This window comes from Lancefieldella parvula DNF00906 (genome assembly GCF_000758945.1).
Taxonomy (GTDB): Bacteria; Actinomycetota; Coriobacteriia; order Coriobacteriales; family Atopobiaceae; genus Lancefieldella; species Lancefieldella parvula_C.
The window spans coordinates 1-90,518 of record NZ_JRND01000020.1 but is presented as its reverse complement, the minus strand read 5'-3'; the positions used below and the strand labels follow the sequence as shown (position 1 = coordinate 90,518).

Genomic DNA, 90,518 nt, shown 5'->3' with positions numbered 1-90,518 from the left:
ATGTTAACACGCTACAGAATCATAACCACCCGCATGTGAACCACCTCTCATTTCTTATGTCCAAGAAATGGGAGGTGGTTCACGACTGGCGAGAAGGACCTTTTACTTGTAGACGCTCTTTTGAGTTCACTATGACATCTCTCGAGGTAAAACGATGGTAAAGCGTGTGCCTACACCCTCGCGTGAAAGTACCTCAATAGAGCCGTCATGATTATCGACAATCCATTTAGCAATGGACAAGCCAAGTCCAGAACCCTCGTTGCTTTCAATACGAGCGTTGTCGGCTCTCCAGAATCTCTCAAAAATATGAGCGGCTGCTGCCTCGGACATACCCATGCCCTCATCTTCGATTGAAACTTGAACAGTTTTCTCGTCATACGCGACATTAAAAGAAATGGTGGTCTGAGCAGCAGAATATCGAGCAGCATTTTGCACGATGATACGGATAGACTGCTTAATCATTGCGGTATCAGCAAGCACCTGATAGCAATCGTCTGTTTGTGTACTCTGATCAAATTTCAGCACATACTGATGATCTGGATCAATCATTTCCGACTCTTCACAGACCTCAGAAGTTATCCGTGCAAGATTGAGCTTAGTCTTTGTGAGGGTATTTCTTCCTGCGTCTCCGCGTGCTAAGAAGAGGAGCTGCTCAACAAGGTCATGCATGTGTTCGCTCTCGGATTTGAGGGCAGCAATGGACTCGTCAAGTACCGCTTCATCTGTCTTACCCCAGCGATCCAGCATGTCAGTATAACCTCGGATAACAGCTATAGGCGTACGAAGCTCGTGACTAGCATCGTTAACAAAACGCATCTGCTGTAGCTTTGCTTCCTGCATACGACGGAGCAGTTTATTCAAGGCGATCTCAATACTTGCTAGGTCTTGGTCACCTGTTTGAATCTTAGGAGCGTTAATATTAGCTTCTTCGATGGCCTGCTCAAGACTTCTGATTTTCTCGCTTTTAACCAGGGTGTCACTTGTTGTTTTATCAGCAGCAAGTACATCTGCATTAACGAGTTGATCTGCTTTAAGAGCAAGTGTATTAAGGGGCTGAAGAGCTCTTCTGACGCGACGCATATCACCGAAGAATGATAAAAGATCAATAGTTTCCCAGATAAGAATTGCAATATACAGGGGCCAGAAACGGGCTAAGTCTACACCTAAATCAAATATTTTTGCGCCAAAAGTAGGGCCATGAACAATGTATTTTAGGCTTGAGAGTCCGTGTAAGAAAGTGAATCCAGAAAGAGAAATAGAGTGAGACTCAGTAGGGAAAAATCCTAGGTAAAAAGTACCTTGCGGAACATGCTGGTTATACATATAAATAAAAATCAGAGCAATAGTTACCAGTAAAAAGAGATCAAAGCCGACGTAATTCAGCAGCTTACGCCACCAAAATCCCCAGGTAATTACTCCAGCTGTCGACGAATCAGAGGGTGTAAAGAAAGGCTTTTTATGCTCTTGTATAGTGGAACGATTATGCTTCTCTGATGACATATCCGACTCCACGAACAGTAGTAATTAGCTTGATGTTATAGCGGTCGTCAATTTTTGCACGTAGATGGGCAATATGAACATCTACGTTATTAGTTTCTCCGGCAAACTCATAACCCAAAGCTTCAGAAGCAATACGCTCACGGCTCATAACTACACCAGCGTGTTCCATAAGCATACGGAGGACTTCAAATTCCTTAGTGGTGAGTTCGATTGTATCGTTCTTGACACAGACTTCTCTACGATCAACATCAAGCGAGACACCTTTAATTGTAAAGGTGCTTGTAGCAGCTGTTTGAGGAATTGTCGGGGAGTTTAAACTGTCTGCCTCATGGTGTTTGAGGGCCACTCGAATGCGGGCGAGAAGTTCCTCTATCGCAAAAGGTTTGGTGAGGTAGTCATCTGCACCCGCATCGAGACCAGCTACTTTATCCATAACCGAATCACGAGCAGTAAGCATGATGGTAGGCGTGTTTTTCTCGCGACGAATCCTTCTAAGAACTTCTAGACCGTTCAGCTGGGGGAGAAGTACATCAAGCAAGATAAGGTCGTAGTCATTTGATAGTGCTTTTTCAGCTCCGGTTCTTCCGTCAAGAGCTTTGTCTACTTCATAGCCCTCATGTTTAAGCTCGAGTTCTATAAAGCGTGCAATTTTTTCTTCATCTTCAACGATAAGAACCTTAATCATTTTCTCGCCTAAATATCGAAGTTTTCTATTTTAGGTTTGGAACCAATTGCATTTTATTTTTTGTCGATAACATCTTTTTTGATGGAACCCGCTGCATCTGCAGCCTTATCCATCGCCTCATTTACATCAACAACAATAGGATAAGCTCCCTGGATGTGATAACGCATTTCAAAGAACAGACCAATGATAAGTAGCCAGAATGTAGCACCCCAGAGGAATAGTCCAACAATTGGAATAATTACTGGCATGGCCATGAACTGCTCACCGCGACGAGTAACAATAAATTTTGTCTCTACGCTTTTATGGAACAGCTCTTTGCACTTCTCCCAGAGAGAAGACATGTTCTCTGAGAAATCTGACTTCTTGCTTGATTCTTGGTAGGCAATTTGAGCTGCTTCCATTTCTGGAGAAACGTCTGACTGTGCAGCTGACTCAGTAGTATAGTTTGCAGTCTGCTTAGTGGACTTGCCCTGCTTCTCGAGCCAAATAATTGCATCAAGAACATTATCATCACAAGCGTCAAGTGCTGCCTTTGCGTCCTCGTAGCTTACGCCGCACTTCTCGCGAATTACTTCAACCTTTTCTAGCTTTTCCATGATCAGCTTCCTTTCGAGATGTTAAAGACGCCTCTCGTCTTCGTGATACATGGTCTCTTATAAAGATTAACCAATTATTGAGACTAGATTAAGCTTTCATAAGTATTTTAATGGGATTGTTTACACGTCTCAATTACAGGTAGCGCGCTTACCACTTACCGATTACTTATAAAACTAGCTTGTTTTAGCTATTCAGCAGTTTGAAACTATTAAATAGTTATATATAGCTAACTTATGGCAGTTGAAGCCTTGCTTTCTCTGTCAAAGCCAGCCTGAATAACAGACACTACATTGTGAGTTTGTGGCAGGAGGCGGTGTGGGTATGGCAAATCGTCAAAACCAAAGTGTTCAAGCTACTGAGCCCAATCAAAATACAAAACAGGATCCTCAGCAATCTGAAGTAAATCCTGTTGCAGTATTGCTCGAGTGGTCAGACAGAAAAAGTATGTACGCGCTCTCTGTCATCCTTGCTATTATTGGCGTTTTGGGAGGAATGGTTCCCTACGTTGCCGCAGGCAACATGGTGGTTGGTATCTTTAATGGAATTCAAGAATGGTCGTTTTACCTGTATTGGGGACTTATAGCGGGTCTTAGCTATTTAGTAAAAATAGTTTTTCACCATCTTTCAACTATCGTTTCTCATAAGGCAACGTTTGCGACAATTGCAAACATGCGCACCCGAGTGGCAAAGAAGTTGACAACTATCCCCATGGGATATGTGCTTGATACGCCATCCGGCTCTCTCAAACGCCTTTTGGTCGAGAAGATCGATAGTATTGAAACCACACTTGCTCATGCAGTTCCTGAATTAACTTCAAACCTTACAGCTGCTTTTGCGGTTTTTGTGTACCTCATTGTTTTAGACTGGCGACTTGCTCTTGCTGCTCTTCTCACTATTATCGTGGGACTTGCCTGTTTATCAGGCATGATGAAAGATTATGAGTATTGGTATAAAAATACTATCGTAACCGGTAAAGAGATGAATAATGCTTCAGTTGAGTATGTGTCAGGAATTGAGGTAATTAAGGCTTTTGGGCAGTCCGCTAGCTCTTACGAGAAGTTCTCAAAAGCTGTTTATGCCTCTGCCCATGCTTTTATTGATTGGATGAAGCATTGCCAAATCTGGCAGGATGCCATGTTGTCCATTGCTCCTGCAACGTTAGTAACGGTATTGCCCCTTGGATGCTTGTTTGTGCTTCAGGGAACTCTTTCTCCTTCTACGTTTGTTATGTGTGCCGTGCTTTCTCTAGGTATTTTTCAGCCGCTCTTTGAAGCGATGAGCTTTATGGATTCTCTTGCGCAGGTAGGTTCTGTTGTCAAAGAAATTTCTGAGGTTTTGAATTACCCAGATCAGATGAGAGCCACGGCTCCCTGCCCACTTGAAGGGACTGAAATTAAGTTAAGCGATGTTCGTTTCTCGTATGGAAGTAATGAGGTAATTCACGGAATTAATCTAGATATTGAGCCAGGACAAGTTACGGCACTTGTTGGTCCAAGTGGATCAGGTAAGTCTACTGTTGCACGGCTTATCGCTGGTTTCTGGGATCCAAATGAAGGGTCTGTTTCTATTGGAGGACAAGATATTCGCTCCTGCACTCCAACTCAACTCGCAGACCTTGTAGCTTACGTTGATCAAGATAGTTACCTTTTTGATGAAACCATTATGGAAAATATCAGGATGGGTAAAAAAGACGCTACTGATGAAGAGGTAATTGCTTGTGCAAAAGCTTCTGGATGCCACAACTTTATCCAATCGCTTCCTCATGGTTATCAAACGGTTGTAGGAGGCTCGGGAGGTCACCTTTCTGGTGGCGAGCGTCAGCGCGTAGCAATTGCTCGAGCTATGCTCAAAAATGCACCTATTATCATGCTCGACGAAGCAACGGCTTACGCGGATCCAGAATCAGAAGCAGAGGTTGAATCTGCAGTTGCAAAGCTGGTGGCTGGTAAAACGCTGGTGGTTATCGCGCACCGCCTTTCTACTGTACAAAATGCCGACAAAATTGTTGTTGTTAATGATGGATCCATTGAAGCTGAGGGTACGCACGAGCAGCTTATGGAGGCATGTCCGCTCTATGCAACCATGTATCGCGCTCATATCGGCGCACTTGATGAGGCTTAAGGAGGGGAGTAGCAATGTTATCTGTCCTAAAAATGTATTTTCAGTTTGGAAGTTCTTATCGCCAGAAACTCTATAAGGGCCTTTTCTTTACCATTCTTGGCTGCCTCTTTGAAGGCGTACAAATAACGGCGCTTTGGATTGTTTTTACTGCTCTTACTACGGATACACTCTCAACTCAGACGATATTTTCTGCGCTGGGAGTTATGCTTCTGAGCATTATAGGAGCGTTCATTTGCGCTCATTTTAAGAGTGAGAATTTCTGTGATGCTAATTTTAGTATGGCTGGTACCAAGCGCGCGGAAATTGGAGATACACTGCGCCGCTTACCAATGGGCTATTTTAACGAGAATAGCCTTGGAGGAGTAACAGCTGTTATGACCAATCAGCTAGATGTAATGCAAAATCTTGGCGGCCTACTTTATATGATGGTTGTTGGAGGATTAGCTTTAACTGCAATTATTGTTGCGTTCTTGTTTGTGTTTTGTTGGCAACTAGGCCTTATAACTGCGGCTACATTTGTTCTTTTCTGCATTACTATGGAGCTGCTCCAGGCCTACGTGCGCAATGTATCAGATAAGTATGTAGCTGCTAATACCACCTTAATCAGCTCTGTTCTTGAATATGTCCGCGGCATTAGTGTAGTAAGGGCGTTTTCTCTTATTGATGACGCTGAAGGAAAATATGCCAAGGCAGTTGACGATTGTCGCGTTCAAGCGCTTAACCTTGAGCTTAAGGCGCTTCATTTCTCAGTTTTGCAAATGGTCATCTCCAAGGCTACCAGCATTATCATGTGCCTGGTATCAGTTGGTCTATGGCTCTCTGGAACACTTGATACAGCTACTTGTTTAACCGTAGTAGTTATGTCATTTATGTTGTTTAGTCGCCTAGAATCTGCTGGTCGTTTCTCAACTATTCTGCGTAATCTTGAAATTGCAATGGAACAAACAAACGCTATTCTCGCCACCCCCGCAATGGAGGAGGGAGAGGGTCTTGAGAAGGCGGCATCTTGCGACATTGAACTTTCACATGTTTCCTTTGGCTACGATGACAGGCAAATTCTTGAAGATGTGAGTCTATCTATTCCCGCAGGCACCTCCTGTGCCATCGTGGGTCCTAGTGGATCTGGTAAGACAACGCTTGTCCGTCTTATTGAGCGCTTTTGGGATGTAAATGCAGGTCAAGTGACCCTTGGTGGACGCGATGTGCGCGACTATAAAGTTGACGCCCTACTCCAAAATTTCTCTACCGTATTTCAGGGAGTATTCCTTTTTGATGACACTATTGAGAACAATATCAAGTTTGGTAATCCAAGTGCAACTCATGAGCAAGTAGTTGACGCAGCTAAGCGCGCCTGCTGTGAAGAGTTTATTGAGGCTTTGCCTGATGGATATGAAACACGCTTAGGAGAAGGCGGCTCAATGCTCTCTGGTGGCGAGCGTCAGCGTCTTTCTATTGCGCGCGCTATCTTAAAAGATGCGCCAATCGTTGTGCTTGATGAGGCTACAGCTAATGTTGATCCAGAAAATGAGCTTGAACTCCAGCGCGCAATCGCCGAGCTCACAAAGTCTAAGACTGTCATCATGATTGCCCATCGTTTAAAAACGGTGCGCAATGCAAATCAGATACTTGTCCTGGATAAGGGTCGTATTGTTCAGCGGGGAACCCATGAATCTCTCATGAAAGAAGGTGGCATCTACGCTGATTTTGTTAACATGCGCGAGAAAACCGTCGGCTGGAAAATTGCGTAACTACTGGCAAGCCACTGAGAAATATCACACGTAAAAAAATATGCACCCAAGCAGCGCTTGGGTGCATATAACGTTAAAGCTGAAATGCGGTTTACTGAACCTGGCAAATCATAGCAACATTAGTTGAAGTGGTGTAGTCACCAAGACGTGGGCTGGTATGAGGATCACCAGCAGTCAGAACAACAATGTCACCGGTCTCAACAACACCAACTTCCTTTGCAATGTTCAGGGCGTTGTACATGGTGTTAGAAAGAGTGCCCTGCTCAGAGGTCTTGAATGCATAGACACCCCAATAGAAGCAGGTGCGACGAACCGCCTCATCGGATGGAGACATTGCATACAGAGGGCGCTTTGGACGGAAGTTAGAAACAAGGCGAGCGGTACGACCAGAGTGTGTTGGGCAGATGATGCACTTAGCGTCAACACGGATTGCCATATCAACTGCAGCAAAGCCAGTAGCACCGTTGACGTTCTTAAGGCCCTCACGCTGGTGATAGACATCTTTGACTGGCAGGTACTTCTCGGTCTCCTTGCAGATGGAAGCCATAGTCTTTACTGCCTCAACAGGGTACTTACCAGCTGCGGACTCACCAGAAAGCATGACGCAGTCAGTGCCGTCGTAGATTGCGTTAGCAACGTCCGTAACCTCTGCGCGGGTTGGGCGAGGGTTGCGAATCATGGAGTCAAGCATCTGAGTTGCGGTAATAACAGGCTTGTAAGCGTCGTTGCACTTCTTGATGACAGTCTTCTGGATGTGAGGAACCTCAGCTGCAGGAACCTCAACACCAAGGTCACCACGGGCAACCATGATGCCGTTAGAAGCTGCAAGAATCTCGTCAAAGTTCTTTACGCCAAGAGCAGACTCAATCTTAGGGAAGATCTGTACGTTAGGAGTACCCATCTCACGGCAGATGTTACGAATCTCCTCAACTGCAGCACCATCACGAATGAAGGAGGCAGCAATTGCGTCAATACCAAGCTCGCAACCAAACATGATGTCTGCGCGGTCCTGCTCAGTGACGGAAGGAAGGCCAATGTTGACGTTAGGAACGTTTACGCCCTTCTTCTCGCCAAGCTCACCGCCGTTGATAATCTTGCAGTGCATGTCAGTGCCCTCAACGTGATCAACCTCGAGGCCAATGAGACCGTCATCAATAAGGATGATGGAACCCTTCTTGACCTCTTTTGGAAGATTCTTGTAGTCAAGTGAGAAGCGCTGAGCATTACCAATGACATCATCATCGGTAGTTACAATGACGGACTCACCAGTAGTAAGGGTGACCTTCTTGCCATCCTCGAGAAGACCGGTGCGAACCTCAGGACCCTTTGTATCAAGCATGATAGCAATAGGAATACCAAGCTCATCAGAGATAGAACGAACGCGACCAATCATAGTGCGGTGATACTCATGGCTACCGTGCGAGAAGTTAAAACGTGCGACGTTCATGCCAGCAAGAATGAGCTCACGAAGGACCTCATCACTTTCTGTAGCAGGACCCATAGTACAAACAATCTTGGTCTTTTTGCGAGCCATATCTCTCCTTTTCATAGGAATTGAAATCACATTCGGTTATCAATAGTAACCGTTTTTGAAGCGATTGTTTCTCTGGCGCTTAGCAAACCACACTTTTATCAACATAGTCAGTACCCTCAGCAAAAGCAGTTGCGTTATCAAGCGTAACCTGAGCAATTTGTGAGAGAGCCTCATGAGTAAAGAATGCCTGGTGGCTTGTCATGACTACGTTAGGGAAGGAGCAAAGGGTAGAAGTAACTGAGTCAAAGACCTCAGCACCACGGTCCTTATAAACGTTTGGATTTTCTTCTTCATAAACGTCAAGGCCACAAGCACCAATCTTGCCAGAAAGAATGCCGCGAATAAGAGCCTTGGTGTCAATAAGTCCTCCGCGACCAGTATTAACGAGAATGACGCCATCTTTCATCTTTCCGATGGTCTTATCGTTAATCATGTGATAGCTCTCATCATTCAAGAAAGCGTGGAGTGAAATAAAGTCCGAACGCTCCCAAAGCTCATCGTAGCTGACATACTCATCAACAACATGCTCGTCATTGACAAGGCTCATGTTTGGATACAGGTCTGCACCAAGAACATGCATACCAAAGCCTTTACAAATGCGGCAGAGTGCAGCGCCAATGCGACCAGTGCCTACAATACCTGCAGTTTTGCCGTGAAGGGTATCGCCAACAAGACCAACAAGTGAGAAGTTATTCTCGCGAATTCTGATGTAGCCACGGTGAATACGACGGTTAGCAGCAAGCGCAAGACCCATTGCGTGCTCTGCGATTGCTTCAGGGGAGTAAGCAGGTACGCGCGTAACCGTAATACCAAGGTCTTTAGCAGCGTTAACATCAACAGCATCAAAACCAGCGCAGCGCATAAGTAGAAGCTTAACGTCAAAGCCGGCAAGAATCTCAAGAGTCAGGATTGAAGCATCTGCGTTTACAAAAGCGCAGACAGCGTCATAACCCTTAGCAAAGCCTGCGGTCATAGGCGTAAGGTTTGACTCGATGTAGTCAATTGAAACATCTGGATACTTTGGAAGCTCAAGGTTAAAGGAATCCTTGTCGTAACTTTGAGCACCATAAAACAGGATTTTCATAACTGCCTCCTTGCCAAAACTAACGTTTGGCTTATGTTGTTATGTTCTGCGTTTATTGTACCCCTTGGATAACAATTATTCGCCGCATAACAGGAGTTTTAAGAAATATTTATGAGGTTTAAAAAAACAAAGAATACGGTAAAATGATAGAGCATTGTAAGGTCCTATGATAGGACGTTGTAAGGTCCTGACACGGCAACCTTGGTGAGCCCTTGCCCCTTCTCCTGGGGAATTATGATCGGGCATCAATCTGTCAGGTAGAAACCCAGGAGGAACATTGCAAGAGTATCTTTCAAGTGCGGCTGATGTAATCAGTGCGCAAAAAACTGATGCTGAAGCTGGCCTTTCTGATGCAGAAGCAGCTTCGCGTCTTGAGGCCCACGGTCTTAATAAGCTCAAAGAAGCGCCAAAAGAATCAATTATTAAAAGATTCTTTGCACAGATGGCTGATCCTATGGTCATCATGCTTCTTGTCGCTGCTGCGATTTCTGCTGCTGAAGGCATTTATACCGGAGAAGGCGGAATTGCAGACGTTGTAATTATTCTGTTTGTTGTTGTCATCAATTCCGTTCTTGGTGTTGTCCAGGAGGGCAAAGCCGAAGAGGCTCTTGCTGCTTTGCAAGAGATGAGCGCAGCTCAGAGCAAGGTTATCAGAGACGGTCGTCTTGAGACGGTTGCCTCAACCGAGCTTGTTGTGGGCGATATTATTCTGCTTGAGGCAGGTGACTCTGTCCCAGCTGATTGCCGCATTCTTGAGAGCGCTTCTATGAAGGTAGAGGAGTCTGCGCTCACGGGTGAATCAGTTCCTGTCGAGAAACACGCTGAGACCCTTAGCCTTGCTGAAGACACCGATGACATTCCTTTGGGTGACCGAAAGAATATGTGCTACTCCGGATCTATTGTGGTCTATGGACGCGGTCGTGCAGTTGTTGTTGCAACAGGCATGGACACCGAGATGGGCAAGATTGCAGATGCAATTTCTCAGGCAGAAGAGGGGCAGACTCCACTTCAGATTGCGCTTGATAAGCTTTCACATACACTTACCATTCTTGTTGTTGTCATCTCACTGCTTGTTTTTGCAACAGGCTTTATTAAGCACGGCGCCGAGATGTTTGGCAACTTTGACCTTGTCCTAAGTACGTTTATGGTTGCAGTTTCTCTTGCAGTAGCTGCAATTCCAGAGGGTCTTGTTGCTGTTGTTACCATCGTTCTTTCTATGGGTGTTACTAGAATGAGCGAGCGTCACGCTATTGTTCGTCGACTTACCGCAGTTGAAACCCTTGGTTGTACTCAGGTAATTTGTTCCGATAAGACCGGTACTCTGACCCAAAATAAGATGACTGTTGTCCGTCATGAGACAGAAAATCTTGATGCACATGTACGTACCATGGCACTGTGCTCTGATGCTACCTGGGATGATGCGGAACAGGTAGCAAAGGGTGAGCCTACTGAGGCTGCTCTTGTTGCAGACGCTGCAAAACTTGGATACACCACAAGTGACCTTGCTTCTTCTCGCCCTCGTATCGGCGAGGCGCCCTTTGACTCTGTTCGTAAGATGATGTCTGTTGTGGTGCGCACCCGCTCTGGCAAGGTTGTACAGCACACTAAGGGTGCGCCTGACGAGGTACTTGCTCGCTGCACCAAGATTATGACAAGTGATGGCATTATTGACCTCACCGATGAGGCTCGCTCTGAGATTTTGGCTCAGAACAAGTCTATGGCTGACCAAGCACTTCGCGTTATGGCATCTGCCCGTCGTGATTGGGGAACAGAAGCTCCTCAGAGCTATGATCCAGCTAACCTTGAGCACGACATGATCTTTGTGGGACTTTCCGGCATGATTGACCCAGTTCGTCCTGAGGTCAAGGGTGCTGTTGCAGAGGCGCATAGCGCTGGTATGCGTACCGTTATGATTACGGGCGATCACATTGATACGGCCGTTGCTATTGCGGTTGAGCTGGGCATTATTACCAATCGCTCTCAGGCAATTACCGGCGCACAGCTTGATAAGATTTCTGACGAAGAGTTTGAGCAGCGTATTGAGACAATTGGCGTTTATGCACGTGTTCAGCCTGAGCACAAGGTCCGCATTGTTGATACCTGGCGCAAGAAGGGCATGGTTACGGCCATGACAGGTGACGGCGTTAATGATGCTCCTTCCATTAAACGCGCTGATATTGGTATTGGTATGGGCATTACTGGTACCGATGTTACTAAGGGCGTTGCAGATATGGTTCTGGCTGACGATAACTTTGCCACCATCATTAGCGCCTGCGAAGAGGGAAGACGCATCTACGACAACATTCGTAAGTGCATCCAGTTCCTCTTGAGCTCCAACCTTGCTGAGGTCATTTCCGTCTTTATTGCGTCCCTGGTTGGCTTTACTATCCTTCAGCCTACCCACCTTCTGTGGATTAACCTGATTACTGACTCTCTGCCAGCTCTTGCTATGGCAACCGAGAAGGCTGAGCCAGGTATTATGAAGCGTAAGCCTCGTAACCCTAAGGACGGTATCTTTGCAGGTGGCGTTGGTTTTGACTGTCTTGTTCAGGGCTCTATCATTGCTCTTCTTACCCTTGCCAGCTATTTCATTGGCCATTACTTTGAGTATGGAACCTTTGATATCTCACAGGTTATTACTAACCCAGAGGCTGGCGTTGAGGGTATGACCATGGCATTCTTGACGCTTTCTATGGTTGAGATGTTCCACTCCTTTAATATGCGTTCTCTGCGTGGTTCTATCTTTAAGCTAACCAGCCAAAACATTTGGCTGTGGGGTTCTTTTGTTATGTCTTTGATTCTCACCTTTGTGGTAATTGAGACACCACTTTCTCAGGCATTTGGCTTTGCTGAGATTGGCTTTGAAGAGTACGCCATGGCAATGCTTTTAGCTGCATCGATTATTCCTCTGATGGAGCTTTATAAGGCTGTTATGCGTTCTGTTCAAAAGAACAAAGCATAAGGTAAGGAGCACTCTTGTCCGCTAAGCGTACAAAAAGTTCCAAAAAACTAGGAGCCGGCAGGACTCAAGGGTCACTGCCGGCCCTTTCTTCATTGCTGGATGTTCCAGCGTATGAGCAGTTGACTCCATCGTCGGCTCAGATGCAGGCTTACGCAGACGTCGTATCTGAGCTTGAAGCCCAAGGGGTTTCTCGCCAGACGATGACCATGGCTTGCGTGGTCCGCTTGGATAGGGGATTTCCTGCGGTTGTTTCGGAGCAGGGAGTGTTTCGCGCCGAGTTTGCCGCGCGCGTGACCAAGGGCCAGAACTCTACGGTGGCCGTGGGAGACTGGGTGTGCGCACGCATTCCGGACTCGCACGATATGGGCATCATCGAGGCGGTTCTGCCGCGAGAGACCGATATTGCTCGCTGGAAGGGTGGAGCCCGTGGTCAAAAGCAGACTTTGGCCGCAAACGTTGATCTGGTGCTTGTAGTACAGGCCTTGGACGGCGAGGTTGTCTCGGTAGATCGTATTGTGCGCTCAGCAGTTATTTCTAAAGACTGCGGCGCTGCTTGCGCTGTGGTGCTTACTAAGTCAGATGTGGCAGGTCCGGAGCTTTTGGCTCAAGAGATTTCTTCTATCACCGCAGCTCTTGGCTCTACAGTAAAAATTGTTGCAACAGCTTCAAAGCTTGAGGGCGAGAAAACCGATGCACTTGTAGATCTTGCGCGGACCGCTCAAAAGCTTGGAGCTGCGTGGGGAATTGATGCAGTTCGTAGTCTTGTTCCTTACGGCTCCGTGGCCATTGTGCTAGGAGAATCAGGTGCTGGTAAATCAACGCTTCTGAATGCGCTTTTGGGACATGAGGCGCTTGAAACGGGAGAAGTCCGCGAGTCTGATAAGGCTGGTCGTCATACAACGGTTGCTCGTCGCATGGTAGCGCTTCCTGACGCTGGTGTTATTGTGGACGAGCCTGGCCTCAGAAGTCTGCCTATTGTGGGTCATGAGAGGGGATTGCAGAAGATATTCCCGCATATCTCTGAAGCTGCTCAGACGTGTAAGTTTAGGGATTGCACCCATACTCATGAGCCAGGATGTAGCGTTCAAGACGCCCTGCATGAGGGCAAGATTACAGAACCCCAGTTAAAGGCGTATTTATCTCTGGCAAAAGAAATGCGAGAAAGTCAACAATCGCTTGACCCTGATGTTGTGCTTTAAGCTTTAACAGCGAAAATCCTCTAAGCACCCTGGCTTGACTAGGGTGCTTTTTGTCAAACTAGCTGGAAACATGCTATATTGAGACCGACGAGGGTTGGTCCCGCCCAGCTAATTGGGGAGGGTCAGCCCTCGTTTCTTACGTCAGTAAGATCACTCAGAAAATCAATCATTACAATCTCTGAAAAATGTAGCAGTTATGATGTTCTAAAAATTTTTATATATCAAATTAGATAAAAATTTAAATTACCCATTTTTCTTCCCGCTGCTTCAGCCTTTGGGTTTATTACTTTGCGTCAGATTCGCGTCAGCTGTCGGACATATTTGTGCAGGTAAATCTTTTGTTTTTGTATTTTCTCTCTCATGCCAAGTGCACAATCTATGTATCGCAAATGGAGGGAGGACAAACAGTGACTAAGAAAACAAGAATTTTAATTTCTGTGTTAAGCGCACTTTTGGCCAGTTTTTGTTTCTTTGCATACGTACAAAGCGTTCGCGCTGATGCAGAGAAGTCACGAGCAGAGGCAATACAAAAATACGGTGGAGAACTCACGTCAATTCTGGTGGCCACAAAACAAATAGAACCTGGAGAAACTCTCTCATCTTCTAATACCCAGATAAAAAGCTGGATTTCTGATTTGATTCCCGAAGGCGCAATTACTAATCCAGAAAGTGTTATGGGTCGTACGGTTTCATCAGTTATTGGAGTTGGAATGCCTGTTGTTTCTCTTCATCTACGATCAGTTGCCTCTCAAATTTCTATTCCAGAAAATCTTGTTGGTCTCACTATTTCCCATGGCGAGAAGTACGGATTAGCTGAGAGGCTCAGTGCTGGCACAAAGCTTGCAGCGTATGAGGTTACTGATTCTCTTATTACCTGTATTGCTTCGGATATTGCGGTGTTGTCAGATGACACCGAAGGCACTCTTTACACTTCCTCCTCCGTAACGCTTGGATTGACTCCTGAACAGGTTCCTGCCGTGCTTTCTGCATACGCTCGAGGAACACTTCGATTTACTCTTCCTGGGTCAAAGATTAACGCTCAGGACTTAGTAAAGAACAACTCCTTCGTTGAACAAGAAGACTCAAAGGATCTTTCTGACAAGACAGATCAAGCAAGCTCATCTGATGTAAGTGAAGATGTGCATCCAGAGAACCCTACTTCTTCAACAACCAACCAAAACAGCGACAGTGCGTCACAAGTAGACTCGTCTACTAATCCAGGAGGTGAAGCGTGATGTTAGAAAAGTGGATCTCATACGTAGGTCTTGACGCACGCGTTGAAATTGGAGCCATTCTTACGTACTTGGGAATTAGCAATAGGTGTGAATTTGCCGATTCAGCAGCATCTCTTAGATCAATTGTAGCCTCTTCAACTCCTCAAGATTATTCAGTCTTAATTGGTAATACCGGCTCCGATGTTTCGGATATAAATCTAGCGGCTGCAATTGTTAAAGATGGAAATGCTCGCTGTGTAGTGCTTGTAAGATCTGGCGCTTCTGGATCACTTCGTTCTAGAGCAGCTAAAGCAGGAGTTGATTTAGTTATTGACCCTATGGAATTGGGGGATCTGGTAAAGGTTGGAAGAGGGTATCAATCATACGGGGCTGACAGGCTTTCTCAGCCTTTACCAGAAGCTTCAGATTATGTTGCCAGTATCCAAGAGCTAAATACCTATCTACAATCTCTTATTCCTCTTGATAAGACTTTAAAAGCTCCGATTCTGACGTTCACTTCAGGAAGAGGAGGAGTGGGAAAGACCACACTTGTTTCTTCAATGGCACTGCTTGCTTCTTCTTGGGGCTTGAAGGTTGCGTTGGTTGATTTTGATCTGTCTTATGGAAATGCTTTTGAGAAGCTTGGAATTAGGCAGCCAAAAGACTTCTCTGATCTTGTTGCTGATGTACCTTCAGAAAAAGAGAGCCTTCTTGAAAAGGCAACTTGTGTCCATAGAAATTTGTATCTTTTTGGCCCTTGTGTAAAACCTGAAATGGCAGAGCTTCTATTTCCTTGCGTGAGTCATTTTCTTCAAGCTGTTTCTGGTTTGGTTGATTTGGTGCTCGTAGACACTACGACAGCATCAACGGATTGCTATGCTCAGGCAGCACAATGTGCAGATAGGCTGGTTATTGTTTCAGAGAACCCTCTTACGTGTATTAACTCTTTAGCAAAAGTAAGTGGACTTGCAGTGCGCCTTGGAGTGGCAAGGACTCGCATTATCCGACTTGAGAACAAAGCAAATCCAAGGGTTAAACAGGACTTCTCTGTTGGAAAAGCAGAGGTTGGTCTTGAAGCTGCAAAGATGTTTAGGATTTTTGAAGGCGGACCAGGGTTTCAAGAGCTTATTCAGCAAGGAAAGCTTTCTGTGCTGTTACAAGAGGAAACTTCATTTGCACAGTCGGTCTCTTTTGTACTTGCGCATTTTCTTAACGAGTTAGGCATTCTTCCACAACTGCGCGAGGCTCAAATTGCCCTGCAAGCAACTCCTGAGAAAAAGCCATTTAGCTTATTCAATAGGAGGAAGGAGGTGGGTTAATGCTTGTCTTTGAACGCGTTGCTAAGCAAATTGAGGCGCAAGAAGAAAATGACTCACAACTTCAAAAAGAACTATTTCTGAAGGCTAGAAAGAAGTTAAAAGAAAAACTTGTTTCTCGATTAGGACTTTCTACAGTTTCTTCTCTTATTACAGGTAGTGATATCGATCGTGTAAGAGATGAACTAAGAGTTACCTGTGAAGCAATTGTTAATGAAGAGAAGGATGAGCTTTTTAGTTCAGTTGACTATGAAGAAATAATTGAGCAAGTAATTAATGAGGTGTGTGGTCTTGGTCCAATTCAGCCACTACTGAATGATAAAGATGTTACTGAAATCATGATTAACGGCTGCAACAATTTGTTCTACGAGAAAAACGGCGAGCTATTTGAATCAAAAACGGTCTTTGACTCAGAAGAGCAGATTTTGATTGTTATGGATCGCATTTTGTCTCCATTAGGAAGAAGACTGGACAGGGTGAGCCCTATTGTTGATGCTCGTCTTGAGAATGGGGACCGTGTCAATGCGGTTGCAAGTCCTGTTGCAGTGAACGGCACTTCAGTAACTATTCGAAGATTTACCGGAAAAATTACTTCTTTGGACCGACTAGTGGAAATGAAATCACTGCCTCAATGGCTTGCAAGATTTTTGTCTTGGGCTGTGAAATGCAGACAGGGAATCGCGGTTGTTGGGGGAACGGGATCTGGCAAGACTACGCTTTTAAATGCACTTTCATGTGAAATTTCAAAGTCAGAAAGAATTGTCACTATTGAGGACTCAGCGGAGCTTAAGTTTGATTCACATCCAAATGTGGTCAGGCTAGAGGCTCGACCTGCCTCAATAGAAGGAACAGGAGAAATAACCATTAGATCATTGGTGAGAAATGCACTCCGAATGAGGCCAGATCGCATTGTAGTAGGAGAGGTAAGAGGGGAGGAGTGCATTGATATGCTGCAGGCTATGAATACAGGTCACGATGGTTCTCTAACTACATTGCATGCCGGAACCGCTCAAGAGGCAATATTGCGCCTGGTTTTGATGGCTCGTTTTGGAATGGACTTACCTGCAGAAATCATAGAGAAGCAGATTGCCACTGCACTTGATTTGATAGTTATGTCCCAAAGATTTCCTGATGGAAAACGATATGTGACCAGCGTTTCAGAAATCTCCTTGTCTTCGTCAGGATCAATTGAAGTGCAAGAGGTGGTGTCGTTTGACGTACAGAAAAGAAGTTGGCTTTTTGTAAAAATTCCTTCTTTTATCAATCGCGCAATACAAGAAGGAATACTCAATAAAAAGGAGGTTACTTCATGGATGTCTTTACTTCCACAATCACAGGAGGTGCTTTTGGAGTAATTATTTATTTTCTTGCATGTAACGGTGAAGAAAAAACTGTCTCTCAAATAAGTGCACGAATAACAGGTTATGTAGTTCAGTTTCTTCAATTTGCACGTAATAGCACTTTTGTCCAGCGCTTGCTCAAATGGGAGCCTTTTTCTTATATATCAACACAGCTACGTAATCGTTTTCTGCACAAATACGGAATCACCTTAGTTAGTGATGCTTTCGTACTGTTTTTTATTAGTGGCATAGCTGGATCCATCTTGCTTGGCGTTCTATTTGAGTCTGTGATAGGTACGCTTTGCGGTGTTTTCTCGTTATTTCTCGTTCCTTATTTTCTATATGAACATGCTAAGCATCAGTCTGCTTTAGAAATCGCCCATATGATGCCTTCGATTTTTAGAACAATCGCCGTTGCTCTTGGATCAGGTCTCACACTTTCACAATCTATTGAATATGTCAGTAAACACACAGAAGGTGTCGTATCAGAAAATTTTTATATTGCAGACATGCAAATCAAGTGCGGTTTTCCTATCGAAGAAGCTATTGAGGACTTGGCAGAAAGGTTGGATGCTCCAGGTGTTAATTTGCTGGCTAGCGCCTTAGTAATTTCACATAGAACAGGGTCTCCGCTTAAGAGTCTTTTACAGAAAACTGCTGAGTTAGTTGAATTACAAGAGAAGAATCAAAGGCTCATAGCAACAAAGACTGCTCAAGTTAGATTATCTGCTCGAATTGTATGTCTTCTTCCAGTTGTTTTATTGATTGTCTTGTCGCTTCTATCACCGGACTTTCAAAAGGGTTTATTTACGCCATCGGGCGTTATATGCACATCAATTGCAATGGTCATGGATTGCGTTGCTCTTTTGATTATTCGAAGCATTATGAAAGGAGTAATGAAGTGATGGATTTAATATGCTCCGTATTATTTGCAACATGCATAGCTATTCTCGCCCTAGTTGTTCCCGTCAATTTGAATCATTTTGATGTCCATAGCTATTATCAGCAAATTATAAGAGGCATAAAAAGTCACAAGAGAATGAGCCTCCGGGCAAAGTCTGAGTTTACAAGAAAATCATGCCTACGTGAGATGCCAGAAATGATTGACATTTTGATTCTTGGGCTGTCATCAGGGCTATCTTTTGATTCAGCGCTTGATCTGTATTGTTTGCGAGAATCTGGAGAATTATCGAGAGAGCTTTCAAATGCTCATATGACTTGGAAGCTTGGTGCTACTACTCGCGAAGAAGCACTCAATCAGATGGCGGCAAAAGTAGGAGTTCCATCGCTTAAAAGCTTTGCGACTGTTGTGAATGAAGCGCTTACTTTTGGAACTCCTCTTGCAGAAATATTAGATAGACAAGCTTCAGTTCTTCGCGATGAGCAGCGTTCGCTGTTAGAAACGGAAATTGAAAAGATCCCAATTAAAATGCTCATCCCTCTAGGAACGCTGATTGTTCCAGCAATGTTACTTGCAATTTTAGGTCCCTTGCTTGGACCTGCATTTTCTTCTTAAGAGAAAGGAAAGCCGATGATGTTCTTCTATCAATTTTTTAGGTATCTACAAGGCTTAAAAGAGGATGAATCTGGACAGGGAACTACAGAGTATGCAATTTTAGTTGGCGTACTTGTAGTTATTGCGATTGTCGCAATCATTGCTTTTAAAGGTAAAATTTCTGAGCTTTGGGAAGCAATTACATCGGGAATTAATTCTCTATGAGCAGAAAGAGCACTGCTGCTTATTCTGTGTTCATTATTGTCACTGTATGTTTGCTATTTGCTGCACTTCTCGTATTACCAAGAAAACAGGACCATTCATCAAATACGAGCTCAGACTATGTGCAGACTCATGAAAATAGAGACGACAAAAAAGCCAATGAACAGCCAATCTCATATGCAGCAGCAGAAGATTTGTTTAAACAGAATTCCGTGCAAAGAGATAGTAAAGAAACTATTCAAAACGAAGCCCAGAGTATTTTAGAGGGCTATCAGCAAAGAGCTGATTGTGTGCTTGTTTATTCCGGATATTTAGACATAGCCGGCAATGTATGGGGCTGTTTAGTTAATGGTGGAAATTGGTCAGAACTTGTGACTGTTTCTGATCAAGGAGAGATAAGGAGGGTCTCAACATGTCACATATCCACTCAAGATGCGAAGAATCTATTAGAGCAATCAAACTAGGTGTTAAGAATACACAAGGACAAGCAACGCTTGAATATGCTCTAGTTTTATTTTCGTGCTTAATTGTCATTACGTCTCTTGGTGTGATATATCACTTTGTGCAAAATGGAGCAGTTGTTCAACTGGCTACTCAAGCTGCTTCACATACTATGCATGACTCTCTTTTAGATTTAGCCAAAGATGTTCTCTCGTTTTAAACAGAATGCTGGTCAAGCGTCAGTAGAAGCTGCGCTGTTATTTCCCGTTATTCTGATGATTATTGCATTGCTTGTAGAACCTGTTTGCATTCTCTATACAAAGACAGTTATGGATGGAGCCTGTGCAGAAGGATTAAGAGTAGCAACAACGTCTTCTGACACTGAGTTAATAGAGTCCTATATCAAACGCAGACTTAAGGCTATACCAGAGATACCTCTATTTCATAAGGGTGGAGATGAGGACTGGAATATCTCTATTGATAAAAAAGAAAACGATGTCTTGATTGAAATTACGGGTCATGTGGCAGCGATGCCGCCAATAGGCTGGTGTTTATTCCTTGCAGGTCAGACGGATAACCAAGGGATTGTCTTGCATTCAAGTTTATCTGCTAGTACGTATCCAGATTGGATTGAGGGTTCTTATGCGGATTGGATTGCCTTTTGGAAAGGATAAACATAAGAAAATAAAGCTTGGACTTTCCATGTTTATAGACGATAAAGGCGGTATTACGTCAATCGCTTTTGCAAGTGCGCTTTTAGTATGTCTAGCGCTTGTATTCGCACTGGTATCGGTCGCTTGGGTTTCATCGAGAGCATACAAAACTCAGTCAATAGCAGATGCGGCTTCTATGGCAGGAGAAAATGTCGTAGCTAAATACACAACTATTGCGCAGGTAATTGATGCAAGCATTTTGAGTCTTGGGTTATCAGGATTGTTATGTGTTGGAGCCGGATTGGTTGCTTCATGTGTTCCAGGTTTAGCTTCAGCGGGTTCTAAATTGTGTGATGCAGGTTTTAAGACACTTGAAGCGCGTAAAAAATTTGCTACTTCAGCTTGTGAAGGCTTAGAGGAAACTGAAAAAATGCTTCCAGTTTTTGCAGCAATGGCGGCGAGCTCTTGTATACAAAAGAACTCTACTGATGCGGGTAACTTCGTGGGATCAGCTCTTTTATTTCCCGCTCAGTCACAATCTGATTTTGGACATTTAAATAGCGACGTTTCGTCAGATGAATTAAAAGAACAGAGCGAGCTATTACAGCAGATAGCAAAAGAAATTGAAGAGTTACAAAGTAAAGCAGAGACATCTAAAAAGAGGGCGTGGGAGGCAGACTGCGGTGGAGGTCCGTATTCTATGCGTGAAAGAGCAGAGCATCTCGCTGGTCTTTCTGGGGATATAAATCCATCTATCCCGTCGCCAACTTCTTGGACGTTCGGTATCGCTTTAAAGCGAGCTAGAGCATATTACAGAGCTCGATATGATCAAGAAATTGTCAATGGAAGCACTGCAGAAGAATTACGTGATTCTGCTATACGAAAAGCGTTTTACAACTTTGCGTTTACGGAACTTTCTAAAGGATTTTATAAAGAAACAGCTGATGGTGAGGTCGATATGAATTTACCTCGATTGCCACATAACTTAGAGGAGACAAAGAAAACAGACCTGTATCTAAAGCCTATTTGGCCTTGCACCTATGAAAATGGCGAGAAAACCATTCATGCTCATAGGTCTTGTCCAGGAGCAACAGGAGAAAACGCGGGATTTGCATCGCTACAAGATTTAGATTCTGGAGCGGTTCATGAGTGTCAACATTGTCATTTTACGAGCAGCGATGTGGGAAGAGTGGCTTCTGCTTCGACAAATATTGATAACGGGTTTGAGTATTACTGGAAAATCGTAGTCGAAGAGTCTGAAGTTTATGAATCATCACGTCAGCAAATAAAAGATTTGCGAAAAAAGTTGTCTGAAGCTGCAGATAAATCAACTGGAATATTTCAAAAAGCACTTGATGCCCTAAAGGTTGCTAGGCCCAGATTATGTCCTCCAGGAGCTTGGGGATGTATTTCATTTGTGAGAAGAGGAGGTTCATCTCCAGAATTTCAAGGAAGTTTAGGAACACTTGAGCAGTCAGTTTTTCTCCCAGAAGGATATGCAATATCCGGAGCAACGCTTGCTCCAGACAGCTCTTCTACAAACAACGTTCTTTCAAGCTTTTTTGATCAGGTTGAAAGGAGGGGAGGGTTTATTGGACAGACCATAGATAAGGTAATGAGCTTGTGGGGATCTCTTTTAATCTCATATGGGGATGGTGTAACTTCTTGGTCTTCTAAGCTGTCGGAATTTCTTGATAACGTTGACGGAATAACAGGTGGAAGTGTCGGCTCCAAATTACAGAGTGCTTTGAAACAAATAGTTATTGACGCTGGATTAGAGCCAAGTGATTTAAGACAAATGAAGCCTGTTCTTGTTAATACAGAAAGTGTTTTGAAACAAGCTGGCTTTGAGAAAGAATCAACGATTCGTGAACTAGTTCAGAAAATACCTAATACATCAGATCCAATTGCTTTAGCTCGTTCACTTGGTGCGTTTTCTCTCCAGTATTTGCCTGACAAAATCACAATTGCAAAGCTGACCATTCCTGTCATTGATATTGAGATTCCTTTAGAAATTGATGTTAAGAAAGTTTTTGGTGGCATATGAGAAAAATGAAATTTCTTTGTTGCCAAAAAGGGCAAATGTTTGTTGAGACTGCATTGGTTCTTCCGGTTGTATTAGTGGTTGCTCTAATTGCAATCAATTTATTTAAGTTTGCAGATATGTGCTCAAAGTTTGACCGTGTTGCGGCGGATCAAATTATTGCTCATGGAATTTCTTCTAGTCATTCCACAGATGGAGGAGCACTAGAAAACTTAACTCAGAAAATAAAAGCTGCTCTTAATTGCGATGACAATTGCGACATTGTTGTCTCATTGGAGGGAGAAAGCGAGGGGATTGGGAACATGGTCTCTATTTTTCCTAAATACCAAGTAACTCTTAAGTACAAGCCTTGGCCACATACCCTGCGTCTCCCTTTAGTGTCACTAGAGTCTCCTCTATGTCTTACCCATACAACCTCAATTGTTGTTAGTCCTTATAAGTCGGGAGTTGTGATTTGAAAATGAACGTACAAGTGTCGATAGAAGAAGCCCCTAATTCTGAACAGATTTTTGAATTGTTACAAGGGGGCTTCGAAAAGTTCGTTGGGCTTTTGGGTACCGAGATAACAGCTCCTCCAGTATTACTTCTGAGGTGTTCTTCAGTTCATACTTTTGGAATGACATATCCGATTGATATTGCATTTGCAGATGATCATGGAGAAATTCTAAAAATTCGGAGACGAGTACAGCCTAAACAAATTCATAGCTGCGCAGGCGCCTATTGCACATTTGAAAGACCATCAGTTGATGATTTCCCATGGTTTGAAGTGGGACAGAAAGTGCTCATTCAAGAAATAAGTACCGAGGAAAGCAATGTTGAAAGAAGGAGTCGCTATGGCTATAGAAAACTACTCCGTCAAAATTTGCCCCAGATGCGGAGAAAAGTTATTTCAGGACATGAGAATTTGTTACGGGTGCCTTCTAGACTTCAGCGGCCCAAGCTCGCTTGTATGCAATCTCGAAACATCAAGAAATAAAAGAATTGCTAACCTTCCTCTTATAGAAACTGATGAGTATTTGCTTTCTGAGGAAGTAGGAGAGGAGTGGGATAAAGGACTGCCACCTGCTTTGTTTGAACTGGATAACTCATATTCACCAGCAGATTAATTAGTACGTGGTATCCTTTTAGGAAGAGTTGCGAAAGTAACATAAAGGAGTTTTCATGTATAAAGTTTCGCTTCGCTCTTCTAAAAAGAGCCAGTTTGTAAGGATTGCGCTTTGCGTAATGCTTTTGGCTGTTGCGTTTCTAATTGCACCGGCAAAAGCATTTGCACGTGACCTTTCAATAGATACGGTAAATATTGATGCGACGGTTCAAAAGGACGGAACGTTGCATGTCGTAGAAACTCGTACATTCTATTTCAGAGGAAGCTTTCACGGTGTCTATTGGAATCTCCCAGTTGGAAAGAATAAATATAATGGGCAGAACGTTGAAGTAAACATTACTTCAGTTACCGTTCAGGATAAGCAGGGAACGCGTCAGCTTTACAGCAAAGACTCAAATGGAAATGGTGCCAACTCAGATGAGTATTATGTTCCCACTCTATCAGGCAATATGTTGAACTTGAAGATTTATTCAGCACATGATGATGAGTATGCACATATAACCATCGAGTATGACATTACTAATGTTGTAACAAACTGGTCTGACACTGCAGAGTTGTACTGGAAGTTTGTATCTGATGGCTGGGATTCAGAGTCTCGTAATGTAACGGCTACTATCCATCTTCCTGTTCCTTCAGGACAATCTATAGTTGCTGGCGATACTGTTCGCGCCTGGGGACATGGTCCGCTGGACGCAAATGTAGAAATTACTAACAATGCTGTTGTCTATAAGGTTCCTGGTGTAGGAACAGATGAGTTTGCGGAAGCTCGTATTACGTTCCCAACCGATTGGGTTTCTGGGCTAACTCCCATTCAGCAGAATAAACTGAGCAGCATTCTGTCTGAGGAACAAGCGTGGGCTGACGAGGCAAATCACAAGCGTGATGTTGCTAAAGTTCAGGTTGCCTTCATACTTTATGCGCCATTAGTATTTGCAGCTATCACCGTTGTAGCAGCTATTCTGTTACGAATTAAATACAAAAAGGTCATGACTCCTCAATTCAATGACCTTTATTACAGAGATGTCCCATCTAATGATCACCCAGCAGTCCTTTCCATGCTTTATAACAGTGAGGAAATAAAGGGAGATGCTCTAACGGCAACTCTCATGCACCTTTCTGATTCAAAGTACATTAGCTTGAATAAGACAGTTAGTACAAACTTCCTTGGTATGGAGAAGTCTGATTATTGTCTTACAAAGGTTCAAGACCTTGTAGAAGGTCAGCCATCCTTCTATCCAGGCAGTACTTTGTCAAATAAGATTGATAGTATGGCAATGAAGTTAATCTTTGATAAAGCCGGAGAATCTGGAGCGGTAAATACTACTGTTACCATGAAACAAATTGGTAAATATGCTTCATCACATCCAGAAGATTTTAATAAGGCATATGAGTCTTGGGAGAGCCCCATCAAGCTTAGCTATGCTGCTAAGTATGGAACAAATAAGATTCCATTCCACGGTAAGGGAATTCTTGGTGCTCTGATTGCTGTTGATGTTCTTGTTGCAGCTGCTGCATTCTTCATGGGTGTTATGGCTGATGTTTCATTTGCCAATCTACTACTACATCTGTTCATTCTTGTCATTGCCGGTCTTGTTGCACTTGTAAACATTGGCTCGTTTGATTTGATGAACAGAGAGGGTGTTGAGACGCTTGCTAAGACTCGTGCGCTAAGAAAGTGGCTTACTGAGTTCACCAATCTACATGAAGCAATCCCTACTGACGTCATTCTTTGGAATAGGCTTCTGGTTATGGCAGTTGCGCTTGGTGTTGCAGATAAGGTTATCGAGCAGCTGAAAGTTGCAATGCCAGAGATGCTCAAAGATCCTCAGTTTATGCCTGTTTATAGCTGGTATTACTATGGAAATGGCATGCGAACCAATGCAATTGAGAGCGTAACCAAGAGTGTTACAGCTGCTCATTCTGTCTCCACGGCAGCGCTCGCTTCTTCTAATTCAAGTTCTGGCGGCGGTTTTGGTGGCGGCTTCTCCGGAGGCGGCGGTGGCGGCTTCGGCGGCGGAGGCGGCGGTGGTGGCTTCTAATGCCATAAGCGCTTCAATAAACATCACAAGAAGCTACGTTTAAAGGTTTTAATTCTCCCCGTGAACTTGTCGGGGAGAATTTCTTTTTTAAGAAAATATGCGATTTTGGCATATTTGAGTTGATAGTTTTACGCTGCATTTATGGAGCAGATATCTAACAGATTAGTGGGCCAGTGTCTTCGCGATTTGCGAAAGAAGCAACGTCTTACTCAAGAGGCGGTTGCTGAGCACCTTGCTGGAGATCAAGCATTCATATCAAAGGTTGAATCAGGCGAGCGTGGCGTTAAACTCGGAGAAGTCTTTTCTTTTGCTGAAGCTCTAGGTATTGAAGCTTCTGAGCTCATCGAAGCTTTGCGTACGTATCGATAGTTTTAGTTCAATTTTTTAATGCAAGAACCCTGTGAAAGACGTGCTTCTTAAAAGAGGTGCGTCCTTTACTGTTTACTACTTGCCACGTCTACATCAAAAGATAAAAGAAAACGGCTCAGAGATTTCTCTCTGAGCCGATTCAAGTCGTGGTGGCGGGGAAGGGAATCGAACCCCTGACACGGGGATTTTCAGTCCCCTGCTCTACCAACTGAGCTACCCAGCCATTGGTGCTTCGAAAAGCTTATTTACTATAACAGACTCAAGCGCTTCGTCAAGCGGGCAATTTATACAATCCAGAAATTTTTTCCGCCAGTGAGGTCAAATTCAACGGTCATACCTTTTATTGCAAAAAACGCCTCAACTTGCTCTTTTGTTTTCTCAAGCTCTTGACCGTCGATTTTCTCGCGCTCATCGGTTTTCTCGCCAGAGGGGAGTTCTATCCAGAGGGTTTGCTTACCACATGTGTCACGCAAGTGGATTTTGCTTAAAAGTCCCTGTTGTTCGAGCCTTTCATTGAGATGAATGAGGTCAAAGAAGTTGACAACTTTTGGCATGCTAACTCGTTTCTCTAGACGCTTGCTCTTAAGCATACACGTTTGCAAATTGGTACAATAGATTGTCTAGCTTGAACTAGGTCAGCGGTCGTTGCTGCCTCCACTGAATAAACTATTCGAGGGGAAATTATGGCCTTTACGAGAAAAGAATTCTTGTCCCTTTCTGCCCTGGGAGCCGCTGGTACATTAGCAGCGTGTACTCCGCAGGCAAGGACCTCTGAGGATACGAATCAGCCTACATCTAATGTGGATCTTGAAGAGTTTAAGTCGCTTAAGCTAGACATGACTCAGTGGAGCTATGACGAGGACAACGATTGCTACTATCAGCTGGGCATTCAGTACTGCACTAAGCCTGCAAGCAAGTCGGTAAACACTCTCTCGGTTTTTGTGCCTGGTAAGTATTTCTCAGGAACCAAGAAGGGCTCTACCTACGAGTGCGAAGTAAGCGAGAAAGCCGTTGTGGGCAGTTTCACCGCAAGTACCGCACCAATTGTCATGCCTATTAACACAGCAACGCTGTTCCCTCAGAGCGCTCCTACAAGTTACTCATACGAAGGCCTAGCGCCGTACCTTGAGGCTGGCTTTGTGTACGTATACGCAGGTTTCCGCGGTAGAAGTGCTGGTTACGATTCAACCACAGGCTCGGACGAGCTTTACGCAGGCGGCTCTCCTTGGCCAGCAGTAGATTTCAAGGCAGCTATTAGGTATTTGCGCTACAACAACGAGCTGCTCCCATGCAATACATCAAAGATTTTTGTGTTTGGCTTTGCAGCTGGCGGCGGCCTCAGTGCGGTGCTGGGAACCTCGGGAGACTCTCCGCTCTATACGCCATATCTTAAAGCCGTTGGCGCTGCTACACATAGCGAGAAGGGCGAGCAGCTTTCAGACTCTATTTATGGCAGCGCTTCATGGTGTCCGGCAACCTCATATGATCTTGCAGACGCAGCGTATGAGTGGTCAGCTGGTCAGTATGCAGATGCAACAGACTCCCGTGCTGAGGGTGTATGGACCCAACCTCTCTCGCAAGATCTTGCTGGTGCATATGCTTCATTTGTCAACAACATGGATCTTCTCGACAGCAATGATAGTAAGGTCAGTCTTGATGAAACTAACTCTGGCGTCTATACCGCTGGATCATATGCAGACCTTCTTATCAACGAGCTCAAGACCTCCGCGAATAACTTTGTTAGGGACAACGCATTCCCTTATACCTCTACGCCTCAGCGACTGGAAGAGCCTACGTTCCCAGGTGACCCAAATCTTGCAACAGTTCGTGGTACAGATAATGCAGCTCCTGCTACTCAGCAGGTTCAATCTACTATCTACGATACTGCTGAGCACTATTTTGGCTCTCTAAACTCAGAATCTATTTGGGTTGTATATAACCTTCGTCGTCAGAGCGTTGAGCTTGAGAACTTGAGGGGTTTCTCGCGAGCTTTAAGAGGCGCGTCGCTTCCTGTTGGAGCTTTTGATGCCCCTGATAGAAGCACCCGTGCTAACCAGCTTTTTGGTGTTGGCGAGCAAAGTACGCTGCATTTTGATAAGCAGACTGCTGACCTCATTAAAAAGAACCTTGATACGTATATGAAGCTTACTGATTGGAAGTCTAGCTACGCTAATGATTGGACCTCTGATCTGAATAAGGCTGATACGCTGGAGAATGACATTCCAACTCGTGTGGATATGTTTAATCCTCTGTACTTTACCAGCGCGTCTTACAAGGGTTATCAGACAGCTTCCGTTGCTCCTTATTGGCGTATTAATGAGGGCGCTCAGAATACTGATACTTCAATCTGCACCTCGTTCAATTTGGGTCTGTCTCTAAAGCATTTCTCGGGCGTGAGCAGTGTTGATTACACGCTTGTTTGGGATAAGGGTCACGTTCTTGCCGAGAGAACAGGCAATGCAACTGCCAACCTGGTGTCTTGGATTGTCACATGCGCGTCTGCTTAAAGGGGAGGATACAGCGTGTTTCAAACAAAGAATCGTCGGCTGTACGGTGTTATTGTTATCGTTGTGCTTGCGGTAGGAGCAATATGCTTCTCCCTTTTTAGAGGTGCTGATAAGTCTCAGTCTCAGGCAAGTTCACAATCGCAGCAATCGCAATCGCAGCAGACACAACAAACGCAGTCTCAGAGCTCGCAAAACAAGGGCTACATTGATTCCGTAGCAGCGGATGACCCTTATGCAAAGGGGATCCATCACGTTCGCATTGTGGTGAAGGATTACGGCACTATCGAGGCAACTCTTAACGCAAACGTTGCGCCTATTACGGTTTCTAATTTTGCTCATCTTGCCGAGTCAGGCTTCTATAATGGCCTTACGTTCCATCGCATTATTGACGGCTTCATGATTCAAGGTGGAGATCCTAAAGGCAATGGCTCGGGTGGATCCGAGAATAAAATCAAGGGCGAGTTCACCAAAAACGGTGTCGAGAATAACATCTCGCATACACGTGGAACTATTTCCATGGCACGCGCCCAAGATCCAAACTCTGCAAGCTCACAGTTCTTTATCATGCAGGCAGACAACTCAACTCTGAATGGAAATTACGCTGCATTTGGCACGGTAACAAGTGGAATGGATGTTGTCGATGCAATTTGTAAAGGCGTAACCCCAACCGATTCAAATGGAACTATCCCTGCTTCAGAGCAACCAGTCATTGAATCCATTACAATGATTGATTAGATTCCTTATATAAAATATTGTTATGTTATTGAATGACCTGCGACAAGTTATAAAGTTGCAGGTCATTGGCTTAAAACACGCTTCTCATGATATACTATTGTTATCCGAGAGGAGTGGTGTTATGCGAGCTGTTGGCGAGTTTTGCGTTCACCCAGGTCAGGGCGTATGTCTTGTTGAAAATGTAGTTTCGGAGCCTACTCCGGCCTACGTTTTGTCTCCTATTGGGCAAAAACATCCTGTTCAGATTGTATTTCCTCTTGATCAAGAGTTCAGACTACGCGATCTTATGACGCGTGATGAGGCTACAAATCTTGTTGATATGTATCCTCAAATTGAACTCATTACCTTTCACATCCACAACGCCTCTCTTGAAGAATCTCACTTTAGACATGCCATCAGAGAAGGTTCTTGTAAAGACTCCATTAGTATTGCTAAAACATTTAGAGCTCGTATTGATAAGGCGCGTTCGCTCAACAAGAAACCACCTGTTTCTCACGAGAGAATCTTTAAGATGGCCAGTAATCGCGGTCTTTACGAGCTTATTACGGCGCTAAATTGTACCGTTGACGAGATTCAAAAGGTGTTTAGTTCGCGCTATGGCGTAGAAATTGGAAAAGCGTAGCTTATAATTAAACCATCCGTTCAAGAGATGGGAAAATATGACTTCAGAAACATCCGCTAATCGCGCTGTTGTCACTGTTTTGGGCAGCGATGCTCCAGGAATTGTTGCAGCAATTTCTACCACTTTGGCTGAATCAAATGCAAATATCTTAGATATTGCACAGACTATTCTATCTGGTATTTTTACCATGACCATGCTGGTTGAACTTCAGGATGCCGAGTCTTTCTTGAGCCTCAAAGAGCGTCTTGATACCGTCTCAGAAAAGCTTGGTGTACAGGTTAACATGCAGCGTGAAGAGGTCTTCACGTTTATGTATCGTCCTTAAAGGGGTAGTGTTTTGTCAGAGCTTTCAACTGAAGAACTCATTGCTCAAAAGCAGTCTTGGCTAAATCAAGATGTATCAAATCTGAAAGTAGATATTGTCTTTTCCGATATGGATGAGACGTTTTTGCATACTGATAAATCTCTTGATGCCAAAAATATGACAATGTTGGATCGCCTGGCTGAGTTAGGTATACCTTTTGTGCCTTGTTCTGGTCGCGCTTTTAACGTGCTGCCAAAAGAGGTTGTGAATCATCCTGCTTCTAAGTATGTGGTTTCTTGTGACGGTGCCGTTATCAGAGATCTTTCTACACAGACGGTACTGCACGAGTCTACTGTTACCAAGGAGCAGGCACTTGAGTTGTATCAAAAGCTTAAAGATCTTCCTGTCACTTTTGATATTTTTGCAGACGGTGGCGTTTATCTGGAGCGCTCAAGGCACAATCTTATCTCTCAGCTGGGTATTCCCGCAGATCATGCGGCATTTATGCAACGCTCGCGTACTCCCTTTGACCAAAGCGTTGAGGAGTTTATTGATAGTGTAACTACCATTGAGCGACTTGGTTCCTATTGGTCTGTTTCAGAAGGCGAGAAGTACCAGGCACTTGTAGCAGATGCTGTAGCTTCGGTAAAAGGGCTCAGTGGCACGGCTTCCATGAGCATGGGAATGGAAATCCTGGCTGAAGGGACTTCTAAGGGTGCTGCACTTCAGTGGCTTTGCAATCATCTTGGCATTTTAACGGATAATGCTGCAGCTTTTGGCGATTCGCTTAATGATGTTGCTATGCTTTCTGCGGCGGGAATGGGCACAGCAGTTGCCAACGCTCGTCGTGAAGATTTTGAGGCAGCAACCTATATCACACTCACTAACGATCAGGCGGGTTTCTCGCGATTCTTAACGTGGGCACTGGGGGAGTAAGCACTTGGTGCTGAAGGAGTAGCGCTTTAGAGATTTTCGCAACACGATGTTAATGAAAAAGCCGACAGATACAATCTGTCGGCTTTTGTTGTGAGAAGTAAAACTACTGCGCGCTAGACTTAGTGATTACTGTCCTGCTGCTCTTCAAAGACATCTTCATCAACCTGTTCTTCGTCAAGTTTAAGAGGACGGAAGCTAGCGGTATCGCCACCAACATAGTCTGCAACGGTAGCTGCGTTTTCAACGCGCTCCTTGTGCAGCGCTTCTGCAAAGATATCTTCGTCTTCCTCAATCTCTGCAATACGCTCTTTCATAGGAGCCTCAACAAGTGGCATAGGACCTGTCTGAGCCGCATCGTCAAGCATGATACGGATGAGTTTCTGCTCACGCTTAACCTTGGAGAACAGAGGAACGTACTCAAAGACAATGTTGGAGTTCTCAAGACCATACCAACGAGCAGGAGATCCGCAGATGCGACGAATAAAGTACTTAAGCTCAAGGCAACGAGCATCAAAACCGTTGATGTCAGTCTCTGGAGCTAGTACCTTACGCAGCAGACAGAATCTAAAGTCACCAATCTCGGAGTGCTCCTTGTAAATGGAATACTTGTGATTCTGTGGCGCAAGCTGATTGTTCTTAATCAGGTCACCAACAATCTGATACAGATAGGTGTTAATACGCTGGTTTACCCTAAAGCCAAGACGCAGAGTGATCTTGAACAGGAAGTCTGTACCAAAGTCATTGACGATAAACTCACGGGTATTTGGATCGTCTGTCAGCGAGATGTTAATGAAGTAGTAGGCCTTTGCGCGCTTTGGGCGCTTATCCAAGATGGAATAGAGGATGTCTCGATCCAGCTTGTCAAAGGATGAATCATTAGTAAGAAAAACCAGGTTATCAGCGAGAGTTGAATAGTCCGCATCGTGGCTCAAGCTACGGAGCTGATCAATGTATTTATCTACGGGGAGATAAACGCTCTGCGTCCTCTCAACAGCGGTACCGCGACGCCAGACAAACATGACAACAAAAATTGCGGTAGCCATAAGAACGGTAAAGTAGCCGCCGTGGAAGAACTTGGTAAGGCTTGAGAAGAAGAACATAGCCTCGATAGCACCAAAGAAAAGAATGAATGGAATGGCTGCCCATAGGCGCTTTCTGATAACAGCCAGGTAGGTGTAGAGCAAGATTGAGGTCATGAGCATGGTAACGGTAATTGCAAGACCGTACGCTGCTTCCATGTGCTCAGAGCTCTGGAAGAGAAGTACAACGCCAATGCAGCCAACCCACATGATGTTGTTTACAAGTGGAATGTAAATCTGGCCCTTTGTGGTGGAGGGGTAGTTAATCTTAATGTGAGGCATAAGATCAAGTTTAATTGCCTCAGAGACAATGGAGTAAGAGCCAGTAATCAGTGCCTGAGAGGCAATAATTGCAGCAAGCGCAGAGAGAATAACGGCAAATGGTCTAAGCTGACCAGGAAGCATTTCAAAGAAAGGATTGAGGTCTTTGATGGCGTTGAAGCTCTCGTTAGTGTGGTTAGTGATAATCCATGCGCCTTGTCCAAGGTAGTTCAGAATCAAGCAGACCTTAACAAAAGGCCAGCTTACGTAAATGTTGCTCTTGCCAACGTGACCCATGTCAGAATAAAGTGCCTCTGCACCAGTGGTACAAAGGAAGACACTACCTAAAACCATGAGGCCAGCTGCATTGAGCTTGCCATCAAAGAGGAACAGAATGCCGCGGACTGGGTTAAGAGCTCGAACAACGCTAATGTCAGCAAACATGTTCATAACACCCATGGCACCCAAGAACAAGAACCAAAGCGTCATGACAGGGCCAAAGGCCTTACCAATGGTAGAAGTACCTGCCTTCTGTAAGGCAAAGAGGGTACAGAGGATGATGATGGTAATCATCACAACAATGTGCTGATTATCACCAATAATAGCATGAGCTGCAGGAATAGTACGCAAACCCTCAATAGCGGTGGTTACCGTAACAGCTGGGGTCAAAATACCGTCAGCAAGAAGAGCTGCGCCACCAATCATGGCAGGAATAATCAGCCATTTGGCGCACTTTTTAACCAAACTGTAGAGCGCAAAGATTCCGCCCTCATTGTGGTTGTCTGCCTTCATTGCAACCATGACGTATTTAACGGTTGTAATGAGTGTCAGCGTCCAGATAATGAGGGACAGAGCGCCCAAAACAACATCGGTGCTCATGGTAAGAAGTCCACCATTACCAGCGATAATTGCCTTCATGGTGTACATTGGAGAAGTGCCAATGTCACCGTAGACGATGCCAAGGGTAACAAGTACCATGCCAGCACTTAGAGGAATGCCAGTTGATTTCTTGGCTTTGTCCTTAGAGAAAAGCGCATGAAATGCAGCTTTACTTGTATTCATCCATTAATCCTCTCAATAGATGATTAGTACAGTTCGTCATCATATGTTAGTCCATATACCTAGTTATAACTAGACGAATGTACAAACGTACTTATTTTGTCTGCAAGCGGAAAAATTTACTCATTTTCCCGCGGTTTTCTCGAGATTTTATATGCATGGTGAATCTTCTGATTTCTTGAGAAGTCCTCCGGAATAGTTTCACTTGTTATGTCTTCGATGATGACGCCAGCTCGCTGGATCTTCTCGACGTCTGGTTTGAAGGTGCGCAGATTGCACGAGAAAATGGCAACGCCGCCACGAGTCAGAAGGCGAGAAATGCCAATGATAAGCTCAGCGTGGTCTCTCTGGACATCAAACGAGCTCTGCCTCATGCGCGATGAGTTGGAGAAGGTAGGGACGTCGCAGAAGATGACATTCCAGCGGTTTTTGGTGTGACGCATCTCGGTAATCCAAGACAGGACGTCTGCCTGGACAAACTCGTGCTCCTCTCCGTCAAAACCGTTGCGCTTCATGTTGCGCTTAGCCCACTCAAGCGAGGGCTTGGAGAGGTCAACGGTTGTGGAGTGAAGCGCGCCACCATCTGCTGCGTAGCAGGTAGCGGTACCTGTATAGGCAAAGAGGTTGAGGAAGCTCTTAGCTGCGCCGGCACTCTTCATGAGCTCGCGAATTTCTGCACGTGTATCGCGGTGATCCAAGAAGATTCCACAGTCCAGCCTGGATGCAAAGTTGACCTCAAAGAGTAGGCCGCCCTCATCGATGAGCAGCATTTCTTTTCTGGAGTTGTCTGCAGCGCTGCCCTCGTCAGAGTACTGAGAGCCACCCTTTGCACGCGTTCTTGTTCGTAGATTTACGTTTGAGCTGGGTACGCCTAGAATGCGAGGAGCCAGAGCTAGGACGTCTAGGAGACGGCGCTTTGCAAGGTCTGGATCAATTTCTTTTGAAGCAGCATACTCAGAGATTTGCAGCCAGGTAGTTGGCTTTGTGGCGCCTTTGTAGATGTCAATGCTGACGGCGTAATCGGGCAGGTCAGCGTCGTATACGCGGTAGCACGAGACGTCGTTTTTACGAGCCCATTTAGCGCGCTGCTTGGCCACCTTAGCAAGGCGCGCAGCAAACTGATCAGACGCTGGCACCAGTACGCTTACCGGCTGGTTGTTAACCATGACAGTGGGACCTGCAGGAACCGAGATAAGCTCGGAGTTGCTTGCAGGTGCAGTGGCATCAGCTTCGCCGCCACCTGCTTTCTCTGCGATCGCGGCAGGGTAGCAACGCATGGTGGCAATGGAGTTGCCCACGTAGACAGAAAGTGTCTGCGATGGAGTTGCTCTGAGTACCGTATCCGTATTTGTATCGCTGGTAAGAAGCGTGCTTGCCTGTCCCGCAAAAAGTCCAAGCGTGGAGTAAGCGGAGCCCTGAAGTGTGGGCTCTTCTTTGGTCCAAGAGAGATCGGCAACAATGCCCGTGAAGTGCTCTGCATGTTTTAGCAGCTCAGAAGCTGCCAAGAACTGCACGTCAGCCTTGAGACCGCCTGCACGAAGCGTATAAAGCACAGCCTCTTTGGCTTTTGGGCGAGGGTCTGCTGCATAGAGTGTGACCTGGCGCTCTTGGCCCTTCTCGGCACGTTCATCGGCCTCGGCCAGCAAATCTTGCCAGGCATCGTCGTCGTGGCCAGCCCAACCCGTCATGCCCCAGCGAGCGCGCAGAATGCCCGGCGCCACGTCCAGCGCCATGCCCGCTGCCTCCTGTGCAAGCACGCCTGCTCCCGGGAACAGCAGCGCCGGCAGCGGCGCGTCTGGCGAGAAGAGCGATGCACTCGCAGCAGTTTGCGCCTGCAGGTACAGAAGGGCAGCAGCGTAGTCTAGCCTGAGCGGCGCAAACTCACGTGCCGGCCCTCGACCGCCAGTCAGACTGCGCTTAAAGAGCGCCTCACCAGCAAGGTCAATGCCAATCGTGGCACGGTTGCGTGATACGCGCACGACAATAGTTACGTCGGGCGCAAGCGTGTTAACCATAGGACGGCTTCCGCGCTTTGCTGCAAGCCTATCTACAATGGCGTCTTTTGTTCTGACAGCAATGAAGTTGGTGTTTCTGAGCTGGTCATTTGTGCCGTGAGCGCTGACTGCAATGGTGGCATGCGGACCAATATGGTCTTCCCAAGCAATGTGGGAGAGGTCTTCGTAGAGAGCGTCTGAAGTTGCAGCGCCAACGCGATCAAGCACCAAAATGACGCGAGACGTGAGGCGAGACCATAAACAGACGCGGTAAGCATCGGCAAGTGAGCCGTAAAACGCAACTTGTCCGCCAAGAGGGCGCACCTTTTTAATGCGCAGGCCGTCTAGCTCCTGTGCAAGAAGCTTCTCAAAGCCTTTTGGACACGTTGCAAAGAACTCAAGTTCTTGAGACATCGGGACACCTTTCGCCCGTAGGAATTGAATACATACTGACGTAACATTTTCCCATGTTTTTCTCGCTAAATGGTTGGGGAGAAGAAAATACATCAAGAACCCGTGAGTCGATCTCGGACAAGAACCCGTGGGTGCTCGGTCGTGCGTGTTTTCCGGAGCCCCCGCGGCTGCGCGTGTTCCCCCTCATCCGTGCGTGACTTCGAGCAGTGCGTCTGCATCCCGCACTACCCTCCACTCACCGAAGAGCGGGTAAGTTCATACATAATGTCCCGAATCATCTGTTATTTTTCGCTTAAAATACGCGTAGTATCTTTTATTAAGAAATACAGGGAGCTGTTTGAGGTTTGGGAGTCATTATGGATGCAAAAGTTATGGAAACATTTGAGTCCTGGCGTGCAAGCGTCACCGAAGAAGACCTGGTAAAAGAGCTCGGAGAGCTTGCAAAACCAGAAGCAGAAGACAAGCTCTACGATGCATTTTATCGCTCACTTGCATTTGGTACCGCTGGTCTTCGTGGCACCATTGGCGTTGGCACCAACCGCATGAACGTCTATGTTGTCGCCCAGGCAACTCAGGGTCTTGCAGATTACCTCAACGCTCACTACCAAAATCCTACCGTGGCTCTTGCAAGGGATTCTCGCCTTAAGGGTGAGGATTTCCAGAAGGTTGCAGCTGGTGTTTTAGCAGCTAATGGCATCCGTGTGTACGTCTATCCACGCATTGAGCCTGTCCCAACGCTCTCGTTTGCCGTCCGCTACCTCAAGACTTCCGCAGGTATTGTGCTTACCGCAAGCCACAACCCTGCGCCCTACAACGGCTACAAGGTGTACAACGATAACGGCGGCCAGATTACGGATGAGGCAGCGGCTGAGATTTCTGCAAACATCGCACGCGTCAATCCTTTTGACGTCAAGCCTATGGACTTTGAAGAAGGCCTGGAGAAGGGCTTGATCATTTGGACTCCAGAAGAGGTCCTGGACAACTTTATTGAGGCTATCAAGCGTGTTTCTATTCCAGGATTTAAGGCTGCCGACGGCTACAAGGTTGTATACACGCCGCTCAATGGTACAGGCATGGAGTGTGTCACGCGCATTCTTAAAGAGATTGGCGTCAATGACGTTGACGTTGTTCCAGAGCAGGCAGAGCCAGACGGAAACTTCCCCACATGCTCCTATCCAAATCCTGAGTTCCGTGAGGCACTTGAGCTGGGCCTCAAGCTTGCTGACAAGGTAAAGCCAAATCTCCTGGTTGCAACTGACCCAGATGCCGACCGTATGGGTACTGCAATCCCACATAACGGCGATTACGTGCTGCTTTCCGGCAACGAGATGGGCGTCCTGCTTATGGACTGGCTCCTTACCATGGCTGAAGAGCGTGGCGAGAAACCCCAGGATAAGGTAGCTGTTTCCACCATCGTATCTTCTGCTATGCCCGACGTCTTGGCACGTGCGCGCGGCTTTGAGATGCGCCGCGTGCTCACGGGCTTCAAGTACATTGGCGACCAAATTGACCAGCTCAAGGATGCCGGTGAGGAGGATCGCTTCCTTATGGGCTTTGAGGAGTCCTACGGCTATCTTGTTGGCACACATGCTCGCGATAAGGACGCTATTGTCGCCACCATGCTTTGCGTTGAAATGGCTTCTTGGTATGCCGCTCGCAACATGGACCTCTACGAGGCGATGGATGCCCTGTATCAGCGCTATGGCTACTACCTCAATGGCGTTGTCAATGCTGCCTATCCAGGCGCTGAGGGCGCCGCTAAGATGGCTCAGATCATGAGCAGCCTGCGTAAGAATCCACTGGAAACGGTGGGCAACTACAAGGTTGTTGGCGTAACAGACTATGCTGAGTGTGCAGAAATGCCTCGCGTCTCGGGCCTGCAAAAAGAGGCTCCTCAGACGCTGCCAGCATCCAACGTTATTGAGTATAGGCTTGAGGGAGACAACAAGGTCATCTTCCGTCCATCAGGCACCGAGCCAAAGGTCAAGGCCTATCTCTTTGCCAACGGCGCTACTCGCGAAGAGGCCGAGGCTCGCATTGCAGAGCTCAGCGAAGCTGCACAGAAGGTGCTTTCATAATCCACCTCTTCAAAACGTCTTTCTCCGCACAATCTTTTAGCGAGAAACCCGTCCAGCCCAGCATCCACCTTTTCTGGATGCTGGGTTTTTATGTGCTTTCCACAAAGACGCATACCGTACGAAAAAGTCCCGCACTTTAAAGTGCGGGACTCAAGTTTGTAGACGCCAAACAAATACCTTATCGCTTAGTAACTTTGCTACTCGGCAGCCTTTACTGTCACGGTGTACAGAGCGTTTGCAGCGCTGGCAATAGTTTCTGCCGCCCATGGACGTGCGCTTACCTCAGGGGACAGAGGGTCGTGGACATTTACGGTGCCGTCATCGTTCTTGCTGGTTACCAAAATCCAGTGATCGCCATCAGAGCTCAGCTTATTGCCCTTAACCTCAACAAGCAGGAAGGTTTCAGCGTCTAGAAGCGTGGTGATATTGTCGGCAGAAATGTTGTAGCTATCAGCGGTAAGGCCAAGGTTTGCTAAGTTCTTCTCGAGAAATGATCTGTTCATTCCAGAGTCAGTGTCCGTTGCCTTAGCCGTTTCAACGGCGCCTGCAATGTCAGCAGGAGTCCAGTTGTTCTTTCCCGTAAGGCCCATGTATGCCATAGAAAGAGCAGTTGGACCAGAGCCCTTGGTGGCAATGACGGAGCCGGCATACGAGACGCCGCCCCATCTAGAGTCCCAGGTATAGAGCTGTGGAGCCGTACCTTTGGTGAGCGAATCATCGTAAGTCTTGGCCTTGCCGTCAGAATCAGGGTAGTTTGCAACAAAATCAATTGCCTCAGGGTGGGCGAGTGCTAGCTCAATAAGGCTCTTATCGCTGTATCTATCAGCGTGTTCTGCAATCCATGCAAGATTCTTGTTCTGATCAAGCTTGGCTGCAAGCGCTTTGGTCAGCTCTTCTGGAGTTCCTACTGCAACACGAGAATCAACGGAGTTGACTTCTGCCTCTGGAGTAGATTCTTTAGCGCAACCGCGCACGCAGCTCGACACAATAAAGACCAGCAAAAGCGCTGCGATAACCGCTAGTCCAATAACAATGTAGGTTCTTGTACGAGAATCAATGCGATGCAGTAGAGACTGTCTCTTAAAAAGAATGGCCTGCGAACCAAGGGTATTTCTTTTGCGACGTCGTGCTTGTCTATCAGAAAAACCGCCATCACGAGGAGGACGGCCATTTTGCGGAGGGCGACGACGCATTGCAGAGTCTCCGTAGGAGCCTTGTTTTCTATCTGGTGAATCATTCAGGGGCATGGTGGCCTCCAAGCCGTAAAAATAGTTTCACTCATGATGAATCATACGGCGAGAAGTGCATAAATACTTTTAGAAAACGGTGAATGCAATATTCCGACCGACGAGCGGGTAATTTACACCGTTTAGCGGTTTGGCGTGCGCATAAGGGTTGATTAAGTATATTCTTTTACTCACTATCATTTGTTTTCAAAAGTTAGTGAGCCGCATAAAGAAAGAAGGCGACGTGAAGCATAGAAATGCTCGACAGGACGTGATTCGTGAGCTTGTTCGCAGCGAGTCAATCCGTACGCAGCGCGATCTTGTTGACATGCTTAAGGATCGTGGCTTTGCTTGTACTCAAGCAACCGTTTCTCGTGATACAGCAGAAATGGATTTGCAAAAGCTTCCCGAGGGCGCCTATGTGCTTTCTGAAGATATGCATTTGCAGAAAATGCTCTCTGAGTTTGTAGTTGGCGCTACGGCAGCAGAGAATCTCATTGTGATTCGCTGTCACCCTGGCACCGCATCAGCAGTTGCATTTGCCCTCGATGATGTTGAGCTTGACCACGTTGTCGGCACCGTTGCTGGTGACGATACCGTTTTGATGATTGTGGATAAAACCGCGCACGCTGCAGACGTGGTACGAATCATTACGCAGCTTGGCAACGTGGACAGCATTTTCTAAACAGAAAGCCTTTGGCGAGAAACCCGTCAATTAATTTTTCGTATATAAAGGAGGCAGCCTAACGATAGACTGCCTCCTTTGAAAAATTGTTATGAGAATAAATGGTTAAAGAAAGTTTCTTTCAGTTGAAGATTATTCTTACTAAATTTGTATGTTAATTTGTGGACAGAGGATTGTTGAGTAATAGCATTGAAAATTTTTTCAGAATAAGGTTCAAATAGTTTAGTTTGTAAAATATGAGGGGTTGCACTATCAACAGGGGGGACTGCTGCCCACTCTGTTGGATAAATATCAATTGCTAGTTGAATTCCATGGTGAAAGAGAAAATAGTCTGCTAGAAAATTATAACGAGACCAATATAGATATAGTAGGTTTTTGGTAAAAAGAAGAATTTTACTTTGTGCATTTGCTACCATAAACCAACTCGAAATTGAAAGCGCGTGACCAGCGAGTCCAGGTTTTAAAATTTGGAATAAAAACAAATCACTCTTAGTTATAAAAGACGGTAGTTTACCAGTCATAAAGACAGTTGAGTCAATCCAGACTCCACCATGATTTGTAAGTAGTTCAAGTCTAATCAAATCGGAATAATGAGCGGCTGATATGATGCCCTTTTTGAACTTTTCTTCGATATAGTCAGGTAAATTTATATAGTTAGAAAGATTTTCTGAGTCAAGGACAACTACATCGTATTCGGGCATATTGTTTTTTATTGAGGAAATACAATTTTTGACAATTTGTGGCGCATTCGACTCGCCTTGTAGCCATAGAACCCAGACTTTATTTTTATCTGTTGTTCGAAATGTGTTATTGGAGTTGAATTCTTCATCAACTTTGTTACATAAATCACTAATGTTTTTTTTAAACTTTTTGTTTAGCCATCTAAGTGTATTTAGTTCAATATTGAGATTAGTTAGCTCGAGGCCAGTAGTAGAAAAGCCATTGTTTAGAGAAGCGATTAAGGTTCTAAAGAAAACAAATTTAAATAAAACTTGTTTGAAAAGTGTTCCGAATTGTAGTTGTTTTAATCTAGATACTAGCCTATTCATAAAATTTAAATCTGCCTTTCTAGAATTTTTAGTTGAGCTTTTTTATATTAACTAGTTTCCTTTGAATTGTTGGAAACTGATTTAAATGACGTTATCTTGCTTTTTTAAATTATAGCTTATAAAACTGAGTCCACATAAACGTGGACTCAGTTTGTAGGATAAGCTTTGGTTTATGGAGTTCCTGTTCCGGTTCCAGTACCTGTTCCGGTTCCGGTGCCCGTTCCTGTTCCCGTGCCCGTTCCTGTTCCCGTGCCCGTACCAGTACCAGTACCAGTACCAGGTGTTGCTGGAGTAGTAGGAGTGGTAGGAGTAGTGGTGGAATCGTCCTCTTCCTCCTCGTCGGTAGTCTCTTCTTCCTCTTCTTCGTCCTTTTTATCATCTTGCTTAGCATTAGTGGAGCCACCAACAAATTTCCAGTAACTATTAGGCTTGTAAGCAATAGTTTCAGTGGTCTTAGGGAATTCAGCACGTGCAACACCAGAAAGTGCTGCGTTCATGTAGTACGCCCAAACATACTGTGCGGTAACAAAGGTAGAAGACTCTCCACCGCCAATAATAACGGGGTCACGACTATCTGGATATCCACACCAAGCAACTGTTGCAAGCTGTGGGGTATAGGCGCAGAACCAAAGGTCTTCGGAGTTATCGGAAGTACCCGTCTTACCAGCAACTGGCTGGTTGAAGGTCTTTAGATTGTAAGCATAGCGACCAGTACCGGAGGTAAGAACGCCGCTCAGAACATCGGTGGCTGCTGCAGCAACAGCTGGGCTAATTGCCTGAACTGGGTTGTCCTTGTGCTCGTAGATAACGTTTCCGTTACGGTCTTCGATGCGCGTAATTGCAACAGCATCTCGACGAACGCCGCCTGCAGCAAGGGTTGCAAATGCTGTGCACTGTTCAATAGGGGTTACGCCTTGAGAACCAAGAGTGGTAGACAGGTATGGCTGTAGTTGAGTGCGAATACCCATGGCATAGCACGTCTGAAGGATCTTATCGATACCAATAGCTTCAGCAACCTGGGCGTAAACAGTGTTGGACGAGTAAACCGTACCTTGACGCAGCGTAATTGCTCCGTAGCTGTAGTTACCAGCGTTTCTGACCAACCAGGTTGGCGTAATTTGCATAGGGGAGTTGCCGTTAAGAACAATCTCTGGGTTCATACCCTCAGAAAGGGCTGCTACCAGCGTATACATCTTAAAACTGGAGCCCATCTGACGGTTACTACTGGTTGCAATGTTGTACTGACTCTTTGAGTAATCCTGTCCACCAACCATTGCTTTAATGTAGCCAGTTTGAGGATCAATGGAAACCAAAGCAGCGCCCAGGCGAGGGTTGCCAAGCTCAGCAATACGCCTTCTAGCAGCCTCATCAGCATCTTTCTGGAGGTCAGGATCAAGCGTGGTGTAAACGCGCAATCCACCCTGAAGAATGGTATCGCTATCAAAGTCTTCCTGAAGCAGGCTACGAATGTAGTCTGTCCAGTAAGGGAACTGGCCAATGTTATCGGTCAAAGTACCCGGGTTAAGTACTAAGTCCTCAGCAACGGCCTCATCGTACTGCTCCTGTGTAATATCGCCGGCGCGAAGCATACGCTCAAGAACGGTATTACGTCTTTCTCTTGCTGCCTCTGGATTAACAGTTGGGTCATAGGCAGAAGGTGCATTTGGAAGACCAGCAAGTGTTGCAGCTTCAGCAAGGGTTAGGTCACTTGCATGCTTGTTAAAGTAGATAATACTTGCAGCCTCAATACCGTAGGCACCATTACCGTAGTAAATGGTGTTGAGGTACATATTAAGAATCTGGTCCTTAGTAAACTTTTTCTCCATCTGGATAGAGATGTAAGCCTCGCGGACCTTACGCTTCAAAGAGCGCTCAAACTGCTCGTTAGAAAGAACGGTATTACGAACAAGCTGCTGCGTAATTGTGGAAGCACCTTCGCCGCCACCAAAGAGCGAGCCAACAGATGCACGGACAATACCCCAAGGGTCAATACCACTGTGGGAATAGAAGCGCTTGTCCTCAGTATCAATGGTGCCCTGAATAACATAAGGAGAAATCTGATCCAAGGTAACAGAACGACGCTGCTGCAGATAGAAGTCAGCAATGTCGTTACCCTTGGAGTCATAAACGCGGGTAGGCTCTGCTACCAGGTAAGCATCAGCAGAGTTGTAATCTGGCAGGTCCTCGAGCCATGAAGAAACAGCTGCACCCAAAGAAAGAGCAAGGGCAAGCGCGAGAAGAGCCATAAAGCCAAAGAATCCAGCAATGCCAAAACCTACGGCATGTGTATTTGCGTGTTTACGTGCACGACGGGTTCTAATACCCATTGAGCCTCCTTGTCATAGCTCCCACTATTATAGTCTGATATTTATGTTTCAGTGAATAAAGAGTTACAACTCTGTTGTATTCTGATAGATAACATTTTGAATTGATACTATTTGTAGCAGTAACTATATGGTTTAACAGGCTTGCGTTGAGAGGATACAGAGTGCTTTCAGTAGAAGAACAGCTCCGTGTTATTACTTCAGGAACTATGCAAATTGTTCCTTTGGACGGTTTAAAAGAGAAACTCAAAAAGGGCACTCCTCTTAACATTAAGCTCGGCGTTGATCCAACAAGTCCTGATTTGCACCTGGGTCATGCAGTTCCTCTGCGCAAGATGCGTCAGTTCCAGGACCTTGGTCATAATGTCACCTTGATTATTGGTAGTGGCACTGCGCTGATCGGTGACCCTTCTGGCCGAGATTCTACCCGTCCTCCTCTCACCGCGGAGCAGGTAGATGCCAACGCAGAGACCTATGTTAACCAGGCAATGAAGATTCTTGATCCAGAAAGAACTACCGTTGTTCATAACGGCGACTGGATTAAGCCTATGAATCTTGAGACTATGCTTGGCCTTATGAGCAAGTTCACCATTGCTCGTATTCTTGAGCGAGAAGACTTCTCTAATCGTTATCACAATCAGCAGCCAATTGCGCTTCACGAGTTCATTTATCCCGTGCTTCAGGCATACGATTCAGTTGTTATCAAGGCTGACGTAGAGATGGGCGGAAACGACCAGATCTTCAACTTGCTTGCTGGCCGCGATCTTATGCGTGATATGGACATGGATCCTCAGATTGCTCTTACTATGCCTTTGCTTGTAGGTACTGACGGCACTAAGAAGATGAGCAAGTCTTACGGTAACTATATTGGACTGACTGATGAGCCAAACGATATGTTTGGCAAGGTCATGTCTATTACTGACGAGATTATTCCAATGTATTATCGCCTCTGCTCTACGCTTTCCATTGATGAGCTTGATGCAATCGATAGGAGCTTTGAGGACGGTACCGCTGATCCTTATCAGCTCAAGCGTGCTCTTGGTAGAAATATTGTTGACCTCTACCACGGTGAGGGAGAAGGCCTTAAGGCCCAGGCAGCTTTTGATGCTCAGTTCAAGAACAATGAGGTTCCTGACGACGTCAAAGAGTTTGCCATCTCTCTTGAGGCTGATGAGGATGGTCTTATCTACCTGCCAAAGATTTTGGTTGAAGTAGAGATTGCTTCAAGTAACGGTGAGGCTCGTCGTCTGATTGACGGCGGCGGTATTAAGATTAACCAGCAGCCTCATCCAGCAAAGACCTATAAGGTTGAGCCAGCAGTTCTTGAGGGAGCTCTTCTCCAGGCAGGCAAGAAGCGTTGGGCTCAGCTCATCTAGTAGGTAATGGCCACTAAATAAGGAAGCTGACACATGTGGAGACAGTTTGCTCTAGCCGTAGTAGTTGTACTGGTGCTTTGTTATGTACCGGGATATCTTTTTTCTCGCGCTATTGGCACTAAACGAATGACATCCCTTGTGGTAGCTCCGCTTATCTCGGTCTGCCTTATTGGTTTTTCTGGAATTGCAATATATCCTTTGGGCCTAAGAGGTGTAACGCCGCTTTTGGGAGGCGTTGGTTTTTTTATCCTGATTGCTGGTGGGCTTGCGTATCTTATTCAGAAAATCAGGCCCATCCAGGAAAATCAATCTCATACAAGCCTCGGTGAGAAGGACTCTCTAAACGGAGTCTTTCTCTTAGTAACTGCTGCTATCTCTACTGCAATATTTTTTGTTATTTTTCACAAGGCAATTAGAAACCCCTCATGGTTCTTGCAGTCCGCTGATAACTATGCGCACCTTGCGTATATTACAAGAAGTGTTCAGTCTGGCATTTATTCCATGCTGCATGCCGCCTTTTATACGGGAGCAAGGCCCGAGTTTCAGACTCCCTCCTTTAATGAAGGCTTCTATCCAAATGCTCTTCATTCGGTAGCTGCTATTACTACGGTCATAACCGGTCTTAATGAAGCACTGACAGAAAACGTTGTGTGGTTTGTATCTGTGGCAGTTATATATCCAGTTGGTATTTGCGCGCTGCTCCAAACAATAGGAAAGAAAAACCTCGTTGCCAGCGTTTTAACCTCATTTGTTGTTTTTGCACAGCTGGCATTTCCTCTTCGAATGGTTACTGTTCATGCAGTATTCCCAAACGTAATGGGATTCTGCGCTGTTCCTAGTGCTGTTGTACTTTTCATCTTGATGCTCAATGGTGCTGTTCCGGACAAAAATGATTCTGCAGCTGAACAGCTAAAGTCAATTTCGTTTATAAACCCAAGGTTAGTGCTTTTATGTGTGATGGGTATTCTCGCCCTTGCCATGATGCATCCAAGTGCAGATTTCTTCTGGGCTATCTGTGTTTTACCTTATGTGCTTTGCAGTTTTTTGCCACGACTTACCAACTTCCTTCAAGACAAATTCACGCTTTCTAAAACAAAAGGTATTGCGCTTTTAGCGATTATGGAAGTTGTAACAGCGAGTTTTGCGGTTGGCATTTGGATTTTCTTGCTTAACACAAGCTTCTTGGCTCCTACGGTCAATTTTGTGTGGGAGATTTATGTCAAACCGTTTGCAGCAACTCTTACCGTAGTAAACTTTGGTCTGCTGATGAATATGCCACAGGTTCTTTTTGCGGTTGCGTTCTGGATTGGATTTGTCAGCTGCATTTCGAACAAGAATTGTCGTTGGCTTATTCTGGTATTTCTTATGACAGCCGTTATTTATGTGGCAAGTCTTTCTGAGGTTCTTCCTATCAAGAGGTTCTTCTCGGGATTTTGGTATACCGATCCCGAGAGAACTGCTGCAATGGTGACAATCGCCGCAGTGCCTGTTGTAATTGTTGGCATGGAAACCGTCATTACGCTTATGTTTGATCTGATTAAACATGGAATTAAGACAGCTAAAGAAGGCAACAAAGGCGAGAAAACCAACTCAGATAATTCTGCTTGCACCATTTCTGAAGATGGAGTTCAATCAATCTGTAAACCCTGCATGTTTATTAAAAACTCTGGTATCTTCATGTGTATTGTTGCTGTGTTGTGGGGTTGTGCACTTCTAAGCCCTTGGGATTTAGCAAGTATGCCCAGAAGAGAACGCAGTGAGCTTCGCTGGGGTATCATTTGGCTTAATGAGGTTTTTGAGCCTCGTGAGTGGACAACTTATAAGACAAGTGAGGACGAGTTTGTAAGAAGAGCTCTGCAGATTGTTGGCGATGATCTGGTAGTCAATAATCCATACGATGGCTCGTTGGTTCTCAACTCACTTTATGGCATGAATATTTTCTATCGAGTGAAAGTAGAAGTAGAAGAGTTGCCACAAAGCACGATTATTCGCACAAAGCTTAACGAGGTAGCTACTAATCCAGAGGTTCAGCAGGCTGTCCGAGAAACTGGAGCCAGATATGTCCTGCTGCTGGACTTAGAAAATCCCGCTTTGCAAGGAAACCAAAGCGATCTCTTCCCTGGTTTACAGATTACCGATGAAATTCCTGGATTTGAGATTGTTCTTCAAGAAGGACCTTATAGACTATATAGAATCACCGCTGTTGAGTAAGACTTTGGTAAGATTACATATCAATATCGTCCTAAACGGTGTTTAGCGGGAAGCCCGATTGATGGGGAGTAATTTTGAAAGGCATTATTCTTGCAGGAGGTAGCGGTACCAGGCTTTATCCGCTGACAACCGTTACATCTAAACAGCTTTTACCTGTTTATGACAAGCCAATGATTTACTATCCGCTGTCAACGCTTATGCTTGCAGGTATTAGAGATATTTTGGTTATCTCCACGCCACGCGATCTGCCAAATTTTAAGAAACTCTTGGGTGACGGCTCTGACTTCGGTATCACCATCAGTTATGCCGAGCAGCCTTCTCCCGATGGACTTGCTCAGGCATTTGTTATTGGTAAAGAGTTTATTGGTGATGACGCTGCTGCTCTGATTCTTGGAGATAATATCTTCTATGGAAACGGTCTTTCAGGACTTGTGAGAAAAGCTGCTCAGCAGGCACAAACTGCTGGTCGTGCCACAGTTTTTGGCTATCACGTTGATGATCCAGAGCGTTTTGGCGTTGTTGAGTTTGATAAGAACTACAACGCTATTTCAATTGAGGAGAAGCCAGCTCATCCAAAATCTAACTACGCAGTAACCGGACTTTATTTCTACGATCAACGTGTTACTGAGCTGGTAAAGCAGGTTCAGCCAAGCGCTCGTGGAGAGTATGAGATTACTGACCTTAATCGACTCTATCTTGACGATGGCACGCTCGACGTTGTTACTCTTGGCCGCGGTTTTGCATGGCTTGATACGGGAACTATGGAGTCTCTCTTTGAAGCATCAACCTTTGTCCGTACTGTTGAGACGGCTCAAGGTTTACCTGTAAGCGTTCCAGAAGAAATTGCTTTTGAGAACGGCTGGATTGACAGTTCAAAACTCATCGAATGTGCAGAACGCTACGGTAAATCTACGTATGGTGAGCACCTTAAGAGTGTTGCAGAGGGACGTATTCTTCCTTCTGAAAAAGGGGAGTAAGATGCGAATTCTTATTACTGGCTCTCATGGTCAGTTAGGAAATGAACTCAAACGCCTTTTTGAGACTGGTGTCTCTGAGATTGGACCAATTCCAGAGGTTTTTGTTGAACCAGATGTTGATTATACCGACGCAGACGAGCTTGATATTACCAGTTCAGAGGCAGTAAGCATATGGTTTGACCATCATGAACGCTATGATGTTGTTATCAACTGTGCTGCCGCAACAAATGTAGATGGTTGCGAAAGCAATTTTGAGATGGCCTTTGCGGTAAATGCGCTTGGCCCCATGAATCTTGCACGAGCTTGCAACTCTACACAAACAAAGCTTGTTCAGGTATCCACTGATTATGTCTTTAGCGGTAAGGAAAGCTCTCCTCGCACGGAACAAGATGCTCCTTATCCTGTTTCTGCGTATGGTCGATCCAAATTAGCAGGAGAGGGACTTGCGCTGGCCGCAAATGCTCAAACGTTTGTGGTTAGGACGGCGTGGCTTTATGGCTATGTTGGCAAGAACTTTGTGGCAACCATGCGTGCCCTTGGTGCAAAGTATCCAGAGATTAGTGTTGTTGATGATCAAGTAGGTAACCCTACCAGCGCAAATGATCTGGCTCACGCAATTTTGTGCATTGCTGCTACTGAGAACTATGGCATCTATCACGCAACCAATGAGGGAACATGCTCATGGGCTGATTTTGCCGAAGCTATTATGGCTGGTAGTAATCTCGATTGTAAGGTTACCAGGGTAACTTCTGCTCAGTGGAAAGAGATGCACCCAGAAAGCGCTTCTCGCCCTGCATATTCATCTTTGGTAAATGGACATCTTGAGAGTACCATTGGAAATTGTATGAGGCCTTGGCAAGAGGCTCTTGCGACATATCTTTCGAAGGTAGAAAGAGGTTAGTGTGAAGACCTATTTAGTAACTGGTGGAGCTGGATTTATTGGATCTAACTTTATCCACTACATGCTTAGAAGAAATCAGGACATTCATATTTTGAACGTGGATGCTCTGACGTATGCAGGCAACCTTGAGAACCTCTCGGAATATGATCAAGATTCTCGCTATACCTTTGCTCATGTAGACATTAGGGATAAAGAGGCTCTTACGCAGTTGTTTGAGACCTATCATCCTGATTACGTTGTTAACTTTGCAGCAGAGAGCCACGTAGATCGCTCCATTGAAGATCCAGGTGCCTTCGCCGATACTAATGTCATGGGTACTGTTGCGCTCCTGAGCGTTGCGGAGTCTTTCTGGAATGATGGTCAGGGCTCTTACGGAGACCACAGATACCTGCAGGTTTCTACTGATGAGGTCTATGGCTCACTGCCACTTGATGATCCAGAGGCATTTTTCCGTGAGACCACACCTTTGAGTCCACACAGCCCCTACTCTGCATCTAAGGCTTCTGCTGATATGTTTGTAAAAGCCTGGCATGATACATACGGATTTCCTGCGGTAATCACGCGTTGCTCCAACAACTATGGTCCTTATCAGTTCCCCGAGAAGCTCATTCCTCTGATGATTGAGAATTGCCTGGAGCACAAGGCACTTCCAGTTTATGGTGACGGACTGAATGTTCGTGACTGGCTCTATGTCGATGACCACTGCAAAGCAATTGCTATGGTTCTTGAGGGCGGCAAGCTGGGCGAGGTTTATAACGTTGGTGGTCATAACGAGCGCAATAACCTCTACATTGTTAAGCGCATCATCAGTGAAGTTGCAAGAATCACTGGTGACACTCAGATTACTGAGGATCTGATCTCTTACGTCACTGACCGCAAAGGCCATGATCGCCGCTACGGTATTGCACCTGATAAGATTAAAGAAGAGCTTGGCTGGTATCCAGAAACTCCATTTGAAGAGGGCATTGTTACCACTATCAACTGGTATTTAGAGAACCGCGAGTGGGTTAAGAATGTAGTTTCCGGTGATTATCAGGATTACTACAAGAAGATGTATGAGGGTCGATAATAAAAAAGACACTTTATGATGTGATTCCCAAAAGTTAGATTTTTAGCGTAGCAGTTTATATGGCTGCTACGCTATTTTTATGCAGTCAAGAGTCTAAGCCTGTATTGTACTGGGCTTAACCACCCTAGTTATTAATTCTTTGTTCAAAATATTATTATACTTGTAAAAATTTGAACACAAGAGTATTATGACTGACGTAAATTGGTTTGGAAGTTCATTTCGCAGTTAATTGGTCTTCATTTGGAGGAACCGTGGCACTAACAAAGAATGTGTTTTCTGTATTAAAAACCATTGCTCTTTCTGATGAGAAACTCAATCAGAGACAGCTTGCAGAAGAGACTGATCTTTCTTTGGGATCAGTTAATTCAGCAGTAAAAACGCTTGAGGACCAGGGTCTTATTGATGACAGTCTTATTACTTCAAAGGGCCTTGAAGCACTGAAACCTTATGAGGTTAAGAATGCCATTATTATGGCAGCCGGTCTGTCTTCTCGCTTTGCACCTATTTCATATGAGAAACCAAAGGGCGTCCTGAAGGTTCGTGGAGAAGTTCTGATTGAACGTCAGATTCATCAGTTGCTTGAAGCTGGTATTACTGACATCACCGTTGTTGTGGGTTATAAGAAGGAGTACTTCTTCTATTTGGAGGAGAAGTATGGCGTCAAGATTGTTGTTAACCCAGATTATGCAACAAGAAATAACAATTCCACGCTTTGGTATGTAAAAGACCAGCTCGATAACACCTATATCTGCTCATCAGATGACTACTTTACTCAGAACCCCTTTGAGCGCTATGTCTATGAGGCTTATTACTCAGCAACGTATGTTGCAGGAGAAACTGATGAGTGGTGTCTTAAAGAGGGACGTGGTGGACGTATTACCGGCGTAGAAATTGGCGGTTCAAATTCTTGGATTATGCTCGGTCATGTCTACTTTGATAGACAATTCTCAAAGAAGTTCGTAGACATTCTTGAGGCTGTCTACGACAAGCCAGAAACCGTTGATATGCTCTGGGAAGAGATTTACGTCCGCCACATCAAAGAGCTTTCCATGACCATTAGAAAGTATCCTGATGGTGTTATTTACGAGTTTGATTCCCTTGATGAGCTTCGTCAGTTTGACCCAGCGTTTATTGAGAACATCGACTCAGAGATTTTTGACAACATTGTTTCAGTGCTTCATTGCCAGAAGAAGGATATCCACGGTTTCTATCCTCTAAAACAGGGACTTACCAACTTATCTGCTCACTTTATTGTGGGATATGGTGATGATGCTCAGGAGTATGTCTACAGGCATCCTGGTGTTGGTACCGAGAAACTTGTAGACCGCGCTGCTGAAGAGGCTGGTCTTCGACTTGCTCGTGAGCTTGGCCTAGACAGTACCTTTATTTACGAGGACCAAAAAGAGGGTTGGAAGATTTCCAAGTTTGTGAAAAACGCTCAGAATCTTGATCCTCATAACCCTGAGCAGCTCAAGCGCGCAATGGAGATGGGTAATAAACTGCACCATAGCGGCGCCTCGCTCGATCGCTCTTTTGACTTTGTCAACGAGGGACTTAATTACGAGAAGCTCCTGCTTGAAGAGGGTCCTATTGAGATTCCTGGTTATTATGAGCTTCGCGAGAAGGTCCTGCGCTTGAAGAAGTATGCAGACGCAGATCAGTATCCAGTTGTTATTTCACACAATGATTTCTTCTATCTGAATTTCTTGATTGACGAGGCTGGTACCTATAGCCTTATTGACTGGGAATATGCAGGCATGTCAGATGAGGCAAATGACTTTGGTACTTTTACGGTTTGCTGCGAGCTTACTGACGATGAGGCAAATGCTGCTATTGATTATTACTTTGGACAAGAGGCAACGTTTGAGCAGCGTAGGCACTTCTGGAGCTATGTAGTCTTTGCTGGCTGGTGCTGGTATTTGTGGTCTCTAGTCAAGGAAGCAGAGGGCGAGAACGTAGGCGAGTGGTTCTTCATTTACTATCGCTACGCTGCAAACAATATTGACCGCGTGCTTTCTTGGTACGAAGAGAACCAGAACTAAGAGTAAAAGGGGAAAACTATGTATTACGGTCTTTTAAGCGGTATTCTTTGGGCGGTTGATACCGTTATCCTTGGTGTTGCTCTTGGTATGAGTCCTTATGTTGATTCAGCTCAAGCGTCATTTGCCAGCGCATTTATGCATGACTTTTTTGCTGCGGCTATTCTTCTTGTCATGATGGCACGTAAGGGTAGGCTGAGGGATACCCTTGAAGCTGCAAAAACTAAGAGTGGTCGCGTTGTTATGCTGGGTGCTCTTTTAGGCGGACCAATTGGTATGAGTGGTTATCTTGCCGCAATTAATGCCATTGGACCTGGTTACACCGCAGCTATTTCAGCTTTTTATCCAGCAGTGGGTTCACTTTTAGCGTGGCTTTTGCTTAAAGAGAAAATGAATTTGAAGCAGGTCATTGCTCTTATTGTGGCTCTTGTAGGCGTTATGGTTATTGGTGTATCCACCGCTGCAGGAGAAGGTAACGGAAACGTTCTTGTTGGAATCTTAGGTGTTATTGCCTGTGTCTTTGGTTGGGGCTCCGAGGCAGTTATCTTGGCTTGGGGCATGCAAGACGATGCTGTTGATAACGAGACCGCACTCCAAATTAGGGAAACTACCTCTGCGTTTGCGTATGGTCTTATCATTTTGCCTCTCGCAGGCTCGGTAGAGTTTGCAAGTCAGGTTGCAGTAACTCCTGCTAATGGCGTTGTCTTTATCGCAGCGCTTGCAGGCACCGCTTCGTATCTCTTCTACTACAAAGCAATTGACGCCATTGGCGCTTCTCGCGGTATGGCCTTGAATATTTCTTATTCTGCCTGGTCAGTCATTTTTGCGGCTCTTGCAGGTATTGTTTTGCCGGCAATTATGCCAGAAGCAATTCCATCTCCTTTGACGGTAATTTGCTGCATTGTCATTATTGTGGGAACCGTTCTTTCAGCTACTCCAGACTGGAACGAGCTGCTCAAGAGAGATTAGAGTGATACAAATGATTGAATAACTTGGATATAAAAGTCTAAGTTAGACAAACTCTTAGTTTTATTAAATAAATTAAGTTATATATTGAGAGACATTTATTTTTTAGGCATAAGTCTCCATGTATTTCCAGTTAGACTCCAGTTGTTAAAGTTTGTTGCATCACCGTTAATAACGAATTCGCGAAGCTCTGCATCGTGATTATTTTCTGAGATAGTTTCAAGATAGTAACGAGGACGATCCTCGCCCTCATAGGACTCGTCAAGCGGTGTGGTGTAGTTAGAAAGCATTTGCTGGTCAGCGCCCATGTCCTTGAGTGTCTGGGCAAAAATGTCGTAGTGCCAGACAGGTGCATCAGAAACCTGCATTGGCTGAGCCGCCTCTTCAGCAGTTTGACCAGCAGGTTTATACATGATGACTGGGGCAGATGGCCGCTGAATATCGGTATCAGTCAAATACCATTCGCCGTGATCTGCGGTAATAATAAACGACGTGTTTTCATACACACCAAGACGCTTAAGCTCGGCAATGTACTGTGCAACAATCCTATATGCGCCCATAGTCTGCTCTTCGACGTTTTCCTTGCTTGGATCGCTGGTAGGCTCAACATTGCGATCAAGAGTGTAAGGAGGATGTGAGCCAATAAGATGAATGAAACGGAATGAGCCATTTTGACCAGCACTGTCATCAATTGAGAGACCGTAGTGCTGAAGCTCCTGATAATACTTGAGGTCATCCTCGGTGTAAGGCTGAGAAGAAAGGTCAACCTCATCCATGTTTACTGGCTTGCGCATGCGCATATTGAGGTCCTCGGTGTAATACCAGAATCGAGGCTTAAACACCCAAGGCATATCTCTGCAGAACGCCGTCTTGTAAAGAATGCGCAACGCACCAAGCACGTCAAGCTGGTTCTCTACGCCACGACCGCGAGGCTCGTGATAGTTAATTGTGCGATTATACATATAGTCCGTGTAGGCCCAATTAAAGTTATCAGTATAAAGTCCAACTGAATAGCCAAGTTGATTAACATTATTTAAATAATGACTATTGTTTGACCAATTTTGAATAAAATCACTAGCAGATTGTTCTGGCCGAATTCGATTTTCAAAGACCAGCGATGGAATGCCGTAGCGCGTTGGAATCATCGAGCCAACAGAGTTCCGGTACCAGGTAAAGCCGGTAAGAGGCGCAAATGTCTCTGGGTATTCATCGTAAAGCTTCTGGACAAAGGCGGTATCGGTGGTGTCCAGAACAAAGACCACGACGTTCTTCTTGGAAGACACGTTGTAGAGACCCTCGCGTGTTGCAATAACCTGCTGATGCTCGGCGTGGGCATCAATCGACGCCGCAATTGAAGGGCCCCATAGACTTGCAACGCCCACTGCCTGGACAATGATAAGAGCTGTTGCGGTTACTAGAAGACCTGTTCTAAGCTGTCTTGCTTTAAGGAGCGAGAAGACCACTGCAGCTGCAATAATTACTAGCCAAATGAGACCAGAAACAATCATCTGACTGGTAAAGTTGGACCAAATGACCTCATGTCCATCCGCAAGTGGCATACCACCGTTCAAGAACACTGCCTGAACGTACGATGCCACGCCGATGGCTCCCACGAGCGCAGTTGCAACGTTAAAGACGCGCTTACGCAGCAGCGAGAGAATCACGGTAAGAACGAGCGTAATGACAAGACCCGCAATAATAACGGGACCAGCAACGTCGTTGAGGTTGAAAGAAAGGTCTCGCGCACTACTGGCTACCAGTTCAAGTGGAGCTACAACCAAGATAGTGAATACCGTAAAGAATGAAACTAGAAATGCAACACCAATGCGGCCTTTGGGCTTAAGAGTACCCTCTTTTTGCTCTTTGAGGCGAATAGCTTCTGCCGCGAGAATTTCTTTCATCTGAGCGTTTGCGGCTTCAGCACCTTTGGTGTCTACCCTGTGAACTTTGCCTTCGACGATCTTGTTTGCGTTCTCGTCAATCTTAAGGATGCGGAAGAGCACCTTGCGAGAGCGCCTGAACGCAACGCCAAGCACTGCTGAGAGTGCAACTACAACCGCGGCCAGCGCCTGGATGGTGTAGGTCATAACCGATGGGTCAACATAGGCCTGAGCTGTTGCTGGCAGGAGTGCCCACCAGACAAACGTCAAAGCAAGCGTGAAGAGTATCCCGTGAATAACGAGTAGCATTTTATTGGCTGATGATGTGGTCATAGTCGAAGAAGTCCCTTGTTTAAGTGGAATAAATTTTAACCAAGCTTATTTTTTCAAAAATAAAAGCTCGTAACAAGATTGCGATATTGCGTACAAGTTGTTGCCATATTTTATCATCACTAGCCGTTACTTTTTTGTCCGCTTTTATAAGCCATGTTAATGAGCTTGGCCACAGGAGTTGGCCAGAACTTCTTAAGCATCTCCAGGTCTTCCTGTTCACGACGATTATCGTGAATAAGGTGGCTGGTCTCAGAGTCTTCATGAATGCGGTGAAGCATGAGTACACGGGTGTCGTACAAGAAATCACCCTCACGCTTACTGATTGCTTCCCATGCTTCCCAATCCAGGTTAGAACCAAATCCAGCCTTGAAAACGGGAGTCTCAAGGTTGGGGAGGACCAGCGTGGTGCTTGGACAGCAAATAGCACAGCCCAACTCAAGCGCACGACGTTTAGCCCATGCTTTACCTGCATTTTCTGGCTTTGAGAGCGAGTACAAGAGACGACGCTTTACCTTAAGCAAACGATTTTCAAGAACTTCTTCACCGTCACGCAACTCACCGTAATTGGTGAAGTAAATCAGTGGGCGAGAAGAGCTGTTCACGCGTTCAAGCATGTACTCTGCGAAATTTGGTTTGTAGAGATCATCTTGGTGAGCAATGGTTACCAATGGAGTTGTACAAACGCTTACGGCAAAGTTCCAGTCGCCAGCAATGCCTTCCGGACCGGGATTAACATGCATGGGAATGTTGTATTTCTCGCAAAGAGATTGAATCAGTTCATTTGGTGTTGAAGTAGCCAAAAGAATATTCGTAGAAAGAGTCTGCCCTTTGAGCGAGAGAATGCACTCTTCTAGATAGGGGCTCTCACCATAAGCGCAGACAGCAAACGTGTGATCCTGAGGTGTATACATTGCTACATCCAATCGATTAGCTCCGATGTCTAGTATTATAGGAGTGTTACCGGACAACATGTGGGAGGCTGCAATGGGTTCAGAAAAATATGTTTCTTATGAGAATCCAGATGATCTTAGGCGAGTCCAAATTCTTTCAACGATTTTAATAGAAGAGTTAAATAGAGTTTGTAAGGAATTAAATATCTCTTATCAAGCTTATGGTGGGACAGCTATTGGCGCAGTGAGACATCATGGATTTATTCCATGGGATGATGATGTTGATGTTTCGATGTTTCGTGAAGACTATGAAATTTTTTTGGAGAAAGCTCCTGCGCTTCTGCGTCCTGATTTTTGTATTCACAATGGTCGCAATAACGATTATTTTCCCGCAGTAATAACACACCTATCATTAAAAGATACTATTCGAGTGCCTGATGAATTTATGACCTGTCCATTTAAACTTGCTATAGCGATAGATATTTTTCCTTTTGATAAAATTCCGACTAATCAAAAAGTCCTTGCCTCAGTAAAGCGTCGAACATGGTTTTGGGGACGTTTGAATTTCTTATTGGCTACTCCAAGACCAAGAATTCCACTTTCTGGGGTCGGTCGTTATTTGGCCTTAGCAGGTTGTTTTGTAATTCACGGACTACTTCGTTTTTTACATGTTCCATCAAAATACATCCTAAATAAGTGGGAGCATGCTGCTCGTACGGCAGAAAATGAGAAGACAAATCATTACGCAAGTTTTGTCGAACCTGATCCAGAGAACTGGTCAATGGACAAAGAGGATGTTTTCCCAATGGTTCGCGTTCCTTTTGAAGACATCACCACTACGCTTCCAAAGGAATATGACAAGCTTTTAACTAGGGGATACGGGGATTACATGCAGCTTCCTCCAGAGAAGGATCGTAAAAATCATCATCCTGGAGCGCTTGATTTTGGTAAGTGGAAAGAGGTAGACGTTACCAAAGGAAGTCGCCAGGCATTTGAAGACTTTGGTCAGAAAAGCTAACTATGACAATCGATACTTCTGCTAAGCAACTGAAAAAAAACTATATTTGGAATACATTAAGTTCCTTGATGAATGCTGCTTCTTCAGTATTGATGCTTGCGGTTGTTACTCGCACAGCCGGCGCAGTTGCTGGAGGAGTTTTCTCTCTTGCATATGCCGTGGCACAACAATTTATAGTTGTTGGGCAATTTGAGGTACGTTTATATCAAGTTACTGATACAAAAGAGGTTTATCCATTTGGGGTGTATTTAGCGACTCGAATTATAACTACAACATTGATGATTGTAGGAATATTTCTATTTGCATTGCAATCGCAGGGTATCAGTTATGAAGGAGCCCTTTATACCCTTATTGCTTCCCTTCGCATTTTTGACGTCGTTGAGGATGTATTTCATGGCATGTTTCAGCAACGAGGTCGTTTGGATATTGCTGGAAGAGCATTTTTCTTCCGAATACTTACAACAGTCATAAGTTTTTCTATTGGAGTGTTTATAACAAAAAATCTTCTAATAAGTGCTGCATTTTCTTTTATTTGTTCAATGATTGCAATGATAGCTCTGACTATACCTCCAGCAAAAAAGATGTCATCTTTACGTCCTCTGTTTAACTTTCAGCAAATTTTTAGTCTTCTCCGCGCCATGCTTCCAATGTTCATCGGTGCTTTTCTGTTTACTTACGTTGTGAATGCGCCTCGATATGCCTTGGGAGCTTTATCTGACCAGACTCTTTTGACTTACTTTGCTTCATTAGCCATGCCTGCCATGGTTATCAATCTTCTAAGTAACTTTGTCTTTAAGCCACTGCTCACTCAGATGGCCGAATATTGGAATAATCAGCAGGACAAGCAGTTTGTAGGTCTGATTCTTAAAGGATTTGCGGTAGTTGCTTTGGCTACTGTTGTTTCGATGGCTTTGGCTTGGCCATTGGGAGCTCCGGTCCTTGGACTTTTGTATGGTCTTAATTTTGAGCCATATAAGCTAGAGCTTTTGCTGTTACTCTTTGGTGGCTTGATTAATGCGCTTGCAGTCATTTTGTACTATGCCGCAGTAACTATGCGCAAGCAGGTTGCTGTGTTTGTAAGCTACGCCGCAGGTGCAGGCTTTGCTGCGCTTACCGGAGGATGGTTTGTGGGCAACTTTGGCATCATGGGAGCGTGTGTGCTGTATGATGCCTCGCTTGCAATACTTGCCCTTGTATTTGGCGTCTTCTGTTTCTTGGGATTTAAAGATCAAAAGAAAAAGTCCGCTGCGTAAGCGGACTTTTTAATGTCTTGCCTGCGTGAGCGTGCCGTCAGAGAGCTGACGCGTCGTTTACACGCGCGTACGCTGGTTAAGATCAGTTACAAAATCAAGGTTTTTCTCGTCACGTGCGTCTTTGTCGCGTAGGGCAAGTTCGCTTGAAAGCTGTTCAACCTTAAAAGTAAGCTTAGAAATTGCACAGGACTGATGGAAAATCCTGATAAGCATCAGCACAATAACAAGTAGCATGACAAAGTTTGCGGGACTCATAAAGCCAAAAAGCCCAGCAAAGAAATACGCAAGCTGGGGGATAAGCGCAAACAAAACAAGGATTCCTGCAGAAACAACCCAATAGACAGAGTCGGAGATGCGAATCTTTGATTTGCGGACGCTATTGATGACAATGCCCATGGCAAATAGGGCGCCAATAAGCAGCAGAATTCTGAGAACTAAAGTCATGGTGTCACCTTATCTAAACCACTGGAAGAGCAAAAGCGAGAGGCACGTGCGAGCCATATACATTATTGAGTTATAGAAGCTCAGATAGGACTCGCCACCTTGACGCTCACGCATCTCAGTTTCAATCTCGACAACCTTAGCTCCTCGACGCATCAGTAGCGAGATAGTGTCTGGCTCGGGGGAGAAGTCAAACGAGCGCGCATACGTTTCAATAAGACCACGATCGTACATACGCATGCCTGAGGTAGGGTCAGTAATGGTTTGACCAGTGCTTGTCTTGATAAGCCAAGAAATCAGCTTGGAGCCAATCTCTCGAGGAGAGTTTCCGCGAGCCTTGGTAACAAAACGAGAAGCAATAACAATGTTTGCTCCCTCGTTTACCATTGCCTGGGCCATAGGAGCGATGTACTCAGGTCTATGCTGACCATCGGAGTCAAACTGCACCACAGCGTCATAACCATGTTCTTTGGCGTAGCGCATACCAGCCCTAAAGCCTGCAGAAAGGCCTCCGTTAACAGGTAAATTGAGGTAGTTAAATCCACGCTCTTTACAGATATCCAGTGTGCGGTCAGCGGAGCCGTCGTTGATTACGATGTAATCAACTTGAGGAGCTACCTGACACAACTCTGTAATAGTTGAAGCAATGCAGGCTTCTTCGTTGTAAGCGGGAACGACTGCAAGAATTCTCACAAGCATCCTTTGAATTGCAAATTACACGTTAACTGCATGAATATCATAGCTCAAAAGATGTATTAATCTTGACTCGTATATAGTAGATTACCTAAAGAAATTGAAAGGTGAACGCTATGGAGTTTCCAAAAGAGCTTAAAAACCCTACTCAATCGGGCAATTTTACGTTTTATGACACCTCGATTGAAGGTGTAAAGGTTGTGGACGTAAAGCTGTACGGTGATGCTCGTGGTGGCTTTATGGAGACCTACCGTGAAGAAAACTTTGTTGCCGGCGGCATTGAGGCTTCATTTGTGCAGGACAATCAGTCTTATTCCGTTCAGGGCGTACTTCGCGGCCTTCACTTCCAGATTGAGCATCCGCAGGCAAAGCTTGTGCGCGTAATCTCCGGCACTGTCTTTGATGTTGCGGTTGACCTGCGAGAGGGAAGTCCAACCTGGGGTCAGTGGGAAGGCGTTGTTTTGTCCGCGGAGAACCGCAGACAGTTCTTTGTCCCTCGCGGTTTTGCCCACGGTTTCTTGGTACTCTCCGAGACAGCGGAGTTCTGCTACAAGTGTGACGACATCTATCACCCAGGTGATGAGGGCGGCATTATGTGGAATGATCCAGAGCTTGGCGTTGAGTGGCCAGCGTTTCTTGGCGAGAAAACCTTAGATCCTGCAAAGGTTATTCTTTCCGATAAAGACAAGATTCATCCAGCACTTTCTTCACTTAAGAAGTAACAAGCGCTGAAGGCAAGTTAGGTAGTATGAACGAACGTAATCGTCGTGAGCGAGAATCTACAGCTCACGAGCTTAATCGCATGAACGAGCCAGAGTGGACAGAGGAAGCTTCTGATAAAGAGCTTTCGTCTTCGCCGCTCCCTCGTGCAACCCAGATGGAACTTCTCGCCCCAGCGGGAGGTCCTGCTCCATTTACCGCAGCTCTTGCTGGTGGTGCAGATGCTATTTACTGCGGCTTGGGCAACAACTTCAACGCCCGCCGCGGTGCGGACAACTTTGACGACGAGTCGTTTGCGCGTGCGTGCAGACAGGCTCATCTAGCTGGCGCTCGCGTGTACGTCACCGTTAACGTTGTTGTTAAGTGGGACGAAATGCAGCGTGTCCTGCGCCTGATTCGCCGCGCGTGGACCCTTGGCGCAGATGCTTTTATTATCCAGGACTGGGGTCTTATGGCTCAGGTTAGACAAACCTGGCCAGAGATTGAATGTCACGTATCAACGCAGGCAAACATCCACGATACGCGCGGTGTTGCTGCCTGCAAAAAGCTTGGCGTGGGTCGCGTAACCCTGTCTAGAGAGCTAACTAAAGAAGAGATTTCTACTATTTCCAAGCTTGGCGTTGAGCTGGAATGTTTTGGTCACGGAGCCCTGTGTTTCTGCTATTCGGGTATCTGTCACATGTCGTCTATGCGAGGAGATCGCTCTGCTAACCGTGGAGCCTGTGCTCAGCCGTGCCGCCTGCCGTATGAGCTGCTTAACTCTAAGCATGAAGTTGTCTCGATGGGTGGCATTGACAGGCTGCTCTGCCCTAAGGATTACTGCACCATTGATGACGTACCTGATATGATTGAGGCGGGCGTTGGCTCGCTTAAGATTGAAGGCCGCATGAAGGCGCCTGAGTACGTGTACTCGGTGGTGTCTTCGTATCGTCAGGCAATTGACGCTGCCGAGAAGGGCGTGGACAACCAAGCCGATGTGGCCCGCCGCCACCGCTTGCTCAAGCGCTCGTTTAACCGCGGTCTGACTAACGCGTACCTGCATGGCACCGCTGGCAACGAGATGATGAGCTATGAGCGCTCCAACAACCGCGGAGAGATTGTTGGTGAGGTTACCGGAGGGCGCCCACTTGAGGACGCTCTTGAGCGCAAGAGTGGCCTCAATGGCGGTCGTGTTAAGCTGCGCCGTTACAAACAGGCGGATGTTGACCTTATTGCTCACGCTCCCATTGGCAAGAACGACTTGCTTGAAATTAGGCCGCTCGATGAGCCTGACAAGTTCCTGACCGCTCTTTGCCCTGTTGACGTTGAGCCTGGCCAGACGGTTACCGTCCGTACTTCTCGCGTTATGCAGACCGGATCTACGGTACGCATAATTCGCTCCGAGGCAGCGCGTGTGGCAGCTGAGCAGATTTCTTCACTGGAATATCCTCGCAAACGTGCTGTTGACGTGGCCATTATTGCCCGCATTGGCCAGCCCTTTACGGTGATGCTCTCTACTGCAGACGGCGTTGCGCGTGCGTCTGCTGAGGGCTTTGTGGTGGAGGAGGCTCGCACTAAGGCGGTAACCTCTGACGAGCTCATTGAGCACGTAGGCCGCATGGGAACCTCGCCCTTTGAGGCGGTGAGCTTTGACGTCCAGATGGACGATACGTGCGGCATGAGCTTTAGTGCCGTTCACAAGGTGCGGGCTGCAGCATGTGAGCAGCTGGAAGCGGCACTTCTGGAGGAGTACCAGGACCGCGAGCAGAAGATTGCTCCGCTTTCCCGTCTTGCCTACCAAAAGGAGCGAGAAGCCCAGGACAAAGAGAAGCTTTTTGCCTTTGATGAGGCTGCTGCAAAGGCAAATGCGTCGCAGGCAGAGGTATGTGTTCTGGTTGAGACTCCCGAGCAGGCACGCGTTGCGCTCAAGGCAGGAGCGGATCGTCTGTACGCAACAGCCGATGCCCTCGCAGAGACTTCGTGGCCAGAGGATCTTCTCGCCAAGGTAACTCCATGGCTTGATGAGGTATGTCGCGAGGTTGACCATAAGCGCCTGGATCCGTACGTTACCCCAGGTAAGCCGGTTGCTGTGGGCAACATCTCTGAGCTGGCGCTGGCCGTTGAGCGCGGGACCACTCCAGAGGTGCGCGAGTGCATTCCTGTCCACAACGATTACGCCCTGCAGGCGCTGGCCGACATGGGTGCAGAAGGCGTTTGGCTCAACTCCGAGCTGACGCTCCAAGAGATTTGTCACCTGGCGAGAAACGCCTCGATTCCTGTGGGTTATATGGTCAGCGGCCGTATCCGCACTATGACAACTGAGCACTGTATTTTGATGTCTACGGGCAAGTGCATCCACGATTGTGATGCCTGCAAGCTGCGTCTTGAGGAACATACGCTCAGAGGCATTGACAACGATTACATGCCGGTCAGGACTGATAGGCACGGTCGCTCTAAGATTTGGAGCCCTAAGCTCTTTGATGGTGTGCCAGAGGTGGCCGAGATGCTTTCTGCCGGCGTGAAGCGCTTTATGGTAGACGCAACGCTTCTGAGCACGGAGCAGACACAGGAGGCTACCTCTCGCGTAGTTGTGGCGATTGCGGCAACAGCGTCGGGTGCATCATTGCCTGCACGTCTGAAAGATGCGTCAGTTGGACATCTTTTCTCGCCAATTGGATAGTGCAGAAATAAGTTTGGAATTTTGGGTAGGATACCCTTGTTGTAAGTTATGAGCGCGGACGCGCTTTGAGTAGATTTGAGTAGGAGCAAACATGGCCATTAATCGTGACCTTTTGAATGCAACCCTTGATGTTATTCGCCAGAGCCTTCAGACAGACGGCGGCGACGTTGAGCTTATCGATGTAAGCGATGACGGTACTGTTACCCTTGAGATGACTGGCTCTTGTGCTGGTTGCCCAATGTCTGCATACGACATGTCTGAGGGTATTGAGCGCATCCTGATTGAGCACGTCCCTGGCGTTAAGCGTGTTCAGCCTGCAATGCTGTAAATTGCCGCTCAGCGCCAAAAAGTGAACGTTTGGTGCGTTTTGGCACATAGTTTTATATGCATAAACATGTTTTTTATGCAGAGAAGTTATGAAGAACCATAACTGACCTGCGTATTAACAAATTTTATATATCACGTCCCGCACATTATTGTGTAGGGCGTGATATTTTATATAAACGGATAACTAGGTTTTCTGACCATTCATTTGTATGACGTAAGAAAGGTGGACGTTGTGGTTCTTTCTGATCGCGACATTAAAGCAGAGATTGCTGCTGGTCGTATCGTTATTGAGCCTTTATGCGAGAAAAACGTGCAGCCTGCATCGGTTGACGTATGTCTTGGCTCAAACTTTAGAATCTTCCGCAATTCTACGCACACCTCAATTGATCCACTTGTAGCTCAAGAGGGTCTTACTGAGTCAATTGATGTTCCTGAGGGAGAGGTTTTTGTCCTTCATCCTGGTCAGTTTGCACTTGGCACTACGCTTGAGCGCATTGCTATTCCTGACGATATCCTCGGCAAACTTGAAGGTAAGTCTACCTTGGGTCGCTTAGGCCTTATGATTCACTCAACTGCAGGTTATGTTGATCCAGGTTGGGACGGAGAGCTCACACTGGAGCTTTCTAACGTTGCTAACCTTCCAATCATTTTGCACCCTGGCATGAGGATTGGTCAGCTTTCCTTTGAGCGCATGAGTTCTCCTGTTGAGCGTCCTTATGGCTGCGAAGATCTTGGTAGCCATTATCAGGGCCAGCGTGGTGCAACTCCTTCGCATGTTCTTTCAAAGTAGTTTTAGTAAGTAGGACGTATTGTGTGGCTTGATGCTTTTTATCATTCATTAAACCCAGTAGCGCTTTCACTAGGTCCGCTATCTATCAGGTGGTATGGTCTGGCATATCTGGTGGGCTTTGTGCTTGCTGGCGTAGTTATGTACAGAACTGCTCAGCGCTGGAAACTTAACGTTACCCTTGATGACGTGCTTAATTTGATGGTAGGCATCTCGTTTGGCGTTATTGTTGGCGCCCGTCTGTTCTACGTTATTTTCTACGGTGCAGGCTATTACGTGGCTCATCCACTTGATGCATTTGCTTTAAGCCAAGGCGGTATGAGCTTTCATGGAGGCCTCGTAGGAGCTATTATTGGCGGCTCTATTGTCTGTAAGGCATCAGGTCTTTCTATCCCTACCATCTGTGACCTGGGAGTTATTGGCGCACCACTTGGTCTTTTCTTTGGACGTTGCGCAAACTTCATCAACGGTGAGCTTTGGGGAAAGCCAACTGATCTGCCTTGGGGAGTTATGTTTGAGACAGGAGGAGCGGTTTATCGTCACCCTTCTCAGCTCTACGAAGCACTTCTCGAGGGCCTTGTGATGTTTGCTATTTTGTACATCCTTTCTAGGAAGTGTCCTCCTCGTCCACAAGGAACGTTCATTGGAACGTTTTTGATGCTGTATGGCATTTTTAGGTTTGTCGTGGAATTTGTCCGTGTTCCTGACGAGCAGCTTGGCTATCTCTTTGGCAGCTTTATTACCATGGGACAGTTACTCAGTCTGCCTTTAGTTGTACTTGGAATAGTGGTGCTTGTTATGGCAAGAAGGCTAAACTCACCACAAGTTGGAAGGAATTAGAAGCATGTTTAAAAAGGCGCTCAATAGCCTTTTCTCCATACTTTTAGTGCTTGCGCTCTTACCAGCTCCTGCATTCGCAGAAGCAGCGGGGGAGTTGACTACTACTGTTACTGCAACCTCCTCAACGGAGACTGCTCTTGCTGCTAATGACAGCGCTTCTGGTACCGAAGCTGTTTCTGGTACCGTAGCCGCCACTTCTAGCGCAGTCACAACCTCTGAAGAGACAGGTCCTGGCGTTGCTGCAACCGCTAATGAGACTGACTATCCACACAAAACACTGGACCAGGCAGTAGAAACACTGACCAATTCCTTCTATAAGCCAAAACCTCGTTATGGTGTAGACACTAACCTCAACACTATGGTTGCAGAAGAGCTGCGCCGTATTGGTGCTGGAGAGGTTAACGTTAGAGTGACCTCTGTTCAGATGTCTTCGACAGCTTCATACGCTCATGCAGGTATTTCTACTGATTTTGCAACTAATGGTTCTATTGAGTACTTCTGGATGGATGCTGCTGGCTTTACTAATCAGAGAAGCACTCTTATTCTTCGCCAGGCAAAAGTTACCTTTGAACTTTCCAAGGATGGAAAGACCGTTCAATATACCTGCAATGTTTTAATCCCTTGGGATGAGGCAAAATCTCAGGCACAGCTTGCTGACGTATCTCAAAACCTTGCACCATCATATGCTGCAGGACAAAATGAGTCTTCGGTAACCTCAGACTTTACTCTTCCAAATAAGCTTGTTTCTGCTGATGGGAGCCAGCTTTCATGGTCTAAGGTTACTTGGACCAGTTCAGATACATCTGCTGTTCGTATTGATGGTTATGGTACTGAGCCTTATAAGGCAACAGTTACTCGCGGTATTCGTGACAAGCAGGTAACACTGACTGCAAACGTTTCTTTGAGCAGCTCAGACGCTCCTCAGACAAGCTATCAGAAAACCTTCACCATAACGGTTCCAGGTGACTCTTCGGCTATTGCCGATGCTCAGAATAACCTGTTAAGACGCATTAACAGGCGTTTCTCGGCATCCAGCATTAAAGATGTGTATACCAATCACTCAATTGATGCTCAGGCAGTCACAGACGATCTTCAGATGCCTACGCCAAAGAACTTTGGTTTGGATGGCAAGCGCTATCAGTTTACGTACACGTCCTCTAATGACACCATTAGGTTTAATGGTTATCGAGCAACGGTGTATCAGCCTCTGCCTTCTGCGTCTGCGCAGCAGGTAGACATCACCCTAACTGTTACTGATAAGGAGAATCCTGAGGTAACAGTCTCTAAGACGCTAACGGTTACGGTAAGCCCTCTGAATCAAGCTGACATTGATGCGGAGCTTGCTTTGATGAATGAGTCAAAGGCTCATTTCTGGGACGCTCTTGCTACTCCTTCTGGTCAGCAGGATAAACAGGACAGCGTTTCTGAGTCTCTGGCTACACCAAATAAGTTCTATCGAGCCGCAGACGGTTCTTTGACCTGGTCGTATGACGTAAACAATACCGATAAGACCGCAAGTGGTATTGTGCCTTCCGAGTTCCCAACGTATGACCCCATGGGTCCTGCTGATCAGGCGCGCACCTACAGCTCTTCTCAGCCAACAATCATTCAGAACGAGAACCTTGTTTTAGCACAGACTCCTGAGTACAACACTTCTGTTACGGTTTCGGCACTTCTTTCAAGTGCACGTTATTCTCGCTATGCAAGCTTGTATCCAGACAATGAGCAGTTCCAGGCCCTTACTAATCAGAAGGTTTCTGCCACCTTTACCGTGGCAGGCGAGAAGGGCGCTCGATCTGCAGAGGAAGATCCAGACCCAAGTCAGCTTGTTTCCGTCACCCTTTCTGTAGTGGGTCTTGATAAAGACGGCAAGCCTCAGCATTGGGCTCCTACACAGACTATTGAGGTTCGTAAGGGCACAACTGCTGATAAGGTAACGTACGATTACCTGAAGAATAACGGTCTTACCTACGATGCAGCGGGCGGTTATCTATCTTCTATTACGTCTCCTGCACAGGGTTTGACACTCGCAACAGCTCAGGTTAATGGTGCCTATAAGTGGTGGCAGTTCTTTGTGAACGGCCAGCTTTCGGACAAGATGGCAAATAACGTTGCCTTGGACGAAAACACTACCATTACCTGGACATATGGTGGACAGGATAGCTCCATTCCAACTCCTCAAAAAGAGTTGGTTATCAATCCATTTGCTGAGCACCCTAACTACGATGCATCTTGGAGCGGTTTTGGTAGCGGAAACGGTTCCACTACTACGCAGAGCACCCCAATTAACTCTGCAGCCTTGCGCTGGAGTGTTACTGAGGGAACTCAAAATGCACCAGGATTTATTTCTGACCAGGTCATTGTTAAAGACACTGTCTATTACGTGAGTGGTTCTACTCTCAAAGCAGTTGATGCTGCAACAGGTAACCTTATTGCCGAGGCACAGATTGGCTCTACGGTCTCGTACTTTGCGCGTCCCCTGTACGTTAATGGCATGATTGTTGTTGCTACTGATGATGGCTGTCTTACTGCTTTCTCGGCAACAACTATGGAGTGCATCTGGAAGACAGAACCGCTGGATACTACTAATACGCTGCAATCTGTTTCTAGCCTGACAGTTAATAACGGCACCATCTTGGCAGAGTTTACTAAGATGAGTGGATTTGACGCAGCCGGCGGCTACATGGTTGCTGTTGACGCTACTACTGGTGCGCTTCGCTGGAAGCAGAACGCACAACCTGCAAATACACCTGGTGCCACCTCTGGTCAGCCTTCGGGCTATTACTGGTCTGGTGCTGCTGCTTCTGGCTCTGACTTTATGATTGGTGACGAGTCCTCTTCAGTCAGACTCATTAGTGGTACAACTGGTGCCATTGAAGCTGAGCTTAATCTTGGCTCACCAATCCGCGCAGGTATTGTTCCTGTCTCCGTTGATCAAAACGGCAACGGAACCTACCTTGCCGTAACTAGAAATGACGGCACGCTGCATCTGATTAGAAGAAATGGCTCTTCTCTTGTTGAGGAGAAGCAGGTCAAATTTGCAGCAGAGTCTACCTCTACGCCAACAATCAGCGGCTCTAACGTCTTTGTTAACGGCGTTGATGTCGAGGGCTACGGAACAATCTCCGTCATTTCTCTGGACACCTTTACGGTGACTGACCAGGCTCGTGCTGGCAAGGGTAAGTCTCAGAGCACACCTCTTGTTTCTGTTCAGCAAAACGGCACCTACGCTTACTTCACCGTAAATGGTCTACCTGGCGGTGTATGGGTCTACAAGCTGGGTTCTGGCCGAGCAGCTCAGATTTACACTCCCGATAAAGACCATCAGAACTACACCACGTCGTCGGTTATTGCAGACTTTGAGGGCAATCTTTACTACACCAACGACTCTGGCACGCTCTTCTCGCTTATTAATCAGAAACCTTCTGGCGAGAATACCCAGCCATCTGGAGACATTTTTAGCAGGACAGACACAACGTCTACAAACGTGCCAGCTCAAGATCCTTCATCTCCAGCTGCGCATGAAACTTCCTCGACCACCGCTGCGAGTGCTGGTGAGGAGGTTACAAAGGCTCCATCTGAGAACAAAACTGCAGACACTAACTCTGACGAGAAGCAGCTTCCACCTACTGAATACTCAAATAAGCAGGCCGCTGCCCCACAGCAGGTGTCCTCTGCGCCTACCATTCCACTTCTGAGTGTCTTTGGTTTCTTTGCTTCTGGTGCAGTTCTTGCAGTGTTTGTAGTGTTGCTTAAGAAAGAAACTGCTGCAATTCACCATGTTTCCAATGGCCGAGGCCAGGTGAGATAGTGGTTAAGCTCACAAGAGAATCCAAACGGATTCTCTATTTGGCAGCATCAATAGTATCTTTTGTGTTCATGCTTTTCTTTGCATGGACATTGATTCAGTATTTCTTTACGCCTGCTTCAAGCACTTCTGCTCAAGAAGCTCCTACCGCACAAGGTCAGACGGTAGCAGGTGCTTCTGGCGCGCAAACAGACTCTCAGACGTCACAGACGCAAGGGAGTTCTAGTTCAGACGCTCAATCAAATGCTGATGCGTCTAAAACGCAGGATTCTTCTAATCAGAAAACGTCGGAGCCTTCTAACTCTGGTAACTCAACAAACGCTGTAGCTGCTCCTCATAAAGAGAATAGTGCGCTTTCTGTAAGTGTTACGGTTGACGGCTCTGCAGCCAAAGGGCCTTCATTTACCGTCAACCTCCAGGTGCAAGAGGGTACGTCAGTCTATGACGCGTTGCTTGCAAGTGGAGCCGGGGTAAATGCGCGTAGCACGTCGTTTGGTATATACGTTGCGGCTATTAATGGGCTTGCAGAGCGTGACCACGGTCCACAGAGCGGTTGGGTATATTCAGTTAACGGTGTTCAGCCTAACTACACGTCAGATGCATATGTTCTGCACGACGGCGATTCGGTTGTTTGGACGTACGTTAACGCGGTGAACTAATGAATCCCGCGCGCACAAGCTTTTCTCGTCTTCATCCACTTGCTACGGTTGTGCTGTTTGGATGCGAGGTTGTGCTTGCCGCATTTTCTTTTCAACCTCTCTGTGCGCTGATTGCTTTTCTAGGGGCGCAGCTTTGTACAATCCAGTTGTTTGGCACCAAACATGCTGCTAAACAGCTTGTTTGGTATGCTCCAATTATTATATTGATGGCGATAATCAATCCGTTTTTCTCGGCATCTGGCTCTACCGTTTTGTATTCTTTTGGACACACACAACTGTACGTAGAAAGTCTGGTGTACGGAGTTACCTCAGGTCTGGTGCTTGTAAGTACTTTGAGCTGGCTTGAGTGCCTGTTTGCAGTAGTGTCGCCGCTCGAGATGTTGCAGCGATCAAGTGCGCGCTTTCCAGGATTGCAGCTAGTCTTGAGCCTTTCTGTGCAGCTTATGCCACAGCTACTTTCTGATCTGACAACAGCCCGCCAAATCCAGTCAGCAAATACCGCAGCTAGAAGATGTGATTCTGCCGTACAGTCACATCAGCAAAGCCGTGTTCCAAGTCAAAGCCGTCTGTTGAGCGCGAGAAAAACTATTGCGCAATCAGCTACCACCATTAACGCAGTGTGCATGAGCGCGCTGGAGAAGTCGATAAGTACGTTTCAGTCTATTGTGTCTCGAGGCTGGGGAATGACAGTACGCAGAAGCAGATGGAATACCCAGGTGCTTGATGCCTACGACACCCTGGCTCTGTTGTCGTTTGCTCTCTTAGGCGTCGTAGCAGCAACTTCTTTGTATATGCTTGTCCAAGCTTGGCAGTTTTACCCTACTATGCCAGCGTTTCAACTGAGTTTTTGGTATATGGGGCTGGTGTTATTTGCCGCCTTACCAGTAGTTTTTGTGCGCCTTGATACCGTCTTATGGGAGCAGTCTGTATGAGTGAGTACCCTTCCTACCAGCAGAATTTATCTACGTCTTCAACTAGGGAAGAAGTAATTCTTGCTATTCAGAATCTCTCGTTTGCCTATGCTCTAGCTCCAAACAGCAAGGTCATAGAGGATTTTTCCTGCAAAGTTTATGCAGGTCAGATTAGCCTTTTACTTGGACCAACTGGTTCAGGCAAGTCAACTATCTTGAGCCTCATTAAACCCGAGATTGCGCCTCAGGGTAAACAAGACGGTTCAATTATTGTTTGTGAACAAGAGGTTTCTGCAATGACGCAGGCACAGTCTGTGGATACCATTGCTTTTGTGCCACAAGCCGCCTCGCGTGCACTTGTGTGCGAGACGCCTCTTAAAGAACTTGCTTTTGGCCTGGAAAATCGAGGTGTTTCTGAGAAAGAGATGCGCCGCCGTATTTTTGAAACGGTCAGCTTCTTTGGCATGGAGCCGCTTTTGCATAAACGTAACTGCGAGCTTTCCGGGGGAGAACAGCAGCTAGTGGCCCTTGCTGCAGCGCTTGTCATGCGTCCAAAGCTGCTCTTGCTGGATGAGCCAACTTCGCAGCTGGATCCGTTTGCGCAGAAGAGTTTCACCGCGCTCCTGGAGCGAGTGGCGCGCGAGCTCAACGTTGCCGTGCTTGTTGCCACCCACGACGTTGACGCGTTTGAGCACCTCGCTGACGCGTGTGTCTGCCTTGGTGGAGAGAAACCCGATGCGCTCCAAGCAGATAGCTCTTCTCGCCAGGCGCTCTGTCCTCGCAGCTCCGCGCCCAACCAAGCATCCACCGCGGCCGACAACTCGCCCGTGCTCGAGTTCAGCGCCGTGACGTTTGCGTATCCTCAGAGCGAGCAACTGGTGCTTAACAAGTGCTCACTTGAGGTCGCGGGGCGAGAAATTCGTGCGCTTGTAGGCGGTAACGGCTCAGGTAAGTCAACGCTGCTAAAGCTTGCAGCAGGTATTCTTCGTCCAAGGAGAGGCCGCGTCTACAACCAGCTCCAACAGTCCCAGGGGTATATTCCGCAAAATCCTGAGCTGCTCTTTACCTGCCAAAGTGTGGGCGAGGAACTTGCCCAGTGGCAGCAGAGTGGCGCCTATTCTGACCAGGACATTCAAGACCTTCTGAAAGCTTCGGGACTTCTTGCTCGTACAACATATCAGAAGCTTATGTCTTCTCATCCATACGACTTGTCTGGCGGACAGCAGCAACTTTTGGCGCTGGTAAAAGTGATGCTCACAAAGGCGCGTCTGCTCATTCTTGACGAGCCTACAAAGGGTTTAGATGCTCCGACCAAAGAAGCCGTTATCAACCTGCTCTCTTACGCACAAGCAGAAGGCACGACCATACTAGTAGCAACGCACGACATGCAGTTGATATCGCGCGTTGCTGATAATGTTTCTCTAGTTTTTGATGGCCAGATTTCTCTGACAGAGCCAACTTCAGAGTTCTTTGCAAACTCGTGGGTGTGGTCGGCGAAATAGGCATCTAGAACCTTAAGAAAGGCTCCTCATCCTGGCCAAGCTCCTCAAGAAGCTCATCGTCAAGATCATTGATGTCGCCAAACTCCTCGTGCTCATGCTCCTCTTCATCTTCCTCATGATCGTGAACATGCTCATTGAAGCCGTACGCATTTGCCGTCTCATCATCAAGATCAAGTGTTGGAAGGGCGCTAGTAATGCTGCAAAGGCCAACTCCTGCAGGCATAATCTTTTGCCACTGAGCAATCAGAGGAGTAGTTGGAACTTCTCCCAACTCAACAATGGAATCCAAGAAAATCTCTTTTGCACCATCAAGCAGGTCAGATGTCTTTGCAACCTCAATAAGGTGCTCCGAGAAAAGCTCAAGCGCATGATCTGTGGAGTCTGCCTCAACAATGCAAGGCATAAGACAGTAGTTGTCAGTAGAATCAAGTTCATCGTTATAACTAAAGTTTCCCAGATAGATCATGAGACCTCCTTGTTGTAGTTTCAAATCATCTTATGCCAAAATAAGACAGACCTTCTTGATATTTTTATTTTGACGGTAAGCGTGAGGTTCTCGTGGATAATCGGCACACGTTATCAATTTTTCTAGAGGTTGTAGCACTCTTTGCTACTCCTATTATCCTTGCTGTTGAAATGATATATTTTCCCGATTTTACTGCGGTATCTTCAATTATTTTAGCAATCATTTCAGTTGCATTATTTATGTTAAGTTTTGAGACCCAAGAGCCTTCAGTTGCCAAATTGGTACCCACGGCCGTCTTTAGTGCCTTGGGAGCCGCGGGAAGAATTGCCTTTGCACCGCTCGCATACGTAAAGCCGGTCTCAGCAGTTGCTATCTTTGCTGGAGCGTTTCTCGGAAGACACGCGGGCTTTCTGGTAGGTGCGCTATCTGCGCTTCTCTCCAACGTTTTCTTTGGACAAGGTTCGTGGACTCCGTGGCAGATGTATGCGTGGGGACTTGTTGGCTACCTGGGCGGTCTTCTTACAACCTTTACACCGGCTCATTCTGCAGTCACTAGTAATAAGGCCCTTTCACAAGGCGAGAAACCCCACAAACTTCCACCTTTCCTTCTTATGGCCTGGGCGTTTATCTCCGGACCATTCTTTGGCCTTGTCATGAACGTGTACTTTGTTATTGGATTTGTCCATCCTCTAACCTTCGAGTCCGCTCTTCTTGCGTTTTTAGCTTCTGTTCCGCTTGATCTTACGCATGGAGTAGCAACGCTTATTTTCTTGATTTTGCTTTGGCTCCCTTGGCAAACATCCGTTGACCGAATCCTCACAAAATACAATCTCACTGGTAGAACTTTTAGATAAACCAACTTTTGCCGTCTGCCTAAAATATCTTTCATTTTGCAGCCATTGATCTAGACTTAATCCACTGTCAGCCCCCAGATTCTGGGGGTAAAAATGCCACCTACATCTATCTTTGCAGCAACGGCAAACTCAACACTTGAGTTGCTTGCTCCTACGCGCTGTGTCGTGTGCGAGAAACCCGGTCAGCTCCTCTGCGATGAGTGTCGGGCAAAGCTGCCATGGATTTCTCAGCAATGGGCATGTCCTAATTGCGGTGCTCCGTATGGGAAGCTTGTCTGTTCAGAGTGCGCTGATAAAAAGAAGCGTCCCGTTCAGTGGGAGAGTAGGGCAGTTATTTGTGCCATGGGATTTAAAGGCCCTCCAGCACGGTTGATTTTGACGCTTAAAGACGGCCATGAACTTCGACTAGCGCCGGTAATTGCCGCGGCTATTTTGTGTGCGCTTGAAGAAGCTTCAGCATGGAGTGCTCGTGATGGCACTTCTCGCTTTGATAGTTCAAAAATTGATGGCGTTTGCTTTATTCCGGCAACTGCAGAGGCATACGCGCGCAGAGGCTTTGATCATATGGAGCTGGTAGCTCAATCGTTTTGCCAGCTTACGGGTCTGCCTTTGTATGACGTGCTTATACGTCCACACGCAAAGGATCAAAGAACGCTCTCATCTGCTCAAAGACAAATCAATTTGAAAGGAAGTATTGCTTGTACCGTACCAGTTAACCAATCAAATATTTTACTTTTAGATGATGTGGTAACTACCGGAGCATCAATTAGAGAAGCCACAAGAGTACTTTGTGCCGCAGGCGTGCAATCTGTAACCGTAGGCGCATTAGCTCGCGTATGGTGAGTTACCTATGGTTGCAAACGGCTATACTTGATAAGTCTTTTCAGGTCTGTGGTTGCGAAGTTCTCTGTGAGCTTTTAGTCCATGACAGACGAGGTCAAAGGGATCCACGTAAGTTTGCGTGTGCGCACGTAAACGATCATGGCTCGTCCTAGAAGTAAGCCATACCGCCTGTTATATCAATGAGACAAAGGGTCTCGCAGGCGAGAGAACTATTAGTGGAGCTGCTGCGGTAGCAAAGCAAACGTTCCAGTATGCGAGTGTGGGGTCAAATACCAGGTCAGCTGAAAAGACACCTGTTTAGAAGAAGGAGTTCTGATGACGCGCGTTAAAAGCTCTCTTAAGGTGTTACTTCTTATAGCACTAGCTGTTGTTTTAACAGGATGCTCCATTGGTCCTATCAACATTGATTTGGACAAATGGTTCCACGTCAAGTCGGTGCAAGAGGCAATTCAAGAGAAGCGAGAAGCCCGTCAGCAGAAGATTCCTGATTCCTCATTGCATACTGCTGGCACCCTTACGGTTGGTTTGCGCACGCAGTCAGTAACCGCTCCAATGGTTGTGGCCTCGGAAGGCGGAACTCTGCAAGGAATTGATGTTGAAGTTGCTTCTGCAATTGCAGATCAGTTGGGCGTAGACGTCAAGTTTGTGTCAGTCAATGGTCCAGTTGATGGTCTGCAAGCAGGCTGCGATATTGTCATGGATGTCAGAAGTGGAGAGGATTCAACAAGTACGTTGATTTCTGGCTATGCTGAGTCCACAACAGCGCTTTTCCATAAGGGTTCAGAAACAGACATTACTGCTGATAGTTTGAGTGGAAAGTCCGTTGGCGTTCAAACCGGCTCTTTGTCCGAGCGAGCAATGGGCCAGGTGCTCACCGGTATGTCTGTGCAGGGTTTTTCTAACTTAAACGATGCTTTTGCAGCACTTGAAAATGGCTCTATTGATTATGTGGCCTGTGATGCGTATGCCGGCACCTATCTAGCAGCAAATAAAGATATTTCTATGGTTGGTGTTGTTGATGTCCCTACTACGATTGGCATTTCTGTAGCAACAAGCAATAAGACGCTTGCTACGCAAATTCAACAAGCTCTTTCGGCTATTCAAGCTAATGGAGTAGAGGGAGTTATCAGAAATAAATGGGTTGGCACGTTACCACACCTTTCAACCACCAATAAGATTTCTGGTCTTGTAGAAGTTTCTACGCAATCTACCAGTGCTGATTCAACTACATCTTCCTCTGAGCAAAATTAGTCACGCATAAAGAGAAATAGTCTCTAACCGTTTACCGCTCAATTCAACTTTTTATGGAATGATTGACCGACAAATGGGTATTGTTGTTATACAGACATCAGTTAGAAGATGTCTCGTGTATCCGATAGGAGGCTCCTATGGTGGACATCAAGATTTCGGGACGCAAGGTAAGTATTTCTGAGGCTTTGCGCGCACACATAGACCAGAAAATCGGTGATGCTCTTAAGGTATTTGACATCACTCCTATGTCTTGCGATGTAGTTCTCAGAGTAGACAAAAACCCTTCAAATCCAGATAGAAAGACAGCTGAGGTTACGGTATTTGTTCGTAACAATGTTGTTCGTGTCACCGCCAGCTCTGACGATATGTATGTAGCTATTGATGAAGCGGCAGAAAAAGTCTCCAGGCAGCTGCGTAAGTACAAGACAAAAGTTGTTGAGCGTCGTCATCATGTAAAGTCTGAGCGCGGAGTTGCTCTTACACAAGAAGATCTTGCTAATCTCATTGAGATTCCAGCTGAAGACCTTGATGACCAGCTTGTTCGCGAGAAGTACATTGATCTTGAGCCAATGACAGAAGAGGAGGCGCTTGTCCAAACTGACCTTCTCGGCCATGACTTTTATGTCTTTGTTAATTCTTCCACTGGTTTGACTAATGTCATTTACCATCGTAAAAATGGTGGATACGGAATTATCAAACCCAAGATTGAGGAACCAGATGTTCAATAAAAAAGATAAAGCCGAAGAGGAAATCAGCGAGGTCGCCTTTGAAGACCTTGAGCCTACTGAACTTTCAGCTGCATATCATAAGCCTAGTAACGTTCGAATTATTATGGACTCCTGCGCAGACTTTGCTCCAGGAATTGCTGAGCAGCTAGGTGTTGATATCATCCAGTTCCCTTATGTGGGACCAGATGGAGAGCACTATGACGATGGCTGGAAGAGCATTAGTGCACATGAGTTTTTTGAGGGCATGCGTAAGGATAAAAAGCTACGCTACACCACCTCCGCAATTACTCCTGGTCATTACCTTGAGGTTTTTGAGCGTGCTGCAAAGCAGGGTACACCTACGGTATATCTGTGCTTTACCTCGGCTCTCTCTTCATCGTTCTATGCAGCTGAGCAAGCAGCAGATATGGTAAGAGAGAAATATCCAGACTTTGAGATTTATGTAGTCGACAACGGTGCACCTTCGTCCGCAGCTCAGCTTTTGGGTCTTGAAGCAGTACATCAGGCCAATAAGGGTCTCTCGGCAAAAGAGATTGCTGAGTGGGCCGCCGACGCAAAAAACTATATTCATGGCTACTTAACGCTTGAGACCTTGGATGCACTTGCTGCAGGAGGTCGTATTCCTGCTGCTGCAGCTAACATTGGCGGCAAGCTTGATGTAAAGCCCGAGCTTACCTATGACTCAACCGGAGCTCTTACCGTCAAGACGGTGTGCAGAGGTCGTAAGAAGGCACTTAAGTCTTTGATTCAGGACTTCAGAGATAGCTATTCTCATGACACCTCACTTCCTGTCGGCATCATTTCTGCAGACGCACAAAAGGATGCTAATTGGCTAGAGGCTCAGATTCGTAAAGAGAAGGGCTGTGAGGGACTCACCATTATTCACAGTCAGGTGGGACCAGTTATTGGCGCTCACGTTGGCCCAGGCATGGTAGCTATTGTCTTCTGGGGCACTGACCGCCGCGAGAAGCTTTCGCTTTCTGACCGAATTGCTAACAGGGTTCGTAAATCTAATTAACGGGTACAAGGTATGGGGTCGCTCTTTGGAGCGGCCCCAGTTTGTATATTAATTTCAGTCTGAAAGGACTCATACATGGCACTGAGCAAGAATGCAAAGGTTGCTTTTATTGGAACAGGCATTATGGGTGCTCCTATTGCAGAGCACCTTATTTCTGCTGGTTATGACGTTACTGTTTACAACAGAACACCAGAGAAAGCACAAAAACTTGTCTCGCTGGGCGCTCACGCTGCAGAGAGTGTGGCAGATGCTGCAAAAGACGCTGATGTTATCTTTACCATGGTTGGTTATCCAACTGACGTTGAAGATGTTTACTTGGCAACAGACGGTCTTATCCGCGTTGCTAAGAAGGGCGCTTACCTTATTGATCTGACTACTTCTTCATCTCAACTTGCACGCGACATCCATGATGCCGCTGAGATTGAGGGAAAGCATGCATTTGACTGTCCTGTTACCGGTGGCCAGAAGGGCGCTCAGGACGGTACGCTTACCCTGATTATTGGTGCAACCGAGAATGACGTAGAGCCAGTACGCGCACTTCTCGAGACCTTCTCGTCAAAGATTTTCTGCATGGGTGGTGCAGGTAAGGGCCAGACCGCAAAGCTCTGTAACCAGGTTTCTCTTGCTTCCTGCATGATTGGCTACGCAGATGCAATGGCTCTGGCAGAGCAGGGCGGACTTGACGTTGAGCAGATGCTTGAGGTTGTTGCCAGCGGCATGGGCTCTTCTCGCGCACTTAAAGAGCTTGCTCCTAAGTCGCTTGAGGGAGACTTCCAACCAGGATTTTTGGCTGAGCACTTCCGCAAGGATATTGCGCTTGCTCTTGCTCAGTCTGAGGACCTTGAGATTACCCTTCCTGGTGCAGAGACCGCTTTTACCCTGTATGACATGCTCTGCCAGATTGGTGGCGCTCGTAAGGGTACTCAGGCAATCTCACTGCTTTATGCTGATGAGGCTACGAGCACTGCAGCTGGTCTTGACTGGTCGCTTCTTGAGAGCCAGGAAGATGAGGGTGAGCACGAGTGCTGCTGTGGTCATGACCATGAAGATGGTGAGCACGAGTGCGAGTGCCATGGTCACGGACATCATCATGAGCATGAAGGTCACGAGCACGGTCATGACGGCCACTGCTGCCACTAAGTGCTAGCCGCAAAGGAACCCAGGTTATGAGTGATATTTCTACTCCTCAGAGCTCTATTGCGGTTTTCATCGATTATGAAAATTTGGCACTAGGAACAGGTAAAAGAAAGAAAAACGGCCACCAAGAACCAGGTCATCTTCCAGAGATGAAGCTCATTATGGAGAGGCTGGTTGATAAGGGTCGTATTACTGCTAAGCGCGCATATTGCGATTGGCAGCGCTTTCCAAATGCAATTACGCCCCTGCATGAGCTTGGTATTGAGCTCATTGAGATTCCCGATAGGGCTTATACCGGCAAGAACTCCGCTGACATTAGACTTGCGGTAGACGCTGTTGAGATGTGTCTTACTAAAGATCACATTGACACCTTTGCTGTGCTTTCTGGTGACTCGGACTTCTCGCCACTTGTGGCAAAGCTTAAAGAGGCTGGTAAAACAGTTATTGGTGTTGGCATGAAGGAATCTACCAGCTCGCTTCTTGCTGAGGTTTGTGACGAGTTTATCTTCTACGAGGATATTTTGAGTTCTGGCAGAATTCCAGACTTTAAAGAGAAGGTACCTGTCGAGAAACACGACTGCTATCAGCTCTTATTTGAGACCATTGAGTCTTTGGAACGCGAAAGCGAAACGTTTATTTATGCATCGCGCTTAAAGGAGACCATGCGAAGGAAGCGTCCACAGTTTGCTGAGGCTACTTATGGATATCGTTCGTTTACTTCTCTTTTACGTGAGGCATCAAGCCTTGGATTTATTAAAATTCATGAGGATCAAAAAAGCGGCACCGTTGTCGTAGACGGATTTAGAGAATAAAGGGTGTTTTAGAGAGGATTTAGGTTTCATGGCAGAGAAGAAAGAAACTGCTCAGAAGCCAAAAAAGGCTTCAACTAAGGCAACCGCAAAAGCGGGCTCTACAAAGGCGCCAAAACAAGAAAAGCAACCTGCAAAGAAGGCTGCTAAAAAGCCAACTATGGCACAGATGAAAAAGGTGAATTCACTGGTCATCGCTTTGTCTGATGCTAGTAGGCGCGCTCGTCAAGATGCGTCTCATGAGCTTGCAGAGCTTGCTCATGTTGCTCCTCTTGCCTTTGAAGAGCACATCGATTCTCTTATTGATGCACTGTATAGACCAGAGGCTCAGACTCGTTGGGAAGTGCTTGATGCGCTTGCCAATCTGAGTGCTCACTTTGGTGACCAGGTCTTTAAGGCATTTGATGCTGCTGAGGCTTCTCTGTTTGACGATGACTCAGCAACGGTGCGTCTAGCAGCATTTTTGTTCCTCTGTCAGTACGGTGCAACTTCTGCAAAGCATTCTGATGAGGCATGGCCACTTCTGGATGAGGCAGTTCAGTGCTATCACGGAGATGCTGAGTACCATGACATGCTCCAGGGTCTTCTCGCCTTAGCACATGGAACTATTTCCAAGGACGTGAAGAAGGCATTGTCGCAGCGTATGAAGTTTGATGCGGAAAATGCCACGGGATACATTAAGCAGTATTCGGAAGAGATTGTTGCAGCTACCAAGTAATGTGATTTGCTTGTAAACGACTGTGTACAAACGGGGGAGTTTACTGGTTGTATGTTTTATGCATGCTAATAAGAGTAAACTACAGGTTTGTATTATGTACGCATAGTTGCATTAAGCGATGAAAGGCAAGGATATGCCATCTATTGATGTAAAAAAGAACTCAAAGATCTTTATCGGAGTAGGCGCAGTTGTACTGTTTGCTCTTGGTATTGTCATCGGTCGCTTCCTTCTGGGCGGCGGCGGAGCTACTGGTTCTTTGAACGGTCGCACCACACTTTCTGAGGGTGAGCTCAACACTCCTATTGCTTCTTATACCTATAACGGTCAGACCAAAGAAGTAACTGCTCGTGAGGTTATTGAGAACACTTCCGGTCTTGACGCAGCAAAGCAGTCTGACGGCACCTATGCTGTCCCAGCAGCCGATAAGATTATTGGCTATGTTCGCAATGCTCTTGTTGTTGCTGAGGCTCAGAGCAAGGGTATTACCGTCACTGATGACGAGGTCAACAATTACATGCAGACCAACTTCAAGACTACTGATGTTAGCCAGGTTGCTTCTGCATACAAGCTCTCTGAAGACGTTGCAAAGAAGCTCATCCATGATGCTGTCATTATGAAGAAGTATCGTGATAGCGTTCTGACTACAACGCTTCCAGATGCTCCACAGGCACCAACTGCACCTGAGGACGGTAACTCTGAGACTACAAGCCAGGAGTACGCTCAGTACATCATTGGTCTTGCTGGTGATGAGTGGGACGCTAAGAACAACACTTGGGCTTCCCAGGATGGCGATTACTACAAGCAGCTCTCTGCTTATTCAATCTCCAACGATTCCGCTTCTTACGCAGCTGCTCAGACCGCTTATCAGGTTGCAATGAGCAAGTACTCTGCTGTTGCAAGCAAGGCATCTCAGGAGTGGTCACAGAAGATCAACGAGATTCTTGGTAAGGCATCTATTGCTGTTTACTCTCTTGCTCTCTAGGATCTGAAAAGCAATGAAAGTTGCTATTAGCGCTTGTTTACTTGGCCTCCCCGTCAGATATGACGGAGGGGCCAAGCCTGTTTCTGCAGTACAAAGGCTTGCAGAAAAAGTAAACGTCACAAAGATCTGCCCCGAGACTTCCTCAGGTCTCCCTGTGCCTCGTCCGCCCGCGGAGCAGCGAGAAGGACGTGTTTGGCTCAAGGATGGCTCAGATGTAACGGAAGATTTTGAACGTGGATCTAAGATTGCTCTTAGTGCCGTTACGTCTTCTGACATAACGCTCGCCGTTTTGAAGGCAAAGAGCCCGTCTTGTGGCGTGCATGAGATTTATGATGGTACGTACTCAGGAAAGCTTGTTTCTGGCGAGGGAACACTTACTCGTCACCTCTTAGAGGAGGGGATTTGCGTGGTTACCGAGAAAACCATTGAGAATGTAAGCCCATCTGTTGAGCATCCTGTTGCTCTTATTTTGGGAACCGGACTTGGTCATCTTGCCGATTTGGTAAAGCCAGTTCGTCGTATTGATTATCGTGACATTCCAGGTTTCCCTGTTGACGCTTCTCCTATGGCAGGTCACAGCTTTGAAGCAACCATTGGTACTATCGATGGCGTGCCCGTAGTTGTCTATCCTGGCCGCGTTCACCTCTATCAGGGCTATTCTGCCGCTGAGGTAACCTCCCTTGTTCAGCATGCGCATCATTTGGGCTGCAAAGATATTATCTTTGCGGGAGCAACAGGTGCTGTTTCTGGTAATGCAAAGACTGGTCTTGGTGTTATTACTGACCAGATTAACCTCACTGGAACCAATCCGCTTGCAGAGTGGGCAGGCCTTCGCGATGTCGAGACCCCATTTGTAGATATGAATGATGCCTTCTCGCCTTATCTAAGAACGCTTGCACGTGGCGTAGCAGATGACCTTAAAATTGAGCTCAATGAGGGTGTTTTTGCTGGTCTTTTGGGACCAAACTTTGAGACTCCTGCAGAGGTTGCTATGCTTCGCAGCTTTGGCGTCTCATACGTTGGCGTTTCCACAGCTCTTGAAGTCATTATGGCTCGCGCTCTTGAAATGAATGTGTTGGCTCTGACGCTTGCAGCAAACCCAGCTGGAGCTCACGGAACTACGCATAAGAGCGTTCAAGAGGCATCTGAGAAGTATGCAAATGATCTTGAGCGCCTTGTTCGTGGTGTTCTCGGGCTTCTTTAGTATTTCTGCTTGAATAATACAGGGCTTCCCCGTATAGTTGTTAGCGCGCTTTTGCACGCCAGCATAGCTCAGTTGGTAGAGCACCGCTCTCGTAAAGCGGGGGTCATCAGTTCGATCCTGGTTGCTGGCACCATCAACTACTAATAGCCGCCTTGTGCGGCTATTTTTATGCCACAAGCGGCCGCTTATCGCTTCTGCTAAACAGCTTTCTTGATTCGAGAGTAAACTATCGCCATACGATAGTTTGCATAAAATTTAGATTAATCTGTTGTTGAGTGGAGGAGAAATGACACTTCTTGAACCGCCTTACTTTTTCAACAATCGCGATTGGTATACAACCCCAGAAGATGAAGGTATCGACGATTTCTTTTTTGATGATGGTCGCGGATATCACATTAAAGATGATGCTCCAGAAGAAGCAAAACAGAGTTATATAGATTTCTATGCAGAAGATCCGGACTTTCCAGGGATTCATTTCCATTAGAGAGTCACAACCGAATCCATGTGAAACAACTTCACTGTGGTGGGTATAGACAAAGTAGTAGTAATTACTAACAAAGGAGTTTTTATGGCTACTCAGAATCTTGAGCTTTTCTATAAGCCAACCTGCCCATACTGCCACAAGGTTATGTCCTTCATGGAGCAGAACAACATTGAGCTTCCTATGCATGATATCGTTGCAGATGACGCGGCTCGCGAGCGCCTTATTGAGGTTGGCGGTAAGCGCCAGGTCCCATGTCTGTTCATTGACGGTAAGGCAATGTATGAGTCCGGCGACATCATTAACTACCTCTCTGAGGTCTTCCACGTTTCTGGTTCAAACGATGACTCAGACGATGGCTCCGCTGCAGCTGCTTGCACCATCGGTGGTGCTTGCTCCTTCTAAGATTGTTGTCGAGAAACCCGTCAAGCAGTAGGTTTTCTCGCCTTATGTACAAAAATCCCTCTGTTCCAGGATATGGAGCAGAGGGATTTTGCGTTAGAAAACGGGGTAGTTTATGGCTCTCCAGCCTTGATTGCGTTTGTTAGCTCTTTAGGCGTGCTACAGCGTATTCGCTAATGAGCAGCAAGAAGAGGATGAGGATAGAGGAGAAGCTACCAATAACTGCGCCGTTAAGACCAGTAAAGCTGACCATCATCCAGATAATAGGGATGGATACAACAAATGAAATGAGGTAGGCGCGCGTAACTGCCTTTTGAGCTCGCATGATGGTGATGAGCTGGTACAAAAAGTCAATCGCAGCGCAAAGGCCACCGGTGGCTACCATAATGCGTGCAAGTCCGCGATACTGCTCAAAATCAACGCCATACAAGAAGCTGTTAAGAGGAATGCCAATAAACTCGACAAATGCTGCAGTACCTGCGGTGACTACCGCAATGGCTCCAAACAGGGCAAGTACCATTACGCCAAAGCGCTTCCTGCTAGAAGGATTGTGGATAGAGGTTTCTAGCAGGCTGGCAAGCTTAAAAAGCTGCGGCCTGTAGATGAGCGTAGAGATCATCAAAATAGTGTGAGCTGGGAAATAGAGTGCGTTGAAGTACAACTGATTGCTGTAAGAGAGCGCGCCTTCCATGGCAAACTTTGGCAGCGAGTCAATAAGGTTGTAGAGGAAAAGCGCCAAAAAGAGAGGCCAACATTGCACAAAGATGTCTTTGATGTTTGCAAGCTTAAAGCGCACGCTTTTATCGGTCTCAAGAATGGCTAGGGGAGCAGAAACAAATACCAAGGTAACAAGAGCGCAAATACCCATGCTCCAACTTGCCCACACAAGATTTCTGGTAACAAATAACACAAGCGTGAAGAGAATAAAACTTGAGCTACACCTAAGCGCCTGACTGAGTCCTGCTAGATAGAGCTTGTCCTTTTGTTGCAAGCGACCTTCATAGACATCGGCCATACCGTCAACAGCCCTAAAGAGCAAAGCTCCGGTGCAGATAGAAAACATGGGCTCGGTGTAGCCTTTGAAGAAACACCAAATAAGGCCAGCTGTCACCATGACAATAACAGTGGCTGCACGCTGAATCTGGTAATCAGAAAAACTGCGCTGTTCGGTTAGGTCAGAAACTTGATAGGTACGGACGCCGTATTGGGCAATAAATAACAAAAGTGTTGCCACAACAAATGCCATGGAGAAAAGACCTGCCTGCTCAATGCCAACAAGTTGGGAGCAGACAACAGTTAAAAGCGGAAAAAGTGCACCCCAGGCACCTTGTCCAAGAGCATTAAAAATATAGTCTTGTGACGTTTGATGTGCTAGGTATTGCTCGTTTTGATTGGGAATATCGCCAGAGACTACCGAAGACAGAAGCCTGGTCCACCATGTAACCACAATGCCAGGTTGACTCCCGTTTGTACCAGAGTCATCAAGCTCATAGCGAGGTGTGCGTAGACGCGCTACCTGCTTATGTACGGAAGAATTGTTGTACGCAGTACGACTTTTCTTGAATGGATTGAGCATGTAAAACCTAAAATCTTCTTTAGTGTGGTCAGAAACTTTGATATATCAATTTTTATTTGTTGTATCGATTGTAGTCCACGATGTACATTAGGTAACAGATTGACAAACAATCGTGCGAAGATTGTTACAAAAGGGTATGGTAGATAGTACGTATTCTGAGTCATGTGACGAAAGGATGAGCATGGCAGGCAATCCTCAAGATTCAAATCTAGAGTCCAGCAATGCTTCTGTTGACGAGAAACCCATCGATGGTGCAACAACTCCTGAAGTAGCTCAGTCGCTTCTTGAGCGACGTGGAAATGAGATTGCTGCTGCTCGCACCCTTATTCAGGCGCTTAAAGCACCAGCTCCTTTGCGTGATAACCTTACCTTCTTTTTACGCCTGGTAAGAAAAGTACTTGCTGAGTACAATCCAGATCTTCTTACGAGCTTTGACACGTTGCTGGTAGAAGCGATTAAGGCTGGACCAGATGATTTGTCTACAACACGCGCACCTTTGCTGCTTGAGGCAATCAATGCGGTGCTCAAAGTAGATTCAGAGAAGGAATCGCTTAATGCTTTCCTTCGCTTTGCTTCTACCATTGATAACTTGAGCATGGAAGACTCCGTACTTCTCATGCGTGCGTTTGTTACTTTCTTCCACCTGGCAAATCTTTGTGAAGAGAATTATCGCGTTACCAGCCTGCGTTCTCGTGAGGCTTCTGTTGACCCATCTTCTGCAGAAGACCCTATCAACGAGATAACTGTTGCATATAAGCAGCTCATTGACGAATGCGGTGAAGAAGAGGCAAAAGCACGCCTTAATCGCCTTGAGTTCCACCCTGTTTTTACTGCGCATCCTACTGAGGCCCGCCGTAAAAATGTTGAACGCCGAATCCGCACCATCTCAGAGCTTCTTGATGAGCGCCAGAGACTTGGCGGTCCTGCTCGTATGGAAAACGAGCGTCGCATGCTGCAAGAGATTGACGGCCTATTCCGCACCTCTCCTATTGGTCATAAAAAGCCAACTCCTTTGGAGGAGGCAGACACCGTCCTCAACATTTTTGATACCACCCTTTTTGAGATGGTTCCTTCGGTGTACCGTCGCTTTGATAACTGGGTGCTGGGAGAAAATGCTGGTTGTGTGCCACCTGTCTGTCCGCCATTCTTCCGTCCAGGTAGTTGGATTGGCTCCGATCGCGATGGTAATCCCAACGTTACCGCCCTGGTTTCTCGCCAAGTTGCCGAGAAGTACCGTGTACACGTACTGCAGGCATTGGCTCGAGCAACCAAGGAGGTTAGCCGCGGTCTGACGCTTGATGGTATTTCAACTCCAGCTTCTCCTGCCCTTGCTAATCTTTGGGCACAGCAGGTAGAGATGAGCCAGGCTTTGACCTCTAGGGCTATTGATAAGGCTGGATCTGAGCTGCATCGTGCGGCTATGCGTGTCATTTCTGGCCGACTCAGTGCCACCATTGAGCGCAATGCTGACCTGATGTATCAAAACGCTGAAGAGTTTATTGCTGATTTGCGTGTTATTCAGGATTCACTAGCTCAAGCAGGGGCTTTCCGTATTGCCTACGGTCCTGTTCAGAAGCTTATCTGGCAGGCTCAAACTTTTGGCTTCCACTTGGTAGAGATGGAGTTCCGTCAGCACTCTTTGGTGCACAAGCGTGCGCTTGCAGATATTGAAACACACCCATCAACTGCCGAGAAACCCGCCAAACTTGATGCTATGACTCAAGAAGTGCTGGATACCTTCCGCTCCATTGGTTCAATTCAAAAGAAGAACGGTATCAACGCTGCTCGTCGCTATATTATTTCGTTTACGCAGTCTGCTCAGGATGTTGAGAATGTCTATAAGCTTGCACGTCTTGCGTTTGCAAATGAAGAGGATGTTCCTGTACTAGACGTTATTCCACTCTTTGAGCAAATTGAAGACCTTGAGAACGCCGTTGCCACACTTGACCAGGTAATTCAGCTTCCTGAGGTGCAGGCGCGTCTTGCTCAGACAGACCGCAAGCTTGAGGTTATGTTGGGCTATTCTGATTCCTCGAAGGATGAGGGACCAACTACGGCAACACTGGTACTTCATAAGACTCAGGCTGCTTTGGCAGAGTGGGCAGAGAAGAACTCCATTGACCTCATCTTGATGCATGGTCGTGGTGGCGCAGTTGGTCGCGGTGGTGGTCCTGCAAACCGTGCTGTTTTGTCTCAGCCTAAGGGATCAGTAAACGGTCGCTTTAAACTTACTGAGCAGGGAGAAGTTATCTTTGCTCGTTATGGTGACCCAACGCTTGCTCGCCGTCACGTAGAGTCCGTTGCTGGAGCAACACTGCTTCAGATGGCACCTTCTATTGAACAGAAGAATACCCAGACAGACGTGAAGTTTGCTTCGCTCGCTTCTGAGCTTGATAAAGCGTCCAAGCAGCGTTTTTTGGAGCTCATTCACTCCGATGGCTTTGCTGAGTGGTTCTCGGTTGTTACCCCTCTGACAGAGATTGGTCTTCTCCCCATTGGTTCAAGACCTGCAAAACGTGGCCTGGGCGCCAAGTCTCTTGATGACTTGCGTGCTATCCCCTGGATTTTCTCGTGGTCACAGGCTCGTATCAACCTGGCTGCTTGGTACGGACTGGGTAGTGCCTGCGAGGCAGTAGGGGATATTGAGCGTCTCCGTGAGGCATATAGAGAGTGGCCGCTGTTCACTACGTTTATCGACAACATTGAGATGTCAATCTCCAAAATTGATGCTCGTATTGCAAGGCTTTATCTGGCTCTGGGTGATCGTTCTGAACTTTCAGAGATGGTTCTCTCCGAGATGTCGCTAACGCGCAAGTGGGTGCTGGATATTACGGGAAATAAGTGGCCGTTGGAGAACCGTCGTGTGCTTGGTCCTGTTATCCGCCTGCGTCTGCCATTTGTTAATATTCTCTCGGTTACGCAGGTGCATGCCCTGTCTGAGCTTCGTATAAGGGATGACATGCTTACTCCAGAGGAACGTGCAAACATTACGTATTTGATTTTGTGCACCGTGTCTGGTGTTGCCGCAGGTCTGCAGAATACGGGCTGATGTTACACCGCTTGCCGTAAGCTTGAGCAAACAAATGTTTATGTTTACGTAAAACTAGGATTACCTGAAATAAAGTTGCAATATTTACAAGGCGAGAAACCACTGGTAGACAGAGTTTCTCGCCTTATTTTTATTTTAATTATTAAATGAAAGTTGAATTACCTTAACTTTTAGTTGATACTAATGAAGTAAAAGTTCGAAAGAGCAAACTTAGTTTGCCTACGTTATTTTGGGGGATGCATGGATACAGAAAAGACCTCACAGGGTCCTGCGAATTCTGGTCCAGTTCTTCCTCTTGCCATGCTTGGTGAGGGAGAGACTGCGCTGATCGTAACGGTTAAGGGTGCTTCTGATCTTCGCCAGCACCTCTCAACACTTGGTTTTGTTGAGGGCGCCGAGGTAAAGGTTATTTCACGTGTCAACGGTGACGTTATTGTCAGCGTTAAGGGTGCACGACTTGGACTGAACCGTCAGATGTCGTCGCACATCATGGTTTCTCCGCTCTAAACACTTTGTTGTATTGCGCTGCTGGTAAAACCCGCGGCTTTTAATACGTGTTTCGATGAAAGGAAGGTTATGGCAACTCTGAGAGACGTTAAGGTGGGGGAGAGTTGCACGGTTGCTGCGCTAAAGGGTGTAGGCGCCGTGAAACGTCGCATCATGGACATGGGTCTTACTAAGGGCACTGAGGTTCATGTCAAAAAAGTAGCTCCACTGGGAGATCCAATTGAGCTCACAGTTCGTGGCTACGAGCTTTCTATCCGCAAGGATGAAGCTGCAAGTATTGAAGTAGTAGACGTTCACAAGGTAGAGGAAGCCTAATGGCACAAAAGACTATTATTGGTCTTGCAGGTAACCCAAACTGCGGTAAGACCACCCTATTCAATGAGCTTACGGGCTCAAACGGCTACGTCGGCAACTGGCCAGGCGTTACCGTTGAGAAGAAGCAGGCAAATTGGCGTGCCGATAAGGACGTCACCTTTGTCGACCTTCCTGGTATTTACTCTCTGTCTCCATATTCACCAGAGGAGCAGGTATCTCGTGACTACCTCATTAATGAGCGTCCAGACGCCATTATTGACCTTCTCGATGTTACCAACCTGGAGCGAAATCTCTATCTGACAACTCAGATTCTTGAGGCTGGCCGCCCTGTTGTTCTTGGTCTTAACATGGTTGACCTGCTCAAGGAGTCCGGTGACGTCATTGATACCAAGGAGCTTTCCAAGCAGCTGGGTGTTGAGGTTGTTGAGGTTTCTGCACTTCGTAACAAGAACATTGACACTCTGGTAAAGACTGCAATTAAGGCTGGCCAGGAGGGAACTCCTGCTGAGGGCGTTAAGTGCTTCTCCCCAGAGGTAGAAGAGGCTCTTGGCAAGATTGCTGCTGCAATCGAGGGTCTTGCTCCTGCAACTCTGTCTCGTTGGTACTCCATTAAGGTCTTTGAGCGCGATGCAAATGCAATTGCTCCTCTTAACCTTTCTGCCGAGAAGACCGCTGAGCTTGAGAAGATTATTGCTGCAGTTGAGCAGTCTCGTGACGACGACGCTGAGTCCATCATTACGTCTGACCGTTATGAGTGGATTGCTGGCGTAATGGCAGCTTGTGTCAAAAAGGCACCTAAGAAGCTGTCTACTTCCGAGAAGATTGACCGTGTTGTCACTAACCGTATTCTCGGTCTTCCTATTTTTGTTATTGTTATGTCCCTGGTGTACTTTATCTCTATTTCTACTGTTGGCATCAATGCTACTAACTGGGTCAATGATAATCTGTTTGACAAAGGTTTTCACGTATTAGGCATCGGAGATGCAGAGTATAGTCAGGCAAAAGATGATTTTGATTCGCATCACTATGGCGACCAGATTGACGCATATCTCAATGCAGCAGACGAGGCCGGTATTGATACCACTGAGGTTCGTGCTGCAATCGCGGCTAAACAGTGGGATTCTGACGCTATTACTAATTTTGAGAACGAAGCTTCTAAAAAGAGCGTCGTTGCTCTGAGCGCACCAGTTCATGATGAGGATGGCAACTTCGTTGATACTGACGACAATCCTCTTCAGCTTGACGCAAACGGCAACCCAATTCTTGCTGAAGGTCAAGAACTTCAGACTCTGGGTGGCGTAACTGCTGCGGGCTTCAAGACCGCTGTTGAAGGCGCTGCTACTGAGCCAGAGGCATCTGAGTACGGCATGTATGTCCCTGGTATTCCTACGCTTGCTCGCGGCGCTCTTGAGGGTGCTGGCGCAAGCCCCGTCATCACCAGTCTTGTAGTTGACGGTATTATCGGCGGCGTAGGTGCTGTTCTTGGCTTTATTCCACAGATGTTTGTCTTGTTTGTTATGTTGTGTTTCTTGGAAGACTGCGGATATATGAGCCGCGTTGCTTTTGTTATGGACCGTGTCTTCCGTCGTTTTGGTCTATCAGGTAAGTCTTTTATTCCACTTCTTATCTCCTCTGGTTGTGGTGTTCCTGGCGTTCTTTCTACTCGTACTATTGAAAATGAGAAAGATCGTCGCATGACGATTATGCTTACCACTATGATTCCATGTTCGGCAAAACAGCCTATTATTGCCTTGATTATGGGTGTTCTTATTGGAGGAACTACTGCTTGGTGGATTGCCCCAGCCTTTTATTTCTTGGGTGTAGCTATGATTGTTATTTCTGCAATCATGCTAAAGAAGACTAAGGCTTTTGAGGGAGAGCCAGCACCATTTGTCATGGAACTTCCTGATTATCACATGCCTTCTCTTAAGTCTTGGGCAATGCATGTTTGGGAGCGTATTTCTGCGTATATTATTAAAGCTGGTACCATTATTTTTGCTGCAGCAATTGGAATTTGGGTTTTATCCAATTTTGGCTGGGCTAACTGGGACGGCGCAAATGGAGTATTCGGCTATCTCCCAGGTATTCAGGGTGCTCCTGATAATGTTATGGACTTTTCTTTGCTTGCTGCTATTGGCGGTTCTATTGGATTTATCTTCTCTCCACTTGGATTTGGAAATTGGCAGGCAACTGTAGCTTCTATTTCTGCTTTGATTGCAAAAGAGAATCTTGTTTCTACCTTTGGCGTTCTTTATGGCCTTGGCGATGCAAGTGAGAAGTCTGTCACTATGTGGTCTGGCTTTGCTGGTATGTTTACTGATGCTGGTGGTATCCTCCACGTTGGTGCAATGTGCGCATTTGTTGCATTCAATATGCTTGACGCACCTTGCTTCGCTGCAGTAGGTTCTATTCGTCGACAAATGAACGACTCTAAGTGGTTCTGGTTTGCTATTGGCTATCAGTGCGTATTTGCATGGATTGTTGGCCTGATGATCAATCAGTTCTGGGAGTTCTTTGTCCTTGGTTCCTTTGGTGTGTGGACTGTTATTGCCTTCATCTTCTTGGCAGCAATTCTCTTCCAGCTCTTCCGTCCTGCTCCAAAGTGGGATAAGAAGGACGACAAGATCCTTACCAACCTTACCGAGGTTGCAAAGGCATAAGCTACTACTAGCTGAGTACGCTGACCTAATCCCCCGCACCAATTCGGTGCGGGGGATTTTGTTTATGTTTATCTTGGACTTTCTTGATATAAGATAAAAATCCATAGACATGTAAACTTAGTCTAACTTTTTGTAGAGTTTACGAAATTAGATAAAAAAACTGAAAAAATTCTTGTAAGTTTCCCTCGGTTAACTTACTATGTTTTTAAGCGATTTACTTGCTTGCTTTATTCAGGTTCCCGTAGCTCGGAGAAAGACCCTCTCCCTTTCTTGCGAGCGTAGAACACGAGCCGCTGACTCTGGGTGTCAGCGGCTCG

Annotated in this window: 75 protein-coding genes and 2 tRNA genes; 59 read left to right on the top strand and 18 right to left on the bottom strand. The window is 46.2% G+C overall.

Features of this window, described 5'->3' with window-relative positions:
- Nucleotides 1-129: 129 nt before the first annotated feature.
- Genes HMPREF1647_RS04465 through HMPREF1647_RS04455 form a run of 3 tightly spaced genes read right to left on the bottom strand, consistent with a single transcriptional unit; the run spans nt 130 to nt 2,781 of the window.
- On the bottom strand, nt 130-1,500 hold the full coding sequence (locus tag HMPREF1647_RS04465) for a sensor histidine kinase (protein WP_035432425.1): 1,371 nt from the start codon (nt 1,498-1,500) through the stop codon (nt 130-132).
- Nucleotides 1,481-2,185, bottom strand: a complete 705-nt coding sequence (locus HMPREF1647_RS04460; protein WP_035432424.1) for a response regulator transcription factor — start codon at nt 2,183-2,185, stop codon at nt 1,481-1,483. The genes HMPREF1647_RS04465 and HMPREF1647_RS04460 overlap by 20 nt, the downstream gene beginning before the upstream one ends.
- Before the next feature lie 53 nt (nt 2,186-2,238).
- Nucleotides 2,239-2,781 carry a DUF4342 domain-containing protein gene (locus HMPREF1647_RS04455; RefSeq protein ID WP_035432422.1) on the bottom strand — a complete coding sequence of 181 codons (543 nt, stop codon included), beginning with the start codon at nt 2,779-2,781 and terminating at the stop codon, nt 2,239-2,241.
- Between the two features lie 322 nt (nt 2,782-3,103).
- Here HMPREF1647_RS04455 and HMPREF1647_RS04450 point away from each other — a divergent pair, with 322 nt between their 5' ends.
- Nucleotides 3,104-4,903 (top strand): ABC transporter ATP-binding protein, encoded by a 1,800-nt coding sequence (locus HMPREF1647_RS04450; RefSeq protein WP_035432445.1) that lies wholly within the window; start codon nt 3,104-3,106, stop codon nt 4,901-4,903.
- Between the two features lie 32 nt (nt 4,904-4,935).
- The gene (locus HMPREF1647_RS04445; protein ID WP_262363808.1) at nt 4,936-6,651 is read left to right on the top strand and encodes an ABC transporter ATP-binding protein; all 1,716 of its coding nucleotides are present in this window, start codon (nt 4,936-4,938) and stop codon (nt 6,649-6,651) included.
- Nucleotides 6,652-6,742: 91 nt separating this feature from the next.
- On the opposite strand, the gene pyk is transcribed toward HMPREF1647_RS04445, so the two are convergent.
- Nucleotides 6,743-8,185 carry a pyruvate kinase gene (gene pyk / locus HMPREF1647_RS04440; protein WP_035432415.1) on the bottom strand — a complete coding sequence of 481 codons (1,443 nt, stop codon included), beginning with the start codon at nt 8,183-8,185 and terminating at the stop codon, nt 6,743-6,745.
- Nucleotides 8,186-8,264: 79 nt separating this feature from the next.
- On the bottom strand, nt 8,265-9,269 hold the full coding sequence (locus HMPREF1647_RS04435; RefSeq protein ID WP_035432414.1) for a 2-hydroxyacid dehydrogenase: 1,005 nt from the start codon (nt 9,267-9,269) through the stop codon (nt 8,265-8,267).
- A gap of 277 nt (nt 9,270-9,546) precedes the next feature.
- On the opposite strand from HMPREF1647_RS04435, the gene HMPREF1647_RS04430 reads away from it, so the two are divergent.
- From HMPREF1647_RS04430 to HMPREF1647_RS04360, 15 genes are all read left to right on the top strand, one after another.
- Nucleotides 9,547-12,231, top strand: coding sequence for a cation-translocating P-type ATPase (locus HMPREF1647_RS04430; protein ID WP_035432413.1), 2,685 nt, complete (start codon nt 9,547-9,549; stop codon nt 12,229-12,231).
- A gap of 14 nt (nt 12,232-12,245) precedes the next feature.
- On the top strand, nt 12,246-13,430 hold the full coding sequence (gene rsgA / locus HMPREF1647_RS04425; protein WP_035432412.1) for a ribosome small subunit-dependent GTPase A: 1,185 nt from the start codon (nt 12,246-12,248) through the stop codon (nt 13,428-13,430).
- 407 nt (nt 13,431-13,837) lie between these two features.
- Nucleotides 13,838-14,665: a Flp pilus assembly protein CpaB gene (gene cpaB, locus HMPREF1647_RS04420; protein WP_052039140.1), complete on the top strand. Its 828-nt coding sequence runs from the start codon at nt 13,838-13,840 to the stop codon at nt 14,663-14,665.
- Nucleotides 14,665-15,963, top strand: coding sequence for a CpaE/TadZ family protein (locus HMPREF1647_RS04415; protein WP_035427888.1), 1,299 nt, complete (start codon nt 14,665-14,667; stop codon nt 15,961-15,963). The genes cpaB and HMPREF1647_RS04415 overlap by 1 nt, the downstream gene beginning before the upstream one ends.
- Nucleotides 15,963-17,315, top strand: coding sequence for a TadA family conjugal transfer-associated ATPase (locus tag HMPREF1647_RS04410; RefSeq protein ID WP_035432411.1), 1,353 nt, complete (start codon nt 15,963-15,965; stop codon nt 17,313-17,315). Before HMPREF1647_RS04415 ends, HMPREF1647_RS04410 begins: the two co-directional genes overlap by 1 nt.
- Nucleotides 17,270-18,205: a type II secretion system F family protein gene (locus tag HMPREF1647_RS04405; protein ID WP_262363807.1), complete on the top strand. Its 936-nt coding sequence runs from the start codon at nt 17,270-17,272 to the stop codon at nt 18,203-18,205. The genes HMPREF1647_RS04410 and HMPREF1647_RS04405 overlap by 46 nt, the downstream gene beginning before the upstream one ends.
- Nucleotides 18,205-18,816: a type II secretion system F family protein gene (locus HMPREF1647_RS06930; RefSeq protein WP_081933318.1), complete on the top strand. Its 612-nt coding sequence runs from the start codon at nt 18,205-18,207 to the stop codon at nt 18,814-18,816. Before HMPREF1647_RS04405 ends, HMPREF1647_RS06930 begins: the two co-directional genes overlap by 1 nt.
- 15 nt (nt 18,817-18,831) lie before the next feature.
- On the top strand, nt 18,832-19,020 hold the full coding sequence (locus HMPREF1647_RS04395; RefSeq protein WP_051485255.1) for a Flp family type IVb pilin: 189 nt from the start codon (nt 18,832-18,834) through the stop codon (nt 19,018-19,020).
- Between the two features lie 26 nt (nt 19,021-19,046).
- Nucleotides 19,047-19,481 (top strand): hypothetical protein, encoded by a 435-nt coding sequence (locus tag HMPREF1647_RS04390; RefSeq protein ID WP_187468922.1) that lies wholly within the window; start codon nt 19,047-19,049, stop codon nt 19,479-19,481.
- 180 nt (nt 19,482-19,661) lie between these two features.
- On the top strand, nt 19,662-20,132 hold the full coding sequence (locus HMPREF1647_RS04385; protein ID WP_035432409.1) for a TadE/TadG family type IV pilus assembly protein: 471 nt from the start codon (nt 19,662-19,664) through the stop codon (nt 20,130-20,132).
- Entirely contained in the window at nt 20,101-22,158 is a 2,058-nt protein-coding gene (locus HMPREF1647_RS04380; protein ID WP_035432407.1) for a hypothetical protein, read from the top strand. Before HMPREF1647_RS04385 ends, HMPREF1647_RS04380 begins: the two co-directional genes overlap by 32 nt.
- Nucleotides 22,155-22,613 carry a hypothetical protein gene (locus tag HMPREF1647_RS04375; protein ID WP_052039139.1) on the top strand — a complete coding sequence of 153 codons (459 nt, stop codon included), beginning with the start codon at nt 22,155-22,157 and terminating at the stop codon, nt 22,611-22,613. The genes HMPREF1647_RS04380 and HMPREF1647_RS04375 overlap by 4 nt, the downstream gene beginning before the upstream one ends.
- 354 nt (nt 22,614-22,967) lie before the next feature.
- Nucleotides 22,968-23,261, top strand: a complete 294-nt coding sequence (locus tag HMPREF1647_RS06925) for a YgiT-type zinc finger protein (protein WP_353573414.1) — start codon at nt 22,968-22,970, stop codon at nt 23,259-23,261.
- Nucleotides 23,262-23,316: 55 nt separating this feature from the next.
- Nucleotides 23,317-25,299 (top strand): DUF2207 domain-containing protein, encoded by a 1,983-nt coding sequence (locus HMPREF1647_RS04365; RefSeq protein ID WP_035432405.1) that lies wholly within the window; start codon nt 23,317-23,319, stop codon nt 25,297-25,299.
- A 141-nt stretch (nt 25,300-25,440) separates the two neighbouring features.
- Complete coding sequence (locus tag HMPREF1647_RS04360) at nt 25,441-25,668, top strand: helix-turn-helix domain-containing protein (protein WP_035427876.1); 228 nt, start codon at nt 25,441-25,443, stop codon at nt 25,666-25,668.
- Between the two features lie 147 nt (nt 25,669-25,815).
- Here HMPREF1647_RS04360 and HMPREF1647_RS04355 read toward each other — a convergent pair.
- Nucleotides 25,816-25,891, bottom strand: a tRNA-Phe gene (locus HMPREF1647_RS04355).
- Nucleotides 25,892-25,952: 61 nt separating this feature from the next.
- Nucleotides 25,953-26,222, bottom strand: coding sequence for an RDAC family protein (locus HMPREF1647_RS04350; protein WP_035432403.1), 270 nt, complete (start codon nt 26,220-26,222; stop codon nt 25,953-25,955).
- A gap of 129 nt (nt 26,223-26,351) precedes the next feature.
- Here HMPREF1647_RS04350 and HMPREF1647_RS04345 point away from each other — a divergent pair, with 129 nt between their 5' ends.
- The 5 genes from HMPREF1647_RS04345 to HMPREF1647_RS04325 all read left to right on the top strand — a co-directional run bounded on the left by HMPREF1647_RS04345 (nt 26,352) and on the right by HMPREF1647_RS04325 (nt 30,772).
- Nucleotides 26,352-28,175 (top strand): subtype A tannase, encoded by a 1,824-nt coding sequence (locus tag HMPREF1647_RS04345; RefSeq protein WP_035432401.1) that lies wholly within the window; start codon nt 26,352-26,354, stop codon nt 28,173-28,175.
- 15 nt (nt 28,176-28,190) lie between these two features.
- Nucleotides 28,191-28,910, top strand: a complete 720-nt coding sequence (locus HMPREF1647_RS04340) for a peptidylprolyl isomerase (RefSeq protein WP_035432398.1) — start codon at nt 28,191-28,193, stop codon at nt 28,908-28,910.
- A gap of 121 nt (nt 28,911-29,031) precedes the next feature.
- On the top strand, nt 29,032-29,532 hold the full coding sequence (locus tag HMPREF1647_RS04335) for a CarD family transcriptional regulator (protein WP_035432396.1): 501 nt from the start codon (nt 29,032-29,034) through the stop codon (nt 29,530-29,532).
- A gap of 37 nt (nt 29,533-29,569) precedes the next feature.
- Nucleotides 29,570-29,857, top strand: a complete 288-nt coding sequence (locus HMPREF1647_RS04330; RefSeq protein ID WP_035432394.1) for an ACT domain-containing protein — start codon at nt 29,570-29,572, stop codon at nt 29,855-29,857.
- Nucleotides 29,858-29,869: 12 nt separating this feature from the next.
- Nucleotides 29,870-30,772, top strand: a complete 903-nt coding sequence (locus tag HMPREF1647_RS04325; protein ID WP_052039137.1) for an HAD family hydrolase — start codon at nt 29,870-29,872, stop codon at nt 30,770-30,772.
- Nucleotides 30,773-30,891: 119 nt separating this feature from the next.
- Here HMPREF1647_RS04325 and HMPREF1647_RS04320 read toward each other — a convergent pair whose 3' ends face one another.
- Together HMPREF1647_RS04320 and rlmKL are read right to left on the bottom strand one after the other, a co-directional pair.
- Complete coding sequence (locus HMPREF1647_RS04320; protein WP_035432392.1) at nt 30,892-33,174, bottom strand: KUP/HAK/KT family potassium transporter; 2,283 nt, start codon at nt 33,172-33,174, stop codon at nt 30,892-30,894.
- Nucleotides 33,175-33,290: 116 nt separating this feature from the next.
- Nucleotides 33,291-35,579, bottom strand: coding sequence for a bifunctional 23S rRNA (guanine(2069)-N(7))-methyltransferase RlmK/23S rRNA (guanine(2445)-N(2))-methyltransferase RlmL (gene rlmKL / locus HMPREF1647_RS04315; RefSeq protein WP_035432390.1), 2,289 nt, complete (start codon nt 35,577-35,579; stop codon nt 33,291-33,293).
- 356 nt (nt 35,580-35,935) lie between these two features.
- Here rlmKL and HMPREF1647_RS04310 point away from each other — a divergent pair, with 356 nt between their 5' ends.
- Nucleotides 35,936-37,657: a phospho-sugar mutase gene (locus tag HMPREF1647_RS04310; RefSeq protein ID WP_035432388.1), complete on the top strand. Its 1,722-nt coding sequence runs from the start codon at nt 35,936-35,938 to the stop codon at nt 37,655-37,657.
- Between the two features lie 197 nt (nt 37,658-37,854).
- Here the strand turns inward: HMPREF1647_RS04310 and HMPREF1647_RS04305 are convergent, their stop codons facing one another.
- Nucleotides 37,855-38,904, bottom strand: a complete 1,050-nt coding sequence (locus HMPREF1647_RS04305) for a papain-like cysteine protease family protein (RefSeq protein WP_035432386.1) — start codon at nt 38,902-38,904, stop codon at nt 37,855-37,857.
- A gap of 223 nt (nt 38,905-39,127) precedes the next feature.
- On the opposite strand from HMPREF1647_RS04305, the gene HMPREF1647_RS04300 reads away from it, so the two are divergent.
- On the top strand, nt 39,128-39,568 hold the full coding sequence (locus HMPREF1647_RS04300) for an arginine repressor (protein WP_035432384.1): 441 nt from the start codon (nt 39,128-39,130) through the stop codon (nt 39,566-39,568).
- An 89-nt stretch (nt 39,569-39,657) separates the two neighbouring features.
- Here HMPREF1647_RS04300 and HMPREF1647_RS04295 read toward each other — a convergent pair whose 3' ends face one another.
- Nucleotides 39,658-40,617, bottom strand: coding sequence for a capsular polysaccharide synthesis protein (locus HMPREF1647_RS04295; protein WP_035432381.1), 960 nt, complete (start codon nt 40,615-40,617; stop codon nt 39,658-39,660).
- 170 nt (nt 40,618-40,787) lie between these two features.
- On the bottom strand, nt 40,788-42,944 hold the full coding sequence (locus HMPREF1647_RS04290; protein ID WP_052039136.1) for a transglycosylase domain-containing protein: 2,157 nt from the start codon (nt 42,942-42,944) through the stop codon (nt 40,788-40,790).
- Nucleotides 42,945-43,105: 161 nt separating this feature from the next.
- Here HMPREF1647_RS04290 and tyrS point away from each other — a divergent pair, with 161 nt between their 5' ends.
- The 7 genes from tyrS to HMPREF1647_RS04255 all read left to right on the top strand — a co-directional run bounded on the left by tyrS (nt 43,106) and on the right by HMPREF1647_RS04255 (nt 52,483).
- The gene (gene tyrS, locus HMPREF1647_RS04285; protein WP_035432379.1) at nt 43,106-44,317 is read left to right on the top strand and encodes a tyrosine--tRNA ligase; all 1,212 of its coding nucleotides are present in this window, start codon (nt 43,106-43,108) and stop codon (nt 44,315-44,317) included.
- A 33-nt stretch (nt 44,318-44,350) separates the two neighbouring features.
- Nucleotides 44,351-46,528 carry a DUF6541 family protein gene (locus HMPREF1647_RS04280; protein ID WP_035432376.1) on the top strand — a complete coding sequence of 726 codons (2,178 nt, stop codon included), beginning with the start codon at nt 44,351-44,353 and terminating at the stop codon, nt 46,526-46,528.
- A 74-nt stretch (nt 46,529-46,602) separates the two neighbouring features.
- The gene (gene rfbA / locus HMPREF1647_RS04275; RefSeq protein WP_035432374.1) at nt 46,603-47,505 is read left to right on the top strand and encodes a glucose-1-phosphate thymidylyltransferase RfbA; all 903 of its coding nucleotides are present in this window, start codon (nt 46,603-46,605) and stop codon (nt 47,503-47,505) included.
- A gap of 1 nt (nt 47,506) precedes the next feature.
- Nucleotides 47,507-48,406: a dTDP-4-dehydrorhamnose reductase gene (gene rfbD / locus HMPREF1647_RS04270; RefSeq protein ID WP_035432371.1), complete on the top strand. Its 900-nt coding sequence runs from the start codon at nt 47,507-47,509 to the stop codon at nt 48,404-48,406.
- 1 nt (nt 48,407) lies between these two features.
- Nucleotides 48,408-49,475 carry a dTDP-glucose 4,6-dehydratase gene (rfbB, locus tag HMPREF1647_RS04265; RefSeq protein ID WP_035432369.1) on the top strand — a complete coding sequence of 356 codons (1,068 nt, stop codon included), beginning with the start codon at nt 48,408-48,410 and terminating at the stop codon, nt 49,473-49,475.
- Nucleotides 49,476-49,726: 251 nt separating this feature from the next.
- Nucleotides 49,727-51,517, top strand: a complete 1,791-nt coding sequence (locus HMPREF1647_RS04260; protein WP_035432367.1) for an NTP transferase domain-containing protein — start codon at nt 49,727-49,729, stop codon at nt 51,515-51,517.
- Between the two features lie 18 nt (nt 51,518-51,535).
- Entirely contained in the window at nt 51,536-52,483 is a 948-nt protein-coding gene (locus HMPREF1647_RS04255) for a DMT family transporter (RefSeq protein WP_035432365.1), read from the top strand.
- A 95-nt stretch (nt 52,484-52,578) separates the two neighbouring features.
- On the opposite strand, the gene HMPREF1647_RS04250 is transcribed toward HMPREF1647_RS04255, so the two are convergent.
- Both HMPREF1647_RS04250 and HMPREF1647_RS04245 read right to left on the bottom strand, forming a co-directional pair.
- Nucleotides 52,579-54,693 carry a sulfatase-like hydrolase/transferase gene (locus HMPREF1647_RS04250; protein WP_035432363.1) on the bottom strand — a complete coding sequence of 705 codons (2,115 nt, stop codon included), beginning with the start codon at nt 54,691-54,693 and terminating at the stop codon, nt 52,579-52,581.
- 119 nt (nt 54,694-54,812) lie between these two features.
- Entirely contained in the window at nt 54,813-55,604 is a 792-nt protein-coding gene (locus HMPREF1647_RS04245; RefSeq protein ID WP_035432361.1) for a glycosyltransferase, read from the bottom strand.
- A 73-nt stretch (nt 55,605-55,677) separates the two neighbouring features.
- On the opposite strand from HMPREF1647_RS04245, the gene HMPREF1647_RS04240 reads away from it, so the two are divergent.
- Nucleotides 55,678-56,601 (top strand): LicD family protein, encoded by a 924-nt coding sequence (locus HMPREF1647_RS04240; protein WP_035432434.1) that lies wholly within the window; start codon nt 55,678-55,680, stop codon nt 56,599-56,601.
- 2 nt (nt 56,602-56,603) lie between these two features.
- Nucleotides 56,604-57,854, top strand: coding sequence for a lipopolysaccharide biosynthesis protein (locus tag HMPREF1647_RS04235; protein ID WP_035432359.1), 1,251 nt, complete (start codon nt 56,604-56,606; stop codon nt 57,852-57,854).
- A 57-nt stretch (nt 57,855-57,911) separates the two neighbouring features.
- Here HMPREF1647_RS04235 and HMPREF1647_RS04230 read toward each other — a convergent pair whose 3' ends face one another.
- Nucleotides 57,912-58,298, bottom strand: a complete 387-nt coding sequence (locus tag HMPREF1647_RS04230) for a DUF2304 domain-containing protein (RefSeq protein WP_035432356.1) — start codon at nt 58,296-58,298, stop codon at nt 57,912-57,914.
- A gap of 9 nt (nt 58,299-58,307) precedes the next feature.
- Complete coding sequence (locus HMPREF1647_RS04225; RefSeq protein ID WP_035432354.1) at nt 58,308-58,988, bottom strand: glycosyltransferase family 2 protein; 681 nt, start codon at nt 58,986-58,988, stop codon at nt 58,308-58,310.
- A 116-nt stretch (nt 58,989-59,104) separates the two neighbouring features.
- On the opposite strand from HMPREF1647_RS04225, the gene rfbC reads away from it, so the two are divergent.
- From rfbC to HMPREF1647_RS04180, 9 genes are all read left to right on the top strand, one after another.
- Nucleotides 59,105-59,710, top strand: a complete 606-nt coding sequence (gene rfbC / locus HMPREF1647_RS04220; protein WP_035432352.1) for a dTDP-4-dehydrorhamnose 3,5-epimerase — start codon at nt 59,105-59,107, stop codon at nt 59,708-59,710.
- 26 nt (nt 59,711-59,736) lie between these two features.
- Nucleotides 59,737-62,367: a U32 family peptidase gene (locus HMPREF1647_RS04215; RefSeq protein ID WP_052039135.1), complete on the top strand. Its 2,631-nt coding sequence runs from the start codon at nt 59,737-59,739 to the stop codon at nt 62,365-62,367.
- A gap of 91 nt (nt 62,368-62,458) precedes the next feature.
- Complete coding sequence (locus HMPREF1647_RS04210; protein WP_035432351.1) at nt 62,459-62,695, top strand: NifU family protein; 237 nt, start codon at nt 62,459-62,461, stop codon at nt 62,693-62,695.
- A 231-nt stretch (nt 62,696-62,926) separates the two neighbouring features.
- On the top strand, nt 62,927-63,484 hold the full coding sequence (gene dcd / locus HMPREF1647_RS04205) for a dCTP deaminase (RefSeq protein ID WP_035427834.1): 558 nt from the start codon (nt 62,927-62,929) through the stop codon (nt 63,482-63,484).
- Nucleotides 63,485-63,505: 21 nt separating this feature from the next.
- Nucleotides 63,506-64,321, top strand: a complete 816-nt coding sequence (gene lgt / locus HMPREF1647_RS04200) for a prolipoprotein diacylglyceryl transferase (RefSeq protein ID WP_035432349.1) — start codon at nt 63,506-63,508, stop codon at nt 64,319-64,321.
- Between the two features lie 4 nt (nt 64,322-64,325).
- Complete coding sequence (locus tag HMPREF1647_RS04195) at nt 64,326-68,132, top strand: outer membrane protein assembly factor BamB family protein (protein ID WP_035432347.1); 3,807 nt, start codon at nt 64,326-64,328, stop codon at nt 68,130-68,132.
- Nucleotides 68,133-68,200: 68 nt separating this feature from the next.
- Nucleotides 68,201-68,788, top strand: coding sequence for a DUF4430 domain-containing protein (locus HMPREF1647_RS06810; RefSeq protein WP_187468921.1), 588 nt, complete (start codon nt 68,201-68,203; stop codon nt 68,786-68,788).
- A 71-nt stretch (nt 68,789-68,859) separates the two neighbouring features.
- Nucleotides 68,860-69,720 carry an energy-coupling factor transporter transmembrane component T gene (locus HMPREF1647_RS04185; protein WP_156095544.1) on the top strand — a complete coding sequence of 287 codons (861 nt, stop codon included), beginning with the start codon at nt 68,860-68,862 and terminating at the stop codon, nt 69,718-69,720.
- The gene (locus HMPREF1647_RS04180; RefSeq protein WP_052039133.1) at nt 69,717-71,201 is read left to right on the top strand and encodes an ABC transporter ATP-binding protein; all 1,485 of its coding nucleotides are present in this window, start codon (nt 69,717-69,719) and stop codon (nt 71,199-71,201) included. The genes HMPREF1647_RS04185 and HMPREF1647_RS04180 overlap by 4 nt, the downstream gene beginning before the upstream one ends.
- Nucleotides 71,202-71,205: 4 nt before the next feature.
- Here the strand turns inward: HMPREF1647_RS04180 and HMPREF1647_RS04175 are convergent, their stop codons facing one another.
- Nucleotides 71,206-71,667, bottom strand: coding sequence for a hypothetical protein (locus HMPREF1647_RS04175; RefSeq protein WP_035432342.1), 462 nt, complete (start codon nt 71,665-71,667; stop codon nt 71,206-71,208).
- A 92-nt stretch (nt 71,668-71,759) separates the two neighbouring features.
- Between HMPREF1647_RS04175 and HMPREF1647_RS04170 the strand changes: the two genes are divergently transcribed.
- The 13 genes from HMPREF1647_RS04170 to HMPREF1647_RS04105 all read left to right on the top strand — a co-directional run bounded on the left by HMPREF1647_RS04170 (nt 71,760) and on the right by HMPREF1647_RS04105 (nt 82,097).
- Complete coding sequence (locus tag HMPREF1647_RS04170; protein ID WP_035432339.1) at nt 71,760-72,521, top strand: ECF transporter S component; 762 nt, start codon at nt 71,760-71,762, stop codon at nt 72,519-72,521.
- Between the two features lie 93 nt (nt 72,522-72,614).
- Nucleotides 72,615-73,364 carry a ComF family protein gene (locus HMPREF1647_RS04165; protein ID WP_035432337.1) on the top strand — a complete coding sequence of 250 codons (750 nt, stop codon included), beginning with the start codon at nt 72,615-72,617 and terminating at the stop codon, nt 73,362-73,364.
- Between the two features lie 315 nt (nt 73,365-73,679).
- Nucleotides 73,680-74,615, top strand: a complete 936-nt coding sequence (locus tag HMPREF1647_RS04155; protein ID WP_052039132.1) for a substrate-binding periplasmic protein — start codon at nt 73,680-73,682, stop codon at nt 74,613-74,615.
- 137 nt (nt 74,616-74,752) lie between these two features.
- Complete coding sequence (gene hpf / locus HMPREF1647_RS04150; protein ID WP_035432334.1) at nt 74,753-75,343, top strand: ribosome hibernation-promoting factor, HPF/YfiA family; 591 nt, start codon at nt 74,753-74,755, stop codon at nt 75,341-75,343.
- On the top strand, nt 75,333-76,361 hold the full coding sequence (locus HMPREF1647_RS04145; RefSeq protein WP_035432332.1) for a DegV family protein: 1,029 nt from the start codon (nt 75,333-75,335) through the stop codon (nt 76,359-76,361). The genes hpf and HMPREF1647_RS04145 overlap by 11 nt, the downstream gene beginning before the upstream one ends.
- Before the next feature lie 75 nt (nt 76,362-76,436).
- On the top strand, nt 76,437-77,501 hold the full coding sequence (locus HMPREF1647_RS04140) for an NAD(P)-dependent oxidoreductase (RefSeq protein ID WP_035432330.1): 1,065 nt from the start codon (nt 76,437-76,439) through the stop codon (nt 77,499-77,501).
- Nucleotides 77,502-77,527: 26 nt separating this feature from the next.
- The gene (locus HMPREF1647_RS04135; protein ID WP_035432328.1) at nt 77,528-78,310 is read left to right on the top strand and encodes an NYN domain-containing protein; all 783 of its coding nucleotides are present in this window, start codon (nt 77,528-77,530) and stop codon (nt 78,308-78,310) included.
- 28 nt (nt 78,311-78,338) lie between these two features.
- Nucleotides 78,339-79,025, top strand: coding sequence for a HEAT repeat domain-containing protein (locus tag HMPREF1647_RS04130; protein ID WP_052039131.1), 687 nt, complete (start codon nt 78,339-78,341; stop codon nt 79,023-79,025).
- A gap of 133 nt (nt 79,026-79,158) precedes the next feature.
- Entirely contained in the window at nt 79,159-80,007 is an 849-nt protein-coding gene (locus tag HMPREF1647_RS04125) for a SurA N-terminal domain-containing protein (RefSeq protein ID WP_035427820.1), read from the top strand.
- 13 nt (nt 80,008-80,020) lie between these two features.
- Nucleotides 80,021-81,211, top strand: a complete 1,191-nt coding sequence (locus HMPREF1647_RS04120; RefSeq protein WP_035432326.1) for a purine-nucleoside phosphorylase — start codon at nt 80,021-80,023, stop codon at nt 81,209-81,211.
- 57 nt (nt 81,212-81,268) lie between these two features.
- Nucleotides 81,269-81,344: transfer RNA gene (locus tag HMPREF1647_RS04115), tRNA-Thr, on the top strand.
- Between the two features lie 153 nt (nt 81,345-81,497).
- Nucleotides 81,498-81,695, top strand: a complete 198-nt coding sequence (locus HMPREF1647_RS04110; protein WP_035432324.1) for a hypothetical protein — start codon at nt 81,498-81,500, stop codon at nt 81,693-81,695.
- Nucleotides 81,696-81,779: 84 nt separating this feature from the next.
- Entirely contained in the window at nt 81,780-82,097 is a 318-nt protein-coding gene (locus tag HMPREF1647_RS04105; RefSeq protein WP_035432322.1) for a glutaredoxin family protein, read from the top strand.
- A gap of 139 nt (nt 82,098-82,236) precedes the next feature.
- On the opposite strand, the gene HMPREF1647_RS04100 is transcribed toward HMPREF1647_RS04105, so the two are convergent.
- A complete protein-coding gene (locus tag HMPREF1647_RS04100) occupies nt 82,237-83,670 on the bottom strand; it encodes a lipopolysaccharide biosynthesis protein (protein ID WP_262363805.1) in 1,434 nt (477 codons plus the stop codon).
- A 181-nt stretch (nt 83,671-83,851) separates the two neighbouring features.
- Between HMPREF1647_RS04100 and HMPREF1647_RS04095 the strand changes: the two genes are divergently transcribed.
- The 4 genes from HMPREF1647_RS04095 (at nt 83,852) to feoB (ending at nt 90,201) form a co-directional block, all read left to right on the top strand.
- The gene (locus tag HMPREF1647_RS04095) at nt 83,852-86,719 is read left to right on the top strand and encodes a phosphoenolpyruvate carboxylase (RefSeq protein ID WP_035432319.1); all 2,868 of its coding nucleotides are present in this window, start codon (nt 83,852-83,854) and stop codon (nt 86,717-86,719) included.
- Nucleotides 86,720-86,959: 240 nt separating this feature from the next.
- Nucleotides 86,960-87,226 carry a FeoA family protein gene (locus HMPREF1647_RS04090; protein ID WP_051479314.1) on the top strand — a complete coding sequence of 89 codons (267 nt, stop codon included), beginning with the start codon at nt 86,960-86,962 and terminating at the stop codon, nt 87,224-87,226.
- Between the two features lie 69 nt (nt 87,227-87,295).
- Nucleotides 87,296-87,541, top strand: a complete 246-nt coding sequence (locus tag HMPREF1647_RS04085; protein WP_035432316.1) for a FeoA family protein — start codon at nt 87,296-87,298, stop codon at nt 87,539-87,541.
- On the top strand, nt 87,541-90,201 hold the full coding sequence (gene feoB / locus HMPREF1647_RS04080; RefSeq protein WP_035432314.1) for a ferrous iron transporter B: 2,661 nt from the start codon (nt 87,541-87,543) through the stop codon (nt 90,199-90,201). The genes HMPREF1647_RS04085 and feoB overlap by 1 nt, the downstream gene beginning before the upstream one ends.
- The last annotated feature ends 317 nt before the right edge of the window (nt 90,202-90,518 follow it).

Excerpts from the sequence above, each read along its gene's own strand:
- HMPREF1647_RS04465 (WP_035432425.1), bottom strand. The coding sequence starts at position 1,500 with ATGTCATCAGAGAAGCATAATCGTTCCACTATACAAGAGCATAAAAAG.
- HMPREF1647_RS04460 (WP_035432424.1), bottom strand. The coding sequence starts at position 2,185 with ATGATTAAGGTTCTTATCGTTGAAGATGAAGAAAAAATTGCACGCTTT.
- HMPREF1647_RS04455 (WP_035432422.1), bottom strand. The coding sequence starts at position 2,781 with ATGGAAAAGCTAGAAAAGGTTGAAGTAATTCGCGAGAAGTGCGGCGTA.
- HMPREF1647_RS04450 (WP_035432445.1), top strand. The coding sequence starts at position 3,104 with ATGGCAAATCGTCAAAACCAAAGTGTTCAAGCTACTGAGCCCAATCAA.
- HMPREF1647_RS04445 (WP_262363808.1), top strand. The coding sequence starts at position 4,936 with ATGTATTTTCAGTTTGGAAGTTCTTATCGCCAGAAACTCTATAAGGGC.
- pyk (WP_035432415.1), bottom strand. The coding sequence starts at position 8,185 with ATGGCTCGCAAAAAGACCAAGATTGTTTGTACTATGGGTCCTGCTACA.
- HMPREF1647_RS04435 (WP_035432414.1), bottom strand. The coding sequence starts at position 9,269 with ATGAAAATCCTGTTTTATGGTGCTCAAAGTTACGACAAGGATTCCTTT.
- HMPREF1647_RS04415 (WP_035427888.1), top strand. The coding sequence starts at position 14,665 with ATGTTAGAAAAGTGGATCTCATACGTAGGTCTTGACGCACGCGTTGAA.
- HMPREF1647_RS04410 (WP_035432411.1), top strand. The coding sequence starts at position 15,963 with ATGCTTGTCTTTGAACGCGTTGCTAAGCAAATTGAGGCGCAAGAAGAA.
- HMPREF1647_RS04405 (WP_262363807.1), top strand. The coding sequence starts at position 17,270 with ATGGATGTCTTTACTTCCACAATCACAGGAGGTGCTTTTGGAGTAATT.
- HMPREF1647_RS06930 (WP_081933318.1), top strand. The coding sequence starts at position 18,205 with ATGGATTTAATATGCTCCGTATTATTTGCAACATGCATAGCTATTCTC.
- HMPREF1647_RS04395 (WP_051485255.1), top strand. The coding sequence starts at position 18,832 with ATGATGTTCTTCTATCAATTTTTTAGGTATCTACAAGGCTTAAAAGAG.
- HMPREF1647_RS04385 (WP_035432409.1), top strand. The coding sequence starts at position 19,662 with ATGTTCTCTCGTTTTAAACAGAATGCTGGTCAAGCGTCAGTAGAAGCT.
- HMPREF1647_RS04380 (WP_035432407.1), top strand. The coding sequence starts at position 20,101 with ATGCGGATTGGATTGCCTTTTGGAAAGGATAAACATAAGAAAATAAAG.
- HMPREF1647_RS04375 (WP_052039139.1), top strand. The coding sequence starts at position 22,155 with ATGAGAAAAATGAAATTTCTTTGTTGCCAAAAAGGGCAAATGTTTGTT.
- HMPREF1647_RS06925 (WP_353573414.1), top strand. The coding sequence starts at position 22,968 with ATGTTGAAAGAAGGAGTCGCTATGGCTATAGAAAACTACTCCGTCAAA.
- HMPREF1647_RS04365 (WP_035432405.1), top strand. The coding sequence starts at position 23,317 with ATGTATAAAGTTTCGCTTCGCTCTTCTAAAAAGAGCCAGTTTGTAAGG.
- HMPREF1647_RS04360 (WP_035427876.1), top strand. The coding sequence starts at position 25,441 with ATGGAGCAGATATCTAACAGATTAGTGGGCCAGTGTCTTCGCGATTTG.
- HMPREF1647_RS04350 (WP_035432403.1), bottom strand. The coding sequence starts at position 26,222 with ATGCCAAAAGTTGTCAACTTCTTTGACCTCATTCATCTCAATGAAAGG.
- HMPREF1647_RS04345 (WP_035432401.1), top strand. The coding sequence starts at position 26,352 with ATGGCCTTTACGAGAAAAGAATTCTTGTCCCTTTCTGCCCTGGGAGCC.
- HMPREF1647_RS04335 (WP_035432396.1), top strand. The coding sequence starts at position 29,032 with ATGCGAGCTGTTGGCGAGTTTTGCGTTCACCCAGGTCAGGGCGTATGT.
- HMPREF1647_RS04330 (WP_035432394.1), top strand. The coding sequence starts at position 29,570 with ATGACTTCAGAAACATCCGCTAATCGCGCTGTTGTCACTGTTTTGGGC.
- HMPREF1647_RS04320 (WP_035432392.1), bottom strand. The coding sequence starts at position 33,174 with ATGAATACAAGTAAAGCTGCATTTCATGCGCTTTTCTCTAAGGACAAA.
- rlmKL (WP_035432390.1), bottom strand. The coding sequence starts at position 35,579 with ATGTCTCAAGAACTTGAGTTCTTTGCAACGTGTCCAAAAGGCTTTGAG.
- HMPREF1647_RS04310 (WP_035432388.1), top strand. The coding sequence starts at position 35,936 with ATGGATGCAAAAGTTATGGAAACATTTGAGTCCTGGCGTGCAAGCGTC.
- HMPREF1647_RS04305 (WP_035432386.1), bottom strand. The coding sequence starts at position 38,904 with ATGCCCCTGAATGATTCACCAGATAGAAAACAAGGCTCCTACGGAGAC.
- HMPREF1647_RS04295 (WP_035432381.1), bottom strand. The coding sequence starts at position 40,617 with ATGAATAGGCTAGTATCTAGATTAAAACAACTACAATTCGGAACACTT.
- HMPREF1647_RS04290 (WP_052039136.1), bottom strand. The coding sequence starts at position 42,944 with ATGGGTATTAGAACCCGTCGTGCACGTAAACACGCAAATACACATGCC.
- HMPREF1647_RS04280 (WP_035432376.1), top strand. The coding sequence starts at position 44,351 with ATGTGGAGACAGTTTGCTCTAGCCGTAGTAGTTGTACTGGTGCTTTGT.
- rfbD (WP_035432371.1), top strand. The coding sequence starts at position 47,507 with ATGCGAATTCTTATTACTGGCTCTCATGGTCAGTTAGGAAATGAACTC.
- HMPREF1647_RS04255 (WP_035432365.1), top strand. The coding sequence starts at position 51,536 with ATGTATTACGGTCTTTTAAGCGGTATTCTTTGGGCGGTTGATACCGTT.
- HMPREF1647_RS04250 (WP_035432363.1), bottom strand. The coding sequence starts at position 54,693 with ATGACCACATCATCAGCCAATAAAATGCTACTCGTTATTCACGGGATA.
- HMPREF1647_RS04245 (WP_035432361.1), bottom strand. The coding sequence starts at position 55,604 with ATGTATACACCTCAGGATCACACGTTTGCTGTCTGCGCTTATGGTGAG.
- HMPREF1647_RS04240 (WP_035432434.1), top strand. The coding sequence starts at position 55,678 with ATGGGTTCAGAAAAATATGTTTCTTATGAGAATCCAGATGATCTTAGG.
- HMPREF1647_RS04235 (WP_035432359.1), top strand. The coding sequence starts at position 56,604 with ATGACAATCGATACTTCTGCTAAGCAACTGAAAAAAAACTATATTTGG.
- HMPREF1647_RS04230 (WP_035432356.1), bottom strand. The coding sequence starts at position 58,298 with ATGACTTTAGTTCTCAGAATTCTGCTGCTTATTGGCGCCCTATTTGCC.
- rfbC (WP_035432352.1), top strand. The coding sequence starts at position 59,105 with ATGGAGTTTCCAAAAGAGCTTAAAAACCCTACTCAATCGGGCAATTTT.
- HMPREF1647_RS04215 (WP_052039135.1), top strand. The coding sequence starts at position 59,737 with ATGAACGAACGTAATCGTCGTGAGCGAGAATCTACAGCTCACGAGCTT.
- HMPREF1647_RS04210 (WP_035432351.1), top strand. The coding sequence starts at position 62,459 with ATGGCCATTAATCGTGACCTTTTGAATGCAACCCTTGATGTTATTCGC.
- HMPREF1647_RS04195 (WP_035432347.1), top strand. The coding sequence starts at position 64,326 with ATGTTTAAAAAGGCGCTCAATAGCCTTTTCTCCATACTTTTAGTGCTT.
- HMPREF1647_RS06810 (WP_187468921.1), top strand. The coding sequence starts at position 68,201 with ATGCTTTTCTTTGCATGGACATTGATTCAGTATTTCTTTACGCCTGCT.
- HMPREF1647_RS04180 (WP_052039133.1), top strand. The coding sequence starts at position 69,717 with ATGAGTGAGTACCCTTCCTACCAGCAGAATTTATCTACGTCTTCAACT.
- HMPREF1647_RS04175 (WP_035432342.1), bottom strand. The coding sequence starts at position 71,667 with ATGATCTATCTGGGAAACTTTAGTTATAACGATGAACTTGATTCTACT.
- HMPREF1647_RS04165 (WP_035432337.1), top strand. The coding sequence starts at position 72,615 with ATGCCACCTACATCTATCTTTGCAGCAACGGCAAACTCAACACTTGAG.
- HMPREF1647_RS04155 (WP_052039132.1), top strand. The coding sequence starts at position 73,680 with ATGACGCGCGTTAAAAGCTCTCTTAAGGTGTTACTTCTTATAGCACTA.
- hpf (WP_035432334.1), top strand. The coding sequence starts at position 74,753 with ATGGTGGACATCAAGATTTCGGGACGCAAGGTAAGTATTTCTGAGGCT.
- HMPREF1647_RS04145 (WP_035432332.1), top strand. The coding sequence starts at position 75,333 with ATGTTCAATAAAAAAGATAAAGCCGAAGAGGAAATCAGCGAGGTCGCC.
- HMPREF1647_RS04140 (WP_035432330.1), top strand. The coding sequence starts at position 76,437 with ATGGCACTGAGCAAGAATGCAAAGGTTGCTTTTATTGGAACAGGCATT.
- HMPREF1647_RS04135 (WP_035432328.1), top strand. The coding sequence starts at position 77,528 with ATGAGTGATATTTCTACTCCTCAGAGCTCTATTGCGGTTTTCATCGAT.
- HMPREF1647_RS04130 (WP_052039131.1), top strand. The coding sequence starts at position 78,339 with ATGGCAGAGAAGAAAGAAACTGCTCAGAAGCCAAAAAAGGCTTCAACT.
- HMPREF1647_RS04125 (WP_035427820.1), top strand. The coding sequence starts at position 79,159 with ATGCCATCTATTGATGTAAAAAAGAACTCAAAGATCTTTATCGGAGTA.
- HMPREF1647_RS04120 (WP_035432326.1), top strand. The coding sequence starts at position 80,021 with ATGAAAGTTGCTATTAGCGCTTGTTTACTTGGCCTCCCCGTCAGATAT.
- HMPREF1647_RS04110 (WP_035432324.1), top strand. The coding sequence starts at position 81,498 with ATGACACTTCTTGAACCGCCTTACTTTTTCAACAATCGCGATTGGTAT.
- HMPREF1647_RS04105 (WP_035432322.1), top strand. The coding sequence starts at position 81,780 with ATGGCTACTCAGAATCTTGAGCTTTTCTATAAGCCAACCTGCCCATAC.
- HMPREF1647_RS04100 (WP_262363805.1), bottom strand. The coding sequence starts at position 83,670 with ATGCTCAATCCATTCAAGAAAAGTCGTACTGCGTACAACAATTCTTCC.
- HMPREF1647_RS04095 (WP_035432319.1), top strand. The coding sequence starts at position 83,852 with ATGGCAGGCAATCCTCAAGATTCAAATCTAGAGTCCAGCAATGCTTCT.
- HMPREF1647_RS04090 (WP_051479314.1), top strand. The coding sequence starts at position 86,960 with ATGGATACAGAAAAGACCTCACAGGGTCCTGCGAATTCTGGTCCAGTT.
- HMPREF1647_RS04085 (WP_035432316.1), top strand. The coding sequence starts at position 87,296 with ATGGCAACTCTGAGAGACGTTAAGGTGGGGGAGAGTTGCACGGTTGCT.
- feoB (WP_035432314.1), top strand. The coding sequence starts at position 87,541 with ATGGCACAAAAGACTATTATTGGTCTTGCAGGTAACCCAAACTGCGGT.